Origin of the sequence: Haloarcula sp. JP-Z28 (assembly GCF_011440255.1) — an archaeon.
GTDB lineage: Archaea > Halobacteriota > Halobacteria > Halobacteriales > Haloarculaceae > Haloarcula > Haloarcula marismortui.
In genome coordinates, this window is the sequence record NZ_JAAOHT010000005.1 from 1 (window position 1) to 115,343 (window position 115,343).

Annotated in this window: 94 protein-coding genes and 1 rRNA gene (1 of these 95 running past the window's edge); 50 read left to right on the top strand and 45 right to left on the bottom strand. The window is 59.2% G+C overall.

Annotated elements, in window-relative coordinates:
- The first annotated feature begins 376 nt into the window (after positions 1-376).
- The gene (locus tag G9463_RS03975) at positions 377-1,030 is read left to right on the top strand and encodes a helix-turn-helix domain-containing protein (RefSeq protein WP_007190544.1); all 654 of its coding nucleotides are present in this window, start codon (positions 377-379) and stop codon (positions 1,028-1,030) included.
- A 173-nt stretch (positions 1,031-1,203) separates the two neighbouring features.
- Here the strand turns inward: G9463_RS03975 and G9463_RS24445 are convergent, their stop codons facing one another.
- Entirely contained in the window at positions 1,204-1,479 is a 276-nt protein-coding gene (locus tag G9463_RS24445) for a hypothetical protein (RefSeq protein WP_004965956.1), read from the bottom strand.
- Positions 1,480-1,607: 128 nt separating this feature from the next.
- On the opposite strand from G9463_RS24445, the gene G9463_RS03985 reads away from it, so the two are divergent.
- The 3 genes from G9463_RS03985 to G9463_RS03995 all read left to right on the top strand — a co-directional run bounded on the left by G9463_RS03985 (position 1,608) and on the right by G9463_RS03995 (position 4,084).
- A complete protein-coding gene (locus G9463_RS03985; protein ID WP_004965955.1) occupies positions 1,608-2,105 on the top strand; it encodes a dihydrofolate reductase in 498 nt (165 codons plus the stop codon).
- Positions 2,106-2,344: 239 nt separating this feature from the next.
- Complete coding sequence (locus tag G9463_RS03990; RefSeq protein ID WP_004965953.1) at positions 2,345-3,721, top strand: aminomethyltransferase; 1,377 nt, start codon at positions 2,345-2,347, stop codon at positions 3,719-3,721.
- Positions 3,722-3,928: 207 nt separating this feature from the next.
- Positions 3,929-4,084, top strand: coding sequence for a twin-arginine translocation signal domain-containing protein (locus G9463_RS03995; protein WP_004965951.1), 156 nt, complete (start codon positions 3,929-3,931; stop codon positions 4,082-4,084).
- On the opposite strand, the gene G9463_RS04000 is transcribed toward G9463_RS03995, so the two are convergent.
- From G9463_RS04000 to G9463_RS04010, 3 genes are all read right to left on the bottom strand, one after another.
- On the bottom strand, positions 4,081-4,941 hold the full coding sequence (locus tag G9463_RS04000) for a methylenetetrahydrofolate reductase (protein WP_127014614.1): 861 nt from the start codon (positions 4,939-4,941) through the stop codon (positions 4,081-4,083). The genes G9463_RS03995 and G9463_RS04000 overlap by 4 nt on opposite strands.
- 78 nt (positions 4,942-5,019) lie before the next feature.
- Positions 5,020-6,219 carry a hypothetical protein gene (locus tag G9463_RS04005; RefSeq protein ID WP_165896021.1) on the bottom strand — a complete coding sequence of 400 codons (1,200 nt, stop codon included), beginning with the start codon at positions 6,217-6,219 and terminating at the stop codon, positions 5,020-5,022.
- A 140-nt stretch (positions 6,220-6,359) separates the two neighbouring features.
- Positions 6,360-7,316, bottom strand: coding sequence for a succinylglutamate desuccinylase/aspartoacylase family protein (locus tag G9463_RS04010; protein ID WP_165896022.1), 957 nt, complete (start codon positions 7,314-7,316; stop codon positions 6,360-6,362).
- 369 nt (positions 7,317-7,685) lie between these two features.
- Between G9463_RS04010 and G9463_RS04015 the strand changes: the two genes are divergently transcribed.
- The 6 genes from G9463_RS04015 to G9463_RS04040 all read left to right on the top strand — a co-directional run bounded on the left by G9463_RS04015 (position 7,686) and on the right by G9463_RS04040 (position 16,630).
- Positions 7,686-10,259 carry an FAD-dependent oxidoreductase gene (locus G9463_RS04015; protein WP_165896023.1) on the top strand — a complete coding sequence of 858 codons (2,574 nt, stop codon included), beginning with the start codon at positions 7,686-7,688 and terminating at the stop codon, positions 10,257-10,259.
- Positions 10,260-10,404: 145 nt separating this feature from the next.
- Positions 10,405-11,544, top strand: coding sequence for an aromatic ring-hydroxylating dioxygenase subunit alpha (locus G9463_RS04020; protein ID WP_165896024.1), 1,140 nt, complete (start codon positions 10,405-10,407; stop codon positions 11,542-11,544).
- 5 nt (positions 11,545-11,549) lie between these two features.
- A complete protein-coding gene (locus G9463_RS04025) occupies positions 11,550-11,921 on the top strand; it encodes a hypothetical protein (RefSeq protein WP_011222751.1) in 372 nt (123 codons plus the stop codon).
- A 302-nt stretch (positions 11,922-12,223) separates the two neighbouring features.
- Positions 12,224-14,776: an FAD-dependent oxidoreductase gene (locus tag G9463_RS04030; RefSeq protein ID WP_004965939.1), complete on the top strand. Its 2,553-nt coding sequence runs from the start codon at positions 12,224-12,226 to the stop codon at positions 14,774-14,776.
- Between the two features lie 56 nt (positions 14,777-14,832).
- The gene (gene ilvA, locus G9463_RS04035) at positions 14,833-16,095 is read left to right on the top strand and encodes a threonine ammonia-lyase (protein WP_004965938.1); all 1,263 of its coding nucleotides are present in this window, start codon (positions 14,833-14,835) and stop codon (positions 16,093-16,095) included.
- Positions 16,096-16,186: 91 nt separating this feature from the next.
- Positions 16,187-16,630, top strand: a complete 444-nt coding sequence (locus G9463_RS04040) for a universal stress protein (protein ID WP_004965936.1) — start codon at positions 16,187-16,189, stop codon at positions 16,628-16,630.
- A gap of 5 nt (positions 16,631-16,635) precedes the next feature.
- Here G9463_RS04040 and G9463_RS04045 read toward each other — a convergent pair whose 3' ends face one another.
- Positions 16,636-16,797: a hypothetical protein gene (locus tag G9463_RS04045; RefSeq protein WP_160164325.1), complete on the bottom strand. Its 162-nt coding sequence runs from the start codon at positions 16,795-16,797 to the stop codon at positions 16,636-16,638.
- Positions 16,798-17,212: 415 nt separating this feature from the next.
- Between G9463_RS04045 and G9463_RS04050 the strand changes: the two genes are divergently transcribed.
- A complete protein-coding gene (locus G9463_RS04050) occupies positions 17,213-18,973 on the top strand; it encodes a BCCT family transporter (protein WP_004965932.1) in 1,761 nt (586 codons plus the stop codon).
- A 79-nt stretch (positions 18,974-19,052) separates the two neighbouring features.
- Here G9463_RS04050 and G9463_RS04055 read toward each other — a convergent pair whose 3' ends face one another.
- Positions 19,053-19,661, bottom strand: coding sequence for a hypothetical protein (locus tag G9463_RS04055; RefSeq protein ID WP_049938614.1), 609 nt, complete (start codon positions 19,659-19,661; stop codon positions 19,053-19,055).
- 105 nt (positions 19,662-19,766) lie between these two features.
- Here G9463_RS04055 and G9463_RS04060 point away from each other — a divergent pair, with 105 nt between their 5' ends.
- Entirely contained in the window at positions 19,767-20,198 is a 432-nt protein-coding gene (locus G9463_RS04060; protein ID WP_244209914.1) for a hypothetical protein, read from the top strand.
- 111 nt (positions 20,199-20,309) lie between these two features.
- Here the strand turns inward: G9463_RS04060 and G9463_RS04065 are convergent, their stop codons facing one another.
- Positions 20,310-20,543: a hypothetical protein gene (locus G9463_RS04065; protein ID WP_007190526.1), complete on the bottom strand. Its 234-nt coding sequence runs from the start codon at positions 20,541-20,543 to the stop codon at positions 20,310-20,312.
- Between the two features lie 25 nt (positions 20,544-20,568).
- Complete coding sequence (gene folP, locus G9463_RS04070; protein ID WP_165896025.1) at positions 20,569-22,968, bottom strand: dihydropteroate synthase; 2,400 nt, start codon at positions 22,966-22,968, stop codon at positions 20,569-20,571.
- Positions 22,969-23,284: 316 nt separating this feature from the next.
- Here folP and G9463_RS04075 point away from each other — a divergent pair, with 316 nt between their 5' ends.
- Positions 23,285-25,030, top strand: a complete 1,746-nt coding sequence (locus G9463_RS04075) for a formate--tetrahydrofolate ligase (protein ID WP_049919410.1) — start codon at positions 23,285-23,287, stop codon at positions 25,028-25,030.
- 84 nt (positions 25,031-25,114) lie between these two features.
- On the opposite strand, the gene G9463_RS04080 is transcribed toward G9463_RS04075, so the two are convergent.
- The 4 genes from G9463_RS04080 to G9463_RS04095 form a co-directional block, all read right to left on the bottom strand.
- Positions 25,115-25,708, bottom strand: coding sequence for a cyclodeaminase/cyclohydrolase family protein (locus G9463_RS04080; protein ID WP_004965921.1), 594 nt, complete (start codon positions 25,706-25,708; stop codon positions 25,115-25,117).
- A 303-nt stretch (positions 25,709-26,011) separates the two neighbouring features.
- Positions 26,012-26,644, bottom strand: coding sequence for a GTP cyclohydrolase I (folE, locus tag G9463_RS04085; RefSeq protein ID WP_165896026.1), 633 nt, complete (start codon positions 26,642-26,644; stop codon positions 26,012-26,014).
- A gap of 215 nt (positions 26,645-26,859) precedes the next feature.
- Positions 26,860-28,170, bottom strand: coding sequence for a hypothetical protein (locus tag G9463_RS04090; protein ID WP_193569529.1), 1,311 nt, complete (start codon positions 28,168-28,170; stop codon positions 26,860-26,862).
- The gene (locus G9463_RS04095; protein WP_240149930.1) at positions 28,167-28,865 is read right to left on the bottom strand and encodes a hypothetical protein; all 699 of its coding nucleotides are present in this window, start codon (positions 28,863-28,865) and stop codon (positions 28,167-28,169) included. The genes G9463_RS04090 and G9463_RS04095 overlap by 4 nt, the downstream gene beginning before the upstream one ends.
- Before the next feature lie 299 nt (positions 28,866-29,164).
- Here G9463_RS04095 and rdfA point away from each other — a divergent pair, with 299 nt between their 5' ends.
- Positions 29,165-29,761, top strand: a complete 597-nt coding sequence (gene rdfA, locus G9463_RS04100) for a rod-determining factor RdfA (RefSeq protein WP_165896027.1) — start codon at positions 29,165-29,167, stop codon at positions 29,759-29,761.
- A gap of 41 nt (positions 29,762-29,802) precedes the next feature.
- Here the strand turns inward: rdfA and G9463_RS04105 are convergent, their stop codons facing one another.
- Positions 29,803-31,761, bottom strand: a complete 1,959-nt coding sequence (locus tag G9463_RS04105; protein ID WP_049938619.1) for an archaea-specific SMC-related protein — start codon at positions 31,759-31,761, stop codon at positions 29,803-29,805.
- Between the two features lie 232 nt (positions 31,762-31,993).
- On the opposite strand from G9463_RS04105, the gene G9463_RS04110 reads away from it, so the two are divergent.
- The 5 genes from G9463_RS04110 to G9463_RS04130 are packed head-to-tail and all read left to right on the top strand — an operon-like array spanning position 31,994 to position 36,017.
- Complete coding sequence (locus G9463_RS04110) at positions 31,994-33,145, top strand: PTS fructose transporter subunit IIC (RefSeq protein ID WP_004965907.1); 1,152 nt, start codon at positions 31,994-31,996, stop codon at positions 33,143-33,145.
- A 14-nt stretch (positions 33,146-33,159) separates the two neighbouring features.
- Complete coding sequence (locus tag G9463_RS04115) at positions 33,160-33,636, top strand: PTS sugar transporter subunit IIA (protein ID WP_165896028.1); 477 nt, start codon at positions 33,160-33,162, stop codon at positions 33,634-33,636.
- Positions 33,633-33,920, top strand: a complete 288-nt coding sequence (locus G9463_RS04120) for an HPr family phosphocarrier protein (protein WP_011222763.1) — start codon at positions 33,633-33,635, stop codon at positions 33,918-33,920. The genes G9463_RS04115 and G9463_RS04120 overlap by 4 nt, the downstream gene beginning before the upstream one ends.
- Entirely contained in the window at positions 33,913-35,589 is a 1,677-nt protein-coding gene (gene ptsP, locus G9463_RS04125; protein ID WP_165896029.1) for a phosphoenolpyruvate--protein phosphotransferase, read from the top strand. Before G9463_RS04120 ends, ptsP begins: the two co-directional genes overlap by 8 nt.
- Complete coding sequence (locus tag G9463_RS04130; RefSeq protein ID WP_165896030.1) at positions 35,586-36,017, top strand: PTS fructose transporter subunit IIB; 432 nt, start codon at positions 35,586-35,588, stop codon at positions 36,015-36,017. The genes ptsP and G9463_RS04130 overlap by 4 nt, the downstream gene beginning before the upstream one ends.
- Positions 36,018-36,115: 98 nt before the next feature.
- Here the strand turns inward: G9463_RS04130 and G9463_RS04135 are convergent, their stop codons facing one another.
- Together G9463_RS04135 and G9463_RS04140 are read right to left on the bottom strand one after the other, a co-directional pair.
- The gene (locus G9463_RS04135; RefSeq protein ID WP_165896031.1) at positions 36,116-37,987 is read right to left on the bottom strand and encodes a heparinase II/III family protein; all 1,872 of its coding nucleotides are present in this window, start codon (positions 37,985-37,987) and stop codon (positions 36,116-36,118) included.
- Entirely contained in the window at positions 37,980-39,230 is a 1,251-nt protein-coding gene (locus tag G9463_RS04140) for a glycosyltransferase family 4 protein (RefSeq protein WP_165896032.1), read from the bottom strand. The genes G9463_RS04135 and G9463_RS04140 overlap by 8 nt, the downstream gene beginning before the upstream one ends.
- A gap of 1,012 nt (positions 39,231-40,242) precedes the next feature.
- On the opposite strand from G9463_RS04140, the gene G9463_RS04145 reads away from it, so the two are divergent.
- Positions 40,243-42,729, top strand: a complete 2,487-nt coding sequence (locus G9463_RS04145; RefSeq protein WP_165896033.1) for a right-handed parallel beta-helix repeat-containing protein — start codon at positions 40,243-40,245, stop codon at positions 42,727-42,729.
- Between the two features lie 69 nt (positions 42,730-42,798).
- Here the strand turns inward: G9463_RS04145 and G9463_RS04150 are convergent, their stop codons facing one another.
- From G9463_RS04150 to G9463_RS04160, 3 genes are all read right to left on the bottom strand, one after another.
- Positions 42,799-44,163 (bottom strand): sulfatase, encoded by a 1,365-nt coding sequence (locus tag G9463_RS04150; protein WP_165896034.1) that lies wholly within the window; start codon positions 44,161-44,163, stop codon positions 42,799-42,801.
- A gap of 250 nt (positions 44,164-44,413) precedes the next feature.
- Complete coding sequence (locus tag G9463_RS04155; RefSeq protein WP_240149931.1) at positions 44,414-46,159, bottom strand: hypothetical protein; 1,746 nt, start codon at positions 46,157-46,159, stop codon at positions 44,414-44,416.
- Between the two features lie 766 nt (positions 46,160-46,925).
- Complete coding sequence (locus G9463_RS04160; RefSeq protein WP_165896035.1) at positions 46,926-47,903, bottom strand: glycosyltransferase family 2 protein; 978 nt, start codon at positions 47,901-47,903, stop codon at positions 46,926-46,928.
- A gap of 384 nt (positions 47,904-48,287) precedes the next feature.
- On the opposite strand from G9463_RS04160, the gene G9463_RS04165 reads away from it, so the two are divergent.
- Positions 48,288-49,775, top strand: coding sequence for a right-handed parallel beta-helix repeat-containing protein (locus tag G9463_RS04165; RefSeq protein ID WP_165896036.1), 1,488 nt, complete (start codon positions 48,288-48,290; stop codon positions 49,773-49,775).
- Positions 49,776-50,332: 557 nt separating this feature from the next.
- Positions 50,333-51,550 carry a glycosyltransferase family 4 protein gene (locus tag G9463_RS04170; protein ID WP_165896037.1) on the top strand — a complete coding sequence of 406 codons (1,218 nt, stop codon included), beginning with the start codon at positions 50,333-50,335 and terminating at the stop codon, positions 51,548-51,550.
- A 19-nt stretch (positions 51,551-51,569) separates the two neighbouring features.
- Here G9463_RS04170 and G9463_RS04175 read toward each other — a convergent pair whose 3' ends face one another.
- The 5 genes from G9463_RS04175 to G9463_RS04195 form a co-directional block, all read right to left on the bottom strand.
- Positions 51,570-52,778: a glycosyltransferase gene (locus G9463_RS04175; protein WP_165896038.1), complete on the bottom strand. Its 1,209-nt coding sequence runs from the start codon at positions 52,776-52,778 to the stop codon at positions 51,570-51,572.
- A 309-nt stretch (positions 52,779-53,087) separates the two neighbouring features.
- A complete protein-coding gene (locus G9463_RS04180) occupies positions 53,088-54,065 on the bottom strand; it encodes a DUF1616 domain-containing protein (RefSeq protein WP_165896039.1) in 978 nt (325 codons plus the stop codon).
- A gap of 298 nt (positions 54,066-54,363) precedes the next feature.
- On the bottom strand, positions 54,364-55,479 hold the full coding sequence (wecB, locus tag G9463_RS04185) for a non-hydrolyzing UDP-N-acetylglucosamine 2-epimerase (RefSeq protein WP_165896040.1): 1,116 nt from the start codon (positions 55,477-55,479) through the stop codon (positions 54,364-54,366).
- A gap of 152 nt (positions 55,480-55,631) precedes the next feature.
- Positions 55,632-56,912 (bottom strand): nucleotide sugar dehydrogenase, encoded by a 1,281-nt coding sequence (locus tag G9463_RS04190; protein ID WP_165896041.1) that lies wholly within the window; start codon positions 56,910-56,912, stop codon positions 55,632-55,634.
- A gap of 217 nt (positions 56,913-57,129) precedes the next feature.
- Positions 57,130-58,449: a glycosyltransferase family 2 protein gene (locus tag G9463_RS04195; RefSeq protein WP_165896042.1), complete on the bottom strand. Its 1,320-nt coding sequence runs from the start codon at positions 58,447-58,449 to the stop codon at positions 57,130-57,132.
- A 350-nt stretch (positions 58,450-58,799) separates the two neighbouring features.
- Between G9463_RS04195 and G9463_RS04200 the strand changes: the two genes are divergently transcribed.
- The 3 genes from G9463_RS04200 to G9463_RS04210 all read left to right on the top strand — a co-directional run bounded on the left by G9463_RS04200 (position 58,800) and on the right by G9463_RS04210 (position 63,120).
- Positions 58,800-59,729 (top strand): NAD-dependent epimerase/dehydratase family protein, encoded by a 930-nt coding sequence (locus tag G9463_RS04200; RefSeq protein WP_165896043.1) that lies wholly within the window; start codon positions 58,800-58,802, stop codon positions 59,727-59,729.
- 580 nt (positions 59,730-60,309) lie between these two features.
- Positions 60,310-61,644 carry a glycerate kinase gene (locus tag G9463_RS04205; protein WP_127014583.1) on the top strand — a complete coding sequence of 445 codons (1,335 nt, stop codon included), beginning with the start codon at positions 60,310-60,312 and terminating at the stop codon, positions 61,642-61,644.
- A gap of 126 nt (positions 61,645-61,770) precedes the next feature.
- On the top strand, positions 61,771-63,120 hold the full coding sequence (locus G9463_RS04210; protein WP_127014582.1) for a DUF362 domain-containing protein: 1,350 nt from the start codon (positions 61,771-61,773) through the stop codon (positions 63,118-63,120).
- A gap of 224 nt (positions 63,121-63,344) precedes the next feature.
- Here the strand turns inward: G9463_RS04210 and G9463_RS04215 are convergent, their stop codons facing one another.
- Both G9463_RS04215 and G9463_RS04220 read right to left on the bottom strand, forming a co-directional pair.
- Positions 63,345-65,525: an LUD domain-containing protein gene (locus G9463_RS04215; RefSeq protein WP_165896044.1), complete on the bottom strand. Its 2,181-nt coding sequence runs from the start codon at positions 65,523-65,525 to the stop codon at positions 63,345-63,347.
- 2 nt (positions 65,526-65,527) lie between these two features.
- A complete protein-coding gene (locus G9463_RS04220) occupies positions 65,528-66,049 on the bottom strand; it encodes an LUD domain-containing protein (RefSeq protein WP_007188525.1) in 522 nt (173 codons plus the stop codon).
- A 326-nt stretch (positions 66,050-66,375) separates the two neighbouring features.
- On the opposite strand from G9463_RS04220, the gene G9463_RS04225 reads away from it, so the two are divergent.
- Positions 66,376-67,380, top strand: coding sequence for a HEAT repeat domain-containing protein (locus G9463_RS04225; RefSeq protein ID WP_165896045.1), 1,005 nt, complete (start codon positions 66,376-66,378; stop codon positions 67,378-67,380).
- 603 nt (positions 67,381-67,983) lie between these two features.
- On the opposite strand, the gene G9463_RS04230 is transcribed toward G9463_RS04225, so the two are convergent.
- The 3 genes from G9463_RS04230 to G9463_RS04245 all read right to left on the bottom strand — a co-directional run bounded on the left by G9463_RS04230 (position 67,984) and on the right by G9463_RS04245 (position 70,218).
- Positions 67,984-68,751 carry an IclR family transcriptional regulator gene (locus G9463_RS04230; protein ID WP_165896046.1) on the bottom strand — a complete coding sequence of 256 codons (768 nt, stop codon included), beginning with the start codon at positions 68,749-68,751 and terminating at the stop codon, positions 67,984-67,986.
- A 211-nt stretch (positions 68,752-68,962) separates the two neighbouring features.
- Complete coding sequence (locus G9463_RS23790; protein WP_004965887.1) at positions 68,963-69,187, bottom strand: hypothetical protein; 225 nt, start codon at positions 69,185-69,187, stop codon at positions 68,963-68,965.
- Positions 69,184-70,218, bottom strand: a complete 1,035-nt coding sequence (locus tag G9463_RS04245; protein WP_004965885.1) for a galactitol-1-phosphate 5-dehydrogenase — start codon at positions 70,216-70,218, stop codon at positions 69,184-69,186. Before G9463_RS04245 ends, G9463_RS23790 begins: the two co-directional genes overlap by 4 nt.
- A gap of 342 nt (positions 70,219-70,560) precedes the next feature.
- On the opposite strand from G9463_RS04245, the gene G9463_RS04250 reads away from it, so the two are divergent.
- The 6 genes from G9463_RS04250 (at position 70,561) to G9463_RS04275 (ending at position 77,330) form a co-directional block, all read left to right on the top strand.
- Positions 70,561-72,012 (top strand): extracellular solute-binding protein, encoded by a 1,452-nt coding sequence (locus tag G9463_RS04250; protein ID WP_165896047.1) that lies wholly within the window; start codon positions 70,561-70,563, stop codon positions 72,010-72,012.
- 36 nt (positions 72,013-72,048) lie between these two features.
- A complete protein-coding gene (locus tag G9463_RS04255) occupies positions 72,049-72,981 on the top strand; it encodes a carbohydrate ABC transporter permease (RefSeq protein WP_121304241.1) in 933 nt (310 codons plus the stop codon).
- Entirely contained in the window at positions 72,981-73,859 is an 879-nt protein-coding gene (locus tag G9463_RS04260) for a carbohydrate ABC transporter permease (RefSeq protein WP_165896048.1), read from the top strand. The genes G9463_RS04255 and G9463_RS04260 overlap by 1 nt, the downstream gene beginning before the upstream one ends.
- A 91-nt stretch (positions 73,860-73,950) precedes the next feature.
- A complete protein-coding gene (locus G9463_RS04265; protein WP_004965876.1) occupies positions 73,951-75,111 on the top strand; it encodes an ABC transporter ATP-binding protein in 1,161 nt (386 codons plus the stop codon).
- 57 nt (positions 75,112-75,168) lie between these two features.
- Positions 75,169-75,822: a class II aldolase/adducin family protein gene (locus G9463_RS04270; RefSeq protein WP_165896049.1), complete on the top strand. Its 654-nt coding sequence runs from the start codon at positions 75,169-75,171 to the stop codon at positions 75,820-75,822.
- 32 nt (positions 75,823-75,854) lie between these two features.
- Positions 75,855-77,330, top strand: coding sequence for a rhamnulokinase family protein (locus G9463_RS04275; protein ID WP_165896050.1), 1,476 nt, complete (start codon positions 75,855-75,857; stop codon positions 77,328-77,330).
- 5 nt (positions 77,331-77,335) lie between these two features.
- Here the strand turns inward: G9463_RS04275 and G9463_RS04280 are convergent, their stop codons facing one another.
- The gene (locus tag G9463_RS04280) at positions 77,336-78,109 is read right to left on the bottom strand and encodes an SDR family NAD(P)-dependent oxidoreductase (protein ID WP_165896051.1); all 774 of its coding nucleotides are present in this window, start codon (positions 78,107-78,109) and stop codon (positions 77,336-77,338) included.
- A gap of 119 nt (positions 78,110-78,228) precedes the next feature.
- Between G9463_RS04280 and dgoD the strand changes: the two genes are divergently transcribed.
- From dgoD to G9463_RS04295, 3 genes are all read left to right on the top strand, one after another.
- Positions 78,229-79,380: a galactonate dehydratase gene (dgoD, locus tag G9463_RS04285; RefSeq protein WP_127014571.1), complete on the top strand. Its 1,152-nt coding sequence runs from the start codon at positions 78,229-78,231 to the stop codon at positions 79,378-79,380.
- 67 nt (positions 79,381-79,447) lie between these two features.
- A complete protein-coding gene (locus G9463_RS04290; RefSeq protein ID WP_165896052.1) occupies positions 79,448-80,479 on the top strand; it encodes an NAD(P)-dependent alcohol dehydrogenase in 1,032 nt (343 codons plus the stop codon).
- Positions 80,480-80,909: 430 nt separating this feature from the next.
- A complete protein-coding gene (locus G9463_RS04295) occupies positions 80,910-81,938 on the top strand; it encodes an LLM class flavin-dependent oxidoreductase (protein ID WP_165896053.1) in 1,029 nt (342 codons plus the stop codon).
- A 275-nt stretch (positions 81,939-82,213) separates the two neighbouring features.
- Here G9463_RS04295 and G9463_RS04300 read toward each other — a convergent pair whose 3' ends face one another.
- From G9463_RS04300 to G9463_RS04310, 3 genes are all read right to left on the bottom strand, one after another.
- On the bottom strand, positions 82,214-84,619 hold the full coding sequence (locus G9463_RS04300; protein WP_165896054.1) for a DUF2309 domain-containing protein: 2,406 nt from the start codon (positions 84,617-84,619) through the stop codon (positions 82,214-82,216).
- The gene (locus G9463_RS04305; RefSeq protein WP_165896055.1) at positions 84,609-86,096 is read right to left on the bottom strand and encodes a proton-conducting transporter membrane subunit; all 1,488 of its coding nucleotides are present in this window, start codon (positions 86,094-86,096) and stop codon (positions 84,609-84,611) included. The genes G9463_RS04300 and G9463_RS04305 overlap by 11 nt, the downstream gene beginning before the upstream one ends.
- Positions 86,097-86,536: 440 nt before the next feature.
- On the bottom strand, positions 86,537-87,010 hold the full coding sequence (locus G9463_RS04310) for an Lrp/AsnC family transcriptional regulator (protein ID WP_004965861.1): 474 nt from the start codon (positions 87,008-87,010) through the stop codon (positions 86,537-86,539).
- Positions 87,011-87,321: 311 nt separating this feature from the next.
- On the opposite strand from G9463_RS04310, the gene G9463_RS04315 reads away from it, so the two are divergent.
- The 4 genes from G9463_RS04315 to G9463_RS04330 all read left to right on the top strand — a co-directional run bounded on the left by G9463_RS04315 (position 87,322) and on the right by G9463_RS04330 (position 92,420).
- Positions 87,322-88,551 (top strand): ABC transporter substrate-binding protein, encoded by a 1,230-nt coding sequence (locus G9463_RS04315; RefSeq protein WP_370457891.1) that lies wholly within the window; start codon positions 87,322-87,324, stop codon positions 88,549-88,551.
- The gene (locus G9463_RS04320; protein WP_127014566.1) at positions 88,548-89,729 is read left to right on the top strand and encodes an ABC transporter substrate-binding protein; all 1,182 of its coding nucleotides are present in this window, start codon (positions 88,548-88,550) and stop codon (positions 89,727-89,729) included. Before G9463_RS04315 ends, G9463_RS04320 begins: the two co-directional genes overlap by 4 nt.
- The gene (locus tag G9463_RS04325; protein WP_165896056.1) at positions 89,726-90,931 is read left to right on the top strand and encodes an ABC transporter substrate-binding protein; all 1,206 of its coding nucleotides are present in this window, start codon (positions 89,726-89,728) and stop codon (positions 90,929-90,931) included. Before G9463_RS04320 ends, G9463_RS04325 begins: the two co-directional genes overlap by 4 nt.
- A 109-nt stretch (positions 90,932-91,040) precedes the next feature.
- Positions 91,041-92,420, top strand: a complete 1,380-nt coding sequence (locus G9463_RS04330; RefSeq protein ID WP_165896057.1) for a sugar porter family MFS transporter — start codon at positions 91,041-91,043, stop codon at positions 92,418-92,420.
- Positions 92,421-92,464: 44 nt separating this feature from the next.
- On the opposite strand, the gene G9463_RS04335 is transcribed toward G9463_RS04330, so the two are convergent.
- The gene (locus G9463_RS04335) at positions 92,465-93,340 is read right to left on the bottom strand and encodes a fructosamine kinase family protein (protein WP_165896058.1); all 876 of its coding nucleotides are present in this window, start codon (positions 93,338-93,340) and stop codon (positions 92,465-92,467) included.
- A gap of 120 nt (positions 93,341-93,460) precedes the next feature.
- Positions 93,461-93,814 carry a transcriptional regulator gene (locus G9463_RS04340; protein WP_007188516.1) on the bottom strand — a complete coding sequence of 118 codons (354 nt, stop codon included), beginning with the start codon at positions 93,812-93,814 and terminating at the stop codon, positions 93,461-93,463.
- Between the two features lie 146 nt (positions 93,815-93,960).
- Between G9463_RS04340 and G9463_RS04345 the strand changes: the two genes are divergently transcribed.
- Positions 93,961-94,464 (top strand): GbsR/MarR family transcriptional regulator, encoded by a 504-nt coding sequence (locus G9463_RS04345; RefSeq protein WP_007188515.1) that lies wholly within the window; start codon positions 93,961-93,963, stop codon positions 94,462-94,464.
- 8 nt (positions 94,465-94,472) lie between these two features.
- Here the strand turns inward: G9463_RS04345 and G9463_RS04350 are convergent, their stop codons facing one another.
- The 4 genes from G9463_RS04350 to G9463_RS04365 form a co-directional block, all read right to left on the bottom strand.
- Positions 94,473-95,024: a hypothetical protein gene (locus G9463_RS04350; RefSeq protein ID WP_004965841.1), complete on the bottom strand. Its 552-nt coding sequence runs from the start codon at positions 95,022-95,024 to the stop codon at positions 94,473-94,475.
- A 139-nt stretch (positions 95,025-95,163) separates the two neighbouring features.
- Entirely contained in the window at positions 95,164-96,063 is a 900-nt protein-coding gene (locus tag G9463_RS04355; RefSeq protein WP_165896059.1) for a hypothetical protein, read from the bottom strand.
- 165 nt (positions 96,064-96,228) lie between these two features.
- The gene (locus G9463_RS04360; protein ID WP_165896060.1) at positions 96,229-97,662 is read right to left on the bottom strand and encodes a hypothetical protein; all 1,434 of its coding nucleotides are present in this window, start codon (positions 97,660-97,662) and stop codon (positions 96,229-96,231) included.
- Positions 97,655-98,404 (bottom strand): ABC transporter ATP-binding protein, encoded by a 750-nt coding sequence (locus G9463_RS04365; protein WP_127014559.1) that lies wholly within the window; start codon positions 98,402-98,404, stop codon positions 97,655-97,657. The genes G9463_RS04360 and G9463_RS04365 overlap by 8 nt, the downstream gene beginning before the upstream one ends.
- A 113-nt stretch (positions 98,405-98,517) precedes the next feature.
- Here G9463_RS04365 and G9463_RS04370 point away from each other — a divergent pair, with 113 nt between their 5' ends.
- The 5 genes from G9463_RS04370 to G9463_RS04390 all read left to right on the top strand — a co-directional run bounded on the left by G9463_RS04370 (position 98,518) and on the right by G9463_RS04390 (position 102,488).
- On the top strand, positions 98,518-98,706 hold the full coding sequence (locus G9463_RS04370) for a hypothetical protein (protein ID WP_165896061.1): 189 nt from the start codon (positions 98,518-98,520) through the stop codon (positions 98,704-98,706).
- 147 nt (positions 98,707-98,853) lie between these two features.
- Positions 98,854-100,179, top strand: coding sequence for a hypothetical protein (locus G9463_RS04375; protein WP_165896062.1), 1,326 nt, complete (start codon positions 98,854-98,856; stop codon positions 100,177-100,179).
- A gap of 241 nt (positions 100,180-100,420) precedes the next feature.
- Positions 100,421-101,038, top strand: a complete 618-nt coding sequence (locus tag G9463_RS04380; RefSeq protein WP_165896063.1) for a nitroreductase family protein — start codon at positions 100,421-100,423, stop codon at positions 101,036-101,038.
- Between the two features lie 220 nt (positions 101,039-101,258).
- Positions 101,259-101,381: ribosomal RNA gene (gene rrf / locus G9463_RS04385) — 5S ribosomal RNA — on the top strand.
- A gap of 297 nt (positions 101,382-101,678) precedes the next feature.
- Positions 101,679-102,488 (top strand): hypothetical protein, encoded by an 810-nt coding sequence (locus tag G9463_RS04390; protein WP_007188508.1) that lies wholly within the window; start codon positions 101,679-101,681, stop codon positions 102,486-102,488.
- Positions 102,489-102,539: 51 nt separating this feature from the next.
- On the opposite strand, the gene G9463_RS04395 is transcribed toward G9463_RS04390, so the two are convergent.
- From G9463_RS04395 to G9463_RS04410, 4 genes are all read right to left on the bottom strand, one after another.
- A complete protein-coding gene (locus tag G9463_RS04395; RefSeq protein WP_011222543.1) occupies positions 102,540-103,550 on the bottom strand; it encodes a hypothetical protein in 1,011 nt (336 codons plus the stop codon).
- A 163-nt stretch (positions 103,551-103,713) separates the two neighbouring features.
- Entirely contained in the window at positions 103,714-104,373 is a 660-nt protein-coding gene (locus G9463_RS04400; protein ID WP_165896064.1) for a cytochrome c biogenesis protein CcdA, read from the bottom strand.
- Between the two features lies 1 nt (position 104,374).
- Positions 104,375-104,902, bottom strand: a complete 528-nt coding sequence (locus G9463_RS04405; RefSeq protein WP_004965823.1) for a TlpA disulfide reductase family protein — start codon at positions 104,900-104,902, stop codon at positions 104,375-104,377.
- Positions 104,899-105,576 (bottom strand): SCO family protein, encoded by a 678-nt coding sequence (locus tag G9463_RS04410; RefSeq protein WP_121304290.1) that lies wholly within the window; start codon positions 105,574-105,576, stop codon positions 104,899-104,901. The genes G9463_RS04405 and G9463_RS04410 overlap by 4 nt, the downstream gene beginning before the upstream one ends.
- Positions 105,577-106,112: 536 nt before the next feature.
- On the opposite strand from G9463_RS04410, the gene fmdA reads away from it, so the two are divergent.
- Positions 106,113-107,384 carry a formamidase gene (gene fmdA, locus G9463_RS04415; RefSeq protein WP_165896065.1) on the top strand — a complete coding sequence of 424 codons (1,272 nt, stop codon included), beginning with the start codon at positions 106,113-106,115 and terminating at the stop codon, positions 107,382-107,384.
- A 34-nt stretch (positions 107,385-107,418) separates the two neighbouring features.
- Positions 107,419-109,035, top strand: a complete 1,617-nt coding sequence (locus G9463_RS04420; RefSeq protein WP_165896066.1) for a TCP-1/cpn60 chaperonin family protein — start codon at positions 107,419-107,421, stop codon at positions 109,033-109,035.
- A 55-nt stretch (positions 109,036-109,090) separates the two neighbouring features.
- Here the strand turns inward: G9463_RS04420 and G9463_RS04425 are convergent, their stop codons facing one another.
- Positions 109,091-109,825, bottom strand: a complete 735-nt coding sequence (locus G9463_RS04425) for a universal stress protein (RefSeq protein ID WP_007188501.1) — start codon at positions 109,823-109,825, stop codon at positions 109,091-109,093.
- Positions 109,826-109,827: 2 nt separating this feature from the next.
- On the bottom strand, positions 109,828-111,258 hold the full coding sequence (locus tag G9463_RS04430) for an APC family permease (protein ID WP_004965814.1): 1,431 nt from the start codon (positions 111,256-111,258) through the stop codon (positions 109,828-109,830).
- 217 nt (positions 111,259-111,475) lie between these two features.
- On the opposite strand from G9463_RS04430, the gene G9463_RS04435 reads away from it, so the two are divergent.
- On the top strand, positions 111,476-111,952 hold the full coding sequence (locus tag G9463_RS04435) for a Mov34/MPN/PAD-1 family protein (RefSeq protein ID WP_165896067.1): 477 nt from the start codon (positions 111,476-111,478) through the stop codon (positions 111,950-111,952).
- A gap of 79 nt (positions 111,953-112,031) precedes the next feature.
- Here the strand turns inward: G9463_RS04435 and G9463_RS04440 are convergent, their stop codons facing one another.
- Positions 112,032-113,594 (bottom strand): sodium:solute symporter family protein, encoded by a 1,563-nt coding sequence (locus tag G9463_RS04440; protein ID WP_165896068.1) that lies wholly within the window; start codon positions 113,592-113,594, stop codon positions 112,032-112,034.
- A gap of 420 nt (positions 113,595-114,014) precedes the next feature.
- On the opposite strand from G9463_RS04440, the gene G9463_RS04445 reads away from it, so the two are divergent.
- Both G9463_RS04445 and G9463_RS04450 read left to right on the top strand, forming a co-directional pair.
- Entirely contained in the window at positions 114,015-115,031 is a 1,017-nt protein-coding gene (locus G9463_RS04445) for a phosphate uptake regulator PhoU (RefSeq protein ID WP_007188497.1), read from the top strand.
- A gap of 187 nt (positions 115,032-115,218) precedes the next feature.
- Positions 115,219-115,343, top strand: the start of a protein-coding gene (locus G9463_RS04450; protein WP_165896069.1) for an agmatinase family protein. 982 nt of this gene lie beyond the right edge of the window; 125 of the gene's 1,107 nt are visible here — the first part of the coding sequence; its start codon is at positions 115,219-115,221; its stop codon lies off the right edge, out of view.

Sequence of the window (115,343 nt, forward strand, 5' to 3'; positions counted from 1 at the left end):
CCGGGATGGTCTCCGAGCGGAGACCATCCCTGAAGAAGTTCAATTAGCCCTTGCTGAGGGTGCATATACCCCCGATTGGTCGCCTGCTACGAGACAGTGGCGAAATTCATTGGGGCTAAACACGTACGTTTTAGGTTTGTTCTGACTCCAAAGCAGATCCCAGATTTGTTTTCAGCGGTGAAAACAAACCCTTCCGAGCACTATGCAGGCCCTCGGATTACAGCCAGTTTTATATTTTTGCCCTCGTGTGTGCATCTGTGTATGTAAACATTGACGTGGAGTCCCAGCATATACACAGCAACTCACCGATGATTGTGTTCAGGTGTCGAGCCAGTATTGATCTGTGACGACTCGATAGCAGTCCGCTTCCCACACAATGTCAATAACGACGAAAATACATATCGAACACGAACGCCTCGCGCTGGTTCCAACCTTACAGAACCTCGAAGACATAGCCATCCGTGTCATCACACAGGGGAATACTGATCCGGGGTCCACTGTGTTTCCGTTCCTCATCGAGTATCGCGACAGGGACCGACTCGAAGAGATGCTTGATGCCGATCCGACAGTCCAGAGCTACGAACTAGTCGACTGGACCGACCAGACCGGAATATATTACATCGAACACACCCCGAAAACGAAACTTATCAGCACTGTCGTTACCGATGTCAACGGATTTCTGGTCCATACGGAGACGAAGGGCAACGGGTGGCTCGTCCGACTCTTGCTCCCTGACCGCGAGGCGCTCAATACGATCTGGGAGTACGCAAACGAGAACGGCATTTCTCTCGATATCATCGAAATATACGGAAACACGGACACCGGCGGTGAATCGTCGTACGGGTTGACCGACGAACAGCTGACCGCGCTGATAACTGCATACGAACACGGCTATTTTGGAGAACCAAGAGATATCTCTCTGAACGAAGTCGCCGACGAAATTGGACTGTCCTCGACAGCAATGAGCGGTAGACTCCGCCGTGGGATGCGGAACCTCATTGCGGCAACGATAATTGACAGAGAGGAGTGAGTTCACGGAACCGGTATCGGTGAGTGCTTGGAGGGCGCTCCGATTAGCGTGGCCATTTTAATCCGCTCCCGTGCTACCGAACCATGTTTGAGGCCAGATTCTATAGTATGTGTCCAAAGATGTCAAAAATAGATGTACCGGGACAGATAGTAGACCCACCTAACTGCGAAGACCTATTCGGATCGTCCGTTTGAATCTTTTTGACGGTAGACTGGCCGTAGTGCTGTCGCGTCTTTGTTATAGCCTAACCAGACGCTCAACGCCGTCGCAGCGAAGACAAGATACACCGGGAACAGAAGGACGAGTGTGTATCCAGCAAGGACCGGAGTCAGGACGTCTAGCCAATACAGTGTCGCGATCCCGGCGAGTCCACCGACAGCACTCGCAACGATCCCCAGACGAAACGCCTGAGCGGCGGCGGGACCGGGCGACAGGTGAATCGTATCCATACGATACTTTATATGGCTGAACATCATAAGTCGCGCGCGAGATACGCTATCACGGTCCGGGGTGGCACTGCCGTTAGGAAGTCATGCTAGGATAGAACTATTACCAGCAGCCCAACATAGAAATGTGTATGAAACTCTCGCTGATCGCCGCCGTCGCGGAAAACGGAGTGATCGGTGCTGGCGGCGACATTCCGTGGCAGTATCCCGAGGATCTGACACATTTCAAAGAGACAACTGTCGGTCATCCAGTCATTATGGGGCGGCGAACTTTCGAGAGTATTCGTCGTGATCTTGATGGCCCGCTGCCGGAGCGACTGAACATTGTTTTGACCACGACGCCGCACCAACTTCCTGACAGCGTCACGGCCGTTACCTCGACGACGGCGGCGGTAGCCGAAGCAGCCGATAGTGACGCATCTACGACGTATGTCATCGGCGGAGCGACGGTGTACGAGCAGTTTCTCCCACAGGCTGACGAGCTAATTCTGACCGAACTAGCAGCAGCTTTCGACGGCGATACTGTCTTTCCGACTGTCGACTGGTCGAACTGGACAGAGATGGAACGAACGACCCACAGCGAGTTCGCTATTGTGAGGTACACCCGAACCAGCAGTGACTCAGCATGACGCATTTCCGAACAGTCACAGCGGCTGCTCGGTCGTGTTCTGTGCCGGTCGGTTCGGGCTACTACAGCCATCGGTATCGCCTGAGTAATACAGCCACGCTCCCGGTAGAATATTCATGCTCACGGGCTGTTAGGCAACGGTTCCGAGCGTTTTGTGGCCCACAAAATCCACCCCGTATATAAACCCCAGAAGCAAGTAACAATATCTTTTATTAGCATTTCACATGTTCTTTCAGAGGCATGACCGGTAACGAGGAACATCCTAACTATCCCAGTGTCGACCAGTCAGACCGGACAGTACCACGGAACCTCCGCCAGACTGGTGACCCCAACATCGAGATGTTGGTGTCGACGCGCGTTCGAAAGTCCCCGTTCTTCCACAAGTCCTTCAACGAGGAGGGCGCCTGGCGGGCTACCGTCTACAACCGCCTCTATCACCCGCGCGGTCTCATCGAGCCCGAGGACGGAGGCGTGATGAAGGAGTACGACGCACTGACCAACACCGTCACCCTCTGGGACGTCGCCGTCGAGCGCCAGATTCGTGTCAAAGGGCCCGACGCTGAGGCGCTGACGAACTACGTGGTCACTCGCGACGTGACGGGCATGGACGCGATGGACGGGAAGTACGTCATCCTCTGTAACGAGGACGGCGGCGTCCTGAACGACCCAGTGTTGCTCCGGCCCAAGGAAGACGAGTTCTGGTTCTCTATCTCGGACTCGACACTGATGCAGTGGCTTCAGGGCGTCAACGTCGACAACGACTTTGATGTCGAAATCGACGAGATTGATGTCGCGCCGATGCAGATTCAGGGCCCAAGGGCGCTCGACGTGATGGTCGATGTCGTCGGCGACAAGGTCAAAGACGTGCCCTACTACGGTCTGATGGAGGCCGAGATCGACGGTTGCGACGTACTGATCAGCCAGACTGGGTTCTCTGGCGAGAAGGGCTTCGAAGTCTACGTCAAAGACGCGATGGAAAACGCCGAGCGCGTCTGGGACCCTGTTATGGAGTCTGTCAAGGACCACGGCGGTCGTCAGATCGCACCCGGTCACCACCGCCGGATTGCCGCCGGCATCATGTCCTGGGGTCAGGACCTCGACCATGAGACGTCACCGTTCCAGGTCAATCTCGGCTACCACGTCCCTGACGACAAGGAAGCCGACTACATCGGCAAAGAAGTTCTCGAAGAACAAAAAGAACAGATCGAGAACGGCAACTACCCGTTCGAGCACAAGCTCATCGGACTGAAGATCGCCGGCGAGCCAATCCGTGACTACGCCCCCGACTTCTGGCTCATCTCCGACCCGGACACGGGCGAGGAATGCGGCTACCTCACCTCTCCGTGGTGGAACCCGGACCTAGAGACCAACATCGGCATGGGCTTTGTCCCGGCTGAGAAGATTCAGGAAGTCACCGACACGCCGCTCAACGACGCGATCTACGACGAGGAGCTGGACCTAGAGTTCCAGGTCCATCTCCCCGACGAGTACGCCGACGAACCCGGCGAACCGGTGTTCGCCACCGCCGCGAAGGTGCCGTTCAAGGAGTCTGTCAACCCGAGCGCTCGTGAGCAGGCGAAGCTCAACGCCCGGAAAGAGGCCGAAAGCGACGACTAACCCCTCACTCCGCCTGTCCCTCTTTTTATTCGCACACGTTGTTAGGAAACGCATAGTTCCTTTTCGTGAAATCCGGCGGCTCCGAAGTGGACTCCCCCTCGGTTAGCAGCGGGGGCGGAGCATCACCAGTGCGCCCGACCCAGTGTGAGGCCAATATTCCATCTCAACACAGATTCATAAGAGAATTGGTCATACATACCAATGCACATGTCTGAACAGACCAGACGTGACCTTCTGAAACGACTTGGGGTCGGAAGCACAGCCGGTGTCGTGTCGCTGGCTGGCTGCGCCCAGCAGTCAGATGAAGGCGGCGGTGATGGCGGCAGTGACGGAGAGATGACGGCTACGGAAGCCGGCGACTAACTATCCAGACGCTTGTGCCGCCACTTTTCGGTGTCGGGCGTCTGATTGAACGTGTAGATGTGGACGCCGCGGATGTTGTACTCATCATCCTCGACGTAGGGTGCGAGGCCGTCGATGAGTTCGTCAGGTTCGTAGGTCCCGCGGGAGCCGACCAGTTGCTTGACGAACCCGAGAATGCCCGTGGTCTTCCTGAGGAATTTTATCGAGTCACCGACGCCGACTTTCTGGGATATCTGCATCAGTCGCTGGTAGTTCATCACGCCCGGGATACCCACTTCGACCGGGAGTTCGATACCGCGAGCACGGATGTCTTCGACCCACTCTAACACGGCGTCCGGGTCGTAACAGAGTTGTGTAACGATGTACGTCGCGTATGGTGCCTTCTGTGCCATCGACTCCGCCAGCGTTTCGTCGTCGATGAAGTCGTGGCCCTCGGGGTAGCCTGTAATTCCTACTTCCTCAAAGGAGTACTCAGTCTCTTCGAGCGCTTCAAGCATGTCGAGCGCTGACTCGTACTCACCAGCCGGTTCCTCACGGTCGCCACCGGGGACGAAGATGTCCGTGATACCTGCCTGTTCCAGTCGCTCGGCTATCGATTCGAGTTGTTCTCTGTCTTCCACATAGCGGGCCGCGATGTGTGGCACAACATCGTACCCCATTTCGGCGGCTTCCGCCGTCTTCTCGACTGTCTTCTCGATGCCGAGCTGTGGCGAAGTCGTGATTGCGATAGTCGCGTTGTCGGGGAGGTGGGAAATCTCCTCGTCGAAGCTCTCGAACGGCATCAGTTCGAATCGGGCGCTCGTCAGCAGCGTCCGGACACCCTGACTGTCTGAGACCGTGCGTGTTCCGAGGGCCATGAGTTGGCAGAGCTACGGCGTACCCGTACTTTTCTCTGTGGGTGGGGCATCGAACCCATTTATAAGAAGTTCTTTGTATCACGCGCTATGAGGGGTACACTGCCGGATTCGACTGGCAACAGTCCCGTAGGAGACAGCATGGTCCGGTTCGTCTGCGAGCCGGCAGAGGACGAGATCTAGAAGATTAAGCTGTTCCAGCAGGTCCCGGGTCTGGCCACGGTCGAGACTCAGGTATCGCTGCACCTCGTACACTGTGTCCGAATCGACGACTGCATCCGCAACGTCTTGCAGTTTAACATCAGTCGGGAGTCCAATCCCGTCAGTGACCAGTTGCTCGTCAGGGAGTTCTCCGACCGATTCTCCGGCGGGACCGGACGACTCGGCTGAGACAGGCTCCGTCACGCTGATCTGCTCGTCCTCATCCATAGCCCCAGACTGGGCCGCGTCCTCATCCGAGGTCTCTGATTCAACCGACGGGTCTTCCTCGTCATCACTGGACGTATTGTACGTGTTCGGGACGTGGATATCCGCTTCTATCATGTATCGGCGGACCGTCTCAGAGGAGACGTCCATCTGTATCTGCTCAGCGATGGCTCTGAAGTTGTCGCACTCGTCGTACAGTGCTTGCAGGTAGTCGGTGTCCTCGTACGGTGGCACGGAGTCGTCTCGGACGGCGGCGAATGGGTCGGATTCGGAGTCGGTCTCGCTATCAGACTGCGTATCCGCCGTAGACGCGCCGTCTGATTGTAGGCCCTCCTGTGAACTGTCGTCTCCGTCACTGACAGACTCCGAATCCGAGACAGCCGACCCGTCGAGCGAGGCATCGTCACCCTCGCTGGTATCGGCCGAATGTGCTGCGGTGGCGGTTGCTGCATCGGCGGCGTCAGCCTGTTTCGGTCTACAGTCGACGCTGGCTGCCTCGCCCGCCGCCGTCGCGTCGATTGTCAACTGTACCGTCAGGAGCAAGCCGTCGTCGGTGACTGTCGCCGAGGCATTGGCTATCGACAATGAAGCACCGGCAGTCGACGGGAGTTCAGTAGCCGACGGTGAGAACGTGACTTCGAGGTCACCGCTCTCGGTCAGCCCCGCCGTCTCCGGCGTGAGGCCCGCATCAGCGCCGCCGCCGGAACGTAGCGAGACCGGCATCGCTACCGTCACATCGAGGACTGCATCACCGGTGCCGGCCGGTGATGCTTCGACGGTCTCGATTGACCGGCCGCGGGATTCGTACGCATCGATGACCTCCGCGAGCGCAGTGAAAGCGGCGTGAAGTCCCATGTCATTGAGAGACTATGACACGTTATGGTGTAGAGATAGGTGTGGAATACCGAACCCATTTATAAACATCCACAATACTGCGGCCAGCAACGCACGTCTAAAGCATTATGCCCGTCAACGATTCCTCGGACTCGTGTTGGTTATCGCGGTATTGCGATGCCTGCAAGGCGCTCCCCTTTCACGACAACAGACTCCCTGGCAAGCGAGAATATCACTCCTCTTTCTGTCGCTGAGACGACCTGTTGTTTCTCGAACGAGGCGGGCTCGTAGACAGTCCCTAATCGCTCCCCGGCGTCGACGGTGTCGCCGACGGCGATGTCCGGTCGACACTCAAACAAGCCCGATTCCGATGCGGTGACTGGCTCCGCATCGTTTCGGAGTACCGTCTGCGCAGCCTGTGGTTCCGGCTCCGATGGAAGGACTGCCCGCGCGCGCAGAAGGTTCTGTATCCCGTCGACACCAGCCGCAACCGCGTCCTGTGCTATCCGACGACTGTTCGACAGTTCTGCAGTGATAACCGGAATCCCGGCTTCCGCAGTCGCAGCACGGAACGTCCCGCTGGACCCGTCGCCGCCGTTGTCTTCGGGCCTGTCGGTGAGTCTGTAAGAAGTACCGAACGCTTCAGCGAGGCGCTCAGCGGCCGGGTCGCCCGCCCGGCATCTGACGTGTTCCAGCATGTCTGCTGTGCCGGTGTGGAGGTCGACCGCCGCGTCGGCGTTTTGGACAAGTTCCCACAGTCGAGCGGCAAACTGTTTCTGGAGGCTCCCACACTCGTCGCCCGGCCACACGCGGTTCAGATTCGGGTTCATCACGTCGTACTCGCCGGGAGTCATGTATGACCGGTGGTCGAATGCGAGCTGGTTCACTACCGGGACGACAAGCACCGTCCCAGCGATGGCTGCGTCAGTCAGGCGGTCGTGCAGTCGACGTAACGCGGCTGGGCCGTTGAGTTCGATGCCGTGTTGCGCCGCCTGGATGTACACCGTCGGTCCGGGGCCGCCGACGTATCGGTGGACAGTCACAGATACGTCCCGACCCGACGGCAACCGCCCGAGCCGTCGGTCAGTCGTCGTGTGCGTGACGGCCGTGTAATCCATATCAATGTCTAGCGTCGCGCAAATAAAAAACGCTGGGAGCAGAAGCACCGCTGTGCCGCATGGAACGGTGCTGTGATACTCTTTCGAAACAGAGGCACTGCCCGATACAGGACCATCGATGGTGTGAACGCATCGTGTGGAAGTCATTAGAGCTGACTGGTAACACACAACTTGATGATACAATAGGGCAGTTGAGAGCAATTAGACGGCTTCGAACAGAATTGACAACCACCACAGGGGGCCCAAATTTATTAACAATGGTACTCCTGTTATTCTGAAACACTACGTGATGCTTCAATGTCAATTTGCAAAAGCGGCGGGTCAGGCGGTAACTATATTGCCACGCCATAGCACGTTTTACCCAGAGTTATGGAGCCTACCGATAGCCTGCCGACCCAGGCCGATACCGTCATTGTCGGTGCTGGAATCGTCGGCTGCAACATCGCCTACCAGCTGACAGAGCTCGGCCGCGAGGACGTTGTCGTAGTCGATCAGGGGCCGATGCCGACCACGGGTGGATCGTCGACGCACGCCCCCGGAATCATGTTTCAGACCGCGGAACCGAAGGTTCTCAGCCAGTTTGCGGACTACAGCCGTCGGCTGTACTCGGACCTCGAAGGGGCCGACGGGCACCAAGCCTACAACGAAACAGGTGGCATCGAAGTCGCACGCAGCGAGGAGCGTATGGACTTCCTCCAGCGCCGCGTCGAATACGCCAAGGCCTGGGGCATCGAGGACCCGCAGTTGCTCTCGCCCGAAGAGGTCACCGAGCACCTCCCGCTGGTCGATGCCGACCAGATCAAGGGCGGCTACTACTCCCCAACAGACGGGCAGGTCTCCGGCGTCGTCGCCTGCGACGCGCTTGCCAGAGAAGCGATGGAGAGGGGCGCGAAGTTCGTTCCACACACGCGCACCGAGGATGTCGAGACCGAGAACGGTTCGGTACAAGCTGTCATCACGGAGAACGGCAGTATCGAGTGCAACGAGGTGGTGGTGGCAACCAATATCTGGGCCCGCCAGCTCGGCGAGAAACTTGATGTGCACCTGCCGGTAACGCCGGTCGAACACCAGTACACGATGACGGAGTCCCTCGATGAACTGGCCGATAGCGCGGTCGATATCACCGACCACCCGCTGTTCGAGAACTACGAGAACGTCTCCGGCGAGAAAGCAAAGCGGCTTCTTGTCGGTCCGGATCGGCCGATTCTCCGTGACCAAGACAACGCGATGTACTACCGGAACCACGGGGATTCCTACGGTATCGGCTCGTACAATCACGACCCCATCGTGCCTGACCCGCAGGACCTCGGTGGGAACGACCCTGACGGCGAGCAGGGGTCGGTCCACGAGTTCACGGACTATCACATGAACAACGCGACCCATCCGGACCGGCCGGACAAGGCGCCTCGTCAGGCCAGCGACGAACTGCTCCCCGCGACGGCCGGCAAGGAGCTCGAACACAAGTACAACGGGATGTTCGCGGAGTCCCCGAACGGACTCCCCGTGATGGGTCCCGTACAGGAGTACGACGGCCTCTGGACGGCGGCGGCTATCTGGGTCACGCACGCCGGGGGTGCCGGCAAGGCGCTTGCCGAGTGGATGGAACACGGCGTCCCGCGGCTCCCCTCCGGCCCAATCGACCTCGCCCATTGTGACGTGAACCGCTTTGACGAGCACGAGGGGAGCTGGGACTTCGCCCGGGATATCGGCGGCGAGGAGTACCGCATCGTCTACAACATCATGCACCCCAAGTGGGTCTGGACCGAGACACAGCGGGACATCCGCCGAACCCCGATGTACCACACCCACAAGAAGTACGACGCTGAACTGTGGGCCGAGGCCGGCTGGGAGGAACCACACTGGTTCGATTCCAATGCCGACCTGCTGGCGGAGTACGGCGACCGGATTCCCGACCGCGAAGGCTGGGAAGCGAAGTACTGGTCACCAATCGAAGGTGCTGAGGCGCTGAACGTTCGCAACAACGTCGGTCTCCACGACATGACCTCTTTCAACAAGATGGAGGTCATCGGGAGCGACGCCGGGGAGTTCGTCCAGTACCTCTGTACGAACGACATGGACATCGGCGTGGGCGACGTGAAATACACGCTGATGTGCAACGAAGGCGGTGGGGTCCGGGCGGACATCACGGTCACGCGAACCGACGAAGACCGCTACCTCCTGCTGACCACCGGTCGTGAAGTCGGGAACAACCACGTTGCGTGGGTGCGCGAGCAGTCCCCCGACGACGTAGTCGTCAACGACGTGACCTCCAGTCTCGCGGCGATGGTCTGTACTGGGCCGAACGCTCGGAAAGTCCTCTCGAAGGTCACTGACGTTGACCTCTCCGACGACGCCTTCCCGTTCTTCACGAGCCAGCAGTTCTTCGTGAAGAACATCCCTGTGACCGCACTCCGCGTCTCGTACGCGGGTGAACTCGGGTGGGAGTTCTACACGCCCTCGGAGTACGGCGAACGCCTCTGGGAGCACATCATGGAGGCCGGCGAGGAGTACGGCATTCGCCCGTACGGCAACGGTGCGCTGAACTCGCTGCGAATCGAGAAAGGGTTCCGACTCTGGGGGAAGGACCTCCACACGGAGCACAATCCCTACGAGGCCGGCCTCGGCTGGGCCGTCGACCTCGAAACCGACTTCATCGGCAAGGAGGCGGTCGCGGCGGCCGCCGACGGCGACAACATCGACCACAAGGTAGCCTGTCTGACCCTCGATGACGAGGACGCTGTTGTCCTCGACAACAAACCGGTCCTTGACGGCGACGAGACCATCGGCTATCTCCACAGCGCCGAGTACGGCTACACCGAAGGCGCCTGCGTGGCCTACACGTATCTGCCACCCGAGTACGCCGAACCCGGGACCAGCGTCGAAATCCTCTACGAGGGCGAGCGGTACGATGCAACCGTCCGCGAGGAACCGCTGGTTTCCTGAGTGGTACCGGTAGCTACTTTTTCAACAGATGCGGTCTGAGGGTGTCGCGTGTCTCCGAAAGGAGTCAGAACTTTCCAGGCCCGCTTAAACGGGTGTACTATCTGTGGTCAATGGTGATGTGGTATACGAGGCCAAAACCACACGTATGACGAGGTGGAACCAGTCAAATGACGATATCGCAGCAGTTAGTTCCGATATAACCGACGAAACGAACGCACTTCCAGCTAAATACTTTACAAGCTCGGAGATACACGAACTGGAAAAGGAGAAGATATTCGGTCGCTACTGGGTGTACGCCGGGCATGCGAACGCGATTACCGAGCCGGGTGCGTACTTTACCCGGACCATTGGCGACAGGCAAGTCATCATCGTCCGTGGCCACGACGACGAGATACGGGCGTTCTTCAACGTCTGTGCCCACCGGGGCTCGAAGATGGTCGAGGACACGCCCATGACCGACCCTGAAAACATGGGGCGAATCCGCTGTCCGTACCACATGTGGTCGTACGACCTCGACGGTGACCTCGAGAGTACGCCACAGAGCTTCGAAGAAGCAGGGCTCAATCCGGACCTGAGCGATGATGAGGTCTGTGGCATGGACGCCAGTGAGAACAGCCTCAGCGAAGTCGAAACCGACCGAATCGGGCCGTTCGTCTTCCTCAACTTCGCCCAGGACCCAATGCCGCTGGCCGAGCAAGCGGGAACGCTGAAATCAGAACTCGAGGCCATGCCGCTTGGTGAGTACGAACACGCTGCGCGGTACGTCTCCGAGGTCGAGTGCAACTGGAAGACATTCGCTGGCAATTACTCCGAGTGTGACCACTGCCACGCGAACCATCAGGATTGGATAACTGACATCGAGTTGGCGGAGTCGGAACTCGAAGTCAACGACTATCACTGGATTCTGCATTACACCCACGACGAAGATGTTGAGGACGAAATGCGGATTCACGACGAACACGAGGCCAAGTTCTACTACTTCTGGCCGAACTTTACCGTCAATATGTATGGGACGGCAGACGGATACGGCACGTACATCATCGACCCGATTGATGAAGGTCGCTTCCAACTCATCGCCGACTACTACTTCAGCGACGAGGAGATGACTGACGCCGAACAGGAGTTCGTCCAGACGAGCCGGCAACTCCAGGAGGAGGACTTCGAACTCGTCGAGCGCCAGTACGAGGGGCTCAAGTCGGGCGCGCTCGCGCAGGCACAACTGGGACCGAACGAGCACACCGTCCACCGACTGCATCGGCTCGCTCAGGAAGCCTACGAGGCCTGACCTCAATGACACGACAGAGCCAGCGGGCCGATGCCCCGTTCGTCGCGCAGTGTGTCAGGACCGATGCCAGGGTAGCAACCACCACAGCTAACGAGGTCGTTAACTTCTACCGCCGCCGGCAGCAGCTTATGGACACAGACATCGAGTGGGTCACCGCGGAGCACCGCGCTGTCTCACAGGCCCCCACCTCGGGCGGCGTCGTCCACGTCCTCCGTGAACTGGACGACTACTTCCAGAGCGGTGTCCCGCTGGGTATCCTCGCCGCGGCGATGAGCAAACAGGGACAGACAGTCAAGGACACGCTGGCCGACGTACACGACGTACGCATGGACGGGTCGCTCTGGGAGCCCCGGTCTGACCATCTCCGCCCGGTCTGACGAGCCGTCCATCACCGAAACAGTCACCTTTGCAGGCTAGAGCCGCTGTGTAATCCTGCTATCGCGCGATATCTGCGACCAAGCGACCGCCAACGACTGTTGCAGCTGCCGGGAGACCAGATATTGTCAGCGACGGAGTATGCTGTGGTTCGGCGTCGTTTACCCCTGCCGTGGTCTGGACCCAAACTACAGATGCCGATTATTACGCAGGTAGAATGGCTAAAAGACAGGAATAAGCCAAACTGCGATTGTCGCCACCGGTGTATTTAACATTGTGACAGAAACAGTCCCAAACGAGATACATGAGCACAGAGACTCCCCCGTCTCGGGCGGATACTGTTGTTATCGGTGCCGGGGCCGTCGGGTGTAGTGTCGCGTATCACCTGACGGAACTCGGCGCGGAGGACGTTGTCGTCATCGACCAGGGACCGCTCCCGGTCACCGGCGGTTCATCGGTCCACGCCCCTGGAATAATGTTCCAGACCTCGCCGTCGAAGATACAGACGAAGACGGCCCACTACACCAGTCGGCTCCTTTCGGACGCCGGCGTCTACGACGAGGTCGGCGGCATCGAAGTGGCTCGCAGCGAGGAGCGCATGGACTTCCTCCGTCGGCGTGTCGAGTGGGCGACTTCTTACGGGCTGCCGGAACCACAATTGCTCTCGCCTGCGGAGGTCACCGAACACCTTCCGTTGGTTGACAAGGACGAAATTCTCGGTGGCTACTACTCGCCGACTGACGGACGCGTCGACGGCATCGGCGCGCTCCAGTGGTACATGGAACACTCCACGGCGTCGTTCTACGGGAACACTGAGGTCACCGATCTGGATGTTTCGGGGGGCGAAATCAACGCTGTCGAGACCGCACAGGGCCGCATCGACTGCGAGCGAGCCGTTATTGCGACGAACAACTGGGGCTACCAGACCGGCCAGCTGGCTGGGCTCGACCTTCCGATTGCCCCGGTTGAACATCAGTACGTGGTCACCGAGCCGATGGATGAACTCGCCGGCGTCGAGTCCTCTGTCGGCGACAACACGACGGGGCTGGAGGTTCCGGGGGACCGCTCTATCGCGGAGTACATGAGCGAAGGGCCACACCAGCCCGTCGGTCGCGATCAGGACCACTCGCTGTACTTCCGGACTCACGGTGACGCACTCGGGATGGGGTCGTACAACCACGAGACGCTCTCGGTTGACCCTGAGGCGATGGGCAAGAACTCCGAGGAACACCAGGCATCGGTTAGAGGGTTCACGAAAGAACACTGGGAGACGCCAACCCACCGTGGCCGGGACAAGTCCGCGAAGCAGGCCTTCGACGAACTACTGCCGGCGACACAGGATGTCGAGTACGAGGCCACCGAAAACGGCATCTTCGTCTTCACGCCCGATGGGATGCCGGCCGTCGGGGAGACGGCACAGGTTGACGGTCTCTGGACAGGGCTGGCTATCTGGTGGACCCACTCCGGGGGTTACGGCCGCATCCTCGCTGAGTGGATGGAGAACGGCGTTCCGCGCCTGCCGTCCGGGCCGGTCGACACCGGCGGCATCCACGTCCGACGGTTCGAACCCCACGCGGGCGAGAAGGACTACTTCGTTGACCGCGGGGCCAAGCGCTACGAGCAGGTCTACAGCATTGTCGAGCCCCGGTGGCAGCCTGATGACCACCGCACACTCCGGACCAGCCCGTTCTATCATCAGCAGAAGGAACTCGGGGCGGAGTTCTACCAGAGCGGCGGCTGGGAGACGCCACAGTGGTACGAGTCAAACGCCGACTTAGTCGAGACCTACGAGGACCGGATTCCCGACCAGGGCGGTTGGCAGGGAATCAATCGCTCGAAAATCGAGGCCGCGGAGCATCTCCACACCCGCGAGAAGGTGTCGATGTTCGACATGACGACGTTCAGCTCCATCATGGTTGAGGGCGAGGGGAGCCAGGCGTTCCTCCAGCGGGTCTGTAGCAACGATATGGACCTCGATACTGGACAGGTCCGCTACTCGCTGCTGTTGAACGAGGGCGGCGGCATCCTCGCCGATATCACTGTCGTCAAACTCGACGACGAGGAGTTCATGGTGACGACCGGCGGTGGGAACTCACCCGGCATCCACGGCGGTCACCTCGAAGACGAGGCTCCCGCAACCGTGTCGGTCCATGTTGAGGAAGGTGCAAAATCCACAATCGGCCTCTGGGGGCCGAACGCGCGGCTCCTTCTCCAGCGATGCACCGACGCGGATGTGACCAACAACGGCTTCCCCTATTTCAGCGCCAAGCAGATGTACGTCGGCGACGTGCCGGTCATCGCATTACGGGTCTCCTACGTCGGCGAGCTTGGGTGGGAGCTGTGGGCGCCGACGGAGTATGGCCAGCGCCTCTGGGAGACGCTGCAAGACGCCGGCGAGGACCTCGGTGTCCGACCGATGGGTGGCGGCGCGCTCAGTTCCATGCGATTAGAGAAAGGCTACCGGCTCTGGGGGACGGACATTGACACGGACTCGAATCCCTTCGAAGCCGGTCTGCCCTTCGCCGTCGACATGGATACGGAGTTTATCGGCAAGGAGGCCCTCGAAACCGCGCGTGAGAAGGGTATTGAGAGCAAAATCACGCCACTCACGCTCGATGACTCGACAGATATCATGCTGAGTGGGCGGCCAGTGACAAAAGACGGCGACGCAATCGGCTACGTGCAAGCCGGAAACTACGGCTACAGCATCGACGAGTCGATTGCATACACATACGTTCCGACCGAACACGCCGAAGCCGGCACGTCGGTTCAGATACAGTGTGAGGGCGAGACATACGACGCGACCGTACGCGACGAGCCGCTGTTCGATCCGACCCGAGACCGGATCATCAAATAACAGGACACCGCGATGCCCCAACAACTTTGACAGCAGGCCCGAGACGATATCAACATATGACACATACCGAATCGGACACGCTACCCGTCACATACGCAGACATCGAACGAGCCCGCGAACGTCTGGACGACGACACAGTTGTAAAGAAGACGCCAGTCGAACGGAGCTCGTCCCTTGGTGGGTTCGTCGACGCCGAGGTGTACCTGAAGATGGAGCACCTCCAGTGGACAGGGTCGTTCAAAACCAGAGGCGCGTACAACAAGATCTCGCAGGACGTTGCCGATGACGTGGAGTCCTTCGTCGCCGCCAGCGCCGGGAACCACGCCCAGGGTGTCGCTCTCGCCGCGACGAAATGTGGGGCAGAGTCAACGATTTTCATGCCGGAGAACGCGCCACAGGCCAAGATCGACGCCACGAGGGCCTACGGCGGAAGCGTCGAACTGGTCGGCAACGACTTTCAGGAGACGATGTCCCACGCCAAAGCTGTCGTCGAGGAGACCGACGCCGAGTTCGTTCACGCCTATGACGATTTGGACATCATTGCTGGACAGGGGACCCTCGGAACGGAAATGTACCACGACTGCCCCGATGTCGACACGGTCATCGTCCCCATTGGCGGCGGCGGACTTATCAGCGGTGTCTCGACCGCAATCAAGCACCTCTCGCCCGAGACGCGCGTCATCGGTGTGCAGGCGACCGGCGCTGAGACGGTGCATGAAAGCCTTGACAAAGGGATTCCGGTCGTGCTTGATGAAGTCGATACCATCGCCGACGGTATCGCTACGGGCGGTATCTCGGAGACGACGCTCGACATCATCGAGGCGAACGTCGACGAAGTCGTGACGGTTTCGGACACCGATATCGCACAGGCGATTCTCCTGTTGATGGAACGAGCCAAACAGGTCGTGGAAGGTGCCGGGGCCGCCTCCGTGGCTGCCATACTGAGTGACAGCCTCGACGTGTCGGGTGAAACGGTGATGCCGCTGCTCTGTGGCGGGAACCTCGATATGACACAGATGCGAGAAGTTCTCATTCATGCACTCACGGAGCGCCAGCAGCTCCTCCAGCTCCGGGTTCGGATCGATGACCAGCCGGGTGTGATGGAGGAGATATCTGGCGTCATCGCCAGACAGGGAGCCAACATCCACGACGTTCGGCACGAACGGTCCGTCGAGAATCTCGAAATCGGGGAGGCGTATCTCGTATTCAACGTCGAAACGAGCGGTGCCGAGCACGCACAGAGTATTATCACGGCGATACGTGATGCGGGCTATCCCGTCGATAACGTTGCACGGGAGGCCAAAAGCGGCGCACTGTGAGCCGGAACCGGCGCTCAGACTGATGGACCGACGCCGTGAGCGGGGAAACCTATAACAGGTGTGTGATGGAAGTACACATGAGTCAGGTACCATGTACGACCACATACTCGTCCCGTATGACGGTAGCGATGAGGCCCGGAAAGGGGCAGAACACGGCATCGAACTCGCCGCTGCACTCGACGCCACAGTCCATGCATTGTACGTAATCGATCTGCCGGGCACGCCCCGTGCGCTTGCGCTCAGAGATGACGAGGAGGAGATGCGCGAGGAGTACCGAGACTACGGGGAGGAGGTGCTGGCAAATCTCGGGACTGTCGCCGAAGAACACGGTGTTGACTACGAGACGCACTTCAAAACCGGCGCGCCCAGCGAAGAGATCGTCGAGTTTGCTGAAGGCGAAGGCATGGACGCGATTGTTCTGGGCTCAGCGTTCCGCGGAAAACTCGGGAACCTGCTCGGCGGAACGACGGACAAGGTGGTCCGAACGTCGAGCATCCCAGTCATCAGCCAGCGGATGAGTGTCAACGATATTTAACTCTACTACGCGTCTATCAACCGCGTCTCGCGTATGTAGATCACCAGACTGGCGCTGAGGAAACTGAATCCTGCAAGCCGAAAGTCCCCAACTGTCATCCCGATGAGGCCGACGCCCATCAGCAGTGCTGCCACCGCAGCTGCCCCCGTTGCCAGAAGTCGTCCCATACTGGTGGTAGGTGGGATTCCGAAATAAATACGCGCCCACTGGAACGCGAGATGATCGAACGACTCACCGACGGCCAGCAAACCTCAATGTACTAGATTGAGTACGTGTCTGCCGAACCACCGCAGTATAGCGCCTCAGTCCATGATATACTGCTGTCTAAGGTGAAGTTTTATTAGAGTTGCATCAGTGCATATGTATGAGACTGTGTAGCACATAAGACACGTCGACAATAGCTCCGCGGGCACGCCGTGCCCGCACAGGCGAGTACAGTGAGATAAACAGGATGCGAATGCTGTAGACGCCCGACGCCGGGATGTCGCTGGCATGACGGTAGCAACGGACCATGACAGAGCGAGACCGAAACGACGACAATGAGACACCACAGATCACTACCGCGTTCGAGAGGGGTAACGTATGGCAGATAGTGACGACCAAACCGGCGGAATGTCGGACGGGCTCCAGGTAGAACTGTTCCACCCGGAGTCCGACCGCGAGCCCGGTGACACGAACATCCAGGCGGCTGGATTCGATATCCACCCGGTGGTCTTCCCGGTGGCGCTGGCGATCATTGCGTTATTTATCGCCATAACGATACTGCTGGGCGACACAGCAGCCTCCGCGTACACGTGGTTGTTCAACACCATCGGTGACACCTTCGGCTGGTTCTACCTGCTGGCGGTGAACGTGTTCATCATTACTTTGCTGTACTTCGCCTTCAGCAAGTACGGCAATATCAGAATCGGCGGCGTTGAAGCCGAAAAAGAGTTCAGTGATTTCTCTTGGATGGCGATGTTGTTCAGCGCCGGCATGGGTATTGGCCTCATGTTCTTCAGCGTCTCAGAACCGCTGTATTACTTCCAGAACCCGCCGAGTTTCTTTGGGGCCGAAGCTGGAACCGGTGCGGCAGCGTCCGCCGCGATGGCACAGACGTTCTTCCACTGGGGCTTTCACCCGTGGGCGGTGTATGGCCTCGTGGGACTCGGTCTCGCGTTCTTCTCGTTTAACCGCGGGCTCCCACTTACGTTCCGGTCGATATTCTGGCCCCTGCTTGGCGAGCGGATTTACGGCTGGCCGGGCCACATCATCGACCTCGTAACGGTGTTCGCGACGCTGTTCGGACTGTCAACCTCGCTGGGACTCGGTGTTGCGCAGGTCAATACGGGACTCTCCTACGTGGGCGGTGATATGCTCGGCGCGGTAAATATCCCGACAGGAACCTGGCCGCAAGTCGCCCTCATCGCTGGGATTACGCTCATCGCGACCCTCTCGGTCGCGGCGGGGCTTGATGGCGGTGTCAAGCGGCTGAGCACGCTCAACCTCTACCTGATGTTCGCACTGCTCGGGTTCCTCGTCATCGTGGGCCCGACGGTGTACATCTTCGGGACGTGGACCGAAGGGCTCGGCGCGTACTTCGGGAACATCCTCGCGCTCGGGTTCTTCACCGGAACGCTCAACGAAGCGGCGAACGGGACCCCCACCGCATGGACAGTGTTCTACTGGGGCTGGTGGATCGCGTGGTCGCCGTTCGTCGGGATGTTCATCGCACGCATTTCGAAGGGACGGTCCGTCCGGGAGTTCGTTCTCGGCGTCCTGTTCCTTCCGTCGATGTTCTCGACGCTCTGGCTGTCGGTGTTCGGCGGCAGCGCGATGTTCAACTCACTGATGGGGAACGGACAGGCGCTGGCGACGTACAACGAAGTCGGCCAGACCGTTGCGATGTTTGCCCTGCTGGAGCAGTTCCCGCTTGGCGTGATTAGCGGCCTGTTGGCGACCCTGCTGGTCATCACGTTCTTCGTCACGTCGTCGGACTCGGGGTCTCTGGTCATCGACCACCTGACCTCGGGCGGGAAACACGACGTGCCGCGGACACAGCGGATCTTCTGGGCCCTCACTGAGGGGCTTGTCGCGTCGATCCTGCTCATCGGGGGCGGGCTGACAGCGCTCCAGACGGCCGCAATCACCACGGGGCTCCCGTTCGCGCTCATCCTGTGTCTGATGTGTTACACGGTGTATCTGGGGCTCGATAACGAGTACCAGATACTCGAATCCGAAGAGTTCGCAGAGACCATTCAGGATCTCTCTGAACGGGATGACGTAGATGTCGTGACCGCTGGCGACGAGATGGTGACGGATATCTCAGACCCGGGAGACGACACGGCAACTAGCACTGACTGAAGCGCTCGCGTTTTGGCGTTTTCCGTCTCGCCCGGTCAGATCTGGGCGCTATCGCTAACAGTGGTCGGAACTGCTCACACTACCGACCACCCAGTTCTGTTTCGACCGTCCGTTCAGAGTGTATCCAGAGCCGGGCAGCACCGCCGATTCCGAACGCGGCGATGGCAAGGCTAGACACGATACTGCCAGCAGGTGAAAACAGGACCCAGAGAACAGCACTGAGTGATGCGCCGATGAGCAGGCCCAACACCGGTTGTCGATTGGACAGAGTATCAGTGACGAGCGTGCCGACGACGAGAAATCCGAAGCTTGTGAGGACCAGGACGAACGCGCTACTGACAAGAATCGCGATGCGGACGAACACCCCGCCAGCGACACTGAGGCGGGCCAGCGTCGTTGCCCCGTAGAGGCCGACAATACCGACGATCATGTATCCAGCGATGCCGTAAAGGACAGCCGTCGCCGGGCTGTCTAAAATCGCGTTGACCGACTCGTCGACGTAGCTCTGCCGCAGGCGGAGTACCAGTGCGCCAGCCACGAGCACGAGAACGAACGAGCCGAGCCCGCGGAGCGGTCTGGACAGTTCAGTGCTAACGCCGGGCGCGAGCTGTCCCACAACGGGGTTCCAAATGGTTGCCGCCAGCCTCGGGAGGCTCGGCGCGACGCTGGCAGCTGCGTCAAAACTCATACTCCACATACCGTGGGTCGCCGTGAAAACCTACCGACCGCACAGCACTGGGTTAGCGCCGGCCCGCCCGGAGATTTAAGCGGTCAGAATACATACCATGTCACAGTGTCTAAATGGCCCGCAGTTCTGCTCTCGAAGCTTGTCTGGGTTGGCAAGCGGGTCGTTGCGCCGCTCCAGCGTAATGACGGGCCGAACAAGTTCAGGCTGTCGAGCATGGACACGGCAACAACGACATACGACGGTGACATCGGGTGGGCGAGACGGCCGCCAGCGACAGTTGAGTGTCCACGATGCGAGTCGGAAATCTTCCAGCACAACGCGCGTGACAGCATCGACTGTCCACGGTGTGTCGGTGAATATGGCCACGACGAATTCGCTGACATGACCCTCCTATATTTCACGTGCCCGGTCTGTCGAAGCCAGATGGAACACGGTAAACGACATCCCGAGCGGTTCGACATCCCCGAGTGGGCGACCTGTACGGACTGTCGGTACCACTGGGAGTTTGAACACTCCTACGACCACAGTACCGATTAGACAATACACACCAACCGGAGTGCCGTCGTGTGGCCGACTGTATGGTGCTTCGAAACGGCTACAGGATCAAGAGTTGAGCCCTGTCCGTTCACACGCGAGTTGGATTCGCCTTCAGTAGTACTTCCAGTCGTCCTCACGGCTTCCCTGCACGACACCGTCGTCATTGTCACTGTCCATCTCTTCCTGCTCATCAGGCCAGCGGATGCCGTCTCCGACGACGCTCTTGTACGCGAAGGCACCCAGACCGACGAGTATCAACAGAAGGACGACGGTTCCAGCGACTGCTGCCACCTGCCCGACGGACTCGAGCAGACCCGAGCCGAGTTGAACCGGAAACTGTACCATACACGTTCTTGGGGTTGCACAGGTATCACTGTTGTCGAAGCTGGGATGGCCGAGCCGCCGTCGCTGAAACGGTCTTGAGCACGGCGTTGTTCTCGGAGACATCGTGGACCCTAACGGCGTCAGCCCCGCGTTCAGCGGCAAGCGCTGTCGTTGCCAGCGTCGGCGGCAGCCTGTCCGCTTCTGCGTCGCTCATCTCGGCAAACATCGACTTCCGGGAGTGCCCGACCAACACCGGACAGCCGAGCGCCTGAAACTCGTGGAGCCGGTCGACAAGTTCGAACGATTCGGCGGCGTTTTTCCCGAACCCGCAGCCGGGGTCTATGATAATCTGTTCACGGTCGATACCGGCCTGCTCGGCGAGCAGTATCTGCTCCGTGAGGTCTCGAAGCACGTCATCGACGACATCGTCATAGGTCACAGTCCGACCTGGGTCCACTGGCGCAGACAGGCTATGCATCAGGATAACGGACGCGTCGTGGTCGGCAACCACGAACCGCATCTCGGGGTCCGACAGTCCCGACACGTCATTGACGATGTCGGCACCGGCGTCCAGCGCCGCGTCAGCGACGGCAGCCTTTCGTGTATCTACGGAGACAGTCGTGTCAAGCGACGAAACGGCCTCTATGACCGGTACTACGCGATCAATTTCCGTTTCAATAGACACCGGCTCTGCCCCAGGACGCGTGCTCTCGCCGCCGATATCGACGATATCGGCCCCGGATTCGATCATCTGTTCCGCATGACTGATAGCAAGGTCTCGACGGTTGTACTCGCCACCGTCGTAGAAACTATCTGGCGTGACGTTGAGAATACCCATCACAGCCGCCTCTTCACCGTCAAACGGCGGCGGGAACGACCGCTCAGACAGCATCTCTTCGAATTGTATGGCGAGGCAACCGAGCCCCAACCCCGCCGAAGCCAGCCGGTCGGTGAGCTGTTGAAATTGTCGCGGCGTCCCCGAAAGCGTCGTGTCGACAAGTTTCTCCGGCATCCCGACAGTCGAACAGGTACAGGTCCCGCCGCAGTCTTCGAACTCTTGTTTGACGACTCCCGCTTGGTCGCGCCGCACTGTGACCGAGAGCATCTGCTGGTGGAGTTGTGGCTCGTTTTCGACTCCAGCAGTCTCTCCCGTGGACGCCTGCTGGAGGTTCTTCTTGGGAACGACCAGCCGACTCCAGCGGTCCCGAGCTTCGGCCACCGCGTAGAGCGACCCCGCCACGAGCACGAAGTCGTCTTCGCCGGCCGTAGCTATTGCTCGTTCGGTGGCTTCGGGGACGGACTCAACCTGCTGTATCTGTGCTGCCTGCCCCTCAAACGCGGCAGCGAGCGATTCGGTGCTCGCGGCTCGGTCGACCGCCGGTCGCGTCGCGAAGGCCGTCTCGACAGCCGGAAGCGTCGCAATCATCTGCTCGTACTCCTTGTCCTGCATCGCGGCGAAGACCACGTGGAGGTCGTCGTACTCATACCGCCCGATGAGTGTCGTCAGCGTCTCCATCGCACCTGGGTTGTGAGAGCCGTCGAGGACCACCATCGGGTCGGTCGACCGGACTTCGAACCGGCCCGGCAGCGTCGCGGCCCGCAGTCCCTCGGAGATGGTTTCCGTGTCCACGTCGATGAGTTGTCGGGCCAGCGTCGCAGCAACGCCGGCGTTCTCCGCCTGATGCTGGCCAAGCAGCTTGAGGTTCGATTCGAGGGCCCAGTTAGAGCCCGTGAGTGAGATACGGTTCTCGACAGCCGAGCGCATGCCGTTCTCCGTGGCGGTCACATCGGCCGCCTCACTACCGACAGTGATAGTGTCGGTAATCTCTTGGATTGCATCAAGGGCAGCGCCGGCCGTTCCCGTCACGAGCGGGGCGTCGCTTGGGGCGACCTGCCCTTTGTCGCGAGCGATCTCCTCGATTGTGTCGCCGAGCAGGTCGGTGTGCTCTAAACTGATGCTAGTGACAGCGCTTGCGACGGGATCGACCGCGCTAGTTGCGTCGTATCGGCCGCCGATACCGACTTCCAAGACTGCCACGTCGACGTCTTCGACATCGAAGTGATAGAGCGCCAGCGCAGTGAGTACCTCGAAATGTGTCGGCTTGTCGTCCTCGGCAGCCAGTTGGTTGATACAGGGCTCTATCTGTTCAACAAACTCCGTCACCCGCGCTTTCGGTACCCGACCGCCGTTGACCGTGATTTGCTCCCGAAAGCCGTTCAACCCTGGCGAGGTAAATAGGCCGACATCTAGCCCGGCGGCTCTAAGCACACTCTCGGTCATCCGGGCGGTGCTTCCCTTTCCGTTTGACCCGGCGATCTGTACGCTGTCGAAACTGCCGTCCGGGTCACCGAGATGTGAGAGCATCCGCGCCGTCGTATCGGTCCCCAACTTGGGCCGACGACGCTGTAGCGACTGCAGGTAGTCCGCCGACTCGTGGTACTCCATAGCACAATTGGGCGGCGGCAGCCTGATTAATTTATCCCCAGAGAGGACCTGTTTCGATAGTGCGAACCGATGACAATTCGGGCTGAATCGGTGCAAACGCCCGATACTGGGCCTGAGGAACCGGTCAAGTATGCTCCCAAATCTCGACTTCGCGGCCGCTACTGTCCGGCCTGCTCTTGGGTCTGAGAACTACTCTCGTAAGCCGAGATACATGATGTGGCTTTCGGGGTCCGCAACGGCATCTCGAACACATCCTATCCCGGTAGTGTCAGCTTCACTAACATTATTACGACGGTGCAGGGAAATGCTATTCGAGATGTCTTCACAGGATGAGCAATCCGCGACCGAAGAAACACAGGAGCCGATTCCGACGGACTACGACATCGCCCAGTCGACCGACATGGAGCCGATCTGGGAACTGGTCGAACCGTGGGGACTCGGCCTCGACGACCTCCAGTACTTCGGCGAATACACCGCGAAAGTCAAACAACACGCCATCGAGCGCCTCCGCGAACAGGCCGAAAACAGGGAGCAGAACCTCGTGCTGGTAACCGGGATGACGCCGACGCCGAAAGGCGAAGGGAAGACGGTAACCACCGTCGGTCTTGGGCAAACGCTCAATCACGTCGGCGAGGAGGCGATGATCGCGATCCGAGAACCGTCGCTTGGCCCGGTGTTCGGGGTCAAGGGCGGCGCAGCGGGTGGCGGCCGGTCGCAGGTCCTCCCGATGGAGGACATTAACCTCCACTTCACCGGCGACCTCCACGCACTCACCTCAGCACACAACCTTATCGCCGCGATGCTCGATGCGAAGGTATCGCAGGGCGACGACCTGGATATTGATATCAACAACGTCTCCTGGCCGCGGGCTATCGACATGAACGACCGCGCACTCCGTGAGACGGTCGTCGGCCTCGGCGGGAAGACCGGCGGGACCCCGCGAGAGGATAGCTTCATTTTGACGGCGGCCTCCGAGTTGATGGCGGTCCTCTGTCTGGCCAGCGATATCGGGGACCTGAAAGAGCGCGTCAGTCGAATCATCGTCGCCTACGACGAAGACGGCGACCCGGTGACCGTCGAGGACATCGAGGCGACCGGCCCAGCAACCATGCTTCTCCGGGATGCGATCAAACCGAACGTCGTCCAGACTATCGAGGGGACGCCGGCACTGGTCCACGGCGGACCGTTCGCGAACATCGCTCACGGGACGAACTCGCTGGTCGCCGATAAGACAGCATTCGGCATGGGCGACTACCTCGTCACTGAGGCCGGCTTCGGCTCCGACCTCGGGGCCGAGAAGTTCATGGACGTGGTTTGTCGCAAGGGCGACATGACGCCAAACGCCGTCGTACTCGTAGCGTCGGTTCGTGCGCTCAAGTATCACGGACTCGACCAGTGGCCCGTCGACTACGACGAGATCGACGAGGCCGGCGTCGAAGCCGTCGAAGCGGGCTTCTCAAACCTCGATAAGCACGCGCGGAATCTCCAGAAGTTCGGCGTCCCGGTCGTCGTCTCCGTCAACCGCTTCCCGGACGATACTGACGAGGAGGTTCAGGCCGTGCTGGACCACTGCCGCGAGGACCTCGGCGTCAGAGCGGCTGAGTCGAACGTGTTCTCCGACGGCAGCGAGGGCGGCGTCGACCTCGCCGAGAACGTCATCGAGGCGACCGAGGAGAGCAACGAGGAGGACTTCCGGATGCTGTACGACGACGATGACAGCATCAAGGAGAAAATCCACACTGTTGCGACCGAGATCTACGGTGCTGACGACGTGAAATACACCGGTGGCGCGCTTGACGACATCGAGCAGATGAACGACCTCGACTTCGACGACTACCCGGTCGTCATGTCCAAGACCTTCCACTCGCTGAGCGACGACGCGAGCCAGAAGGGTGCGCCGGAGGGCTGGGAACTCGAAATCAGCGAAGTGTACCCATCCGCTGGCGCGGGCTTCCTCGTCGCACTTACGGCCGACGCGCTCACGATGCCCGGCCTACCGGCCCGTCCGGCCGCGGCCGACATGGATATCGACGGGGACGGCAACATTTCGGGACTGTTCTGAAACCCGGTCCTGCGTTCCAGGTTTCGCGTTTCGTCGTCTCGACGTTGAGTGGACGCCATTCAGCCGTCAACGAATGGACGGCGCTCACCGCTCCGCGTTTGCGACCGCTTCGTCAAGCGCCGCTTCGCCGGCGGCCGCTACCTTGCCTGCCTGCTGCTTCATCGCTGCCACGACTGATTCGTCGTCTAGCATGTCGAGATTAGCCCGGACAGTTGAGACGGACGCCTGCAGTGCTGCCGCGGCAAGCAGCGCCCCAACAGTTGCGTCCGGGACGGCGACCGGCGCCCCCTTCGCAGTCACCGTACGGGCCTGCTTGACCACGTCGAGACAGACCTCGGCCGTCTCCAGTGGCACCTCGGTTGAGCGTTTCGAGGCCGCCTGAATCCGATCGGCGTCCCCAGACTCGAATGCGGCCCCGACCGCATCGACCGCTGCTGCATCCTCGTCAGCAAGGTCGAGCAGCCGTTCCCGCTGGTCAGCTAGAGCCCCGCCAACATCGATGAGCTCATCGGCTGCTGTCTCGGACCCGTCTGTGTCGACGGTGTGAATGCAGACCATCTCACAGAGCGCCGCGCCCATCGCACCGCCGACAGGTGCGACCGCACCGCCGCTCGGGGTCACCTGCTCCGACGCAACCGCGTCGAGAAACTCGCCGATTGGCTGGTCCGCGAACGTCATCTGGCGGACACAGTAGTTGCAGGTAGCGGTTGTCTGTCCATACTGCAGCTATCCCGACGTGTCACCTAATTGTTTCCCCGTCGGTGTCCGCGGAATCTCGATGTCAGCTATCTCCACGACCTTTCGTTCTCAGACCCGGCTGTGGTGGCTACTTTATCGGGACCCTGACAGTCCCGCGGTCAGTCCCGGTTGTGTCTCTTGGCCCGCGATGGGCACACCCTCACGTCTGGTGCTATACGGAACAGGCAGCACACTCAGACAGTCACTAGTCTAATACGATGAGTTTTGACCCTCCGCTAGCACTCAACGGCCGTTGGGACCGCCGGTGTGTCGTCGAACCGACTCCCTGAACTGCGTGCGGTCCGCTTCGTTGATGGTTCCGACGTGCTCTCTGGTCGTCGTTTTAGTCTCCGTCTCGATGCCTCGCATGACTTCGCACATGTGCGTTGCAGTCAGTTCAACGACGACTCCGTGAGCGTCGAGTTCGTCGGCTAGGCCGGCTGCGATATCCCGCGTGAGTGTCTCCTGTGTCGTTAGCTGGCGTGACTGCCACCGGACGTATCGAATGAGCTTTGACAGCCCCACCATCTGATCCCCGGGTCTGTACGCCACATGGGCAACGCCCCGGAAAGGGAGCATATGATGTTCGCACATACTGTGGAGCGGAATTCCGGTTTTGACGATGAGACCATCGGTTTCCGCGTCGAAGGTACGCATTATCGGTTTCGACTCGGACCGAGCGCCTTCTGTTAGCGTCTCGAACATGTCCGGGACACGCCGACTCCACGTATCCGATAGTCCTGCCGAATCGGGGTCACGGCCAGCGGCTTCAAGCAGGAGACGAGTACCACGTCGTGCCTTCTCTTCGTCAAAGCCGTCTGTCGGTTGGGTTGCAGTATCGTGCTGTTGTGTAGGCTCCTGTTCCCGGGAATCCATTACAAACAAACAGGAGGGCTCAACGTACAAAGCCTCTGTTCCCCAGTAGTTCAGTACTGGAATAACAGTGGTAACATTGTGATTTCGTACCACAACGTATCACCGGCTATGAATTTCATGTATTGCAACAACGTTCAATAAGTCCTTTTGCACGGCAGTCAACACGGTTCTTTTGACCGGCGAGTCAGCCGCAATATTGTTTTCGAACCGCTGTTTCAATCGCCTTCCAGCGCCTGTACGGTCTGTTGGGTGGCTGCTGACGCTGAACGGGCGAGTGCTGTCGCATACCAGTAGTCCGCAACGCTTCTATCGAGAGTGGACGCCGCAATCTCTCCCTGATGATGGGTCAATTCACGGTCAGCGGCCATCACCTTGTGGCCGGCGTCGACGAGAACCGTCCGGGCCAGTGCTGACCGTGAGCTCGATCCAAGGGCCGCGGTGAGTGCATCGTACGCGGTCTGTCTGATGTCTCGAACCGTTTTCGCATCCGATGGCCGAGCGAGTTCCTCTGCCTCCCGCCGCGTCTGAATGCGGTCGAGCGCTCGGAGGCGAGCGAGCTGACTGTTCGCATCGACAACGGCGCTCGCGGGCCCGATAGCATACGCAAGGCGGCTGATACCGCTCTGGGCTTCCCGACGGAGTTCGTCGAAAACCATCCACCCAGGGGTGCGGTCGTCCGTGTTCGGTTCCGGCGCCAGGGTCGACTGCTGGTCGCGGATGTCTGCCAGCAATGCTTTTGCTGCGGCGGTCAGTGGTTGCCTGACTGACCCCGCATCGGGTGGAAGCGAGGCAGTGAACTGCGCCCGGATGTGGCGAGCATCACTAAGATACACTTGGGCCGCCTCGGCTGTCTCGCCCCATTCGGCGACAGACAGCAGCGCTGACTCCTCCCGTGGCCTGACATCCGTGTCAGTGGCCCGCTCCAGTCCTGCTTCAATTCGGGCGTGAACCAGCGCCGCACGCACCGGATCTGCCCCGACGTATTCGTGCTCCTGCCGGGTTTCGCGTGCCCCAGACACGGTCCGGTTGTACTCATCCCGGAGTGGAGCGGCGGTGAGGCCACGGTCGACGACGCCCCACCCCGTAGCGGCATAGCGGGCGTTCTCACGAGCGCGCCGCAACGACCGGAGCGCCATCAAGCCGGTTCGGGCCGTCCGTGCATCACCGAGACCCTGTGTTGCATCGCTTGCGGCGTCAGTCAGATGCTTGCGAATGTGACCGTTCGGGATCTCTTCCGGGCCGAGTGGCGTGGGAAGCGTCGCCAGAAGCGAGCGAACCCGCTCCCGTGTGGCGTCGAAATGGCCAGATGTGATAGTAACCGGGACCGAAGGGGGGACAGGAGACTCTCGCTCTTCGTCGCGCGAGATGTCGGGCAAATTGTAGGTATTAATAGTTGCCTTACTTCCTCCACCCAGACTGTCGATACTGCTACAGCCAGCGATGGCGCTGGTCCCAGCTAAGGCGAGCACACCCCGCCGGGTCAGCCGAGGGGATTTCCCGCCAGTCTCAGACGCCTCATCTGTCATGCCCGCTCACCACCGATCTGGGTGCGTCGGTCACTACTCGGTGCTGCCTCGCTTCCGTCTCCACTTTCCCCCTCTGCACCGACTCGCTGTCTTTCGCAGCTGTTGCCTCCAATGGAGGAGGAATAACTGGAGATGTCGTCTGCGTTGACCGTATCGGGAATCCGAATGAGCCAGACCGCGTACACCTCCTTGTCTGCTGTGCAGGGTTCGTCGTAGGGTCGACTCACCCGACCGTAGTCGGTCGTGATGTTCTCTGCCGTCCACCGGATCTGACAGAGCGTTAGTCGAAAGCACTCCTCGATCATCACAGTCTGGACGTAGACTGTTTCCGTGTCGAAGTCAGTCTCGTCGAGGAAGGTCCTGATTAGCGACCGGTCCACGTCTTCAGCAGCGGTGACCCGGTCGGCCTTGGATATCGTGTCGATAACCTCGGACTCCAGTCGACGGGTGTGTGGGCTTTCGGTCGGCCGACCGTCTCCATCATCGAGCCAGACTGGCCGACGGTCGGCGTCCACACGTGTGACAACTGTATCCGGGTCAGATACCGATCCAGTTCCGGGGGCACTCGAATCGTTGTTTTTGGAAGTGGTGCGTGTTGATTCGCCGCTGCTCTCGAAAACCCCGCTACAGCCGGCCAGAACTGTCGCTAGCCCGCAGACGCTGTGGAGGAGGGTGCGTCGGGTGGAGGGGACCATCGTGTAATGTTTCGCTTGTAATGTCATGTATAAAATTCTCGTGGTTGTTCAGATCACAGCAGACCATTCAGAGGAAGGTTCAGCTACAAATTTCGATACCGGTAGATGATGATACACTCGCAAATGCTGACAGTATACCACTATACCGAGGGATATTAGTCTATATACCACGTATTTAGGTTCAAATCCGCATATCTGGGTGACAAGGGCTATAATAAATAGATAGGACCACGGAACAGTGACCAGACGAATCCGTTCGCAACAAAACGGCTAAACCGGACCGGCGCATTCTGGCGATAATGGGGTCAGCGCAGTCCAAAGTCGCACAGCTGATCGAAACGTATGAACTGGCGTCGATGGGCGCGGAGCTGGAACGCGCCTGGCTCGGGAACACCGGGGAACGACAGAGTCTCCGTGACCTCGCTGATCGGTTCAATCAAGCTCTGCTCATGGCTGCAATCCGCGATGCGGGCATGGATGTGATCGACGGCGAACCGACGAACTTCTATCGGCTTCTGACGGATGACAATGTCAGTGCGGGGAAACGGATCGAGGCGCGGAATCGACTCGACCGAGCCGGCATCGACGTCGATACGTTGGAAGACCAGTTCGTCACGTATCAGGCGATTCGATACTACCTGACAGAGGTTCGCGGTGTGAGCTATGACTCCGAATCAGAAACTGAGCAGGTTGAGCAGGAACGCGGGACTATCGACCGCCTCCGCAGCCGCGTCGAGACAATCGTTCGGGACACGGTCGACCGACTGAACACCGCAGACAAACTCACTGTCGGCGAGTATCGAGTGTTCGTGAGCATTGATATTCGCTGTCAGGACTGCGGAATGCGTTACAGTATCAGCGACCTTCTCGACCGCGGCGGCTGTGACTGTGAATAATCGCTCAATAAATCCGGTCTTTGGGGAGAGCTACAACCGGGTCAAATATCGGTAATCCGGTTGTAGCTATCTGAGAGCGCCTGTGCGTCCTCGGGGAGCAACGCGACAACGAGATAGGAGGGGAACTCAGCGAAATACTCAACGAGTGAAGCGATACGCTCCGAGTCGATTGCTTCGAGCGAGTCAAGCAACATGAATGGAACCTCCTCGTACACATCGTGAACAAGGTAGCCGGCGAGTGCAAACACCAGCCCGGTCACTTCGCGCTCACTTTCGCTCAGATGGCCGACAGTGTCCTCGTAGACAGTTCCGCTGTCGGTGCTCCTAACGACGTGGAGGGTGAACGTCGACCCCGTGACGCTGTCGTCGCTATTATGGACTGGGTCATCTGGTGTGTCGGTCCGTTCAAGCCAGATCCGTTCGATATTACCATAACCGAGGATGTCGAGCAGGTCGTCCATCTTCTCGTTGAACTGGTCGGTCGCTTCGGCTTCGAGACGGTCGATACGCGACCGGAGGTCGATCAGTTCGTCAACCACCTCTTCCCGTTGCGCGGCCAGTTCGTTGTTCCGGCGGATCTCTGACTCGATGTCGGCGATTTCTTCGCTTACCTCGTCTCGTTCGGATTCGAGCCGGTCCAGTTCCAGTTCCAGTTCGTTCGCTTTCGTATGGAGGTCGAGCACCTCATCGAACTCTTCCGTCCGGAGCGTCGTGACCCGCTCCTCAAGTTCCTCGACGCGAGCCGAGAGGTTGTTGCGTCGCTCTCGGAGGTCAGTAACCGTCGTCTGCCGTCGCTCAATTTCTGCGTCAACGTCCTCAATCGTCGCCGTGAGTTCTTGTGCCCGCGTGCGTGTCTCCGCAATTTTGTCACGTTGGCCGGTCAGTTCATCGAGTTCATCTTCGATACTGCCGATCTCCGACACCATCTCCTGAAGATGGTCACGCATACTCTGGAGCGTCGACTCGATACGCTCCGGCTTCACCTGCGAGCCACAGGTCCAGCAGGTCGTCTTTGACCCCTTGTACAACTGATCAGTGATGTCACCCACGCTCTCGGGCTTTGCATCGATAGCGTCGGTTATCTCACGGTGTTCGCCGGACAGCAATTCCTCGTTGAACCCGATAACGTTCTGCAGTCGGGTGGTGTACTCTGAGAGTTCCCGCTTTCGTTCCCGAAGCCGGTCGATGTCTGATTCGAGCGCTTCGAGTCGTTCGGTCGGCGATTCCGGGAGGCCAGACCGTTCGACTGCGAGGTTACCCCGCTCGTCGCGTAACGCCGCAATACTCTCTTGCTCCGACTGAATATCATCTCGAACGCGTTTCAGTTCGGACCGAGTCGCCTGGAGTTCATCGAGAGCCGTCTCGAGTTCGTCCCTGTTTTTTTGAGTCGTCTGGAAATCTGCGTCCCGCTCGTCGATTCGGTCCTCCACTCGCTGGAGTTCGTCTCTGGTCTCAGCGATCTCGTCGCGTAGATCTGCCTGTTGCCGCTCGAGATCCGGGAGGTCACGCTTGAGCGACGCGATACGGTCGAGTTCCGCATCGATCTCTTCCTTGCGCTGTTCGGCCGCACGTATCTGTCGGTGGATAGATGCCACATCGACTGGCCGCATAATGATCTCTCGGAGGTCCACACCCCGTTCGACGGCTCGCCTAGCCTCGTTGTCTTCGAGCAGGAACGCGAACAGGTCCGCAACTGTCGAGTCAGTGAGAAGGCCGAGGCCAGACCCGGCAACCCCGTCGTCAGTTCTGGTCAGTGTTCGGGTGTACGTTTCCTCTCCCAGTGAGAGTTCGACGCGCCCCTGGTCTGAGTCACCTTTCACGCTCGCCCACTCGCTCCCATGGGCGGCCATCACCGACTGAAGAAATGACGTCCGATTGGTCGCATTCCGGCCTCGAAGCACTGTCACCCCTGGTGGAACCTCGACTGTCGTTTCGTCGATCCCCCCGATCTTCTCGACGGTGACGGTTGCCACCTCCCCGGATACCGAGAGTGAACCCATATTTCGGTGTGTGCGAGTGACGGGCATAAGTACTATGACGCGCGTGGCACCGCCCATTCGGATTTTCACCCTAATGGTTGCCGGCGACTAACAAGCATATGTCTGTTATTCCATCGAATTCATGGCTATAGTTCCATGCAGAAACAATCGCCCAAATACAGATATCAAACAGTTTCGGTAAATAACACGCTCAAACGTGTATTTTTATATCACACAATGGGCGTAGCTGTCGATGTCGTTGACCATGACAGATCAAAACCGGGCCGAGAGTGCGCTTCGCGCTCACGTAACCTCCGTCAAGGAGGACCTGATGACGGGCGTATCGTTCATGATTCCCTTCGTGACTATCGGGGGTATCTTCCTCGCCGTCGCGTACGCGATAGGGGACACACAGGCAGTGTTCGAGAACACCGGCTCGGCAGGCTGGTTCCTCGCACAGATCGGCGTAGCCGGGCTGACAATTATGGTTCCGATCCTCGGCGGGTACATCGCGTACGCCATCGCCGACCGTCCGGGACTCGCCCCGGGGTTCCTGCTGGCGTACATTCTCCAGCAGGGAAACGTCGTCGCCGAAGCGGCAACAGTAATCGGTATCTCCGGTGGCGAGGCCGGTGCCGGCTACCTCGGTGCAATCGTCGCTGGGCTGCTGGCTGGGTACGTCGCACGCTTCTTCAAGAACCTCGATGTCCCCGAGTTCATCCAGCCGATGATGCCGGTGTTGCTAATCCCTGTCGCAACGATGGCAGTTCTGACGCCGATCATGTTGTTCGTTCTGGGCGTCCCCGTCGCACTCGCTAACGAGGGGCTGACGTCCTTCCTGCAGTCGATGCAGGGCGGTCAGGCTATCGTCGTCGGCCTCATCCTCGGCGGGATGATGGCCTTCGACATGGGTGGCCCGGTCAACAAGGTCGCCTACGTGTTCGCGACCGGACTCATCACCGAAGAAATCTACGCGCCGATGGCGGCGGTGATGATCGGTGGGATGATTCCGCCGATCGGCCTCGCGCTCTCGAACTTCATCGCCCCGCACAAGTACGCGGCTGAGATGTACGAGAACGGAAAAAGCGGCGTCGTGCTCGGTCTGTCGTTCATTACAGAGGGTGCGATTCCGTACGCGGCCGCGGACCCGCTCCGCGTTATCCCGGCTATTGTCGCTGGCAGTGCTGTCGGCGGTGCGACATCGATGGCCCTCGGCGTCACGATGCCTGCGCCCCACGGCGGTATCTTCGTTGTCCTCCTGTCAAACCAGCCGCTCGCGTTCCTGGGCAGCATCCTGCTGGGTTCGCTTGTGACGGCTGTTGTTGCGACAGTTATCAAGCCGGACTTCGAGGACCGCGTCGACACCGGAGCAGAGACGAGCAGCACGCAACCAACGGATGACTAATTACGGTGAGTACAATGACAGACGCAATCTCAGCGGACGATATTGAAGAACTGATTCCGGCAAACCACATCTCGCTGTCCGAACCACCAGCGGAGAAGGAGGCGTGTATCGAGTCTCTGCTAGACCTGTTGGTCGACAGTGGCAGGGTCGAGGACCGCGACCGCGCACTCGAAGCACTGCTTGAGCGTGAATCGGAGACCACCACGGGTGTCGGCATGGGAATCGGGATTCCACATGCGAAGACTGACGCTGTGAGTCGCCCGTCGCTCGCGTTCGCCCGCTCGCAAGAGGGCGTCGACTTCGGCTCCATGGACGGCGAGCCTGCGACACTTATCTTCATGATTCTCGTCCCGGAAGCCGGCGGCGAGGAGCATCTCAATATCCTCAGCTCCCTCTCTCGAGCCCTGATGCACGACGACGTTCGGGACCGACTCCACGCGGCGGCGGACGAAGCGACCGTTCAGGACGTACTCCGGGAGGCCATCGCATGACGGTCGAGCGCACTGTGACGATTGTTCCAGAAGCCGGTCTGCACGCCCGGCCGGCGTCAGCGTTCGTCCAAGCCGTCAACGACCACGAGGCTGAGGTCTCAGCCGGGCGGCCGGACGATGATCTCGTCCAGGCGGCGAGTATGATCGCCATCACCAGCCTCGGCGTCGGACAGGGCGATGATATCAAACTGGTCGCCGACGGCTCGGATGCAGAATCCGTACTCGATGAGCTGGAACGAATACTGACAACGCCGGAAGCGGAACTGGACACTGACGATGGCTGAACGCACGCTCCACGGGACCGGTGCCACGCCGCGCTCCGGCGTCGGGACAGTTGTCTGGTACGGTCGCGACATCTCGCTCCCGGACCCAGACGACGTGGAAGTCGATCCTGAGACAGAACGCCGGCGGTTCGCCGACGCGGTCGACACCGCCCGCGCTGAACTAGAATCTGAACGTGAGGCGACTGCCGAACGCGTCGGAGAGGACGAGGCCGCGGTGTTTGATGCGCACATCCAGTTCCTTGAGGACCCGACCATCGAGGACGCAGTCGAGACGATGATTGCCGATGGGGGCCCAGCACCCAACGCCGTGGACGCCGTGTTCGGCGAACACATCGAACAGTTCGAGGGAATGGACGGTCGAATGGCCGAGCGCGCAGACGACCTTCGTGACGTGCGTGACCGACTCCTCCGTCTGCTGACGGACGGCGAGCGGGTCGGCCTCGGTGACCTACCGGCGGGCAGTGTCGTCCTCGCCGAGCGGTTGACTCCCAGCGACACGGCACAACTCGACACAGAACGCGTCGCCGGCTTTGCCACAGTCACTGGAGGGCGGACGTCCCACGCAGCTATCTTCGCCCGTTCGCTCGCTCTGCCAGCCGTCGTCGGTATCGGGACAGATCTCGACACCCTTGAAGACGGAGCAGAGGTCGTGGTCGACGGCGACAACGGGACCCTGCTGGTCAGTCCTGACGACTCCGAACGGGCGGCCGCAGCGAACGAGTCGGGAGCCGCTGTCGTCAATGATTCAGTCAAAACAACTGACGGACGACACGTCGAAGTGGCGGCAAATATCGGCCAGCCGGCGGAACTGGAACCCGCAGCAAAACGGGGTGCTGACGGCGTTGGCCTCTATCGGACCGAGTTCCTCTTCCTCGACCGCGAGACGCCCCCCTCGGAGGACGAGCAGTACGAGGCAATCCGCCAGGCGCTCGACACGTTCCCAGATGGGCGCGTCGTCGTCCGGACGCTGGATATCGGTGGCGACAAGCGTATTCCCTATCTCGACCTGCCAGACGAGGAGAACCCATTCCTCGGCGAACGCGGAATCCGGCGCTCACTCGCACCGGATTCGGACCTGTTCGCCACGCAGCTCCGTGCGCTCCTACGCGCTGCCGCGGATGGGGCGGGGGACCTCGCCATCATGTTCCCACTGGTGGCCACTATCGAGGAACTCGACGCCGCACTCGACGCGCTAGAGGCGGCGGCCGGTCTTGACGACTACGACGCCGTTGATCCCGAAGTCGGCGTTATGATAGAAACACCGAGTGCCGCCTTCATGGCCGACGAACTCGCCGCACGAGTCGATTTCCTCTCTATCGGGACGAACGACCTCACGCAATATGTGATGGCCGCCGACCGCGAGAACGAGCGCGTCGGCGACCTGCACGACCCGACTCATCCGGGCGTCCTCCGCGCCATCCAGCAGACAGTCACCGCAGCCCACGCCGAAGACATCTGGGTCGGGATGTGTGGCGAGATGGCAGGTGACCCGGATTTGACAGAGCTACTTGTCGGTCTCGGCCTCGACGAACTCAGCATGAGTGCCGTGACGATTCCGGAGGTCAAGACGGCCGTCAGCGAAACCTCGTACAGTTCCGCGAGCGAGCGTGGGGACCGCGCCCAACTCGCCGCAACGCGCAGCGAAGTCCACACCACACTAGACACATGAAACTCGTCGCAGTCACCTCCTGCCCGACTGGGATCGCACACAGTCAGATGGCAGCCGAGAACCTCGAACAGACAGCCGAAGAACAGGGTTACGATATCAAGGTGGAAGTTCAGGGAGCGATGGGCGCGGAGAACGAACTCTCCGATTCCGACATTGAAGCCGCCGACGCCGCCATCATCGCCTCCGATACGTCGGTCAGTCAGGACCGATTCAGCGGTGTCCCGCTAATCGACGGAACCGTCAAAGACGCTGTTAACGACGCTGAAGGAATGATTGCTGACGCTGTCGAAGCCGCTGATGGCGACAAGCCCGCCACAGAGACCGACGTTGGCAGTTCCGAAGCCTCGGCGGGGCCGGACCAGCAGCGCCGGCGCGGCGGCGATCGCTCGAAGAGCCTCGTTGCGCGGCTGAAGCGTCTGTTCAGTTGAGGCGCGGGTTTTCACACCGAGAAGCGACAGCTCCGATTGACAGACCGAACACGTCTCTGGTCACCAAACTGACCGTCTCGGTAGCGGTCCCGGCTAGCTTATTTGTCCGCATCTAAACAGCTAGACGCTCTGTGGCCACCAGCAGACGGGTCGAGGAGGTACCCGAAGGCCGTCGTCCCAGACTCCGGGCCGGCCTCCAGTTCTAGCGTCTGTCGCTCCTCAGTGACGCCGAACTCGGGGAAGTACTCGGTCGTCGTCGTCCGAACGTCACTGACGCCGAGGGGATAGACGCTGAGTAGGGCCGAGCTCTCGTCACTGCCAGTCGCCCGCACCGTTCCCGAGTCCTCGACTGTGACAGCGACCTCCGGATGGAAGTGGAGTCGGGAGACGCTTGGTTCGGTTTCTGTGTCGGGTCCCCGAAGTTCGTCCCGAACCAACCACCAGTCGTCGCTGGCGAGAATCGTCCTGTCGTGCCGGTACGACGCCGGTGCTGCGGCGGCTGTCTCATAATGCCCCCTGAAGAGAGTTGGGTCGGCCCCCTCGTATTCGGCCGTCGGTTCCGTCCGCGCGCCCATCAGGTACTTGCCGCCGATTTCGATAGGCTCCGTCTCGCCGACCTGGACGGTGTTATGGCCGGCAACGCTTCTGGCGTACTGCCGCCGCTCGTTGTCGGCGTAATCGTACACGCCGGTATCCGTGAGCACGCGCTGTCCGTCGACCCAGAGCAGGACGCTCAGCATGTCGTTGTGGGAGTGACCCGGCAAGTTGGAGGGCCCCACCGGCCCACCGTCTACCAGTAACTGCCCGTGGTCGGTGTCGAGCCAGTAGTACCCCGTCTCGCCGCCCATCGGACTGTGTGACGGGACCGGGCGGTCGTCGGCCCCGAACCCGACGGCCCCGGCGTATCCCAGGCAGGCCGTCAACGGGAGCGACTGCCCGAACACGGCGTCGTTATACAGCGGGAGCCGCTCATCCGGCGGTGAGAGGTATCGCAAGTACGCTACGGCCTGTTTCGTCATCGCTATCAGCCAGTTGGGGGCTGACCGATCACTGGCTGCCAGTAGCGAGCAGGCCGTCACGAACCGCGTTGTAACGATTGCATGGTACATCGGCGACCGTTCATAATGGCCGCCATCAGCAAGGAACTGTTTAGCCCCTGTACGGCCGAGGACAGAGATCCCGTCCGAAATCCAGGACGTGTCAGCCTCTGGGAAAGTGAGTCCAGCCATGAGCAGTGCGAGCCCGTTCTCGATGAGGTGATTACCGCCGACATCAGCCTCGATGTGGTTTGTGAGAAAAAGCGAATTGCGATATATCTCTGGGGCAAGTGCCTCAGTGAGTCTCTCTGGAACGTCTTCCTGGGTGTCCCCAGTCCGCCACGCGAGGTATCGGGTGAGTGTTTGTATGCGGAGTGACACTGCCCACGGTGTCCACGCATTTCGAAGGTATCCTGGCTGGCCGATCTCCATACTATCGGCCCAGTCTCGCACCCACTGGTCGAACACCTCGACAATCCTGTCCGGGGCCGACTGTGAGCCCGTAAACCCAAGCGTCGCCCATCGGAGTGGTTCGAACGCGTATAGTTTCAGCGGCCAGAGTAGCGGATAGTTGTCGAACCGGTCGTCAAACCAAGTAGGATGCTCCGGCGACCGGAGCTGTGTGGTCCTGTTAAGGAACGTCAGGGTACCGTCGGCCGCCTGGCGGCTCCGTTGCTGGAACATCTTGACGGTCGCCTCCGAAAGTTCTGCACGAAGCAGGCCAAGGTCCGCTTTGATCGGACTGGTTCCCACCGAGAGGGTTCGAGGAATCGCTGCGTTGTATTGCCCGTTGAAGTCGAGCGGGAGTCGTGTGAGCAAGGTGTTACGAGTCGTCCGCTCGGCCATCCCAAGCACCTGTGCAGACTCCAACTGTGTGAGCGTGTGTCCGTACAATCTGACCGCTTTCGGAAGCGTCTGCAGGTGCTCAGTCATGATCGGGATCTGGAGTCGTACACGATTCCCGTCGTCCACTCACTGTCAATGTCCGAAAAACCTCACCAAGTTGACCCGCGATGGCTTGCCGGTCATACTCCTCGGATACGACTCGATGTCCGTCTTGACCCATCGCCACCCGCTTTTCGGGGTTTTCGAGGAGGGTTTCAATCGCTACCGCAATACTTTCTGGGTCGGGTTCCGTGTGGATCCCTACGTCTGTATCCGTTGCGAACCGCTTGATTTCTCCCCGCCCGGTGACAACGACGGGTAGCGAGCAGGCCATGTACTCGTACAGCTTCGTGGGTATTGCATAGTCCAGTTCTGGACTGTCTTTTATTGGGGCCAATCCGACAGTTGCACTGTCGAGGATCTCCGGGATTCGTTCACGGTCCACCAGTCCAACAAATTCGACGCGGTCTTCAAGCCCAAGTCGATCTGTCACACTCTTGAGCCGAGACACCTCGTCCCCGTCGCCGACCAACTGAAGTAAGGCATTGTCACTTGAAACGTGTTGCATTGCCCGGATACACGGTTCAAGTGCCTGTGCACTCCCGATATTCCCGGTGTATACGATTCGCGAGTCGTTATTTTCAGGAGTCGATACCGAGGAAAACCGGTCGGTGTCAACACCGTTCGGGACGACTCGAACCCGATCCCTAAGTTCGCTGCCGTACGTGTCACCGACTGCATCTCTAAGTGTCTCAGTCGTTACCGTAATGCGATCAGCCGAGTGTAACGCGAGACGCTGGAACGTGCGGCCGGCCTTTACCAGTGGACTATCTGCTGGAATGTATCCAAGGGCGATTGAGTTCTCAATCCACAGATCGCGGACATCGATTACCCATGGATTCCCGATGGCAGCAGCCACAAGTCCGGGGAACCCAGTAGTGATTGGCGGTGTAGATGTCATGACAACGTCATACTGCCGGAAATTCACGACTAGCCAGAGTGCCGCATGCAGTGCGAATATAACGTAGTAGGGAAGTCGACAAAGCAGAGAGGGGTTCTCTCTCTGTGGCTGCCATGTCCACAAGCGGTGGACGATCACGCCCTCATCGCGTTCTGTCTGCTTGCGCTTCCAAGTTCGTTCGAAGTTTCCCGGTGGGTAACAGAGAGACGGTGCCAGAACGGTCACGTTGAACTCATCACCGAGATTAACGGCTGTGTCGTGAATTCTGGATGCATTGCCGCCCTTTTCAGGCGGATACCGCTGAGAGACGATGACACAGTTAGTCGTCATTGTCGTGAAGTGTGTACGTCGACTGTCTCACTGTCAGATGCTTCTCGTTCCATCTTGACGACGGTCCCGTGTCCGCTGGCCGGTCGCTACTCATCGACATCAAGCCATTGCACTGTATCCCTGACGGGGGTATTAGTATACGTCTGATACTCCTGCGGCATCCTGAATCTGAATCCAGTATATACACTGCTAAAGCGTTATATGTTGACTTATCGGACGCGCACAGCCTTGAAGAAAACGGGCTGTTAGACAAAACATGGTCAAGCTATCAAAGTACATTTTAATAAAGTATTTTGACCTGATTGGCAAACGAACAGCGTGACAGACGCAACAAGAGAGGTCCCAGTCAAATTATTCAGGTTCTCTACAGGCCACGTGAATTATCCGGTAACGGCTTCACAAATAGGATCTGGTCGATAAATCAAACGCTCAAGATCCGGGTGATTAGAATGAGTCAGAATACAGTCACAACTGTCCATACCACATTATCCGGATACTGTAGGGTCCCGGGCGGTGCCAACCCGTTCAACACGGATCCGGCTTGGTATCAGACCGAGTTAATGACTTCCTACGACTGACTGCAGTGTCCTGTACTCGACCATACTGACCAACTAGACTGCGTGGGCATCTACTCCCGAGGTAGGAGGTTCTTACCACTATCCTATATTAATAACTTAACTTAAGCTAACTGCCTCCAAGTATCTTTTATTGGTAAATAAAACAGGGCAAACTTACTTCGACTGGTAGCATCAGTAAATACGGGACCTCCACCAGCGGTGAGTGTGATGAATACCGAATCGGAGCAAAGTAATGAGTTACTAACGGAAGAAGCGGAGGGAGAAAAAGATCGGAACAAACCACTAGACGAGGACCGACAAGGTACGATTAACCGCAGGGAATATCTCAGAGTTGGTGCTGTCACGGTCGCCGCGCTCGTTGGTGCGAACAGCGTTACTGCAACCGAATCGTCACAGCAGACGCAGTATATGACTGATTTCAGTGAGTACGCGCTATGACTGAAGACATAACCGAACACGGTGCGGTAGCGAACCCAGACGACCCCTCGTTCGACGCGGCGAAACGTAACTGGAAAGCAGTGCTTGACGCGGCAAATGCCACCGGGGACGGCGGCGAGATTTATGTCCCTGAGGGGACGTTCTACTTCGCCCGTGATAGTCGGTCTTCGTTCTTTGAGTTCGGCGGACAAGAACCCGCTGGGATCTCGATCACCGGTGCTGGTCCTGAGCGCTCAGCGTTAGGGGTGAGCAGACACACTGACTCGTCATCCCACCCAATACAGACAGGGTTCTACTACGACGATGGTGTCGATCACGGCACGGTCACGATCCGTGATATACGGCTGGACGGAAACTACGAGAACCTACCAGACCTTCGCAGTGCTGGTGGAGGTTCTCGATGTATGAATATCGCTGGTAGTGGAGATGTACACTTCTCGAATGCACATATCCGTGGCTGGTATCAAGAGGCAATCCTTGGCCGGGACGTGCTACGGACCGTTGACCGGTGTACGTTTGAAGAGAACGCCATAGCGGACCACAATTATTCGGGCGGCGGACACATCGGCCACCACATCACTACCCATGCAAGCGAGGGTAACCCCCTCACGGTGACGAACTCACATTTCATCGACTGTTCAGGGAGCGCAATAGATGTTCGGTTTAACACCGGCGAGATACGCATGCAGGACTGTTACGTGACAGGGACCGGTGCCAACCTGTGTAAATTGAGTGCTTCCTCGCTGTTCGATGTCCGACGTGTCTATCATCGTGCCAACACCCCATCACTCGAATCGAAGCTCGACGAAAAGTCGGGTGAGAACTTCTATGGCCGATGTTTCATCAATAGGCTGTCCGATCGCACTGGTGGCGTGCCGACAGTGTATCTTGAGGATGTCGAAACCAGAGACCACATGGGATACGCTATCCAGGCTGCCGCAGGGCAACTGAACCTTCAGGGAGACAACTTTGCAATCCACAACGCAACGTTCGAACTAGCTGATGAAGTGTTCCGTGACCGTGACGGAGCACACTTCTCCGATGTGGCTCTCGACCGCGTGTCAGTGCACAATTGCGAGCAAGCATTGTTCGGCACGCAGGACTCGGACGGGGCTATCAAAACGCTCGCGCGTGATGGGAACGGCGGTCTTGGCGATACCGGCGCGATCACAATAGAGGCTGACGAGCAGGGTGCCAGCCCGCTCACACCCAATGTTCCGGCTGCATCTGATGTCGGTATCAACTCAGCGTCCGATGACTCTGGGGGGGACACGACCACTACCTCCGAGCCACCGTTGTTCGATCACTGGACACCGCAGTGGTTCAGTTCCACGAGCGATTGGGGCGTTGATACCGGGTCGGAGTTCGCGGGAGAATCTGCCCTCGCTTTCGAGAACACTGACGGGAATCGCACTAGATATGCCATATCCGCGGACGATATCGGCCAACCGGGCGACGTTGAGGTACTGGATAAGTTTCGAGTCCCCTCGTTCGCCACGAACGCGGAATACGGGTTCCACGCTCGGGTGTACCTCCGTGCCTCCACGGTCAACCGAAAGGCCAACGGCTACTGGATAGAGATAGAAGATCGTGCAGACTCGTTCCGCCTCGGCAAATACACCGACGGGAATACAACAACGATAGCCCGGTTCGGCACGCCACAGGAGAATGAGTACTTCTACAGACGGTTCCGTGTGGAGGGGTCTGAGCTGAAAGCCAAAGTGTGGCCCGCTGGGACTGACGAACCCACTGAGTGGGACGTTGTCGAGACCGACAGCGACCACACTGACGGCTGGGTCGGACTGGGATCGTTCGACCCGCAGCGCGTCGAAACGGACGTCTTCAGCGCTGTGACTGGCGGTGCCACCGCTCAATTCCCAGACTCCGAGACGACAGAGACGGCACCGTCCGTCTCCTGGGCAACGCCAACCGACGGTGAAGTAACAAGTGGCGAAGTGACGTTACAGATCGCAGCGAACGACGAGGAGGATACTGCAGACGCATTGACCGTAGAACACCGTATCGGCGATGCGAGCTGGAATGTGGCCACTTACAACGCTGAGACGGGATATCACGAGGGCACGTGGGACACGACGGGAGTTGATGGGGGCGACTACCAACTCGAAGCGCGTGTGACAGACTCTGCTGGAAACAGCGCTACGGCCTCAGTCACCGTAACCGTAGACAACGGGACGGCCTCGAACCCCCCGGAGATCGAGACGATGGATGTGACCCGGACCGATATTGATGACTGGTCACGATTCGATGTCGACTGGACCGTAACGGACGCCGATGGGGACCTCGATATGGTCGTCACGACGCTCCTCTCTCAGGGAACAGTGGTGGCTGCCGATAGCACCCGTGTCAGCGGGGACCGGGTCAGTTACACGCACCGATTGCGAGACCGCGGTCAGGTCGACGAACTTCGGATCACGGTCAACGATGTCGAGAACCAAGTGGATAGTCTGAGCGAAACGCTGTAGTCCACCTCCCGTTGTATTTAGCTCCCCGTTTGCGGGGCGAAGTTGCAGTGTATATCCTCAAACGGTTCGTCACTCTTTGTAGCCGAGTTTGCGGAGTTGGAGTCGGACGTTCTCGGAAATCTCGCCATCAGTAGCAGCAACTTCGGCGTTTGTCACCGACTGCACGTGGTCGTCCAGAGCGCCAGCTAGCCTGTCGTAGGCGATAGACTCAGTCTCGTCTGGTTGGTTGATTTTCTCTGGTTCGGAGTTGCGCCTACAAAAGAGGTCCTCGCCCGTCTCCAGATCCCTGATGAGCTTATACTCTCCATCAGTTCCCATTAGTCCGCCGTCTTCGTGATCGTAGCTCTCAGTGAAAACAATCCTGTCACTGGTAGCGTCAAAGTCGTACTCGGCGATATCGCGCCCGTCAACTGACTTGGGTGCCTCGATACCGGCTCTGTTCAATATCGTCGGGACAAGGTCGATATGTGAAACCGGGCTTTCTATCTCGCCACCACTGATGTCGGGTCCATCTATCATCATCGGAACACGAATATTCTCCTCATAAAGAGCGCTTCCCGGATGAAAAACACGTCCCTTCTCGTTGAACGCTTCGCCATGGTCCGACGTGAACACAAGGAGTGTCTCCTCTGAACCGATCGTCTCGTCGAGTCGCTCAAGCAGGTTACCAAGTTGCCGGTCGAAATACTCGATTTCACCACGATACAGACGCTCAAGGGTGTCTATATCGCCCTCGGCGGCCTCGGACCGTTGTTCGTTGACTTTATGAAACAGTTTTACCGCCCGCCTCCGGCTGATTCCCTCACTGACTGTCCCTTCATGTGGATAGTACGGATTGTGCACATCCATATAATGAGCCCAGATAAACACGGGCTTAGACTGCCGTTGGGTCCAGTTGACGATATGTTGATTCAACTCTTCGGCCGGCTTGTAGAGGTTACTACCAAGCTGAATCCCTAACCGTTTACCGGCGTTCTGGTAAGTCCAGTAGATGAGGTCTGAGAGTTCCTCGGTAGCGACAGCCCGTTCCACAGCCGTATTAAACAGTGATGTGAGCCGGGACTCTGTGTCCCCATCGTCTCCACTGTCCCGACCCAGATAATAGTCGAACCCTCTATCGTAGTTGTATGTCGGGCTCAGATATGTGTTCGAGTGGAAGCCACCCGTGGCGTACCCCTCTTCAGACAATCGCTCCGCAATATGCACTCGGTCCGGGTCAAATCCTGTCTCCGCTGATTCGAACGTCCAGGGATAGCTCCCGCTCAGAATTGAGAGAAACGACTGCTTCGTGTATGGTGCGTTTGCGTACGCAGTGGAGCAAGTGAGCCACTCTTCAGTCATCCGTGGAAGCGTTTCGAGCGAGGCAGGAGCTTTCGGGCCAGAAACATAGTCAGCACGCAACGAATCGACAGTAATGAAAACGATATTTTTCATTGCTATCGCCTCCACTGGGGGGAGCTGTATCCCTCGAATCGAATCCGTTCACCCTTCGATAAATAGTCCTCCGTGTTGCCCCAATTTGGGTCCAGCATGAGCGACTTAACAACTTTTAAGAAAATAATTATATGTTTCCTAACCGACTTAAACTTCTGCTTCGGTACTATGTCTATCTGATAATACTGTAGATCGGTAGCTCCTCTTACTCTTCAGTCGTATACACCGTATTTATTGGTTCAGTGTGGAGTCAGTTCGGACCCGTTGTTGCTCTGTCAGCCGCGGTAGCATTAACGAGGTACTGCGTATAATCTCCGTTATCATACAGTCGGTTGACCGTTTGGTCCCGTTCAAGTTGATCGAAATCACCAGGTGTGTATCGCCACCGGTCGCGGTAACCCGGGAACAGCTCTGGATACGTGATGCGGCCCTTGCGCGTGATTGTAAGGTAGTGGTCGGACTCGTAACTACTCCCGAGATACTGTCGCGTGGTGTAGTTGAAATGACTCGGCGGTGTCCCTTCGTCGAAATTGTCCGGTGTCTGAACACCGTTCCGATAATCGTGGTGTCGGTGAAAAGTGATTCCGAAGCGGTCTAGATTTTCGGTGGCCTCGCCATGACCCATCAGCCACGCGCTCCCCTCAAGTTCCATCTCGGTTACCTGTGGATTCCGTTCAGAACTGAGCGGTGATTTATACACGCTAAACGTAGAAAGGCTTGCGAGCAGTAGGAGAATCACCACAGCTGCCGGCCAGAACCCTCCAGTCCGTCCGATCCGTCTCTCGCTCCAGTCGATCTTTCTCCATCCGACATACAACAGCTGCCCGACCAAGATGATAGCGCCGATCTTCGCGATCTGGAAGGGTCGGTTTGGCGGGACGATGAGGTCTGAGACTAAAAATAATAACCCTCCGAAACTGAATACGACCACCGTCCCGATAAGCATCCCAAGGTGTGGTGTAGGGGTATATCGGCTTTTCCAGACCAGAAACGCTGCAGCGACTGTGAATGCGAACCCGAGACCGAACAGCATGAACTCCACGCCGTACTTGAATGTTATCACCCGGAGGATATCAATGAGGGCCGGCGACGACTCTTGAATGGTGCTCTGATAAGCGGCCACTGGCGGTTCTCCTTGGTTGACACCGAACAGGGTAGCGTAGATTCGCTTGAAGCGCAAAAGGATACCCGCGTACTGCGTGTACCACACTGCAAACAATGCCACTGAGAGCGAAAAGAGGTTTTTTGTTGTGGGGAGGGTGCCGTCCATACTCGGAATGTGATTGCTGCCGCGATAGAGGACAAATACTCCAATGACAAAAAGCGCAGTTAGCGGGTGATAGAAGGTCTGTGCGAAGAGTGCGATCACGAATGCGGCTCGGGTGACAGGTGTTGCGCTTTGATCGCTCTTGAAGAGAAGATACAACGAGAACGGTATCAGCATGATACTCAGTGCGAAGGGGCGGAACCCGAGATGTGCGAATCGAAGCACAGGGAGCATGACGAACGGGAGTCCGAAGAGCATCTGTCGTCGGGAATCGAACACGGTCCGCAACAGATAGAACATCGCTCCGTAGTACAGCAGAGAAAACATGGGTGACAGAACCATCACGACCGTCGTCCAGTCGAGACCCGTTGCATTGGAGACAGTAACGGCCAGAACGTGGGCCGGCGGGTAGATATTGGCGCCAATTTCGCCGGTGACGACAAAATCACGGATGTAGCCGAGATGCGACATCGGGTCTTCCCGCCCATACATCTGATACCCACGCAGAAACGGCATGAGAAAGAGGATCAAATTAGAGAGGACCATGAGCACGAGCGCCGGTCGCCACGTCGTATCCGCAGGTTCAGCTGCGCTCAAGAGTATGACGAGGCCGCCCACGAACAATGCCCCAACAATCGAGACCCAAAAATACCACGGGAGCGTCCCGTAGATAGATATTTCATACTTGGTTGCCGATGGCATCGCAGAAACGACTGCGACTGCGATCATGAGCAGCCCCGTCCCAAGGAGCGTAAGCAATTCGAGGTGCCGGGCTCGACTCATTGATGTCGCTCCATGGAACATCGCTGGAAGAGCCACATCGTCGGGCGAGAGGAATCTCCTTGATCAAGAGCATCAGATGATCCTTTACTTGATCGTGCTTGCATATGTTTCACTTTCCGAATTGCATACATTGTTATGCGATCATTTAGATGTCTCCACAGGGCCGCCTGAAAAATACGAGGTCCGACCCGCGAGGGATTCCGCTCACGTCCAGCGTGCTTATTTGATGATGCTTGAACCCACGGACTGAAGCCCTGACTGCGTCTGCGTCTCGGTCTATCCACGGACAGGAGGATGCCGCTCCGCCGCAAAGTACCAGTTTCGAATCAACGGATAGGTGGTTACTGAAGCTACGTGAATCAATCAGAGCATGATTCTCCGTAATATACCGTTATCAACCGATGTCCCATATGGAAACAGACGATCAGCGCTGGTAGATGGGATGCTAGCGACGAACGTCCTCAACGGCAGAGCATGGACGACAAAAACTTGCTGGCAGATCACATCGTATTCTCCGTCGAACTCCAAGAGCAACGGATTACAGTTCTTCTGTGCGAAGCCATTCCGTCTGCATCACTGACTGTGACCTGGTCTGTATCGCCATCTCTCCAGGTCTGAAATGAAAACGATAGCAGCGGTTCAGTTGATAGGATGGCGCAGTGTCCGGTTTCCTGACAGTGTGTATTCGCTGCCATATGGCAGTCGTGAGCATTCAGGTACCGGAAGCAGGACCGTTGGTTACCTGCTGTCGGAGGGAGGCAATCGATTCATAAGACCACTTCCCACCCAGCGACGCGAACAAATGTGGATACACTGGCCAGTACAAAGGGTTTGCCAGCGCGGATAATAAAAAATACTTCCTGGCTTCCTTGTAGTGGTCGGCTCTAACTGCAGACCGTGCCAGCGAGCGGCGCATTGTGGCTTTGAACATCCGCTCGTAGTAAATTCCGTACTCCGCCGCAACCCAGTCGTGCTTCGAGATGAGCATTGGATACGCCACATCTCGCTTCTGTTCATATTTTTTTGTAATGCTGTCAGGGAGTCCAGTCTGACGGTACGTCAGCGTCTCCCGAACTGGCCGGAAGTGTGTGTGCTGTGCAAGGCGGAAGAACCACTCACGATCTTGCCAGGCAGGCAACCTCTCGTCGGGTAATCCTGCAGTTTCTATGACTGTTGTGTCGACCATAACCGAGGAAAACTGACCAAAGTTCGTGCCGGTCAGGAGATCCTTCATTACGTCGCCCGATGCAATTGGTGTCGACACTGTTGTGCCCTCCGGCCCGTCCTTCCGAACGCCGGTGTACACAACACCGGTCTCCGAGTCAGTCTCCTGAAATGCTTGAACCTGCTTTGTGATCTTCGTCTCGTCCCACTGGTCGTCATCGTCCAAAAATGCGACATATCGGCCGTCAGCCGCTCTAATTCCCGTATTTCTAGCAGCGTTCGCTCCTTGGTTCTCGTCATGGCGAAGGATACGAAACGAGTTTTCCACCGTCGGATCGAATGAGTCCAGCGTTTCCCTAACAGGGGTCGGAGATGCGTCATCGACGACGAACAACTCAATGTTGTCATACGTCTGCTCTAGAACACTCTGGATGGCGCTCGATAACCTTTCGTTCCGGCCGTACGTCGGTATGATTGCGCTCACGAGCGGTGTTGTCGCTTCGTCAGTGTCCACGGACTCATTCATGTGGCTTCAGTATCGGCGGTCGAGACCGACGGTGTTCACTATTCGGCACCTACTATTGCCGTCAAACGGGAAGACATTGTTTGGAGATCTCGCTAGTACCGGCCGATAAATCTCACCTGCTGGAGAAGCACCCCCGGAATCAAAAAAAAGGTCCTAACCGAATATTAGGCACACGCCTGAAAGCGATACCGATACTGGAGTTGACGAGGCCGTTAGATGTGTTCCGTCTGATGAAGGATGCTACTCCCATCATCGGATGTAAAATGGGGTTAAGAAGGGAATAACAATGCTGTCAATCACGGCATATGCGAGTATGCTTACTAGGACCGTATCAAGTGATGTGCTCTCCGCTGGTACATAACTTGGTCTACACGTGCAAAAACAATGACTGATGACTCAGGGTTGGCGTCGCAGATCGGCCGACGGAAACTCCTTGCCCTCCTTGGATCAGCTGCGGTCACTGGCGGTGTCGTCCATGAAGTGTTTGGGAGTCGGTTTACTGGGCCCAGTGAGGAGCCGCTGGTCAGCGTGGAGGGGACGCCGGAGACAAAACCAGATGGAGAAAATGCGCCAGAACCGAATGGGGAAAACATCAGGGATCACGGTGCGAAACCGAATCCGACTGATCCGGGCATTGAGGCCGCAGAGCGGAATCTGAATGCCCTCCAAGCTGCTGCTCAAGCGGCTGGTGCTCACGGGTCGATCTACGTTCCAGAGGGAACGTACTATATTGGCCGTAGAGGAGCGCAGTACGAACCATTCAATCGGATCGGTGCCGACGGGGATATGCCACCCGGCATCTCAATTTATGGGGCCGGCCCACAAGCCTCGGAACTCGCTATTACCGAACGACTTCAGGCCGGGTCGCACCCGGTTCAAACGGCCTTCCGTTATATGGATGATGTGAACCACGGGACGGTCGTTATTAGGGATATACAGCTCAACGGGAACTATGAGAATCTCCCAAATCTTCGCGATTCCGGGGGCGGATCCAGGTGTATAAAAGTCGGTGGCAACGGGGACCTCCACATATCGAACACCTACATCCGCGGCTGGTATCAAGAGGCTATCCTTGGCCGTGATGTGCTACGGACTGTCAACCGGTGTACCTTTGAGGACAATGCCATTGCCGATCACAATTATTCCGGTGGCAGACACATCGGTCACCACATCACCACGCACGCGAGCAATGGTAATCCACTCAAAGTGACAAACTCCCGTTTCATCGACTGTTCCGGGAGCGCAATAGATGTCCGGTTTAATGCCGGCGAGATTTCTGTCAGAAACTGCTATGTGACTGGCACTGGTGCGAATTTTTGTAAGCTGAGTGCCGCATCTCTACTGGATGTCCGCCGTGTCTACCACCGCGCAAACACGCCCTCGCTTGAGGCCAAGCTTGATGATACCCCCGGACATGAATTTGATGGCCGACAGTTCATTCAGCGTATATCCGCCAGAGCGGACACTCCACCGACGGTACGTCTTAATGATGTCATTACAACAAATATGACAGACTATGCGCTCCAGTGTCGGATTGACGAGATGACCATCGAGGGAGATATGATAGCAATCGCTAAAACGAACATGCGGGAGGACAATGAGGTTATTAGAGACCGGGGCCCTGGATTGTTCTCGGATATCGATATCGACCGGCTCTCAGTCCATGAGTGTAATGGCATGGTGTTCGACCTGAACTCATCAAGTGGCACTATCCGGACATTGGCGCGGAACAATAATCAGGGAGGACTCGGCAACACAGCTGATCTCACGGTCGAAACGGATGCAAAGGGACAAGAGCCGTTCAAGCCATCAGTGCCGTCGCCATCGGCTGTCGGAATCAACACTGCGTCACACTCAGTTGTCTGGAGGTGAATTAGTATGACCGGACACAGACTCACCGCCAGTCACCGAACAGATACCGTCCATAATTATCAGACAACACGATCATGAATGGGTCAGACACCGGGATCAAAGGCTTGACGCTCGCATCACCAAAATCGGACACGGAGCCTCGGCTCCGCCGATTTCTGCTGATTTATGTCATCGTACTCATATTGCTTTCGCTGGCGATGTGGTGGATCGGATTCACGACGTTCAGTGTCTACTATGTCCTCGCCTTCCTGTGGTTTCTGGTCCTGAGCGTAATCTTGATTTCACCGGAGGCCGATATGAAATGGACCCACGGTCTTCGATGGGCCAAGTGGATCGGTTGGGTACTGCTCGTGTATGTACTCTTTAGACGTGTAATGCCCATTCTGGGATGATTCAACCCCTTTTCTATAGGGGAGAATCGGCTCGAAATCCAAAATAAACAGCTGGCTCAAGACGTACATAGTTTTATTTGTTATTGTCTATCTTCTAATCCGTACATCGAAGAAAGTCCCAGTACCGGATGCATACTTAATGAGACCCATTGCCAGTTAGCATTCATGTACGATGCGGTCGTAAGCGCGATGAACCACCCAGACCCCTTTAATCCCTACATGGGGTTGTTCAACTTCCGTTCCATCAAGGCGCTCAGTACGACAGACGCCAGTCTGGATGTCGTTACTCCTCGTCCGAGAGCGCCCCCGGTGGGCCCCTATTCAGAGTTCAGTGATATACCGAGTCGACATGATTACAGTTCTCACGAGGTCCATTATCCTAGATTCCTCTACTTATTACCACAGAAGATATTTAAATACACGCTGTCATCTCGTTCGTTTTCGGAAATACTTCCGAAATATATTTCAACGAACTTTGAGACACCAGATATCTGCCATGCTGGCCACATTCATTACGATGGTTACGGGTTGGTTCCGTATTGTAGGACAAACGACATCCCACTAACAGTCATGGGGCGTGGGAAGATTTTGAATAATTTCTATGACCTCTCACAATTAAGTCGGAAGAAGATCAGAGAGACTCTCAATTACGCGGATGGCATCTTTTGTGTGAGTGAATCACTTGCACGTATCGCTAACAATATCACGGAAGCTCCGAAAGCGACTGTACTCCCCAATGGGGCGAATCCATCGCGGTATCCAACGGATAACGAGGCAGCGATTCGGCGGGAACTGGGAATCGATCAAGAGACTACGCTCATCATGTTCTGTGGCGGGTATACGGAACGGAAAGGGATCAATGAAATTTGTGACGCTCTGGATGGCATTCGTAACGACGACGTAGCCTTCGTTTTCGTCGGTCATTACGGTGATCTTCGGACAGACCTCATCGGCGAACTCAAAGCTAGTCACCACGAGAATTATCGGGTCCTCTGGGAAGTCCCGCCACTGGGTCTCCGCCGTTGGTTCGCTGCCGCCGATATTTTCATGCTCCCAAGCCACGCAGAAGGTCGACCGAACACGATATACGAGTCGATGGCCAGCGAAACCGCGGTAGTAGCCTCTGCTGTGTCCGGTATCCCAGAACAGGTTGTGGACGGAGAAACAGGTCTCTTGATCCCGGAGAAAGACTCCAACGCACTTACTACTGCTCTGAACAGCCTCATTGACGATTCAAAGGAGCGAGAACGAATGGGGACAAACGGTAAGCAGCGGTTGATATCGAAGGGCTGGACGTGGGAGGCGCACGGTCAACGACTTGCGACTCTCCACGAATCAATCATCAATGACGGCCAGCTTCCCGCGTCCGAAGTCTTGGGCTAGTACATAACAGGTAGTGCTGTTAAGATGTGAAGACGTGCTCTTCTAAGAACTGCTCGTACGCATCAAACACGGGTTTCGGCGAGAAGTCGTCGGCGCGGGACCGCAACCGATCAGAGTCGGGCGGGTCAGCGAGCGTGTCACAGACTGCGTTGGCTAACCCATCAATATCGTCCATTGGGACAAGTGTGCCGTGCTCTCCATCGGAGAGAATTTCTCTGGGGCCGCTTGGACAGTCCGTCGACACGACTGGGCATCCAACCGCCAAACACTCGATCAGGACCGTCGGTAGCCCTTCATACCGGGACGAGAGGAGAAAGACATCTGACTTTCTCATATATCGATACGGGTTATCGACGAATCCGGGAAGAGACACGGTGTCTGACAACCCCAGTCGCTCGACTGTCGCCTGAACTTGCTCTCGGCACGGTCCTTTTCCCGCGATGATTGCACGTGCGTCGGGGTTCTTGTTGACAATCTTCTCGAACGCACGGACCCATCCATCCAGATTCTTTTGCCGTGCGTGTCGCCCAACAAATAGGACGACATCTCGATCGTTGCCTTCTACCCACTCGTGTTCGACTGGTTGGCTGGCCCGCTCACGAATCTGTTCGACGTCCACAGGGTTGTATAGGACTGAAATATCCGATCGTTCGACTGGTGTTCTGTCAGTGAGGCTGTCCGCGACGCCTTCAGAAACACTGACTATTTGATCCGAAGCGGGGTAAAGCCGGGGAACGATTCGTCTGACAATCTGGTCTTTCGGTGTCGCCTCGACTTCGTGTCCGAACGCAGAGTGTTGCGTCGGAATCACAGCAGTATCGGTGTTGAGGAACCGATTGATAGCGAGTGAGACAATGCTCGGGTGTTCGAGATGTGGAAATAACGCTGCCGGCTTGCGTTTATTCAAATATGTAGCCAGAAACGGCAGGTGTGCGGCCACCCCGACCACTGGCGTCGTCGATGGTGGGAGCTCGACGATGGACACCTGTTCTGATAACTCTGATCGGAGTTCACCGCTTGCCCGTGACAATAGAAGATCAATGTCGTATCCTCGGGTGGCCAGTCCGTTCGCAATTGTGATTGCGACCTGCTCTGCACCGCCGACGGAGAGGTCTGGAATGAAGAATGCCAGCAGCGGTCTGTCGCCATCTGTCGCAGTTGAAGTGTCTTGTTCGGGGACTGTCGAGACAGCAGAATCAGTACCGTCTGAAAGCGTCGACTCGTCCATTATCGTGTTGAACCCGTCAGATAGCCTTTGTTAATCACTGGGTTCCAGAGTTGAATAGTAAAAAAATATCTTCAGTTCACGGATATTGTTTCGGTCAGTTTCCGCCGCAAGGAGATTGCCACCCTGTGGCTCCACTCCTCTCCTGTGCAAGCGAGCAGATAGGGATGGACAGGACGATTGAACGAGTTGGCACGAAAGGCCAGTAAGAGATGCTTACGAGATTCATCGTACCGTCCAGCATATATTGTGACTGTGCCAGCGAGCGTCGCATGGACGCGATGAAACATTATAAGATATGGGCCGACAATGTCAGCCACTGGTAACGTTAACCCAGATATGCGTACGGCGATACGCGTTCTCGGGGCGGGGATTCGACTCAACAGGTGCTTCGCCCCGGTAGAGAAGGTAAGAAACTCGAATACCATCACCGACCAGCGTGGGAGACATTTCATGAGGCCGCTCAAGGGTTTCACCGGCCACAACGCGGCTCCTGAACCGGTCAATCCGCGCGGTAGCTAGGACATTGCCGTTCTTGATTCTCTGAGCGACGACTACAACTGTGTAATTTAGATCTTGTCCTTCATGATTACCAATGGTGACTTGAACGGTCCGGGAACTACCGAGTGCAATTTGTGACGGATACTCAGACGCAGTGGACTCCCCGTTGTTGGATTCAGTTACCAGCGCAAATTCGGTAAACTGTTCACCCCGTTCAGTCGATATGGCCGCGTAACCGATCCCAGTACCGGAGAGAAGAAGCCCTATTACAAGCAAAATGTGTAGCATTGAAACACTCGCAGTCGGCGGTAGAGATGCTCGGCTCCTGGCAGTTGTCACCCACCGCAGGGGACTGAAACGCTCGTCTGATGGTACTCGCAGCCGTCGAATCGTTGCAGCAATCGTGAGGAGTGCTGTCGTGACGCCGATAGAGAGTTGGTACGGCCCTGTAGTTCCACTAGACGAAACCAAGACTACACCCAGCCCCAATAGCGGGACTATACAAACACTGCTCCCGACCGCAAGGACAAATCGTTCGCCTGTGGAAATTCGCCTCTCCCAGTTGCCAAACGAGCCATCTGTCTCGGAGGAACCGCGTGGGAATAGAAGCGCAGTCAGAGCGTATCCCGGCGCAATAAGTACCGCCCCCAGCCCTAAAAGAACTCTTGCGGGTGACTGTCCAATGTACCCCTGGGTGGCGGCAAGCTGCCAGAGGCCGAGGAGTCCGACCAGCAGAAGATCGATCGGGAACGACTCCGTCTCGATGTTCGTATCTACATCAGTAGCCATTATCGCTTGGTGAGGGTGAAGTAATAAAATTAGACAGTTACTACCTGTGCAGACAGCCGGGTAGTGTTGAGAATGGTCGTCGGTTATTTGATCTACCAGTTTGCTCACTGGCTGACGAACAGACTGTCGTCAGTCAATGGATTGCTACTGGAAAAGCAATTGTGCAGAACACGGCCGTTTAGTTGTACGTGATTGAGTCGTTATTCCTTTATCCATAGTCAAGCGAATCGTCAGAGACCGGTCAATTCAATTTCAAGAATTCAGACTCACTATTGAGGGGCGGTGCTTATTGCTCCAGTCACTCGGTGGGTGTCACTGCTTCTCTGGCGGGGAGTTCCGGAATCGTATCAAGAATCTGAACGGCGGCTGTCCCATCTCCAAAAGGCGTTTTCCAGTCCCCAGCCTTTCCACGCATTTGTGTCGCCGCCGCAACGATAGCGCTCGGCTCCCGACCGGCAACACAGTTCGCACCGACGAACGCCGTCTCGGGCCGTTCGGTCCCGTAGCGGAGCGTTACGCACGGCGTCCCGAGGATACTTGTTTCCTCCTGAACCCCGCCTGAATCGGTAAACACCACGTCCGCTGTACTCTCCAAACGGAGGAAATCAAAGAACCCCAGCGGCTCGACGAGTCGGATCCGGGCCGGGACCGCGATACCGAACTCTTCGAGGCGGTCCTCTGCCCGGGGGTGTATCGGGTAGATGACCTCCTGGTCCGCTTGAGCGCTCGCCCGAGAGACGCCGCTGAGAGTTCGCTCAAACGCGTCACGGTCATCAACCGTCTCTACACGGTGGGCGGTCAGGAGATCGAACTGCCCCTCAGTGAGGCCGAGTTCGCTCAGAATCCGACTTTCGCTCGCGGCTCTATCGTCGTAGGTCTGGACTGCATCCACAACCGTGTTCCCGGTAACGGTGATGCGGTCTTCCGGAATGCCCTCGTTCCGGAGTAGCGCCGCCGTCTCCTCAGTCGGTGGCAAGAGGTGGTCGGAGATGTGGTCGATGATGACCCGATTGGTTTCCTCGGGCATATCGTCGTCGAAGCTCCGAAGCCCGGCTTCAACGTGGGCCACATCGACGTCCATCTTGCTCCCCACGAGTGCGCCCGCGAGCGTCGAGTTCGTATCCCCCTGAACGAACACGACTGCCGGTTCGATGTCGTGGAGTTCCTCCTCGATGCCGGCGAGCATGGCTCCGGTCTGGGCCCCGTGATCATCGGAGCCGACCTCCAGATTCGCATCCGGCGGCGATAGCCCGAGCTGTCGAAAGAAGACCGCGTCCAGCGAGTCCGAGTAGTGCTGCCCGGTGTGGATTACGTGCGTGTCGACACCGCGCCGATGACACTCCTGGATTACCGGTGCTAGCTTGATTATCTCCGGACGCGTTCCGAGCACGAAGCTGACGTTGCTTCCTGTCATTGTGGTCCCCGGTTTCGCAGGTCAGGCGTCCGATACCAGTCGCGTCCAGTCGGTTCCATACCGGTTTCGTAAGCAACCAACAGAATTGTTATAAACTTCCTACGCCGTCGGTTCTGCGCGTCACTGCATCGTCTGTCGGGGATGTGCCTAGCTCAGATTGTCCGGACATCGAATCCATGATCGGTCCACCGCTCCGCGTCGATAACGTCGACCGGGTCGATCACGGTCCGTCCCGACATCTTCGAACCAATAGCTTCCGGGTCGAGGTCGCCGAACTCGTCGTGTGACGCCCCGAATATCACCGCATGAGCGCCGTCGACTGCCGTTTCGAGCGAGACGAGTTGCAGCCTCGAATCCGTCGCTCGCGGGTCGTGGATGGTAACCGAGCTCTCGCCCCACCCGCCGTCAACGGCCGTACGAGCCTCTGTCATGATGTCTCCAAGCAGTTTCGCGACCTCTAGGCCGGGGCTGTTCCGAGTGTCGCTGACGTTCCCCTTGTACGTGATTCCGAGGACGGCCACAGTCTTGCCGTGTAGCGAGCCGACGGCGTCTTCAACCATTCTGACGACGTGTTCCGGCATCCGGTCGTTGACCTGACTCGCCACGTCGAGTAGTTCCGTCGCACCTGTCCCGTCGCTCAGGAAGTGCGGGTCGACGGGGAGACAGTGTCCGCCGACGCCGGGTCCCGGATTCAGGATGTCGACCCGCGGATGGTTGTTCGCGAGACTGATGGCAGACCGCACGTCGACGCCGTAGTTCTCGGCCAGTAGTGCAAGCGTGTTCGCGTACGCGATGCTGACGTTCCGCTTCGCGTTCTGTGCGAGTTTCACGAACTCGGCGGTCGTCGGGTCAGCGCTGACATGGATCTCCCCGCTGGTGAGCGACTCGTAGAGTGCCTTGATCGTTCTGACAGACGCCTCGTCGACGCCGCCGACGATGCGGTCGTTCGTGCGGAGTTCGCTGAGCGTGTTCCCCGGCATCACTGTTTCTGGCGTGTATCCTAACTCTACGTCGTCTCCGACGTCGAGCCCCTCTCGGGAAAGAATCGGGGCCAGGACTTCGGTGGTCGTTCCCGGCGGGACCGTCGACTCCAGAATTACGGTGTCGCCTGACCTGAGTACGCTCACCACGTTCCGTCCGGCGTCTTTCACGTAGGTGAGGTCCGCTTCGCCGTTCATCTCGTCGTACGGCGTCGGCACACAGATTACGTGTACATCGGCTGGTTGCGGCTGGCGGCTCAGCGCCAAGTTCCCCTCCAGTGCGTCCTGCACGTACGATTCGAAATCCGGTTCGCTGACTGTCGGTTCGCCCTCGCTGAGACGTTCAAGCACGTCTTCATCGACGTCGAAACCGATGACCTCGGTACCGTTGTTGGCGAAATGTGCCGCGGTCGCGAGCCCAATGTATCCGAGCCCGTGGACGCAGATAGTCACCTTTCCGAGGCCTCCCGTGGTTCCCCGGATAATTCACGGCGCTGTCCTCGTTCCAGACAGTCCGGTTTGGGTTCGTGTCCCATTGGCCTACGAATGAGATACGGTACTCTTTGTTATGCAGAAGTTGTGTACGGTCGGCGGCCACAGACACCGGGTAAACACTGCCTGACAGACAGTGAGGCACAGGGTAATAGCTGGCCTGCCGTCGCGTCGCCGGCTACTGCCGGTAAAGTTCCAGAGAGTGGAGAATGATTCCGGTGAAGGAGGCAAGGATGCCGGTGATGGTGAAGGTAGTGCTCGCCAGCGCGTGCCCGAGTGGGAAGGTCCCACTCTGGAAATAATTGAACATTGTGAGGTACGTGAACACGAATCCGGCGAGAACGAAGCAGACACCGGGGACGCCGAGCAACATAATCGGGTGTTCTCGCTCGACTGTCCGAATGATGTTCCCGACGAGCGTGAGTCCGTGCTCGACCGGACCGAGGTTGTTGGACGCCTCCACGTCGTAATCTATTGTCGTCGGCACCTCCGCTATCTGGTAACCGTTCGAGTGGGCGTGATACAGGATATTCGTGCTCGCATCCATCCGGTCGCCGATCGAACTGTCCGAAGTCAGCGAGCTTATCGCCGTCTGGCTGTACGCCCGGAAGCCGCTCTGCGTATCACGTATTCGATTGGTCGGCGTGAGGATTCCGAGGCTGAGGTTGGTCATGATATTGACCGTGAACAGCCCGAACCGCCTATACAGCGGCATCTCGGTCTCGGTGGATTCACCGAACCGGTTCCCGATGACAATCTCCGCCTCCGATTCCCGCTGCCGTTCGACCAACTCTGGGATGTCGCTTGGGTCGTGTTGACCGTCGGCATCGAGGACGACCAGATGGTCGGTGGCGTTCCGGTCCGCCTGTTCGAAGATGCTCTTGAGCGCACCTCCGTACCCGACGTTGCGCTCATGTTCGTACACCGTTGCGCCGGCTGCCTCTGCGACTTCGACGGTTTGGTCAGTGCTCCCGTCATCGACTACCAGAACGGTGTCAGCGTACTCTCTGGCCGATTCAACCACGGTCCCGATTGTCCCCGCTTCGTTGTACGCCGGAATTCCGACCATGACGGTCGGCTCCGGGTCGGTGACCGGTTCGATGCGGGCATCGATAGTGAACGTCTCGGCACTGTTCAGCGCCTCACGGCTCGCCGGGAGACTGACCGACCCATCCCCCTCGCCGTGGTACACGAGGCCCGGATATCCCGCTTGTCTAGCGTACCGCCGCAGTCGCTCGCGGGGGGTATCAGTTTGGGGTTGACTCCCAGACGGGTCGACCACCTCCGCATCGAGCCAGCGGGCAAAAGTGAGCGCCTGCGGGTCAGCGTCGACGGCCGCCGTGACGATTACCTGATGTGCCCGTGAGTGTATGCGGAGGATTTCGGCCGCTATCCACTCGGCGTTTGACTCGGTTGCGACCAGTCCCACCGCTGGCAAGTTCTTCGAAACCTCGCGAATACCGTCACTCGCGGGCGGTTGCTGGATTCTGTCAGACATTTCAGCCCAACTCTCGAACCGCACTCGGCAGCGGTCGCTCAGTGTGGTCGTCCACGAGCTCCGGTACGCGTATTGGCATCATTGTGTCGGGTAGTGGACTCCGTTGTGCTCCGCTGTGTACGAGTTGACATATTGTTATTCTCAGCTTTCGGCTGGCAGCGTTATTCTGCGCCATCCGCAGTGAGCAGATAACAAACAGTAGTACTACTCAGAGCAAGCCGGCATATCCCTGCGGTAGCCACAGCGCAACTCAGACTGGTGTACAGCCTGTGAGACACATTTTCCGGTCGCAGAAGACGACCGTATGCGTACGAATAACTTAAACCGTGAGAACCGCGTCTCCGAACGACATGTCTACAGATACCTTCAGCGGCCGTCGGGTACTGGTCACCGGAGGTGGTGGCTTCATCGGGAGCCATCTGGCGTCGGCACTGGCTGTGGACAACCATGTGCGAGTCCTCGACGACTTCTCGACAGGACGGCGGGCGAACCTCCCCGATGACGTGACCGTCATCGAGGGTGACGTTCGGGACAGGGAGACGCTCGATGCGGCGATAGAGGGCGTCGACGTCGTGTTTCACGAGGCGGCGATGGTCAGCGTCCCAGAGTCAATCGAGCAACCGGTCGACTGCCACAAACTGAACGGCACGGCGACCGTCAACGTGTTCGACTGCGCTCGGCGGCAGGACACGCGGGTGGTGTTCGCGTCCAGCGCCGCCGTGTACGGCGCCCCTGACGACGTTCCCATTGGAGAAGACGCGCCAACCGAACCAAATAGTCCGTACGGCTTCGAAAAATACCTAGGGGAGCAGTACGCGCGGTTTTACACCGAGGAGTACGGGCTACCGACGGTTCCGCTACGGTATTTCAACGTCTACGGTCCACGCGGGCTTGACGGAGAGTACGCCGGTGTCATTGGCACATTCGTCCGTCAGGCCCAGGCCGGTGAGCCGCTCACGGTCGAGGGCGATGGGACACAGATGAGGGACTTCGTCCACGTCGACGACGTTGTGCGTGCGAACCTGCTCGCAGCTACGACGGACGCCATCGGCCGGCCGTTCAACGTCGGGACCGGACGGAGCATTAGCATAAACGAACTCGCCGAAACGGTCCGAGACGTCGTCGGTACGGACATCGCGGTCGAGCACGTCCCCGGTCGCGCGAACGACATTCAACAGAGCGAAGCAGACCTCGGTGACGCACGCGAACTGCTCGGGTACGAACCGTCCCTGCCCCTCCGGAAGGGCCTCGAAGTGACGCTCGACGCCGAACAGACGTGAGTCACTTTTCGACGATCACACCTGTATCGCAAGGACGCTGCGAGAAACCCCATACGCCGACCTCCTCGAGTGCAATGTCTTGTTAGGAGTTTACTTACGAGAGCTGTTCGAGGAGGCGATTCTCAGCGGTGGAATAGCATCCAGCTAACGGCTTATAAGACGGTCTTTACCACGTTCGCACATCGAAACCATTCCTTCGGCCGGAGGGGACACACTCACTGCAGACCGGAAAAACCTAATCGATTAGCCGGATATTGGCTCGTTTCAGAGGAAAACTCATCCGAGAAGCTACGTCCTACCAATTTCGAATCACAGTAACCCTGCTGCCGAGTGCCTGTCCGCGTTTTTGGCCGTCTATCTATGAAATATAGACGCAAGTACCGGATGGAAACTAGTATCCGTTCCACGACCACACCTGTATATGAATTCTAACTATTTATTGGAACCATCGAACACTGTTATCCACAGTCTTGCCTGCGACTACCCGACGTAGAACGTTCGATATCAACAGGTGTGGTGCGGAAAACAGTGGAACCCGCGACTGAGCCAGACTTTTACTGGTCTGGTCGGAAGCAGTCGTATGATTCGCAACCGAGCCGAGGTCGTTAGTAATCGTGTCCACGAGATCGCACTCGATTGTATCGAGGCTGCCGTGGACGCGGCCGCGCCTGAGGCCGCCACCAAGTCAGCCATCGGCCGCGAAGACCAGACGCTGACGGTCGGCGGGACGACATACGACCTTGACGAGTACGGCGAGGTCGTCATCGTCGGCGGCGGGAAAGCCGCAGGCGGTGTGACACGGGCGCTTGAATCTATTCTCGGGGACACACTCAGCGGTGGCCACGTGGTCGTCAAGCAGACTATTGACACCGAAACCGTCCGGAGTTCTGTCGGAGATCACCCGTTACCGTCGGACCGGAACGTTGTGGCGACGGCCGATATTCTCGAAACCGTTGACGAGGCCGATGCGGAGACGCTCATCCTGTTTGTTCTGACCGGCGGAGCCAGCGCGCTTCTATCGGCTCCGGCCGGGGACCTGACACTGGAGGACCTCCAGACAACGACCGACAGGCTCCTCAGTGGCGGCGTCCCGATTGCGGAGATCAACGCGGTTCGGAAACACCTCTCAGACCTGAAAGGTGGGCAGATAGCACGGCGCGCGGCTCCCGCCACTGTCGCTGGGTTACTAATCAGCGACGTTGTCGGAAACGACCTCTCAACCATCGGTAGCGGTCCCTCAGTTCCGGATGAAACCACGTACGAGGACGCCCGTGACGTGTTCGAACGATACGACCTCACGCCACCGCCGGCCGTTTGCAATTATCTCGAATCCGGGCGAGATGGCCGAGTATCGGAAACGCCGTTTCCCGGTGACACAGTCTTTGACCGGGTGACGAACCATCTCATCGGGGACAACGCAACCGCACTTGACGCCGCCGCGGCCGTCGCACGGGAGGCGGGGTACGAACCACTCGTGCTCACGTCTCGCCTGCGCGGCGAAGCCCGCGAAGTGGCGAAACCGCTCGTCGCAATTGCCGAAGAGGCAACAGCGACGGGAACACCGGTCGAACCGCCGGCTGTTCTCCTTGCCGGTGGCGAGACGACCGTCACCGTAACAGGGGATGGCGGACAGGGAGGTCCGAATCAGGAATTTGTTCTCTCCGGTGCACTGGCCCACGACGGCGACGCGGTCATCGCGGCCGTCGACACTGACGGCGAAGACGGAAGCTCCGATGTGGCTGGTGCTATCGCGGATGGGGCCGCCATTAGCGACCGCGAACGGGCCCGCGAGGCGTTGCTTGCAAACGATGTCGGCTCGTACCTCTCAGAAATCGAGGCGACAATTGAAACCGGACCAACCGGGACAAACGTCAACGACGTGATCGCGCTCGCTATTCCGGGCCCAAGCGAGTAACGGAGGCCCCGGTACACGGTGGTTGCTTTCGAGTGGGACGACCGAACTGCTGAGTGACGATAGGGGTGGCAGCCGCCGTTTGGACCGTGGGTCACGTTTATCAATAGACGGACTGATATGCCGCGTATGAACGCATCAGATCAACAGATCGCGGCGGACGCACTCTCGGTCCCGGAAGAGACGATCGTCGACGCCTGTGACGATCCACCGCTCCCCGAATTCGGTATCATCGAACAGAACTGGGAGACAGACCCGATAACGCCAGCCCATGTCGCAACACACGCAGCCCGAGCGGCCGAATCCCTGTCCTTTGCGGACGTGCCTGACGGCGGTGAAGTCGCGCTGGGTGTCGGCAGTCGCGGTATCGCGAATCTGCCTACTATTGTCGCTGGTGTCGTCGACGCAGTTTCTGACGCCGGCTACGAGCCATTCGTCTTCCCGGCGATGGGAAGCCACGGTGGTGCGACCGGCGAGGGGCAACGAACAATGTTGAACGAACTGGGCGTGACCGAGTCGACCATCGGCTGTGAAATCCGGTCGAGTATGGACGTGGTCGAGGTCGGACGAACACCGGACCGTGACGTGCCTGTCGTCGCCGATGACAACGCTGTGGCGGCTGATGCAATCATCCCAATCAACCGCGTCAAACCGCACACGGACTTCGACGGCCCCGTCGAAAGCGGGCTCTCGAAGATGCTCGTCATCGGCATGGGCAAGCAGCGCGGCGCACAGATTGCCCACAAGTGGGCCGTCGACTGGTCGTTTCGCCAGATGATTCCAGAGATTACTGGCCGGCTGCTCGAAGAGTTGCCCATCGTCGGCGGCGTCGCAATCGTCGAGGACCAGCACGACGAGACAACGCTGATAGAGGGCGTGCCGCCGAGTGGCTTCCTCGACCGCGAAGAAGAACTGTTAGAGACCGCCTACGAACTGATGCCGACGCTCCCGTTCGAAGAGCTGGATCTCGTGGTGTTCGACCGTCAGGGGAAAGAAATCAGCGGTCAGGGACTCGATACAAACGTCATTGGCCGCCGACCGTTCTCGATAAACGAGCCGGCTCCAGAGACACCGGATATCAAACGCATCTTCACACGCGGGCTGACAGAGAAGACCCACGGGAACGCGATGGGCATCGGCTCAGCTGATATCATCCATGCTGATATTATTGCGGAACTTGACGCGGAAACGTCGCTGATCAATGCCCTTACTGCAAGCACGATCCGTGGCGTGAAACTGCCGCCGGTGGTCGAAACCGACCGCGCCGGCATCGTCGCTGCGCTGTCGACGATAGGGGTCGTCGACACCGACACCGTTCGAGTCCTCCGTGCAGCCGACACGATGCATCTCCACCAGCTCTACGCATCGCCGGCGCTGGTCGAGGCCGCACGCGACCGTGACGACCTTCGTGTGGTCGAAGACCCGTCACCGATTGAGTTCGATAACGGACAGCTCGTCGCGCCGTCGCTTCGCGAGTAGCTGCCGGTAGCGGACCTGTGGACTTGGACTGCAGAGCATGAACAGGACAAGCAATGGTACATAAAGGTCGTCAGAGCACGGATGCGCGACCTCAGATCCCGGGATCCAATCCGACGTACGCCCCCGACATACAGATGGATATAAGCACGGTATAAATAACGGGCGTACACGCGTTAGGTGCAATGTTTCCTGCCTGCACGCAAATAACAAGCCGCAGCGGTCGCTTACGTCGCCAACAGCTCGATCGGATGGCGCGGCTGCCGCTCCAGTAGCGCGTCGATCTGCTCCAGACAGGAGGTCCCACTGGCGACGACGGGCCGGTCCTGTACGCCGTCGTCTTCCAACTGGGTCCGGAGCCGGTCGCCAACGTCCATGCTCAGTTCGTAGTAATCGGACTTGTACCCGAAGCTCCCGGCCATGCCACAGCACTCCACGTCGGATGTAACAACGTCGTAGCCACATTCTTCGAGGACAGCGACGGTATGAGCTTCAAGACCGAGTGTTCGCTGCTGGCAGTGGCTGTGATACGCGATTTCCGCGCCGGTGACGGTCGAGAGTGAATTGACGGATGCGCCGTTGTCGAGTAATCCGAAGACGTATTCGAACACCTCGTAGCTGTTCGCCGCGATGTCAGTGAAAGACGACTCATCAAGGAGTCGCTCGTATTCGCGGGTGAACATCGCGTGGTCGCTCGGCTCGATAACGACCACGTCGCGGCCGTCTGCGATATGTGGTTCGAGGGCCTCTGTGACCCGCTCAGCGTGGTCTGTCGCCGTCGCAACCATACCCTGTGATAGCGGCGCGCGGCCGCTGGACGGAGCCGGCGGCACTACCACGTCGACACCCAGCGACTCAAGCACCCTTACCGCGGCTTTGCCCCGCTCTACCTGCACGTGATTGGTGTACAGGTCCGGATACAGCACCGCCCGGCGCTCGGGATTTGTGACCTGTGAGTCACGGTCGCCAGCCCAGTCAACGAGCGTCTCCCGTTCGAACGCTGGAAGGTCTCGGCGCGGGTCGATGCCCAGAACTCGGGACATCGTTTGCCGAGCGAGTGTCGTGTCCGCCAGCCAGTTCGACACCGGCGCGGTGGCGCTGCCCAGTTTCGCCACGGTCTCGAAGTTACCGAAGAAGCGCTTCTGCAGTGGTGCGCCGTCGTCCTCTTCGTCAGGAGTGAGGCCGTCGACGAGCCACTCTCCAGGAGCCTCTTTGTCGCGATTGATGCGGTCCCGGACGACAGTGTTGATCCAGGGAATATCGATACCGACGGGACAGGCATTCACACAGCGCGTACACCCAGTACAGAGGTCGTTGAACTCCTCGGCCACGTCCAGCCCTTCGATACCGGCCTCCCAGCCCGTCGCAATGCCACCCGAATACGTCTCCCCGCCGAAGGCGTGGCCGCCGACGCTCTGAAAGTTCGCACACGAGTTCGAACAGGCGGAACATCGGATGCAGTACAGCGTCTCCCGAAGCTGCTCGTCATCTCGCATCTCCAGTCGGCCGTTGTCAATCAATACAAGATGGAAATCGCGGTCGGAATCGAATTCCGACAGCGGTGTTTCGTTGTCGGTGAAATCGACGACCGGCGTGTCAACCGGAGGGGTCAGCAACGAGACGTACGATGTAATGTCCTGCCCGGTGCCCGACCGACCGATGAGTTCGATGAACGGGTGGAGGTCTGCAACTGTCGGAATGACTTTTTCGACGCCAGCGACGGCGACGTGTGTGTCCGTCGCAGCCACCGTTTTGCGAGCGTTGCCCTCACTAGTGACCAGCGCCATCGTCCCGGTATCGGCCGCGATGAAGTTCGCGCCGGTGATCCCGACTTCTGCGTCGATGATCTGCTCACCCAGTTTCTCGCGGGCGAAGTGGGTCAGTTCCGCCGCTGTCTCTAGAGGCTCGTCGGGGTCGAATTGTTCGTTGAACAGCTCCGCGATGCTCTCGCGTGACTTGTGAATGGCCGGGGCGACGATATGAGAGGGGGCTTCGTCGGCGATCTGCAACACCCACTCGCCCAGATCCGTTTCCACTACGTCCACGCCATCTGCTTCGAGCGCTTCGTTGACCTCGATCTCCTCGCTGGTCATCGACTTACTCTTGACGACCCGGTCAGCCGCGCGCTCGTCGGCCACATCACGGATGTACTCGTTCGCGTCAGCGGCGTCGTCGGCGATGTACACCGTCCCGCCGTTGGCTTCGACAGTCTCCGTTAGCTGGTCGAGAAGCTCCGGTAGCTCCTCGATGGCGTCCTCCTTGATACCCCGGGCCGCTCGCTTGAGGTCCTCGTAGTCCTCTAGATCTCCGACAGAGTCGTAGCGTCCCGTATTAAATCCCTGCGTGTTCTCCGCGATTGCCGCACCTTCGGTCCGCATCAGTTCGCGGATTTCATCGGCAGTCGCCATTGTCAGTCCTCCCCCTCGACGACGATGACGTGGACCTCTTTGGGACCGTGTGCGCCCTTGACCAGCGCGCCCATGTCAGCCGTTGCACTCGGCCCTGTTGCAATAATCGCACTCCCGTTAGTTTCGGTAAACCGCTCGTCCAGTTCTGCCACTGCTGCGTCCATATCGGGCTGGATGTCTTCCTCGTAAAGAATGGCGACGTGGCGCTCGACAAACAGGCTCACGAGCTCACTAGCCTGTTCAGTCATCGAGAGGACGAGTGAGCCGTAATCGCCGACACCGAGTTCAGCCCCCGTTACGCCGGTGGTCGCCTCGCGGAGCGCGGCCGGCGTCGGGTCGACGGTGATCGGCGTCTCCACGAGCGAAAACGTCCCGTCCCCAACCGTCTCGTCGAGCGCGACCCCGACTGCAGGCTCCGTGACTGCTTCCGTAACAGCGGCTTCGAGTTCAGACTCAGAAGTGCTAGAAACTGTCACACCCAGTGCTTCGAGAGCACCCTCGAACGACGCGCGTTTGCTTTCCATCTATACGCGAACTGAAAACCTACATCATCATTTAGTTTTTGTCTGAAACGGGTGACTCATCAGGTGGCCTAAACTGGTTGCACTGTTGGTGAACTTGGCTTCTATCACGGTCGCTGCTCATAGAAACGACACTCAGTATATAACCAAATTTTGGTATTCCGTATCGATATATTCGATAAGTAAATGTGGCAATGATGCATCCACTGCCATATGATGGCTTAATCACGGTATAGCAGCTTTACCGGTGAGCGGTTGTTATCAGATCGGGCAATAACCGGGAAGCAAGGGGTTTTGTGGGTTCTCTGAGAAGCACCGACAACGGACCGATGGACGACCAACCCAGTGGACCTCCAGAGACAGAGATTGCGACATTACTTGAACAAGGGAACGAAGCTGACGCAGTTGCGGCACTTGAGCGGCTTTCGACAGCCGGACCGGCTACCCAACAGGCGTGCTTGCGGTCACTCAAAGCGGCTGCCGACGAGCAGCCGGAACTGTTCGACGGCGTACTGCCATCGCTCACCGATTTTTTACAGGACAGCGGGCGGCCAACACGGCTCACGACAGCGAAATTGGTCGTCACGATCAGCGAGGGCGCGCCGGACAGCGTGGTTCCGGTTGTCCCAACGCTTGCCGAGCGACTGGCGGATGAGTCAGAGTTCTACTACGTTCGTGCTCGGTGTGCAGAGGCGCTGGGCTACGTCGCCGTTGACCATCCCGACGCCGTCGTCTCGCCTGCGGTCGTGGCAGACCTTCGTATCGGTCTAGAGTTCGACAAACCAGAAGTAACAGAGAAATTAGCGAAGGCGCTGGCCCACGTTGCCTTGGGTAGTCCCGAGAGACTCCGTTATCAGGTCGACTCACTCGCCGAGCATCTTCACTCGGACAGTGAAGTTGTCCGATATCACTTAAGCACAGCTCTCGTCGTTATCGGGTCTGCGTGCCCCGAACGGCTTGCAGACGCTAGGGAAGCACTCGTCTCGTGTCTCGAAGACGAAAGCAGATACGTCCGTGGGCGAGCGGCCGAAGCGCTGGGGTTGCTTGCCGGCACTGATAGCACAGAATCGTTTCCGCAAACACAACTTGACGATCTCACCGTTGCCGAGGAATTTGTTGCAAAACGAGCGCAATTCGCTCTGTCCCGGCATCGCGGGACGGAATCTGAGAATGGATTCACAGGCATAGCCACGAGAGATGCAATCCGCACGCAGACAGCCGAGATTGTTTCGGAAATCCGGACACAAGAAGGAGATGATGGATGTCCACACTGCGGGCTCTCACTCCCCGAATCCGGCCCTCCGCTGTGCCCGGGCTGTGGCACCCCATTGTGAGGATACGGTCGGTTTTCCTGCAGTTTACACAGAAATCGCATGTCTCAGTCTCTGGTAGGGCCACGGTTGCAGTAGGTTCTCTGGTGCTGCGTCGTCCCGTAGCGGGACACATCAGATACATCTACTTCCGTGGGAGACCGGACATCGCCAGTGGACATACCGACTTGGATAAGACAAATATATATCTAGCATTTCTATACTCAACTTCGGGACATATGTCCTGAGCCTACATGATTATAGGTTTATATTTGATGAGAGGGCGAAGTTAGGGACCAATAGCCGCTTTGTAGCTGGTTCGGCTGTCATCATATAGCACCTTGCTATTCAAACCTGCTGTATGTTCTGCTATAGAGAACAGCACGCGATTGACAGCAGTGGCATTCACACGGTGATGCTTGATCTCACAGTCAGTGGAAGGGAGGATAAAGTAAGCCACGATCCCTTGGCGAGATTGCGTCTGATGCCGAGGTGACCGCGAACGATCCTTTCAACGCATGAAGATCAGGCGTCGCCGGTAGCGGTGTGTAGCAGTGAGGTCGTTTGTCCACTTCGATGGCGGCCACCGATAGAATAACAGTGGTACGTCCGTTATTCCAGAATCTCTTAATTCGATGTAAGGGCCACCTGAATGGATTTTGTCGTGCTGAGGACTTGCCCGGTGATATCTTCCCTGAGGTATCGGCCGTTCAGGCGTTCAACAGGGCCAGCGATCCCCAGCGCAGCGACCCGATTGCCACTGACATCAGGGAGCGGGGCGGCAACACCGATGATCCCTTCGTACTGTTCTCCTCTGCAGAACGCTATGCCGTCGTCGCGGATTCGGCGCAGTTCCTCGGCGAGTTCGTCCTGATCTACGATCGTGGCGTCAGTCGGCGCAATAAGTTCCGTCTCATCGAGAATCGATTCGACGCGGTCACTCGGAAGCGACGCCAACAATGCCTTTCCCATGGCGTTGACGTGGAGTGGCAACCGTTCGCCCGCGTGGAACGGGGTTGACCAGCCGTCCTCAGGTTCGGAGATCGACACCGGGACACCGGACGTTTCTTCGAGGACAAACAGCGTCGTTGTCTCCCCTGTCGCCGTCGCGAGGTTGTCCAGTTGCTGCTCCGCTGCCTGATAGAAACTGAGCCCGTCACGCGTTCGCTCACCGAGAGCCAGCGGGCGGAGCGATGCCTCATACTTCTCTGCGCGCTTGACAACGTATCCAGCCGCACGCAACGTCGAGAGATGGTTGTGAGCGACGCTCTTGGATACCCCGACGGTATTGGCAACCCCTGTCACACCGATGGGTCCCGTCGCGTTGACAAGCGCTTCGAGGATAGCAATGGACGTTTGGGTTGCTTCGACCGCATACTGTGGTTCGTCAGTCATTGGGTATCATTTCAACTTATGCTGTGAAAAGTCTGTTCACTAGAGCAGAACAGTCATGGTTTTGTGAACTAGTAACATGAATTATTCTACATTATTTATTGGCCCAAACGAGATTGCTACGATGTCTAACTGCCGAAATTTATTCGTTCTGCTCTACAGAACAGATGTGTTCAGCTCGCAGCTAACTCACGAACGCGTAGAAACATTCGCTTCAGGGCGGCCAGGCTACTCCAGGTGCATCAGAGTCGTGGACGGTTCCGCGGAGCGCGGACACAAAAGCAGCTGGGTCCGCAGTCTGCCAGACGCTGCGTCCCATCACTAGACCGCGGGCCCGCAGGTCTTCAAACCCGACGATTGCGCCCATTCCGAGACCGTGGTCAAGCGCCACGACGACCGCGTTTCCGGACGCAGTATCAAGGAAGGCGTACTCGCTCACTCGGAGTCCCCTGGAACGACTACTTTCTTCAGTCCCTCAGCGTTGCCCATCCGTTCAAACGCTGCCGGGAGGTCGTCAAGCCCGATACGTTCGGTGATGAGCGTCTCTGCGTCGATGCGTTCGTGTCTGAGCAGTGTTATCGCTCGCTCGAAGTCCTCGGTCGTCAGGGAGAACGAACCGCGGTAGTCGACCTCGTCGAAGAAGACATCGAACGGACTGACTTCCATCGTCGCTTCCTGATCCGGGACGCCGAAGATGAGCGTCGAGCCGCCGGGCGCAGTCACAGCGTTAGCCTGCTTGATTGTCGGGACGAGCCCGATGGCCTCAGCGCCGACGTCGACCGGTCCACCGGCCGCCGCCGGGATTGCTTCCTCGGGATCTTCTTCGTTGGGGTCGATGACGGCATCTGCACCGAGGTCGGCGGCCAACTCTCGCCGTTCGTCATCGAGTTCGGAAACCACGATTGGAGCAGCGCCCGCGTTGCGGAACGCTTGCAAGAGTAGCAAGCCGATCGGGCCAGCGCCAATAATACCGACACTGTCTCCCGGTTTGATGTCAGTCTGTTCGACGCCATGAACACAGCAGGCGAGCGGCTCGGCGAGCGCGGCCCGCTCGAAGGACATATCACCGATGTCTTCGACGTTGATGGCCGGGACGCGGACGTAGTCGGCGAAGGCACCGTCGAGAATGGTGTCACCGGCACCACCGATGCTCGTGTTGTTCTCACAGAGGTGCGTCTCACCCCTCTTGCAGTACGAACAGGCGTTACAGGGGACGGTGGGGTTGATTGCGACGCGGTCACCGACTGCGAAGCGATCGACGTCAGCACCGACTTCCGCGACGGTCCCGGCACCTTCGTGGCCAAGGACCAGGGGTGTCTCGGCTGCGAAGGTGCCGTGATACATGTGATAGTCGGTCATGCAGACGCTACAGGCGCCCACCTGAACGAGAACCTCGTCATCCGCAGGGTCCGGTCGGTCACGCTCTTCGACAGTAATTTCGCCGTCATCAGTCAACGTGCTGGCACGCATCAGTCGTCCTCCAACGGTCGGATCGCGGTCGTCACTGCAACAGTACCTCTTTCGTGAGTTGGTGTGGGTCGGGTCATGGGTGGTCTGGGCCGTAGCCCGTTGTCACTAGTCCAACTGAGCTGGACACACAGCGGACTTGGCTACGATCCGTACTCCCGGTATTTTCGGACCGCGTATTAAAATCTTGCCACGGTTCCCCGTACTCCGGAGACAGATGAGTTCGTGGATGGGGGCTTCCGTACTGTATATCGTCTGTTCTCGCCCAGTGAGATGGGTATTCTACCTTACAGATGATTACCTTTATTATGCATCGGTATTTCGATAGTGACGAGGCAAACTGGCATGACCAACTCCAACAGGCGGAAGTTCCTGAAAGCGACAGGTGTCGGACTACTCGGCGGCCTCGCTGGCTGCACACGAGGCGGCGATAGCTCGGGCGGCGACGGGAGCGACGGTTCGAGCGATGGAAGCGACGGAAGCGGTGGCAGCGATGGCGGAACCAGCACCAGCGGCAGCGACGGTGAACTCGCAATTCCGCTCAGCGAGTACGAGGACGCCGATATCGACTGGCGACAGTTCGAGGGGTCCTCGATCAACATCGGAGCCGTCCAGCACCCCTGGGTTTCGGCCATCAAGCCCGCAGTCCCCGTCTTCGAGGAACTGACCGGAATCGACGTCGTCTGGAACGTCCTGCCCGAACAGCAGTTCCGAACCAAGCGCCAGACAGACGTTAGTACCGGCGCCGGGCAGTTCGACGTCTTCTACATGGACCAGGTCGTCAACCAGTTCCGTGAAGAGGGCTGGATACAGCCGCTCGACCCGTTCTTTGACGACGACAGTCTCTTCGACGAGGACTGGTACGAGCCCGACGATCTCTTCGAGGCGTCGCGCTGGCAGGCCCACGGTGGCGGCTACAGCGACACGTGGACCGGGATGCCGATTACCGTCGAAGTTCAGACGCAGTTCTACCGCGAAGACCTCTACGACAAGCACGACCTGGAGGTCGCGGAGACGCTCGAAGAGTTCCGTCAGAACGCACAGACCATCCACGAGAACGAGTCCGACGTCGTCGGCACCGTCGGCCGTGGCGACAAGGGGTACGGGATGAACATCTACATCCTCAACACGTTCCTGCGCCAGAACGGCGCGGAGCTCTGGGACAGTTTCCCGGATGATTCCGGCCTCGACTCCGACGGCGTCATCAACGCGGCGGACTGGTACGTCAGCCTGCTGCAGGACTACGGTCCCGAAGGGGCCTCAACCCAGACCTGGTCGGACGTGCTCTCGACGATGCAGGAAGGGCGCGCCGGCCACATCGTCTCCGACGCAAATCTGTTCTGGCCCGGACTCACCGGCTCTGACTCCTCGGTCGCCGACAACATCGGTATCGCGAAGGCTCCCAGCCCGGCTGACGGCCAGTTCTCGCCCAACGCGTTCAACTGGCAGATTTCCACGTCCAAGAACGCACAGAACTCCGAGCAGGCGTTCCTGTTCATGGTGTGGGCGTCCTCGCAGCCGACCAACACCTGGATGCACGTCGAGGGCGACGCCGCCTTCTCCGTCCGACAGTCCGTCTGGGAGAACGACGAGTTCCGCTCTCGTGTCGGCGAGAACTTCGCACAGGTCACCCTCGAATCCCTGCAAGCGGCGGCACCGGACCCGTTCGACCGGAGGTACCCCGAATGGGGACAGCGGTACTCCGAGGAACTGCAGCGCGCCATCGCCGGGCAGAAGTCCGCTGAGGAAGCGATGACTCAGGCGGCGTCCATCGCGGAAGACATCTACAGCAATTAAATCTAAGCCACACCTGCGCCACAACACATCCCACAAATGAGTACACCAACGCAAACGGAAACGACATCTCAATCGACCTTCGCTAGGCTGCGGGACCTGTGGAACGACTACCTCCCGTACTGGTTCATGGCACCGATGGTGGCGGTGATGGTGATGATCACCTTCTTCCCCGGTGCCTACGACCTGTATCTCAGCCTGATTGCGGAGCCGACACTCGATGTATTCGCAGCTGATTTCGTGGGGCTGCGTAACTTCGAGACGGCGTTCACCCGCGGCGGTGCGATCCACTCGTTCGTCATCACGATTACTGTCGTCGTCAGCGCGCTGCTCCTCGAAACGGCCCTCGGGTTCGTCCTGGCCGCGCTCGTCGCCGGCGTCGGCTCCAACCGGGTGAAGTCGTTCTACCGGGTGTTGTTCATCATTCCGATGGCCGTCGCCCCCGTCTCGCTCGCGACCATCGGCCGGATCATGCTGAACAGCGAAATCGGCATCATTCCGTACATTATAAACACCGGCACGCCATTCGCAGCGCCGAGTTTCCTCTCTGAGGTCCCGCTGCTGACGGTGATCCTGCTTGACGCGTGGAACTGGACCCCGTTCATGTTCATCATCTTCTACGCCGGCCTCTCGTCGGTGCCGAAGACGCTCATCGAGGCCTCGCGGGTCGACGGCGCGCCGATGTGGCGGCGCTACGTACACGTCATAATCCCCTACATGAAGCCCGTCGTCTTCGTCGCGACGCTCATCCGGTTGATCGACCTGTTCCGGACGTTCGGCGTGGTGTACGGGCTCACGGGCGGCGGTCCCGGGACGGCAACCCAGCTCGTGAGCATCAACATCTACGAACAGATGTTCATCAACAACCAGATGACCGTGGCCGCAGCAATCGCCATCGTCTACCTCGTCCTCGTCGTTGCACTGTGTAACGTCATCATTGCGAAGGTCGGCTTCGAGGGGGTGTGGGACTGATGGCGACGACGGATAGCGACTCCGCGACCGCGTCACAGCGACTCGACAAGGACACGCGGAAGACGCTCGTCACGGTGGTTCGACACACTATTCTCCTGACGTGGTCGTTCATCGTGCTGTTCCCGCTGTACTGGCTCGCTTCGATGTCGCTGAAACCGCCCGGAACAGCGAATTCGTTGCCGCCGGACTGGATCTTCCTGCCGACGGTGTACAATTACATCCAGTTGATTCAGGACTCGGGGTTCATCGCGGCGTTCGCCAACAGCCTCGTGATGGTGTCAGCGTCGGTCGTCCTCGTCTTGCTCATCGGCGTGCCCGCCGCGTACGTCCTCTCGCGGTATGACATCCCGATGGAGCGGGACGTTCTCGTGTGGATACTCTCTTCACGGATGCTCCCGCCCATTGCCGTCGTGCTCCCGTTCTTCATCATCTTCCGAGAGCTCAATCTGTTCGACACCCGCGTCGGGATGGTGCTGATGTACGTCAGCATCAACCTCTCGCTCGTCGTCTGGGTGATGAAGGCGTTCTTCGACGGCATCCCCGAGACCTTAGAAGAGGCCGCCCGCGTCGACGGCGCGACCCAGTTCCAGGGCTTCAGGAAGGTCGTTCTGCCGGCGGCCAAGCCCGGCATCTTCTCGGTCGCCATCATCAGCTTCATCTTCGCGTGGATAGAGCTACTGTTCGGACTCGTGCTGACGAGCTTCGAGGCTGTGCCGGTGACGCTGTTCGTCTACTCGTTCATCGGCTCGCGCTCGATCGAATGGGGAATGCTCGCGGCCGCCTCGACGGCGATGATCGTTCCGGTCGTCATCTTCCTCATCGCGGTCAACAAGTACCTCGCGGCCGGGCTCAGTTTCGGCGTGGTGATCAAAGAATGACCACGCTGTCCACACCTCGACAGGTATCGCTCGCAAACGACGCCCCTGCGGCGGCGGTAGCTTCACTTAGCCGCACATCGGAGAGAAAATAATGGCAAAGATCACAATCGACGACGTTACGAAGCGATTCGGTGAGGGAGATGAGTCAATCGTCGCGGTCGACGACGTCTCGCTGGACATCCGCGATGGCGAGTTCATCGTCTTCGTCGGTCCGTCCGGAAGCGGGAAGTCCACGCTCATGCGCATCGTCGCAGGGCTGGAAACGCAAACGGAAGGCGACATTCACATCGGCGACGACCTCGTCAATCAGCTCGGCCCGCGAGCCCGGGACATCGCAATGGTGTTCCAGAACTACGCGCTATACCCCAACATGACCGTCGAAGAGAACATGTCCTTCGGGCTGAAGATGTCGACGGACATGTCCGCCGACGAGGTTGAAGAAGCCGTCACGTCCGCCGCCGAGATGATGGACATCGACATGCTGTTGGACGACAAGCCCGGCGAACTCTCCGGGGGACAACAACAGCGTGTCGCGCTCGGCCGCGCTATCGTCCGTGACCCGAACGTCTTCCTGATGGACGAGCCGCTGTCGAACTTAGACGCGAAGCTTCGGGCGGAGATGCGGACCGAGATCAACCGGCTCCAGAACGACCTTGACGTGACCACGCTGTACGTCACCCACGACCAGACAGAGGCGATGACGATGGGCGACCGGCTTGTCGTCCTCAACTACGGGGAACTCCAGCAGGTCGGGACGCCGCTGGAATGTTTCTACCGTCCGGCCAACCAGTTCGTCGCCGGCTTCCTCGGCTCGCCGTCGATGAACTTCTTCGAGGGCAACGTCGAGGGCGGAACGCTCCGCGCGGACGGCTTCGACTTCGACCTGACCAAGCGGATGCAGTCCGCTGTTAGCAGTCGAAACGAACTCGTCCTCGGTATCCGGCCGGAAGACATGACGCTTCACGACCGGGCGAACTCGGGCCACGAGTTCGAGGCCGTCGTCGACGTCGTCGAACCGATGGGGAGTATCTCCTACGTCTATCTCCGGGCGCGGTCACAGAGCCACGACCAGACGTTCATCGTCGAGACGGACGGCCAGCGCCCGATCAGCGAGGGCCAACACGTCTACGTCGAGATTCCGGATCGGGACGTACACCTGTTCGACGCCGCCAGCGGCGAGACGATCCACCAGCGCCAGCTCGGTGACGACGCGGAGATGGCGCTCGAAGAGCAAATAAAACCCGCCGAGTGACGGCGATACCCGTCGTCGCCTCACTCGCCGCAACCGACAGTTATCGACACACGACACATGACAGCTCAAGATATTCCACACTACGAGACGCGTAACGCTATCTGCGAGTACGGCCGGAGCCTGCTCGACGACGACCTGACAACCGGGACTGGCGGGAACCTCAGCGCCCGGCTCGACGAGAACCACATCGCGATCAGCCCGTCGGGAATCCCCTATGGAGAGATCGAACCGGAAGACGTTCCGATCGTACACACGGACGGCACTGTCGTCGAGGGCGACGTCGACCCGTCGACGGAGCTGCCGATGCATCTGGCCGTCTACCGCGAGCGACCGGCGGTCGGCGGCGTCGTCCACACCCACTCGCCGTACGCGACGACGTTCGCCTCGCTTGGGGAGGGGATACCGGCATCGCACTACCTCCTCTCGTTCACCGGAACAGAGGTGCCCGTCGCCGAATACGAAACGCACGCGACCGAGAGACTCGGCGAGGCCGCCGTCGACGCGCTGGGCGAGTCGTTCAACGCCACGCTGTTGCGCAACCACGGCGTGCTGACCGCCGACGAGTCGCTGGACGACGCCTACACGGTCGCGCTGATGGTCGAGTACTGCGCCCGCATCCACCATCAGGCCCGGGCCATCGGCGAGCCGGAGATCCTCCCGGACGAGGAGATCGACCGGCTGGCCGATAAGCTCGACAGCTACGGACAGTGACCACTCGTGCGAACCACACCTGAGAGCATCCCATGAACCACGTCGCAATCGACATCGGCGCGAGCGGCGGGACGGTGTTCCTCGGCGAGGTGACCGAGTCCTCGTTCGCGGTACAGGAGGTCCACCGGTTCGACAACCGACCCGTCGAACGGGACGGCCGCTACGTCTGGGACGTCGACGCGCTGGTCGACCACATCGGCGACGGGCTCCGTGCGGCCGACGACCGCGCCGACGGCCTCGACACGGTCGGTATCGACACCTGGGGGCTCGACTTCGGACTCCTGTCCGACGGCGAACTGCTCCGGGACCCGGTCTCTTACCGCGACCCCGAGTCGACGGCCACGCGCGAGCAGGTTTTCGAGGCTGTCGGGAAGCGGCAGCTGTTCGACGCGACCGGCATCACGAACTGGAACACACCGAACACGCTGTGGCAACTCCACACTATCGCCGACCGCGAGCCCGAACTTCTCGAAGAAAGTGACGGCTTGCTCATGATGCCACAGCTCCTTTCGGCACGGATAGGGGGACAGCCGGCGGGCGACGTGACGATTGCCTCGACCACACAGATGGTCGATCCCGAGGCGCGGACGTGGGCCACCGACCTGCTCGACGAGCTGTCGGTTCCGATGGACCTGCTCCCGGATCTGTCCGAACCCGGTCAGCGCCTCGGTCCCGTCGACGACACCGTCATTTCGGGCCTGTCTTCGACGCCAGAGATCGTGATGCCGGCGAGCCACGACACGGCGGCGGCCGTCGCCGGCCTTCCGCTGGCCGAGGACGCCGCGTTTCTCAACACGGGGTCGTGGTTCATCCTCGGCGTCGAGCGAGGCGAACCAGTACGGACAGACGCCGCCTTCGAGCACGCCGTCTCGAACGAACTCGGCGTCGACGGGACCGTTCGGCTCCTGAAGAACATCAACGGGTTCTTTCTGCTCGAAGAATGCCGCAAAGCGTGGCGCGATGCGGACGATCCAGCCGATTACGATACGTTACTGTCGGCAGCCGAAAAAGCCCCGGCGCGGACCGCACTCGTCGATACGGACGCCGACACCTTCGGCATCGACGAGGCGATGCCTGACCAGATTCGGGCCTACTGTCGACGAACGGGCCAGCCCATGCCGACGGGGCAGGGCGGTATCGTCCGCTGTCTCCTCGACAGTCTGGCGGCGAAGACGGCGCTGGAACTCGACGCGCTCGCGGCAGTCGTCGAGGACCCACCGTCACGTATCGTTCTCGGCGGCGGCGGTGTCAGAAACGAGCTGTTCTGTCAGTTGCTGGCTGACGCTACCGACCGCCCAGTGTCGACTGGCCCAGTCGAGGCGACAGCTGTCGGCAACGTCCTCACACAGGCTGTCGCGGCCGGGACAGTGCCGGACATCGAAACCGGGCGGCAGTTGGTCGAGTCGGCGTTCGAGACGACGACCTACGAACCACAGGCTGGTGGCGAGTGGGACGACGCCAAAGATCGGTTGGCTGCACTGACCGACGATTCGTTGTCCGGGGCCTGACGCTTTTACCGCGAGGTGTAGCCGCCGTCCATCACGACGGTCGACCCCGTCATGTACGACGAGGCGTCCGACGCGAGGTAGACGACGAGCTCTTTCAGCTCCTCTGGTCGACCGAGACGGCCCATCGGCGTGTTCTCCAGCCAGGTCTCCTCCATCTCCGGGTTCTCTTCGAGCACCTCGTCGACGAGTTCGGTCCGCATGTACCCGGGCGCAATAGCGTTGACGCGGACGCCCTGATCGCCCCACTCGACCGCCAGCGACTGGGTCAGCATCCTGACGCCGGCTTTCGTCGTGTTGTAACTGGCCTGTTTCTGTGGGACGTTCACGTCGAACCCCGACATTGAGGAGATGTTGACGATGCGTCCCTCACCGCGGTTGAGCATCTGTTGACCGACGTGTTTGGCACAGAGAAAGACGCCGTCGAGGTTGACCGACACGACCCGCCGCCAGGACTCGACGCTCGTCTCCTCCGCCGGGGAGTTCTCGACGATGCCGGCGTTATTGACCAAGACGTCAATTGGCCCCAAGCGGTCGGTCACGTCCTCGACCATCGCCTCGACCGAGGATTCGTCCGTCACGTCGACCTCCGTCGCGATGACGTCCGTCTCGCCGTCCAGTTCCGAGGCCGTCCGCTCCGCTTTCTCAACGTTCACGTCCGCGATAGCGACGTCAGCCCCCATATCGGTGAGACCGGTCGCCATCTGTTTGCCGAGCCCCTGCGCCGCACCGGTGACGATAGCTGTCTCTCCGTCGAGGGAGAAACTGTCAAGTACACTCATGCGTACGCTTGGTGCTCTGGTAGCCTCCAGCATAAATGTACGGCTATCTCTGCCACACCTTTCCGCGGCCGATATCGGCAGCCAGTCATTACAAGTACTCCCTCACAGATAACATAGCTATGCAAATCACCGACTTCGAACTGTTCGCCGTGCCACCGCGGTGGTTGCTTCTAAAACTGGAGACTGACGAGGGGATCGTCGGCTGGGGTGAGCCCATCGTTCAAGGCCGGTTGGAGACGGTCCGTGCCGCTGTTACCGAGCTTATCGAGGCGTATCTCCTCGGGGCCGACCCGCTCCGAACCGAGTATCATTGGCGGAAGCTCTATCAGAGCGGCTACTTCCGCGGCGGCCCGATACTCATGAGCGCGCTTGCGGGTATTGACCACGCGCTCTGGGACATTAAGGGGCGACACTACGGTGCCCCGGTGCACGAACTACTCGGCGGGCACGTCCGCGATAAGCTACTCGTGTACCAGTGGCTCGGTGGCGACGACCCCGAGGATGTGGCTGTCGCCGCAAGAGAGGACCGGGAACGCGGCTACAGAGCGTTCAAGTTCAATTTCGCCCGGGAGTTTCGGCCGATTGAGACGCCGAATGCTGTCGATCATGCGGTTGAACGGGTGGCCGCAATCCGTGACGCCGTCGGTGACGACGCCCTCGTCGGCGTCGACTTCCACGGCCGCGTCTCGAAGCCGATGGCCGCAGATCTCGTCGAGCGACTCGAACAGTTCGATCTGATGTTCATCGATCAGCCACTGCTCCCCGAACACGACGACTCGTTTGCCAGTATCGCCGAGCGGACGACTGTTCCGATAGCGACTGGCGAACGGTTCTATTCCCGCTATGACTTCAAGCGCCTCCTCGTCGACGACGGGGTGTCGATACTCCAACCCGACGTGACCCACGTCGGTGGCATCAGCGAGATGCGCAAGGTCGCATCGATGGCGGAAGCGTTCGACGTGGCCGTCGTTCCGCACTGCCCGCTCGGCCCTGTCGCGTTCGCAGCGAGCCTGCAGGTCGGGTTTTGCGCCCAGAATGTCGTGTTGCACGAACAGGACCTCGATCTACACGACCCGGCGACGAGCCAGCGACTCAAGGTCCTAGAGGACCCGGAGACGTTTCAGTTCGAAGACGGCTACGTCAAACGGCCGACCGGCCCCGGACTCGGTATCGAGATCGACGAGGCTCTCATCCGTGAACTGGCACAGACGGAGGTCAATTGGTACAACCCGGTCTGGCACCACGAGGACGGAAGCGTCGCGGAGTGGTAACTGGACACGGTACGAATGGGGCGACCCACCCTGTGTATTTTTATGGCTCTGTTCCGTGCCACCAGGTATGCGAACTGCTGTACTGGTAGAACCAACTGAGTTCGAGCTGGAGGACCGTCCCAGACCGTCGCCCGGCCCCGATGAGGTACTTGTAGCCGTGCGAGACGTGGGTATCTGTGGCTCCGACGTCCACTACTACGAACACGGTCGTATCGGGGACTACGTCGTGGAAGACCCGCTCGTCCTCGGACACGAGAGCGCCGGCGAAGTCGTCGAGGTCGGCGAGAACGTTACTGATCACGAACCGGGGGACCGCGTCGCGCTCGAACCCGGCGTTCCGTGCCGTCGCTGTGCCCACTGCAAGCGCGGCGACTACCACCTCTGTGAATCAGTTCGGTTCATGGCGACGCCGCCACACGACGGCGCGTTCACAGAGTACGTCTCGTGGCCGGCCGATTTCGCCTACAAGCTTCCGGAGTCCGTCTCTACAGCTGAAGGGGCACTGTGTGAACCGCTTTCGGTCGGAATCCACGCCTGCCGCCGCGGTAGCGTCGGAACCGGAGATACAGTGCTGATAACCGGAGCGGGACCTATCGGGCTGATGGTGCTTGAGGCCGCGCGCGCCGCAGGCGCGACGGACATAATACTGACCGACGTTGTCGAGGAAAAACTAGAGTTCGCCGAAAAGCGGGGAGCAGACCTGACAGTCGACGTTACCGAGACGGATCTCGATACGGCAGTCGCCGAGTACACGGACGGCGTCGGTGCTGATGTGGTCGTCGAAGCCTCCGGTGCGGAGCCGTCGATCAAGTCGACAATCGACGTGGTCCGTCGGGGCGGCACGGTCGTTCTGGTGGGTCTGGCCAGCGAAGCGGAGGTCCCATTCGACGTGCTGGAACTCATCGACAACGAGGTCGACGTCCACGGCTCCTTCCGGTACAAGAACACCTACGACGCGGCTGTCGACCTGTTGGCCGACGGCGAAGTCGACGTCAAGGGCATAATCGACTTCGAATCCGAACTTGAAGACATCGACGACGCGTTCCGCCGATCCATGGAGCCGACTGTGGTCAAGGGCATGATATCACTTGATTCGTAACCGGCACTGCATTGGGAAGGTTGTTCCCAAAGAAGCGTGATATAATAGCTATACAGATATTGCTGAGCATTGGAAGGAATTTCAGCAGGTTCGTTGTACGCACGACCCCGCGACGCAACTCTGAAACAATCATTGAGGCGGTGTATTATCTGAATTGACGGCTTAATATCGCTAAAAGCCCACTGATTTGGGATTCCAGAGGGTTTCGGAAGGTACCCGAGAGATAACTCTCCGACTTTCACACTGCCCAGAGATAGCCAGTAGAGCGAAGTAAGGTATTCTATTTGAGATAGGCTTTCGCAGAACAGTTGGTTTCCTAGATTTTAGTTATACCCTGGCGGGACGTTCCATCACAGTGGTGTGTCCGAGTGAGATAGCCACGCACTGTGAGTAGCCGAACGGTTAAACCTCGCCACCGTTGTGGGCGGATATGGACCTCTCAATCGTTGACCTCTCTCCGGTCCCAAATGACGGAACTGCGACTGACGCGTATGCGAACACCGTCGACGCAGCCCAGCAGGCCGAACGCCTCGGCTATTCCCGGTTCTGGGTGGCGGAACACCACGGGATGGGGGATAAGCTCGCAGGAACAACACCCGAGGTACTGCTCGGCAGCCTCGCCGCCGAAACCGACTCAATCCGCCTCGGATCGGGAGCGGTCCTGCTCAATCACTACAGTCCATTCAAGATCGCAGAACTGTTCGGTTCGCTCGACGCGCTCGCGCCGGGACGCATCGACGCGGGGCTTGGGCGGGCCAACGGCTCTCCGGCCGTCGACCGGGCACTCGGGACGAACCGACGTGTCCGGAACCCCGACGAAGACCACGCCGAAAAAATCGAAGCCGTCGTTTCGCACCTCTACGACGGCTACCCGGATGGACACGCGTACAGTGATCTTGAAATCCCCCGGTCAGGTGGGGAGACACCAGTCCCGTGGGTTCTCGGGTCAAGTCCGTCGAGCGCCGCGCTGGCCGGCGAGCTTGGTCTGCGCTACTGTTTCGCCGCGTTCATCCGACCGGGGTTAGCCACCCGTTCCTTCGAGGAATACCGAACCCACTTCGAATCCTCGCAGTTGGCCGGCGGCGTCGACGAGCCACAGGGAATGGTCGCGGTAAACGCGGTCTGTGCCGAAACCGACGAGGAAGCGGCGCGGCTCCGCGCCGTGGCGGAAGCGTCATTCAAGCGGATGGAACGCGGGGTTGTCGGCACGACACCATCTGTCGAGGAAGCAATCGACGAGCTCGGGGCTGTGCCCGAACCGACGCCTGCCACGCTGGATGCCGGTGAGTGGCCGCGGGCGATTTCCGGCAGTCCAGAGACACTCAGCGACATACTCGAACAACTGTCTGACCGTGTTGGCGTCGATGAGATGATGATTCAGCACGTCGTCGGCAACCACGCTGACGCACTCCGCTCCCACGAGTTGCTCGCAGATGGTGTCGGCCTCACACCACGCTAACCACTTCTATTGGAGTGGAACGGGAACAGGTCACTGTGTTATCATCCCGTACATCTACGTTGTACCAGTAAAATCCCACTCAAAAGCCCGATTTGGGTTTTCTATACGTTAGTTACCGAGTTCGAGCGTATACGCACCCAATTTGAGGATAGTCAGTGGTATAACCCCCGTTCAAAGCGAGTTATAGGTTGAAATTTTATTATATAGATATAAAATCAACTTTCGCAGGACTAACTAGCCCCAAACGGTTTCAGATACAGCCTGTTCCGACCGACTCAGTCGTCTGCGACTGCAGTGGCGGTCGGTTCTGCTGGGTCAGCTTCGGACACCTCAGACGCAGTCGACCATTCCAGATCGCGCTCGTACTGGAAGGCATGGTGGTCCTGCGTGGGGTCGACAACGGTCAGCGAGAGCCAGTTGTTGTCGAGCAAGGTCGCCAGTTCCGCGTGGTCAGCGAGTACGTCGGTGACACGGTCGACCGGAGCGTGAATAACCGTCGAGAGGCGGAGCGGCTGATGGTGCGGGTCGTCGTCGGCCGCCATGAGCGACTGTAGCGGGAGGCCGGTCATCAGGTCGCCGCCGTTGCCCTGGTAGACGCCGACGTTGCCGACAGGGTTGTGAGTTACCTTCGACCCGCTCCCGTAGACAGCGTTATCGACTGTCGAGAAGTAGTACTGGGTGTTGATCCACTGCGTGACGACCATCGGCCCGGTGAGTATCGCCTCCAGCGCCTCGCCGTCAGGGTCGGTCGACCAATCGTAGGAGTGGAGGAAGGCGCGGCCGTCAAGGTCAACATCGCTCGTCAGTTCGCGGGGGCCGATAACGAAGCCGGCGTTGCCAGCCAGGCCCCACTCGGGGCGGGTCTCTGCCCAGTCGGCGGCGCGGCGTTGCGTTTCGCTGACCCCCGACGATGCATCGCTCCCCATTGATTCGGCACGCTCTGCAGCCGCGTTCTCGCGGGCGGTGGCGAGGTTGACGCGCAACTGCTTGAGGTCGTCGGCGTGGCTCTCAGGCATCTCGCTGTCGTACAGCTCTACTTCGTCGGTCGTCGTGTTGTGTTCGCCGGCCATGAAGACGGTATCTTCAGGGATTTCGAAGCCGCGGTCACGAAGCGCGGACCGGACTTCGGTGTCGTTGCAAATCGTCGCCAGCACGCGGGCGTTCGGGCCGCCGGGGTTGCCGGCGCAGGCACCACAGTCCAGACTCGAATCGTAGGGGTTGTTCGTCGTCTCACTGGCGTGCCCGGTGAAGACGACGAGGCGACTGAACGTCTCCCAGCCCAGCAGGTCGAACGCAGTGGCAGCGTACTCGACTTTTTCATCGGTGGTCAGCCCCACCGGCAGGTCACCGGCGTAGGTGTGCTGGTGGTGGACGAGCGGGTCACAGAACTCGTGGTCGTCGGGCACCGAGCCGTCAGCCGCATCGAACAGGTCGTGCACGCGTCCAGGAACAAGCGTGCGGGCCGCGAGCGCGAGGCCGTACCCGCTCCCAGCAGTTTCGACGAAGCCGTAGGCCGTAGCGGCGTTGGCCTCTAGCGTCTCGATGATTTCGTCGGCGGTGTCACGGATGCCCGACCAGCGGTCGTGGCTCTCCTGCGTGTCGTCGTCGATCGGCACGTCGGTGACGTGGTGCTGTGGATCGAGAATCGGGGGGCAGGCGTCGACCGACACATCGGTGTCGTAGCCCTGATACTCCATTGGAATGCCGAAGAAGCCGGCGTACCCGTGGGTCTCGTAGTCGCCCGTGGCCTCGATGTGGCGGCGGATGATCTCAGAGCGGGTGTCAATACAGAAGACCATCTGTGCGTCCGGGCGGCCCGAACGGTCGCTGTCAGCCAGCGACTGGCTCTCCGCGGCAACGGTCTCGACGAGGTCGCCGCGGTAGCTCGCTTCCCAGGCACGCAGGAACGCCCCGGCGAGTTCGGCAGCCGGGTCCGGGTCGATGCTGTCGTTCGAGGGAGCGATGGCAGCACCGACGGCGTCTGACAGGGCCAGACGCGCCGCGAGGTATCCAACCAGTGAAATCGGGTACGTCGACTGCCACGCGCCCTCGTCGTCGGCACGCTGCTTGATGAGTCCCGTCCAGCCAGGGAGAGCGGCCAGTTGCTCCTCGAAGATGGGCACCCACTGATTCTCCGGGTGGGATGCAAGCACGGTCTCGATGGTTTCAATGGGCGATTCAGGCAGCTCAGCGGTAATTCCTGCATCCGGGATTTCGCTGTCGTGCTCGGCAACCCCACGGAATGCAGCGTAGAACCCCGCTTCGCGGTTCGGCATCGACCAGTGGGCGCTCCCCTCATCGAGGAATGCTGACAGCCATTTCGTCAGGACCTGATCGACGTGGTCGGTTGCAATGTCAGAGTCACTGCCCGCGGCATCGGTCGCTTCGGCCATTCGGTCGAGCAATATCTCGGGTTCCTTCTCGTACCCGGCCTCGGAGAGTTCCGCGTCGAGAATTTCCGGGTCTATCTGGCCGCGCTGCAGCGCCGCATGGAACGTCCTCGTGCTGGGGTAGCCACGGCCGCCCAACAGGTCGGCTGCCTGTGTGACCGCCTCGCTGAACGGCTGGTCCTCGAACCCCGCGAGGGGGTTTGCCGTCACGAACGAGTGGATAGGCCAGAGGGAGCCGACGGTGGTCGCTGCGGTGTCGATACTGTCGTGGATGGTGGATTCAGTACTCATTGTAGTCCTCCGTCGTGGTCAGCACGGTGTCGGCCGATGGCTGGCCGGCGTTCAATAGCGCCACGTAGAGACGCTGGCTGCGCTCATGGATCCCAGTCTCGATGCCGATGTAGATGCCGACGAAGAAGACGGCGATTATGCCGTGGAGCAGCGTCAGTTCGGTCGTTGTGGGGCCGACAGGCATGAGCCCCGAGACACCCGTATAGACAACAGCATAGATAACGATGGCCGGGAAGAAGGCCACTGGGACGGCCCCGTAGCGGGCCGCCGTCGGAAGCGAGGTGTGCTGGACGGCGTTGCGCGCCGCATGGAGGGTCGTAAACACCACGAAGAAGGTCAGCAGGAGGCCGCTGTCGACATGCGTTCCCTTCCCTGTCAGCACTGTAAACACCGCGCCACCGGCGATGCCAGTCAGCAGCGTGACGACGCCGCCGACGATGCTCGTCGTCATTCCGATAGTGTGTGGCGTCCCCTCGCTCGGGGTAGTGTGTTCGACCTGTCCGCCGGCACTGAGGAACTGGTAGGCCTTGTAGAAGCCGTGCAGGATGAGATGGGTGATAGCAGCCCCAAAGAAGCCGAGGCCGGCCTGCATAATCATGAATCCCATCTGACCGACAGTCGAACAGCCGAGCTTACCCTTGATGTCCGTTTGAACTGATTTCAGGAGTTTTCCGCCAATGGCGCTAGCACCGCCGACAGCAACGATGCCGAGCATGAGCGCGGGGTCGACGGTGATGACCGGAGCAAAGCGAGTCAACAGAATGCCGCCCGCATTGACGAACCCGGCGTGCATCAGCGCGGAGGCAGGCGTTGGTGCGGTCATCGAGGAGAGGAGCCAGCCGTGGAACGGAACAAGTGCGGACTGAATCATTGCGGCGAGCACGAGTGCGCCTGCGGCGACCAGCCACACTGGACCGGCAAGCGTGTCGGCAGCCGCCGCAATTCCGGAGACAGTAGTCGCGCCAGTCGCCCACCACAGTGCCGTCAGCGCGACGCCGAGAAGCGCGCTGCTGGCGATGAAGTATTTGCGGGCAACCGTCGCAGCCGCCTGTGCCTGGTCCCAGCCGCTGACGATACCGATGAGTTTCGCCATCAGCAGCCCCATCGCGAGCCACAGCACGCCGAACAGGGCGAGGTGGTCAGCCGCGACCAGTCCCATCACAACCACCGTGAAGCCGAACACGGTGGCGAAAAAGCCGGTTTTGAGGCGACTGCCCGCCAGATAGCGGCGCGAATAGCTGTGAACGATACCGCTGAAGAAGGTGACGACCACCCACATCAGAACTGTCAGTCCGTCGACGGCGACAACGCCGGGTATCTCCCACGCGAACCCAGTTCGGATTCGGACGGCAAGCACAGCAATGCTCGCGGCAAACATCGACCACACGAGCCATGTGAGTGCGACGGGCACGAGCGGCGAGTCAGCCGTCGTGTCCGGGAGTGATCCAACCGTCTTCGGTGAGTTGCGTCCTGACATCGTTGTTCGTGGCCGATCACGGTAATCACGGAATGTGATCGACCGATTCTGGTTGTCTTCACCCCTACTGCGAACGTACTGGTTATTAAATCCTTCTATACTACCAATTTGTTCCAAAAGAAGTAGATTATAGAACATTATGTTTTTGCGTCTGATGCTCCGGCGATAAGCACTACCGTGGTAGCAGCCAGGTACTTCACAGCCTGTGTCGGCAATCTTCTTGGACAGCGGGTCCATTACTCATGTGCACACAGGTTCGGCTCTCAGGAGCGAATTGGATATCGAAAAGGGGCGAGATTACCAAACTGTTCGTTGGGGCAGCTCGAAAATCAGGCGGTGATTGAAGCGCGGCAGTTACTTCGATAACGTGTCAGGCCGTGTATTCCCATGGGCGCAGTCGTCCGACAAGCACTCCGCAACAGCAGCAGCCCCGCTCGCAGCTAGCTCTCGTTCTCGGAATCGAACTTACCGAAGGGCGTCGTCTCGTGACTCCGGACAAGTACTTCGTCGGCCACCGTCAGGCCCATATCGAGAAGTGCCTGCGCAACGGGCGTGATATCGCTATCCGATTCGCCGACAGCCGTCACAAGGAGGTTCTCCTCGCCGGTGACCAGTTCCTGTACCGATACCACACCGTCGATATCGAGGATTTCGGGGATTAAATCGCCTCGCTCGGGAATCGACGCAGTACAGTAGAGCAACATCCGGAGCGGGTAGCCCGCCTGCTGATAGTCAACATCAGCGCTGTAGCCTTTGATTACCTCGCTTGACTCCAGATGGTTGATGCGCTTGCGGACGGTGCTGTCGGACGTATCTGTTCGCTCTGCGATGTCCCCGGACGACATATTTCGAGCATCTTCCTGTAATGCGTACAGAATTGCTCTGTCCACGTCGTCAATTTCCTCGTCAGCCATACTAGTGTGTCCACAGCAAGGACACTTTACTGTTGTACGTTCCCCCAATAGCGCTGTTGTGGCTGGTACCACTGGCGAGGAGATTTCGACGTCCCTTGACACATTGTCAATCGATGGGTCAGACCTGAGTCTGGTATGACAGCACGGAGATTGTACTGTCCATGAGCAGGTCTGAGATGAAAGCGCAGCAAGCGACCAGCAGTTGGGATGGCTGGGCTAAGTCTGTCGCAGGCTTTTGTTTTCAGGCGCGCCTAAATTCCGAAGCAGTTATGTATTTTTAGGCTGGCCTAACATTTATGTCGAGATATGACATGAATCGCGAGGGTCCGACGAGACGTGACTACATGAAGTACAGCGGCGCGGTGGTGGGTGGGAGCTTGCTAGCGGGCTGTGCAGGTCAGTCCGGATCAGAAGCAGCCCCGACACAGACAGGCACAGGAGACCAATCAACGGCCGAACCAACGACGGCTGAGGATAGATACGCTGTTACGATGTCGCCCATGGGAACCGTCGAGTTCGAATCGGTTCCCCAGAGTGTGTTCACGATACTGGGCCACCACGTGGATATGCTGGTCGCACTCGGTCGAGGGGGTGCGATCAACGCAATGCACGCACCCGAATACCACCAGTCGCTGTATCAGAAGTTCCTCCACCGACTGGAAGGCGTCTCAATCGACTGGGACGGGCTGTACTCCTCGTGGCCGCCGTCGAAAGAGAAACTGTACGAACTCGATAGCGATGTGCACATAGCGGACCCAGCGAAGGTTGCGACGGCCGAGGGATGGGACGATAGTAGCCTCGAAGAGATAGGCTCGAACGTCGCCCCGTGGTTCGGCAACACACTCAGTGGCACCCAGCAGGAACCACCGTCAGGGTGGGGCGATGCGTATGACTACTATACGCTCTGGGAAATCTTCGGAAAGATCGCGGAGGTCTTTCGGGAAAGAGACCGATACGCAGCGTTCGTATCTGTCCGTGATTCGATGCTGCAAGCTATCAACGCGGGCCTGCCGTCGGAAAGTGAACGGCCGAGCGCGGCACTGGTCCTGTTCTCCACATCCGGGGAGAAAATCTGGGGCTATAAGATGAACCACCCGGGCTACTACGCTGCTCACACCCGCCCGCTGGGTGCGACCGATGCGTTAGCCGATGCTGTCGGTGACGGGTACGGCGACGACGGCCGGAATATTACACTCGACACCGAACTACTTCTCGAAGCTGATCCAGACGTACTGCTCGTCCTCGGGCCAATGGCGGGGTCCCACAATCTCGACGATATTCGGTCACAACTGGCGGACAACGAGGTTACAAGAGAAATAACTGCTGTCCAAGAGGGGCGGATATACGCGCAAGGTGCCCGTCGGCAGGGTCCGATTCTGAACCTGTTCCAGACTGAGATGACCGCGAAACAACTGTACCCCAACCAGTTCGGCGAGTGGCCGGGCTACGTCGACGGTGATCCGTACCCCGAAATCCCCGCCGAGGAACAGCTGTTCGACCGCCAGCGGGTCGCTGACATAATCACGGGTGCGGGACAGTGACTGACGCCGAGAGGACATCGTCTGAACGCCCAACGCGCAGAGAGTATATCAAGGGTGCCGGGGTGATTGTCGGCGGCAGTTTACTCGCCGGGTGTGCCGGCGATGCAGTCTCAGAATCCACCGCTACTGAGGATAAAGCGACAGCCACGGCGACCGAGACGGAATCATATACCGTCTCCATGGAGCCGGTTGGCGACGTTACGTTCCAGACGGTTCCCGAGCGATGGCTTCCCTACGGTGGCGCCTACGCCGATATGGGCGTGGCCCTCGGACAGGCCGATGGCCTCACAGGTATTGGCGGGGGAGATCGCTATTACACGTACGTCTACGATGAGCTTCCCGGTGTTTCCGTCGATCAAGAGACGATTGACGCGAATCCGGAGGTCCGAACGAAAGAGGAATTTTACGAACTCGACAGCGACGTACACCTCTATGACCCACAGATGCTCGTCAACTGGTTCGACTGGTCGCAGTCGGACATCGACGAAATCACTGAGAACGTCGCTCCGTTCATCGGGAATCTGATATTCCGTCGTTCGGATAACTGGCACGACTACCGGTATTACACGCTCTATCAGGCCTTCGAGAAGGTCGCGGAGGTGTTTCAGGAACAGGCACGGTACGAGGGGTTCAAACAATTACACGACGACTACATCGCGGACCTCCAGAGTCAACTCCCGCCGGCCGAGGAGCGTCCGAACGTCCTCCTCACCTACGAGGGTACCAACGAGCCGGAGTCGTTCTCTCCCTATCGACTGAACGACAAGGGCACGAGCAAGAAGCAATGGCGTGACCTCGGCGTTACTGATGCGCTTGCCGGAACCGATATTGAGAACCTCAGTACGACTAATCGGGGCGAATACGACTACGAAACGCTTCTATCGGTTGATCCAGACGTTATCCTCATCCGCGGCCACGAGCGGAAATCAGCGACTGAATTCCGAGAGACCATCTTGCAGTTCATGCAGAACCACACCGTCGGCAGTCAATTAACTGCGGTACAGAACGAGCGCGTGTATCGCGGTGGCTACCTCCGACAGGGGCCGATTCACAATTTCTTTTTGACCGAACGGGCGGCCCAACAGCTCTACCCCGATATCTTCGGCGACGTGACCTCGGATACCGAACTGTTCGACCGGCAGCAAATCGCCGATATCGTCACGGGTGATTTCGAATGACTGATCCAGATAGAGCGGCGTGCGAATGGCCGACGCGGAGAGATATAGTCAGAAGTAGCGGGGCACTCGCTTTCGGCGGCTTCCTCGCCGGTTGTTCGGGCGAGAGTGGTCAGGAGTCTTTGGTGACCGAGGGCAGCGACATGACCACAGCTACCGGAGCGGGCGGTACTGAGACCGATCCAGCGACTTCCGACGGGGCATATTCAGTGACGATGGAGCCAGTCGGAACCGTCGAATTCGAAACGGTGCCCGAGACAATCGCCCCGTTCACAGCGGACTACATCGATATGCTAGTCGCGCTCGGTCACGGCGACGCAGTACAGTCGATCTGGTACCGCGGTCGGTACAAAACGCTACACTACGAGGAACTCGATGGGGTGTCCATCGACCTTGGCAGGCTCACACAGCTCTGGAGCGACGGTATCTCGAAGGAGCCGTTCTACGAGATGAACTCGGACCTGCACCTCATCGACCCACACGGGCTGACAAACTGGCTTGGAGCGTGGGATCAGTCGGACCTCACAGAAATTCGGGAGAACGTCGCACCGTTTCTCGGGAATCTCATCTTTCGCCAGACTGACGACTGGCACGACTACCGGTACTACTCGCTGTACGAGGCGTTCGAGAAGGTGGCTGAAATGGTTCAGGAACGGACGCGCTTTGAGGCGATCCGTTCAATCCACGACGAACTGGTCGAAACGGTGCAGGCTCGGCTCCCGGCGCCAACGGATCGGCCAAACGCCGCGCTCATGTTCGCCGGCGAGGAGCCGGAGGCGTTCACGCCGTATCGGATCAGCGGGAACGGGGCCAACAAAGAACACTTCCAGACGCTCGGCATTTCTGACGCCTTTGCCGATACCGGAGTTGAGGGGTACTCTGGCTCGGAGTCGCTCGATTACGAGACGTTACTGGAGATAGATCCGGACTCACTCCTTCTGCGATACCATCGCGAAGGGAAGACCCGGGAGGAATTCGAGAACTCCGTACTCGCCTCTATGAAAGACCACGAAGTGGGCAGCCAGTTGCGGGCCGTCCAGAATGACATGGTGTTTCGCGGCGGCCCGATTTACGCCGGCCCGCTGCATAACCTATTCATGATCGAACGGTACGCGAAGCGCTACTTCCCAGAGGAGTTCACAGAGACGCACCTGTTCGACCGAGATCACCTCGCGACGATTATCACCGACGGTAGAGACGAATGACGGCACCATTTTCCAGCACAGCCCGTTACAGGCGTCTCCCAGTGGCTCCGCCGTCGTGCGAATAGACTTGGAAAGACTTTTACACAGATTCGAGTTCAATTTTACATAGATGTCCACAGCGACCATACGTAACGTCCTCCGCGGTGACGGCGACCGGTTCGTCTACATCGTCTCCGCGTTAGCCGCATTGAACGGACTGTTGTTCGGGTTCGACACCGGGATCATCTCGGGCGCGTTCCTGTTCATCCAGGACTCGTTCGTCATGTCGCCGCTTGTCGAGGGGATCATCGTCAGTGGCGCGATGGCCGGGGCCGCGGCCGGTGCAGCCGTGGGTGGCCAGTTAGCCGACCGCCTCGGTCGCCGTCGGCTCATCCTCATTGCGGCCATCGTATTCTTCGTCGGATCGTTCACGATGACCGTCGCGCCGACCGTCCCCATCCTCGTCGCCGGTCGGCTTATCGACGGCGTCGCTATCGGCTTCGCGTCGATTGTCGGTCCGCTGTACATCTCCGAAATCGCACCACCAGAGATCCGTGGCGGACTCACCTCGCTCAATCAGCTCATGGTGACCACCGGAATCCTGCTCTCGTATTTCGTCAACTACGCGTTCGCCGACGCTGGCGCGTGGCGCTGGATGCTCGGTGCCGGGATGGTCCCGGCCGTCGTGCTCGCTATTGGTATTCTGAAAATGCCCGAAAGCCCACGCTGGCTCTTCGAACACGGGCGGACAGACGAGGCCAGAGCCGTGCTCAAGCGAACGCGGTCCGGCGGTGTCGAGCAGGAACTCGACGAGATCCAAGAGACCGTCGAAACACAGTCCGAAACCGGCATTCGGGACCTGCTAGCTCCATGGCTTCGCCCAGCGCTCGTGGTCGGACTCGGACTCGCCGTCTTCCAGCAGATCACCGGTATCAACGCGGTCATCTACTACGCCCCGACAATTCTCGAGTCCACTGGCCTCGGAAATGTGGCCTCGATCCTCGCGACAGTCGGTATCGGGACAATTAACGTCGTGATGACGGTCGTGGCAATCATGCTCGTCGACCGCGTCGGTCGACGCCGACTCCTGCTTGTCGGTGTCGGTGGAATGGTTGCAACCCTCGCCGTCCTCGGCACCGTGTTCTACCTGCCCGGGCTTGAAGGCGGCCTCGGCATCATCGCCACGATCAGTCTGATGCTGTTCGTGTCCTTTTTCGCGATCGGCCTCGGTCCAGTCTTCTGGCTCCTGATCTCAGAAATATACCCGCTTTCCGTTCGTGGGTCGGCGATGGGCCTCGTCACCGTCGCCAACTGGGGTGCAAATCTCCTCGTGTCGCTGACGTTCCCCGTCCTGACTGACGGCGTCGGAACCTCTGCGACGTTCTGGCTGTTCGGCCTCTGCAGTCTCGCGGGACTGGTGTTTGTCTACCGCTACGTCCCCGAAACCAAGGGCCGGACGCTTGAGGCAATCGAAGACGACCTCCGGCAGAACATCTCACTGGCTGACTGAGCCGACCATCGGAACGGCCGGCGAAGCCACCGGTTGCGTCTGTTTCACATACCGAGACGGTCTAACGCACGTTCGAGCCTCGGGAGTTCGTCTTCGCCGAAAAACCGGACGTTCTCCAGCGCGTGAAAGGCGACATACACGTCGCGTCGCTCTTCGAAGTATCCCGCAGAGATGTCGCGGTGTTGTCGGTATTCATCATAGAACGCCGCCCCGATCGAATCCAGTCGGTCGACGTACGCCAGATCAACTTCAGCGTGACCGAAATAGATCGCTGGATCGAGGACGGCCCGAACGGTTCCGTCAGCCACCACAGCGTTTCCAGGATGGATATCGCCGTGCAGCAAGGACGGCGTGGCCGGTTCGACGAGGCGAGCGTCGAGCGTTTCCGCCAGTCGCTGCACTCGGTCGAACTCGCCGGCTGGCAAGGCCCCTTCGTTCCGTGCGGCCGTTGCAAAAGGGAGGAGCCGTTGCGCACGGAAGAAATCGATCCACGAATCGGTCCACGGGTTCGACTGACTGAATGGGCCCGAAAGGGTATCGAACGGAAAGCCGAACGCGTCAGCCGAAGTGTCGTGGAGAGCCGCAACGTGTCGCGCGAGGTCGCGTTCGGCCCGCTCGTCGAATCGGCCGTCGCCGCGAATAAACGACAGTACGAGCAGTTCCGGTTCGACGTGGAGGGCTTCCGGAACCGGGAGAGGCGTGTCACGGTCGAGGTACTGAAGCATTGCCGCCTCGATTCCGAGCGGCGAGTCGTCGACTTTCACCGCCACATCAGGACGGTCGTGAAACGACACACGGTAGACCGACCCGACTTCTCCGCCGTCGAGCGCCGTCGCGTCGTGAGCGTCGGCGTTCAGTACGCTCGAAACCCGCTGTAGGACTGTCGCTTTCGTTCGTTTCGCGCCCGTCCCGTCGTCCATATTCAGCGTACGAAAAGCGGTCCAATAGGTCTGTTTGTCTCTGTCTCGGCAGGGGAAACAAAGCTGTCCGAACCTGACTGCAGACTTCCGAGAACAGGCAGTGCTCAAAACGGCTGGATACTACACGGACCGGTCAGCGCTGGCCCCAAACTGCACGACGAGTCGCTCCGTGGCGAGAGCGTACACGGTCATCTCCGTCCCCTTCTCCGAGTACCACGTTTCTGCGGGTTCGATAAGGTCAGCTTCACAGAGGCGGTCGAGGTGATAGGAAACGCTCTGGAGCGAGCGGTCGACTGCGTCCGCGATATCCGATGCTGTCCGCGGGTTATCCCTGACCGCCCCAAGTATCTCCTGAGCGGCCTCAGATGAAAGGATCTGGAGGACATCAGTCGGCTCGGTACCGTTGACTACGACGTTCGTCTGCTCTCGGGGTGCATAGTCAACCGGCGGGTGGTGGGGGAAGACGCTTGCCATGAATTGTAGGGTGGGTAGTGACGGTCGTTTCTATTTGTTCGGCTCAATCCGAACAAACCAATCAAACAATTTAATACTTACGGAAGCAATAGGCAGAGGTATGACGCAGCAGGGTACGTGGCAAACAGGGCAGCCAGTTCGTATGCATGAGTGATGCTGACAGTTCGGTCGCACGAGAACGCGTCATCGAATCGATGGAGCAATCAGCCGAGGTGTACGGCCTCAGCCGAAGTTCTGGGCGTATTTATGGCGTGCTGTACTTCGCTGCAGAACCGCTCTCTATCCCAGAACTGGTCGACGAAACTGGCTACGCGAAATCGACGGTGAGTAACGTCACACGGACGCTGTCGCGTGTCGGCCTCATCCACCGCAAGTCGTCTGCAGGCGGCGGCAGACGCGTCAGGTTCGAGGCCGAACGCGATGTCTGGTTCATCCTGCAGGACGTGTTCCAGCAATACATCCAGCGGGAAGTCCAGACGACGCTCCGGACCATCCGCCGAGCGGAAGAGCAGGTCCCCCCAGATGCTCGCGAGCAGGAGCATATCCAGAACCTCCGCGAGACGTACGAAGACCTAGAAGAAATCGTACAGCTCGCGTCGGACTACTCGGCCGCCGAACTCCGCGAGGCGCTCGAAGCGTACGAGCAGTAGTCGCCGCGTTACCAGTAGACCGTATAGGTACACACATCGTCCCCGTTCCGGCGACACGTGTCGCCCGTCTCCTCGATAAAGACGAACGCGTCGACTGGCGCGTACTGCTGGGCAACCCCACGGATGAGGCCACGGTCGAACGGACACGGATACGGGTTCTCACAGGTCACCTCGCCGGTCCGGTCGCCCACGGATTCGAAGCGGTACTGCCCGATGTCTCCGCCACGGTGATTCCGCTGGTAAGCCTCGTCTATGGACCGGAGGCCCGCCGGAACAGTATCAAAGTCGTCCGGCCAATCCGCGACGTGAGGGATCTGTTCGCCGAGTCGGTCGAGGACGTGCGGTTGCAGGTCATCGGCAATCGTCTCGAACGCGTTCAGCCAAGCCTGCTGTGGGTACCACTCGTCAGCCGCTGGTTCGGTGATTCCCTCGGCAGCGAGCGCCGTTAACGCCCGTTCCCGGTACTCATCCGAGAACTTCCCCATCGCCGCCTCGACTATCGTGAGTACGGTTTGCCCGTTGATTTCGACGGCCGGGTCAAACGCGTCGTAAGATGCCATGCTGTCCGGGCGTTCACAGGGAGAAAAATAAAAACCGACCATACACACGGCAGAATCGCACTTTCAGCTCGTGGAGAGAACGCCGAAACGCGGTTGCCACCCTGCTGCCTGCATCCCCAGTCTCGACAACGCCTCGTCGTCACTCTCGCACGGTTCGCAAGGGCGTGACGGCACCACACAGACCGTACGAGATAGCCTTTCCGTACGATGCGCCCCGTGACTGTCCGGCCTCCGCTCCGGTTCCGACCTCGGTGACCCACGCCGGCCGAGTCACTGTCGTCTCGCTCGACTCGAACTGGAAGGAGATGTCGATCGTTTTCGGGTCATCACCTGTCAGTCTGGCCAGAGCAAGTTCTGCATACGTCCCCGCGGGCCTCGTCTGGTCCCACGTAACCGTCGCGGAGCGAACGGCAGTCGTGTCACCGGCTGTTCGCACTGTGCCTGTCGCTTCGGTGATGTGGTACGTTTCTCTCCCCTCGTACCAGCCGTTTTTCGGGTTGTAGACGGCCGTCGCCTGAGAGGTGTCGGTATCTCGTTCGTATCCGACGGGGTACAGGCTCATGACGACTACTGACGCCGCTCCCGAGACCTCGTCGGCCACATTCTCTGACTCCTGCTTGACAATAAACGTGACAGCCCCCTCAGTCTGGTTCACCCGGAGGAGTTCTCGATCGGTATCGCTCTGGATCTGCGCTCGTCGGCGGTCGGTACTGCCGTCATCCTCGACAGTGATACGACTGTAGACCGGATCGTCCGATGACGCCTGATACTGTTCTGTTCGGACAGCACCTTCGTCAATGGACAGGTAGCGCCCGCCGTCAGCAGTCACAACACCCTCGAATTCGAGCGCGGTCACACTGTCCACAACAATCGCTCCCGTCGCCCGGTACTCGTCGGCCTCAGGCACTGTAAACCGCTCATCGACCGGTTGCTTCGAGTGCGGATCGACAGTGGTAAACGGATACACAGCGGCGAAGACAAGCGCGAGACAGCACAGCGCCAGCGCACCGTTGAGTAGCCTCGCGGTACGACGGTCCATATTTCAGTGCCAAGACTGATCAAGTAAAGCTATTCGAAAACCGCAGTGAGACCGCTGCTGTCCGTTCGGATTATCCCAGCCGGATTAGAGCACACAGGCAACGGCAAACCCGATGATGATGGCGAGTCGGTGCTGGGGCCGGAGCGGACGAACCCAAGCGGCCACTCACGCCTGCTGATACCGCGTCGACCATTTGGGTAACGACCGACGGTAGAGGGCGACGCCGACAACAGCCATGACACCACCAGACCCCCCGAGGGCGGCAAGCAGGGTCCCAGACAGCGGCGAGATGGCGAACCCAGCGATAAGGATCGGGACTAGCGAGAGGACCATTGCCGCGCCGAAAACAGCGAACAAGGCCGTATCGAAGAGGAACTCGTTCGGAGAAAGGCCAGTGAGGTACACGGTGGTGCCGAAGATGTAGCAGGCAACGCCGACGAGCAGGACGCCTCCGACAGCCGCCTCGGCGACCGACCCGCCACGCCAGACGAGTGCGAGTCCGTAGAACGCGAGTCCAACTAGCGGGCCGAGCAGGAGGAACGCCCGGAATTTCCCCACAAAAACGGCTTTCACAGAGAGTGGATGGGCGAAATACAGGCTCACGTCATCGGATTGTGTGAGCCAGTTGTAGGTTGTAAACCCAGAGAGCCCGAGAATCGCACCGAATGAGATACCAGTGGACGGCGGCACACCCGTAATCTGTCCGGCGAAATCGACCAGCGCGGCGGTGACACCGAACAGCACCGCCGCCGAAAAGAGGACTTTCCCGAACCCGCCAGCGCTCCGGTGGATGTCAAGCAGGCTCTTGGTCGCAACTGGGTCACCGATCCGTCGCCACCAGCGGCGGAAGGCCGGTGTGACCGTTCGAGCGGGGCGGGGGGCGGTCGCATCGAAGGTCCCGGCGCTGAGCAGAAAGACGACGAGGATACTGGCACCCGTAGTTCCGGCCCGCACAGGGGTCTGGGCGAGAAACAGACCGTAGGGGGTGTAGAAGACGATATCGACACCACTTGCCAGCGCTGCACCGACGGTGACGAGTGGGGCCGCGAGTAGCGCCAGTCCGGGAACGCCACGGCCAGCGAGGCCGAGGGCCGCAATCGTCGTGCCCATTCCGAGGACGAACGTCAGTGCGAGGGTCGTCCACAGAAGTGGGACCGTCTCAGCTACGAGGAGAGGCCCGGCGGCTCCGCTGACTGCAAGCACCGTTCCGAGGGAAATCGGCAACAGGAACAGCACTGCGTAGTAGACACTGTCCTTGACGACGAACAGTCCCAGCAGCGTGTTCTGCGATAGCGGGAGCGTGCGAGCCGAAAAGACCAGCAGCGTCACATCACCGAGGAGGTTCCGGAGAGCATCCCGTCCCACAAAGCCGATGGACCCCGTGTGGAGACCAAAGACGAACACCAGTGCGTGGAGGCCGGCGAACACGGTTTTCGGCTCGGTCCCGGTAACAGCAAGAAGCTTGGCCGCGGCTCCAGCGAGCAGACAGATAAACACCGGAAACAGGGAGAAGTGACTGCCGCGGAAGAGCCGACTGTGGAGTCGCCACTCCTCCCGGAGCATCTCGACAAACACCCTTCGCGCTCGTCCGTCACTCATGTGTCAGCGATTTCGGTCCCTGGTCCACTGTTGCGTCAACGTTGTCCAGAAACACGTCGAGGAGCGTCACATCAGCGTCGAGTTCTGCTGGCCGGACATCGGCGACGAGTTCGCCGCCGTACATGATGCCGACCCGCGAGCAGAGTTCGGCAGCAACGTCTACGTCGTGTGTCGTAACAACAATCGTGTTGCCGTCGTCCCGGTACGAGCGCAGGAAGCGCTTGACCCGCTCCTGAACGATTGGGTCGAGATTCGCCAGCGGTTCGTCGATGAACACGACATCCGGCTCGTGGAAAAACGCGCCGGCGATCATCACTTTCTGCTGTTGGCCCCGCGAAAGGTCCGAGGACAGCGTGTCGAGTTTCGCGGTGAAGCCGAGACGGTCGGCCCATGACTCGGTCTGCGCTGTTACCGCGTCGTCGGGCATATCACGGATAGCACCGACAAAGTCGAAGTACTCGCGTGGCGTCATGAAACTCGGCGGTGACTCTTTTTCAGGGAGAATCCCCGCTCGTTCGCGGACCGCTGTTGGCTGCGTTGCCGGGTCGACACCGAGTACCGCTGCCTGTCCACTATCCGGACTGAGCTGCCCGGTGAGTATTTCCATTGTGGTGGTCTTGCCGGCCCCGTTCGGCCCGAGCAGTCCGAAGAACTCGCCATCGTCGATGCTGAGCGAGAGGTCCGCTATCGCGGTCATGTCGCCGTAGGCCTTCCGAAGCGACTCGATCTCGATTGCTGTCACGGCGTTCTGCCGACCATCGTGGTTCTGTCCGTATAAGCTATTATACTAGATAAGAACATTCCAGATAGTCTGACAGCGGTTTCGGGGACACGTGCATCTAAATTGATGAATCTGTGCCCTGCAGTATCGACCTCATCGCCGGCGGGACCACGTTTCTGACCATTGACCGCGAACGTAACAGTGGATTCGACAGTATCCACTGGGCGCCTCCCGATGTGGTCGAGTGGGCGTCAGGGATGCTCGACGAAGCAGCGACGGGGGCGGCTCCGCCCAACGACCACGCTGACACCGCCGAAAGTTGAATCTGGCCGGCATAGCGGACGCGATATGTATTGAGCGGCATACTTGTCAGATATGTATCGGCCGAACTGTCACCTGTAGTCCGTGTTTGTATAACCATTCTTTGAGTAATCGATATCTCTTAACACATGACAGGATAGATATGCTACATGGCCCCGCATCGACTCCACCACCTCGCCCTCCTCTGTCTGGTCTGTGTGTCGCTCCTCTGTACCGCCATGCCAGTCGGCGCAGCGCCCCCGCCAAGGCCGCTGTGTGACGCCTGCGGTGACACCTTTGAATCGACGGCCGAGTCTCACGGTGTGTCGGTCACTGTCACACACAGCAATGCAACCGTCGCCGTCAACAACAACGGAACCGCAACGTGGGTCGTCCACAATCGTCTGTCTAACGCAGAAGGTGTTGCACGGCTTCGAGCAAACGAGAGCCTCCGGACCGCTATCGCCGACAGGGCGATGTGGGACACCGAACTCCTGAGCGCGAACGTGTCCGGCGATGGCGTCATAACGCTACGGTACCGCGAGGCCGACTTCGCTCAGCAGTCCGTCGGCGGGACAGTCCGGACTGGCGAGTTTACTGAAGCCTACGGCTATCGAAACCTCGATGGCCTCGGTGCTGATCGGCTCGTCGTCGTTGCTCCCGACGGGATGCGAGTCGAGCAAGCCATCGACGGCGCAACCGTCTCAGACGACGGACAGCGGATGACGCTGACCGAACTCAACGACGGGCGTATCGTGACGTTCGTTCCCCGTGACACGGCCGTTGGGCCGCTGTTGAGTCTACTCGCGGTCGGAGCACTGCTCGGACCCGTGATGGCGGTGAAGGCGCTCGCATACACCACGCTCCCCGCAGCGGTGTTTACCCTCTTGATCGGCGCTGCCGCCGGGGGTGTCGCCCGGCTTGATTGGGACTTGAAACGCGTCCGGGACTCCGCTGGCATCGTCTTCGCCGGCGTGGGCGCGCTAGCGACTGTTCTGTCGCTTCTTGGAGCGACGGGCGTTTTGCGGTTGGGTGGCATAGCGGCACCGCTGTTCGGCGGTGGCACCGCGCTGTTCATCTGTGGCATCGCACTGTCACAGCGGCGCGTCCGTGAGCGCACAAGCTATCGGACGGTCGTTGGCGGCGCAGTAGTCGGCGCAGGCATCGCGCTCGGAGTGACGATAGCGGCGGCGCCGATGGTTGCCGGGGACGGGTTCACGTTCCCGGTGTCAGCGCTGTTGGTTCTTGGACCTGCGTTTGTGCTTCTCCCGGCCGGGTACGCAGTCGGCCATGGGAACCGCCGGCTGGCGTTGAAGACCGCCGCCATCGGGTTCGTGCTGTCGATGCTACCAGTCCTCCCGATACTGCCTGCGCCGTTTGGACTGGGCGTGCTTTTCATCCCTATCGCAACGGCCAGCGCTGCTGCCGTTGCTGTCGCCGGTCTCCCTCTCTTCCTTGCCGGCGTCTCGCTTGGCGTTCCCTCATCTGGCTGTTGACCAGTTCTCTGGCGACAACCGCAGTGCAAACACGCCATTCGGTTCGGCTCTGAGTAGACCAGTTTAGACGTGTCAGGACAACGTGGGCGACCACGGTCGTGCCCTGATTTGATCGGCAGTGTGTTCCCGCGTTACTCTATGCCATACTCTTTGATAATTACCCGAGGATAGCATCGATGTTACCTGGTTGTGCTTATGTTGCCATTAGTACATAAGCGCGTGAACCGAACAGAAATACACGATGTCACAGACGAATACTGGTCACAATCTCGACGATGAAGTTGCTGAATACCGTGACCCCGTCCACAACGTCGACCCGCTCTTTGTCAATCGCTGGTCGCCGCGTGCGATGACTGGTGATTCACTTGCTGAAGATGCCCTCCATTCGTTGTTCGAAGCCGCACGCTGGGCCCCGTCCGCGTTCAATAACCAGCACTGGCGGTTTGTTTACGCTACCCGCGAAGACGACGAGTGGGACTCCTTTCTCGACCTGCTGAACGAGGCCAACCGCTCGTGGGCACGCGACGCTGGCGCGCTCATCGCCGTCTTCTCGAAAGTCACCCTCGACCACAACGGCGAAGCTGCTGTGACGCGCTCTTTCGATACCGGCGCTGCGTGGCAGAATCTCGCTCTCGAAGGCGCTCGGCGCGACCTGGCTGTTCATCCAATGGCAGGCTTCGACTGGGACCGGATTCACGACACTCTGTGCGTCCCCGAAGACGAATTCGACGCCGAGGCGATGGTCGCTGTCGGTGAACGCGCCGATCCCGAGACGTTGCCTGACGACCTCAAAGAGCGTGAAGAGCCGAGCAATCGGAAGCCGCTCGACGAAATCGTCTTCAGCGGCCGGTTCGAGTGAGCGAGCAGGTGCGTTCTGCACCCAGCTGAGAGCGTAGCGAAACCCAGGTATCTCTTCGTTACCGCCAACCATGGACGGGGAGTCGGCACCCTGAAACAGAGCGCTGAACTGAGTCGTATCGTGCGCCCTTCGGTGCTATGCTAGTGAGTGTCGAACTGTGTTCGGGTAGTTCTCGTCTCCAAGTAGCTACGCTTATAACTGTGGCCACGAGAGGTATCGTATAGGCGGCCACAGCGGCGGGGTTGCCTCCCGTACCCATCTCGAACACGGAAGATAAGCCCGCCAGCGTTCCGGGGAGTACTGGAGTGCGCGAGCCTCTGGGAAACGCGGTTCGCCGCCACCATTCATACCTGATTTGAGTTCCAGTGAGCGACGCGGCTTTGCTGTAGCTCGGCTTGAAATCCTCCTAAATTCGGTAAGCACTACCAGACAGTTCTGCCGTTGCGTATCGAAGTGTTCGCAGCGACATCGTTAGTCTGTCGCCGTCGATGCTGCGAAACAACGAACGGTCAGTCGCTCGCGGGGCAGGCACAGCGGCCATATCGCTCACAGAGTGAATGGGCTCTGTGGTCATGCGTAACGCACAAGTTCTGTTTTGAGTCTTGAGCACTTACTTAGTGGTGCTGTGATTTGATTCGGCATGGACCGTCGCTACGTCATTGGTCTCGCCGTCGCGCTCGTAGCAATCGGTATCGGACTGGCCGCTTTCACGGCCCCCTGGTCCCCGCAAACGACCTCACCTGGGCTGGACGAGACGTATCCTGCAGGGGCAGGTCCGGATCACATCAATTTCTCGGCGCTTGAGGAAGACGATATGAACGTCTCGCACACCCCCCGTGAATACTGGGACTCGTACGCTATCATCTACACCGCACCACCCGACCGCCCGCTCATAGAAGGCGATTATTATATCAATTCCAACACGGGGGAGATACTCGCTGACCGGTGGCACAACGCCACGGTCTATCGGAACGGGACGACGTATGCGGCCGTTCAACCGGTCGACGATATTCCGAACGAGCGCCAGAGGGAGGAACTGGAATCGGACGACAGCTACGTCTACCACGACGCCACCGACGCGTATTACCGGTACGACCCACGCTACGGACAGATTGCGCCCACGAACATCGGCCGACATCCTGACCTCCTCGACGGGTACACGTGGACGGCCACCAACAGGACGACGCACCACGGCGTCTCCGTCATCACGTATCGCGTCACGGGCAAACGAGCGACCGCCGCCGACGACGCCCCACCGCTTCGCAACGGCACGCTCTCGCTCGGAGTCGAGGATGGGATCGTCTACGCGTTCGATATCACGTTTGGCAGAGACGGACGCACCGACCGATACACGTACGACGTTCGTCCCGCTTCCTTCCCGGACCACAGTTGGGTTGACACAGCCCGAGCGGTCGCTTCTGAGAACGCGACCGAGAGTTCCGCCCGTTGAGGCCCGTCAAGGTCCTCGTGACTTTGCGGCGTTCCGGTTGGTCACGACCAGTCAGGGGGTCACGATCAGGCTAAACCGATAGACGGTGCCTTGGTATTCGGCGACGACACCCCGGAAGTCGACTCGGTCGTCGTAGCTGTCTATCGGCTGGAGGTCGCCAGCGATGCCGAGCGCGTCCAAAACCTCAGCAAGTCCGTCAGAAGGCGGTGCGCCCTCTTCGTAGCGGCGAGGCTCCTCGCTGATCGCGTCGTCGATCACGCCACGAGCGGCCTCCGAGAGGTCGAGTGAGGTCAGATCGAGTTCCAGAACCGCCGTTCGTGCGTACTCCTGGAACGCTTCGCGATTGTTCGAGATCTCGTCGATAGTGTACGTCCATTCTGGGACAGTTACCGTCCGCTGCTCTGTGACGGGGCGAAAGTATTCGTCTTCGTACTCGATGTAATCGAACGGCGGCGATGGGACGAACTCACTGGCTTCAGCGTCAAGGTGCTGGTGATACTCGACGGCCTGCAGGTTTTCGAATTGAGGGTCGCCGAGAAACCCATCGTTGCCCGCGTAGACCGCGTCGAGCGCAGCCTCAAGGACGCGTTTGTCCTGTGTCGAGCGGTCGAAGGGCCGTCTCTCGACCGTCGCGTCGTCCGGCGGCGTCTCCTCGGACCGTGTGACCGCAAAGTGCCAGCGGTCCCGTTCGAGCTGCCGTGCCTCGTTTATCTGGACCTGATAAAAGATCCCGTCCTGCCGGAGGAACGTCGGGCGCGGCCTCGTGTCTTTGCCCCACCGGTCTCGTCCGACGAGCGGCCACTGTTGGACGGTAACGCTACCGGTGTCGAACAGTTCTGACGTATACTGCTGTTTCGTCTCGGCAGTAAAGTCGACCCTGGTGGTCGCATCAATTGCGGTCGGGTCGGGCCAGAGATACGGCCGACCGATTGATGAGAGGTCCTGTTCACTGGCGATGAGCGCGTAGTTGTCGAGACTGCCGGGATTGAGACAACCGGCGGTCGCGGTGATCACCCCGGACGCGCCGATGAGTCGGAGGGCGTGGCGGCGGGAACAACGCATTGCTGTACCGAAGTAGTTAATATACCGATAAATTGCTTGTGGTGTAAATCTACGGGCGGAACAGGCCGAATGCGTCGGGGCTTGACCTCGAGGCGGGTCACATCTCTCCGTGGGAATGCCACACGAGTCCGCATTTTTCGGGGCCAGCCCCCATTCGACTGAATTAGAACACGCCGAGTTCGAACACGGCGAGGTAAATCTGCCCGCCACCGGCGAGTATCATCACGACGGCTGCGATCTGGTGTATCCGTTGCAGGTACGTGCCGACGGTGTGCCAGAGGCTGATTCCAACCCCCGCAAGGAGGGTCACGCCGACAAGCGGAACCGCGACGCCGAGTGCGTACGCTGTGAGGACGAGAATACTTGTGTGGACTGGCAATGCGAGCGCCTGGGTAACCACGCCGAAGAACAGCGGCACGACACAGCCCGCTGCGGCAACCGCGTACACAGCACCGAACACGCCGAACCCGGCTACCGACGCCGGTCGCTCTGGCAGCGGGACGCGGAGTTCGGGCTCGCGGTTCAGGAGCATCACGACGCCGAACACGACCAGACCGAGTCCGATGACCGGTTCGAGCAGCGGAAGTGCGTTCTTGAGCGGTTGCCCAAGTGCGAGGACGAGCAGCGCCACGAGGGTGAGCGCAGCAAGCGCTCCGCCAGCAGCGGCGGTGGCCGGTGGCAGCATACTCACATTCCCGTCGCTTTCACGCAGGTAGTACCCGATGTAGCCCGGGAGAAGCGGGAACGCACACGGGGCAAAAAAGGTCGCGATGCCAGCGCTCGCGGCGAACGCAAATGTCCCGAGTACGGCAACATCCGCCATCTTAGACCAGTGCGTCGAGTTCGTCTCGGAGCGTCTCTTTCCCGGCGAGCCCACTGTGACCGAACTGGACGGTCCCGCGCTCGTCGACGATCGCAATGTACGGAAGTCCGTCCGCCCCAAATGCCGCAAGCAACTCACTACCGGGGTCAATGCCGACAGTCCAAGCACCGCCGTTCCGGTTCCACCATTCACCAATGTCAGCCCTCGTCAGAGTCTCGCTCGGGCGCTCGTTCGTCACTGAGATGAACGAGACATCGGTGTACTCGGGCCGAATCGAATCGAGTATCTCGAGCTGGTCGTCACAGGGTGCACACCACGTAGCAAAGAGGTCGACTACCGTGACGGTTCCCGGCGTCGGTACGGGCGTCTCGCCTGCCGACGAGCCGCGTGCATCGAGCGTCTCAACGCGAACCGGAAGCTGGTCTGTGTTTTGGGACCGGATACCTGACAGCCCGTTCTGGGCAACCCACAGGCTTCCCCCGGTGAGACCGAGCCCGGTCATGGCCGCAACAACCTGCCGGCGGTTCACGCGGTTCTCACCGTTTCAAGGTCAGCAATAATGGTTTCTTCGTCCGGTGACTTCGAGCGGTAGGCACGCTCGACAAACCCATCGGCGTTGACCAGTAGCGTCAGTGCTGTATGCGTGAACATGTACATATCCATGTCCTCCGGTTCAGTTCGCTGGAACATAACCCCGAACTGGTCCTGTATGACAGCCTTCGCCCGCTGCTTCGACGCCGGTCGAAGGAACTGCCAGCTTTCGCTATCGGCGTCGACATTCATTTTGTCGGCATACACCCCGAGTCGTTCTGCGGTATCACGAGCGGGGTCGAACGTCATCGGGATGAACCGGACGCCAGCGGCGTAGCCGTTGTTCTGGGCGTGGCTCTGAATGTTTCGCTGCGTCGAGATGAGAACTGGACACACCGTCTGGCAGTGGCTATAAAAGAATGTGAGAAGGGTCGGCGTTTCAATATCCCGCAGTCGAACCTCGCGGGATGCGGTCGGTGTGGCGACACGCACGTCCGGAATCTGCTCACCCCATGCCGGGTACGGAAGGTCACTGCTCTCGAACTCCCGGTCGGGCTCTTCGAGGACGACGTCGGGATTCGAGTCGCCGAGCCGACCACCACCGAGACAGCCGGCGACTCCAACAATTGTTCCAGCCGCACCCGTCGATTTGAGAAGCGTCCGTCGGCGCATACGCAGTATTTGTGCCCTCAAATATTTGGAGAATCTGGTGTGATTCTCGTAAACCGTCGTTCGCCTGCTCTCGCGTGGTTTTGGACTGTGGGTGTGAGCAAAACCACAGCACAGTGAAAAAGACGGTTCCCGGACCCGGACAGACGGCGTTGAACTGAGGCGAACCGCACATTGACATTCTCATCACGTGTTACCGGGGCACTGTGTACCGCGTACTCTCTGGCAAGTTCCGCTCAAATCACGTCATAGAGGACAGCGTCTCGTTGATTTAGGAGAGCAGTCGTGTCTCAACTGATACGCCGTGATAGTTGGCGTGTCATGAATGGGCATGTAACACTATCAAAAATAAGACTTTTGCATATTATATCCGTATTTTGATGAGAGTGTCTGTACAGATTTCCTCTGTATTAAGATGAGTATGTAGCTATATCCCGAAGAATACGGAGATAAGATTTCGTATATTGTATCAGAAGTGGATATTCTAAACGTCAATAGTCCTAACACTTATGTGTAATCTATTCGATATTGTAGTCGTAATGCCAGAAGCGAAGTTCGAGGTTGATGTCGACAGCGCGCCAGACGAACAACCGGGCGCGAACCCGTTCAATCGGTGGCACCCGGACATTCCGGCGGTCGTCGAAGCGGACCCTGGCGAGAGTATGCGATTAGAGGCACTCGACTGGACCGGCGGACAAATAACCGATAACGACAACGCCAATGAGGTCCGCGACGTGGACCTCTCGCAGGTGCACTATCTCGCAGGGCCCGTTCACGTCAACGGTGCCGAGCCGGGTGACCTGCTGAAAGTCGAGTTCCACGACATGGGGCCGCTCAACGACCGCTCGGAGTTCGGGTTCACTGGCACGTTCTCCCAGCAAAACGGCGGCGGCTTTTTGACCGATCACTTCCCGAAGGCGGCCAAATCTATCTGGGACATCGACGGCTACACAGTCTCCTCGCGCCACATCCCCGATGTCGAGTACGAGGGGAAGATCCATCCCGGTCTCGCAGGCTGTGCGCCAAGCGAGGAACTGCTGGAAGCATGGAACGAGCGCGAACAGGAACTCATCGACAAGCACACCGAGGACCCCGAGTCGATACCGAACCATCCGACCGGGAAAGAGGAGCCAGCCGTGGCGAACCCACCGACACCCGACGGCGCGCTCATGGGCGAGATGGACCCCGACGAGGCCGAGGAGGCAGCAGAAGTCGCGGCCCGAACCGTGCCACCTCGAGAACACGGCGGGAACCACGACATCAAGGACCTCTCCATCGGCTCAACGGTGTATTTCCCAGTCTACGTCGAGGGCGCAAAGTTCGGCATCGGCGATTTCCACGCCTCGCAGGGAGACGGCGAGATTTCCTTCTGTGGCGCGATCGAGATGGCCGCCTACGTCGATCTCGAATTCGACCTCGTGAAAGACGGGATGGAGAAGTTCGGCGTCGACCACCCAATATTCGAGCCGGGTCACCGCGGGCCGAACTTCGAAGACTACGTCACCTTCTGTGGCTACTCCGTCACGGAGGACGGTGAACAGAAGTACATCGACTCCCACACCGCGTATCGGCGGGCCTGTCTGCAGGCTATCGACTACCTCAAGCAGTTCGGCTACACCGGCCAGCAGGCGCTGCACATTCTTGGGACTGTCCCGGTCGAAGGGCGTCAGAGCGGCGTCGTAGACGTGCCAAACGCCTGTTCGACGCTGGCGCTCCCAACGGGCGCGTTCGACTTCGACGCGTCCCCCGAAGGTATCGAGCACAACAGCGCCGACCGCGGTGACCTCTGTGTCACTGACGACCCGCTGTAATGAGAGCTAGAGACAATACGGGCTGTCGACACTGATGTTGGGAGAGACGACCGATGACGACAGCAATAACGAGCCGAACCCCACACAGACCGCCGCAGGCGAACTCGCCGACGCAATCCGGACAACACTCGGGCCCAACGGATTGGATAAAATGGTCGTCGGCGAGAACGGGACGGTCATCGTCACCAACGACGGGTCGAAAATCATCGAGTGGATGGATATCACGCATCCAGTCGGTCGGCTGGTCGAGCAGGCCGCGGCTGCACAGGACAATACCGTCGGGGACGGGACGACGACGGCGGTTGTGCTGGTCGGCGCGCTTCTTGAGGAGGCTGCAACGCTTCATTCAGCCGGGCTTCATCCAACGACAATCATCGACGGCTACGGCAGAGCCGTCGAGGCCGCTCTTGACCAGCTTGCGCAGTACGAACGTGGCCTGCACAGCCGGCAGGACGACCGACTGACACAGATTGCGAAGACTGCCGTCACAGGACGGTGGGACGACGCTTCGACCGACCGGTTCGCCGAACTGACTCTCAGTGCGCTGCAGGCAATCGAGTTCGACAGGTCAAGGCTCACGCTCAAGTCCTACCCCGGCGGCGAACTCCGCGAGTCCGTCTGTCTCGACGGAGTGCTGGTCGATCTAGAGACATCATCGACATCCCTCAACGCCCTCAGTCACCCGCGCACCCGGACCCATGACGAGCCGGCTATCGCGATGGTCGACGCCGAAATCGGCATCGAGGAACCGAACAATGTCGAATCGGTGGAGCTGCAAGACGCGACACAGCGGAACGCGTTTCAGGCCCACGAACAGGACCGGAGGACCGAACTGGTAGAGCAGGTGGTACAGTCCGGTGCGACCGTGCTCCTCTGTCAGAAATCCATCGACGAAGCAGTCAGGACCGCGCTCGCCCAGCGGGGTGTCCTCCCTGTCGAACGGACCCGGCGAGACGAGTTCGATGTTATCGCCCGAGCGACAGGAAGCACGCCAGTCATGTCTGTCGACGACCTGACCGCGGACGACACCGGCACTGTTGGGTCGGTCACACAGCGGACGGTCGGGACTGCACAGACGCTCGTGCTGCAGGGCTGTCCGGAGGAACACCGAGCAACACTACTGCTCCGTGGCGGCACGCCACACGTCGCAGAGGAAGTCCGCCGCATCGTGGCAGACTGTATCGACGTTACTCGTGTCGCACTTGACGACGGCGTGTTCGTGCCGGGTGGTGGTGCGGTGCCGACCGCACTGGCGATGGACCTCGCCGCGCTGTCCCGTGAGATCCCGGACCGGACACAGCTCGTCTTCGATGGGTTCGGAACCGCACTGGAAGCCCTCCCCCGGACACTGGCCGCGAACGCGGGCACGGACCCACTGACCACGCTGACAGGGATAAAACAGCGACACGACGCCGGCGCAGAGACGGTCGGTGTCGGCCCCGATGGCCATCCCCGCGACATGATCGACGCGGGTATTCTGGAACCAGCCGCGGTGTTCAGGAGTGCACTGCAACGAGCAGTCGCCGTTGTGACACAGATCCTTCGGGTCGACGACGTTGTGCGAACCAGCACAAACGAGCGCACAGCGGACGGTGAACACGACCACGCCCACGCGGCGACGGGTGGCTATCCGTGGGCGGTGGGGCACTGAGAAGCGAGCAGACACCGACAGCCCTCCAGCCGACCGGCTGCTGGATCAGGCTGTGTTACTCGTCTTCATCCGCTGAAGGGCGTTCGCGCTGGGCCACGAACACCGGCCCGAGGAACCGGTTGGCGACCTGATCAGCCGGCATCCCGAACACGAATGTCGCCAGCGACGGGTCAGTTTCACCCATCACGACCGTGTCAAACCCATCAGAAACGTCCACAATTGCGTCAAAGGGGTTCTGGTCGCGGTCGATCCGCGTCTCGATAGTCGAGGGGTCCATACCGAATTCTGCCAGCCGGTCCGCCAGCCCGCCGAGCAGTGTCTGGATATCGTCGTCGGTTGTGTCTTCATCCGCGACGTGATATAGCGTCACGTCGGCGTCCATCTCTCCGAACACACTGGCGACAACGCGGGCAAGCCGGTCGACCCCGATGGCCCCACGGACTGGGACCAGTACGTCTTCGACCGGCCCTGTGGCGTTCGGAACGAGAACAGCCATGCAGTCGTGCTCAGCAATCATACGGTCGATAGTCTTCTGTCCGTTATGAGTGAACACGAGTCGCCGCTCGACGGTGGCTCCGGCGTCCTCGAACATCTCCTGGTACTCGTCGAGCCGTTCCGTTGCCCGGTCCTCGAACTGCATCCGTGCCTGTCCGGGGGCAGTCTGCTCCGGGATGACATGGTATCCCAGCAGGACGACGTGCGCATGGGCGAGCAGTTCGGGGACACCCTCCGGGACCGATTCTCCCTCGAGGACACGGATCGGGACGAGTATCGATAGACGGTCAGTCATACTCAGATATCTCCCTTGAGTGTCACGTCCCCAGCGTAATAACGGTACCAGAGGTACGAGGCAAGCATGACCACGACGCCGATACCGATTGACGCGGGCTGCATGAAGACGATCAGTCCGAAGCTCGCGAGCGCGCCCACGACCGGGACCAACGGATAGCCCGGTACTCGATAGCTTGGCGAGTACCACTCTGGGTTCCGACGGCGCAACACGAGCAGGGCGATACACATCAGCCCGTACATAATCAGGTGGAGAAACGAGGCGACTTCCGCAAGGAGTTCGACCCGGCCAGTCGCGACGAGGACGAGGATCGGGCCGCCAGCGGAAAGCAACGCGACGTGTGGCGTGCCGTATCGAAGGTTGACTTCGCTCGCCTTTCTGGGAAGCAACGCGTCGCGGCTCAGCGCGTACACGGCCCGCGAGGCACTGAGAATCGACGCGTTCGCGCTCGAAAACGTCGCCAGCAGCCCGGCACCCAGAATCGCGACCGCACCGGGCAACCCAAGGAAGTCACGGGCTACTTCGACCATCGCTGTCTCCCCGAATTCGCCGAGTCGTTCAGCGCCAAACGCGCTGGTTGCGACGAAAATTGTGACAACGTAAAATACGGTCACGATCAGGACCGAGCCCACCATCGCCAGCGGGAGGTTCCGACTCGGTTGTTTGATTTCACCTGCAACAGTGGCGACCTGTGCGAATCCCAGATACGACGTGAACACCAGCGCAGCGGTCGTCAACACCCGGAAGTACCCTCTGGAGAAGAACTGCTCCGGAACGGTGCCGCCGCCGAACACACCAACAGCATCAAGAACGCCGTAGGAAAGGAAGCCCGTCAACACCACGAGGAGAACCCCGACTACGACGTTCTGGAGCTTCGCGGTGTTTTCCGTGCCGCCGATACTCAACGCCGTCAGTGCGACCCCGAACAGCAACCCGATGCCGATGACCGGGCTGAACGGGAGCCCGATGCCGAGCTCGGCGAACACAGCGCTCGCGTAGTGGCCGAGCCCAACCAGATAGAACGCGGACGCGAACATCAGGCCCAGCCACAGCCCAAGGCCTACGATTGCGCCATAGGCCGTCCCCATCCCCCGCGAGATGAAGTAGTATCCGCCGCCGCTCCGTGGCATCGCTGTCGCGAGTTCCGAAGTCGGAAGCGCCACGAGCAACGCTATCAGGCCGCCAATAGCAAACGAAAGGGTAGCTGCGAGCCCAGCGTTTGCGGCCGCCAGCCCCGGGAAGACGAAGATTCCGGCTCCGATCATCGTCCCAATCCCGATTGCCAGCCCGCCGACCAGCCCGATAGTCCGTTCTAGTTCAACGTCGTCGTCATGGACGACTGTGTCGTCGGTGACGGCTTCCGGCTCCTCAGCAGGTGCCTCACCGGCGATGTTCTCGCCCGCAGGGTCAACGTCGACAGGCTGTTCAGCCATGTGACAGAATATCCCACCTGTCTGATAAAACCGCCGGCAGGAGACATAGCAGACGCCGGGGATAACAGCGGTAACTGTCCGTAAGACGGATTGAACAGGCCGTTATGAGGATATCGGGCCGTATCGGAGTCTCTCGATAGTCGGGTGAGACCCCAGTTGTGGCTTCAGAAGCCAGTCATTCGGTTAAGCAGCACACCCAGCCAGTCGAAACAATTCTATGCGTAGGTCACCTCTACGTAGTACTGTGCGGTTCAGTCATCATCCTCAGGCGCTCATCATTCCCGACGACATCCGGGACACAATGGCGGCGCATATCGCGGCGCGTCACCCCCACGAGGCCGGTGGATATCTGGCGTGTACGCGACGGGACAGTCGGTTGTACGCGACCGACCACGTTCTGCTCGACAACGTTTCCCCCAGACCGCGGCGTCGGTTTGTCGCCACAGACACCGGTGCCATTCCAGCAGGGCCACGGGTGTTCTATCACTCACACACAGCAGCGTCGACACCATCAGGGTTGACGGGCACTGACCGACAAAACATCCGTGACCGGTTCGCGCTCGTCGTCTTTGCCCCACATGGGGAGCCCTACAGTTACCGGCTGTTCCGACTGGGGTTGTTTAATTGGCAAGAGGTTCCAGTGATGGGAGAAGCATCCCAAGAAGAGCCAGCCAGATTGCCACGGCTTGTTTGAGGGGCTGTAGGGGCGTATCGCTTCGAGACTGCTGTGTGCCGGGCGAAAACAATTATCAAGTGGGGTCGAATACGTCCGGTTAGTCTTCCTCGCCGCCAGCTACAATGTTGGGGTTGCTCTGTTTCTCGACGCTGTAGATCGGGTAGTCGTCCTTGGTCGCGTAGGCGATGACGAGGAACGACACGAGCCCGACCCCGGCGGCGATGAACGTCGGCAGGCCGTCGAAAGCGGCGGTGAAGATATCGTTCGGGATATACAGGAGCGTGTTTTCGTAGGCGTAGGTCGTCGGCACCAGCACGAAGAGCACGAGACGGGTGGCGGAGCCGGCGATCATCGAGCCGAGTGCTGCCGGCGTGGTCGCGATATCGGACCAGTATAGCCCCATCACCAGCGGGACAAACGCGCCGGCCAGCATGATATCAAACGCCAACACGAGCAACATTCCCGTCGCAGAGACGCGTATCGCAAGGAACACGCCAAGCAGCGTAATCGGGACAGACATCAGGCGCGTGACGGTGAGCAGTTTGTCACTCTCCGAGCCAAAGAAGCCTTCATCGACGCCGCCGTCCGCGGCGGCTGCCGGACTGCTGGAACTCTCCTCGTCGACGCGGATGTTGCCGATGTTACGGGCGATGACGGCCGACGTTCCCAGAATCGCCCCGTCGCTCGTCGAGAACGAGGCGGCGACGATGCCGGCGAGCACGAGTGCAGCCAGCCACGGTGGCACAGCGTTCTGGAGGAGCGTGTACAGCACAGCCTGATTCCCGGCTTCCACACCGAGCGAGGCGAGAATCGGGTTCGCCGACAGCGCAACGACGGAGAACGGGACGCCGATAATCAGCGTACCGGCGGCCCCGATGAAGCAGGCCTTCTGTGCGGTTTCGGGGCTATCAGCCGCAAACACCCGCTCCATGAAGTCGATGGCGACGATGTCACCGAGGCCGAGAGCGACGATGGTGGCGAGGTTGATGTACGCCCCCTGACTTGGGTCGGTGAGCTGTCCGAGGTTCGTCGGTCCCATGCCGGTGGGAATGGTGATGCCGTAGTTCGTCGTGACGTAGAATATAAGCGCGATGGAGCCGATGAACGCGACGCCTGCCTGTAACACGTCGGTGTAGGCGACCGAGAACAGACCGCCGGCGACAGTGTACGCGAGCACGAGCCCGGCGATGATGAACACGCCCAGCTGGAAGCTCGTTCCGACGAAAATCTGGAAGAGGTACCCGCCGGCGACAAGGTTCCCCGCAAGCAGGAACGCGTAGGCGACGGACATAATGATGCTTGCGACGATCTCAGCGGTCCGACCGTACTTCCGGCGGTAGAAATCCGGTAGCGTCGTGAGGTTGAGTCGGTTCATCGGTTTCGCAAAGAACAGCCCGGTGAGGAACAGACAGAGCGCCAGCCCGACGGGCAGTGCCGCACCGGCCCAGAAGCCAAAGCCTGCTGCGAGGTCGGTATTCCCGAGCGTTGCGTTTGAGTCGAGCGACTGCGCCATCAGCGTCGCCGCAGCCAGCGGAAGGATAAGTCCCCGACCGGCGACGATGTAGTTGATGCTGTCGCCGTTGACTTTCTTGGCAACATAGAACCCGATGGCCATCATCGTCACGATGGTGGCGGCGAGCCCGTAGAGGATGACGCTCACGGCGAACCACCACTGTTGACGATTGAACAGGTATCAACGTTTTTTACCCTACTTCTCGCACTTTTCTTCCCGATACAGTTTGGTTTTGGGTAGTATTCAGTCACATGAGTTCCGTTTTGAGGACCACATAAAGACGTTGTGACAGTATTGTTTACACAGTGGAGTTATCCCGCAACGTCCATGGACTGTAGGCGTAGGTGAATGGACATATGTACAGTACCTTATTGAATATGTTCCCTAAAACTGTTTTAATACGGCATCCCAAAATTGAGTGAAAATCTGTCTACTTCTGCGCCCGCTTGGAGTATTTGTTCCAACCCAAAGTAGAAAATGCGGCCTGACCGGACACGAAATAGAGAAATAAATGCACGAAGCTCGAAATCTCAGGAGGACAAGGAAGTGACGCCCGACCCGATTCGAATGAAACGGAAAGTCCAGCAGTTGGGCTCCTCCACGCTGGCGGTGACAGTGCCCGTCGACTGGGCGCGCCAACACGACATCTCGAAGGGTGACGAGGTCATCGTCCAGCGCGACGAGAACGGCGGGTCGCTGCTCGTCGTCCCTGAACAGCCAACCATCGAGGATGTGGAGGCGACCATCGACGCCGACGCCCTGACCCCCGATGCACTGGAGCGGGCCATCATCACGCAGTACGTTCTGGGTCGACAACTCATTCGGGTTGAGGCGACGGCACCACTGGGGATCGAACACCGTAACGCCGTTATGAATGCCGAGCGCCGGCTAATGGGCCTTGGCATCGTTGAACAGGCCGAAACGACAGTGACAGTACGGTGCTCAGTTGCGCCGGAGGACTTCGACCTCCCGACGCTGCTGGGCCGACTCAGTCGGACCGAGGCAGTGATACGTGGGGATGCGATTTCCGCGCTCATCGAGGGAGACACCGACCTCATCGAAACAGTAGAAAGCCGTCAAGAACAGGTCGAGAAGCTGTTTTATCTGTTTCTCCGTCTGGTGTTTACCATCTACCGGAACCCACGACTGAACCAGGCCGTGGGACTGGAAACCGGATTCCCCCTTATCGGATACCGCTCGGTCGCACAGGACGTGGTTCTGATGGCTGACACAGCCGTCGAGATCGCGAGTCTGGCGACCGACTCGGCGACGCCCGATCAGTTGACTGCGTCAAAGCTCACCGAACTTGGGGACGCACTTGACGACGCAGCCAGCGCAACCCGGTCGGCGGTGACGACACCCGACTACGACGCGACCGAAGACGCCCGCGCCGCGTTCGACCTGGTTGACGACAGGATCGCCGACCTGAACGCACATCTGGAATCAGAGCGTCCCGAACCGCTGCTGGCGCTCCAGCGCGCTGTGGTCCTGCTTGAACGCAGTGCTAGACACGCTCGCGACAGTCTCTCGGTTGCGACGCATCTGGCCTTCCGGAATGACCCCTCGCTGGTCACCGGGGAGTAACTGCTGACCGAGAGGGGCGAGCCAGCATTAAATTCCTTAAGGAAACTCGAACGGTACATGTCCACTCGTGGTCATAGGAGTGGGTTTTACACATCCGAAGGAACGCTTATCCGTAGTTCGCAATCATCTACTTTTGTCGATACACACGCTGGGTTCGACCAGTTCGAGCCCGGGAAACAACTATATCATGACTGATCGAAACGGCGACGACATCTACGGCGAAAAGCACAAAGAAGCGAACGAACCCATCTTCAGCGGCATCCCAACCTTCCTCAAACTCCCGGAGGTCGAGCGCGACGCGCTTGACGAAGA

Coding starts and splice junctions, on each gene's coding strand:
- G9463_RS04420 (WP_165896066.1), top strand. CDS start 107,419: ATGTTGGGAGAGACGACCGATGACGACAGCAATAACGAGCCGAACCCC.
- G9463_RS04310 (WP_004965861.1), bottom strand. CDS start 87,010: ATGGCTGACGAGGAAATTGACGACGTGGACAGAGCAATTCTGTACGCA.
- G9463_RS04220 (WP_007188525.1), bottom strand. CDS start 66,049: ATGGAAAGCAAACGCGCGTCGTTCGAGGGTGCTCTCGAAGCACTGGGT.
- G9463_RS04115 (WP_165896028.1), top strand. CDS start 33,160: ATGACAGACGCAATCTCAGCGGACGATATTGAAGAACTGATTCCGGCA.
- G9463_RS04135 (WP_165896031.1), bottom strand. CDS start 37,987: ATGACTGAGCACCTGCAGACGCTTCCGAAAGCGGTCAGATTGTACGGA.
- G9463_RS04050 (WP_004965932.1), top strand. CDS start 17,213: ATGGCAGATAGTGACGACCAAACCGGCGGAATGTCGGACGGGCTCCAG.
- G9463_RS04265 (WP_004965876.1), top strand. CDS start 73,951: ATGGCAAAGATCACAATCGACGACGTTACGAAGCGATTCGGTGAGGGA.
- G9463_RS04160 (WP_165896035.1), bottom strand. CDS start 47,903: ATGAATGAGTCCGTGGACACTGACGAAGCGACAACACCGCTCGTGAGC.
- G9463_RS04000 (WP_127014614.1), bottom strand. CDS start 4,941: ATGGCCCTCGGAACACGCACGGTCTCAGACAGTCAGGGTGTCCGGACG.
- G9463_RS04425 (WP_007188501.1), bottom strand. CDS start 109,825: ATGACTGACCGTCTATCGATACTCGTCCCGATCCGTGTCCTCGAGGGA.
- G9463_RS04150 (WP_165896034.1), bottom strand. CDS start 44,163: ATGAAAAATATCGTTTTCATTACTGTCGATTCGTTGCGTGCTGACTAT.
- G9463_RS04215 (WP_165896044.1), bottom strand. CDS start 65,525: ATGGCGACTGCCGATGAAATCCGCGAACTGATGCGGACCGAAGGTGCG.
- G9463_RS04355 (WP_165896059.1), bottom strand. CDS start 96,063: ATGGACCGTCGTACCGCGAGGCTACTCAACGGTGCGCTGGCGCTGTGC.
- G9463_RS04345 (WP_007188515.1), top strand. CDS start 93,961: ATGAGTGATGCTGACAGTTCGGTCGCACGAGAACGCGTCATCGAATCG.
- G9463_RS04155 (WP_240149931.1), bottom strand. CDS start 46,159: ATGATCGCAGTCGCAGTCGTTTCTGCGATGCCATCGGCAACCAAGTAT.
- G9463_RS04325 (WP_165896056.1), top strand. CDS start 89,726: ATGACTGATCCAGATAGAGCGGCGTGCGAATGGCCGACGCGGAGAGAT.
- G9463_RS04120 (WP_011222763.1), top strand. CDS start 33,633: ATGACGGTCGAGCGCACTGTGACGATTGTTCCAGAAGCCGGTCTGCAC.
- G9463_RS04400 (WP_165896064.1), bottom strand. CDS start 104,373: ATGGCGGATGTTGCCGTACTCGGGACATTTGCGTTCGCCGCGAGCGCT.
- G9463_RS04250 (WP_165896047.1), top strand. CDS start 70,561: ATGACCAACTCCAACAGGCGGAAGTTCCTGAAAGCGACAGGTGTCGGA.
- G9463_RS04350 (WP_004965841.1), bottom strand. CDS start 95,024: ATGGCATCTTACGACGCGTTTGACCCGGCCGTCGAAATCAACGGGCAA.
- G9463_RS04225 (WP_165896045.1), top strand. CDS start 66,376: ATGGACGACCAACCCAGTGGACCTCCAGAGACAGAGATTGCGACATTA.
- G9463_RS04255 (WP_121304241.1), top strand. CDS start 72,049: ATGAGTACACCAACGCAAACGGAAACGACATCTCAATCGACCTTCGCT.
- G9463_RS04445 (WP_007188497.1), top strand. CDS start 114,015: ATGAAACGGAAAGTCCAGCAGTTGGGCTCCTCCACGCTGGCGGTGACA.
- G9463_RS04020 (WP_165896024.1), top strand. CDS start 10,405: ATGACGAGGTGGAACCAGTCAAATGACGATATCGCAGCAGTTAGTTCC.
- dgoD (WP_127014571.1), top strand. CDS start 78,229: ATGCAAATCACCGACTTCGAACTGTTCGCCGTGCCACCGCGGTGGTTG.
- G9463_RS04040 (WP_004965936.1), top strand. CDS start 16,187: ATGTACGACCACATACTCGTCCCGTATGACGGTAGCGATGAGGCCCGG.
- G9463_RS04065 (WP_007190526.1), bottom strand. CDS start 20,543: ATGGTACAGTTTCCGGTTCAACTCGGCTCGGGTCTGCTCGAGTCCGTC.
- G9463_RS04430 (WP_004965814.1), bottom strand. CDS start 111,258: ATGGCTGAACAGCCTGTCGACGTTGACCCTGCGGGCGAGAACATCGCC.
- G9463_RS04080 (WP_004965921.1), bottom strand. CDS start 25,708: ATGACGTTCGCGGACCAGCCAATCGGCGAGTTTCTCGACGCGGTTGCG.
- G9463_RS04205 (WP_127014583.1), top strand. CDS start 60,310: ATGATTCGCAACCGAGCCGAGGTCGTTAGTAATCGTGTCCACGAGATC.
- rdfA (WP_165896027.1), top strand. CDS start 29,165: ATGGGGTCAGCGCAGTCCAAAGTCGCACAGCTGATCGAAACGTATGAA.
- G9463_RS04280 (WP_165896051.1), bottom strand. CDS start 78,109: ATGAGTGTACTTGACAGTTTCTCCCTCGACGGAGAGACAGCTATCGTC.
- G9463_RS04295 (WP_165896053.1), top strand. CDS start 80,910: ATGGACCTCTCAATCGTTGACCTCTCTCCGGTCCCAAATGACGGAACT.
- G9463_RS04075 (WP_049919410.1), top strand. CDS start 23,285: ATGTCTTCACAGGATGAGCAATCCGCGACCGAAGAAACACAGGAGCCG.
- G9463_RS04340 (WP_007188516.1), bottom strand. CDS start 93,814: ATGGCAAGCGTCTTCCCCCACCACCCGCCGGTTGACTATGCACCCCGA.
- G9463_RS04260 (WP_165896048.1), top strand. CDS start 72,981: ATGGCGACGACGGATAGCGACTCCGCGACCGCGTCACAGCGACTCGAC.
- G9463_RS04335 (WP_165896058.1), bottom strand. CDS start 93,340: ATGGACGACGGGACGGGCGCGAAACGAACGAAAGCGACAGTCCTACAG.
- G9463_RS04230 (WP_165896046.1), bottom strand. CDS start 68,751: ATGACTGACGAACCACAGTATGCGGTCGAAGCAACCCAAACGTCCATT.
- G9463_RS03985 (WP_004965955.1), top strand. CDS start 1,608: ATGAAACTCTCGCTGATCGCCGCCGTCGCGGAAAACGGAGTGATCGGT.
- G9463_RS04180 (WP_165896039.1), bottom strand. CDS start 54,065: ATGGCTACTGATGTAGATACGAACATCGAGACGGAGTCGTTCCCGATC.
- G9463_RS04140 (WP_165896032.1), bottom strand. CDS start 39,230: ATGACGACTAACTGTGTCATCGTCTCTCAGCGGTATCCGCCTGAAAAG.
- G9463_RS04435 (WP_165896067.1), top strand. CDS start 111,476: ATGCGTAGGTCACCTCTACGTAGTACTGTGCGGTTCAGTCATCATCCT.
- ilvA (WP_004965938.1), top strand. CDS start 14,833: ATGACACATACCGAATCGGACACGCTACCCGTCACATACGCAGACATC.
- ptsP (WP_165896029.1), top strand. CDS start 33,913: ATGGCTGAACGCACGCTCCACGGGACCGGTGCCACGCCGCGCTCCGGC.
- G9463_RS04105 (WP_049938619.1), bottom strand. CDS start 31,761: ATGGGTTCACTCTCGGTATCCGGGGAGGTGGCAACCGTCACCGTCGAG.
- G9463_RS24445 (WP_004965956.1), bottom strand. CDS start 1,479: ATGGATACGATTCACCTGTCGCCCGGTCCCGCCGCCGCTCAGGCGTTT.
- G9463_RS04210 (WP_127014582.1), top strand. CDS start 61,771: ATGAACGCATCAGATCAACAGATCGCGGCGGACGCACTCTCGGTCCCG.
- G9463_RS03975 (WP_007190544.1), top strand. CDS start 377: ATGTCAATAACGACGAAAATACATATCGAACACGAACGCCTCGCGCTG.
- G9463_RS04395 (WP_011222543.1), bottom strand. CDS start 103,550: ATGCGTTGTTCCCGCCGCCACGCCCTCCGACTCATCGGCGCGTCCGGG.
- G9463_RS04380 (WP_165896063.1), top strand. CDS start 100,421: ATGTCACAGACGAATACTGGTCACAATCTCGACGATGAAGTTGCTGAA.
- G9463_RS04130 (WP_165896030.1), top strand. CDS start 35,586: ATGAAACTCGTCGCAGTCACCTCCTGCCCGACTGGGATCGCACACAGT.
- G9463_RS04300 (WP_165896054.1), bottom strand. CDS start 84,619: ATGAGTACTGAATCCACCATCCACGACAGTATCGACACCGCAGCGACC.
- G9463_RS04245 (WP_004965885.1), bottom strand. CDS start 70,218: ATGCGTGCCAGCACGTTGACTGATGACGGCGAAATTACTGTCGAAGAG.
- G9463_RS04165 (WP_165896036.1), top strand. CDS start 48,288: ATGACTGATGACTCAGGGTTGGCGTCGCAGATCGGCCGACGGAAACTC.
- G9463_RS04030 (WP_004965939.1), top strand. CDS start 12,224: ATGAGCACAGAGACTCCCCCGTCTCGGGCGGATACTGTTGTTATCGGT.
- G9463_RS04360 (WP_165896060.1), bottom strand. CDS start 97,662: ATGAGTGACGGACGAGCGCGAAGGGTGTTTGTCGAGATGCTCCGGGAG.
- G9463_RS04290 (WP_165896052.1), top strand. CDS start 79,448: ATGCGAACTGCTGTACTGGTAGAACCAACTGAGTTCGAGCTGGAGGAC.
- folE (WP_165896026.1), bottom strand. CDS start 26,644: ATGGATTCCCGGGAACAGGAGCCTACACAACAGCACGATACTGCAACC.
- G9463_RS03995 (WP_004965951.1), top strand. CDS start 3,929: ATGTCTGAACAGACCAGACGTGACCTTCTGAAACGACTTGGGGTCGGA.
- G9463_RS04195 (WP_165896042.1), bottom strand. CDS start 58,449: ATGTCTGACAGAATCCAGCAACCGCCCGCGAGTGACGGTATTCGCGAG.
- G9463_RS04015 (WP_165896023.1), top strand. CDS start 7,686: ATGGAGCCTACCGATAGCCTGCCGACCCAGGCCGATACCGTCATTGTC.
- G9463_RS04095 (WP_240149930.1), bottom strand. CDS start 28,865: ATGGTCCCCTCCACCCGACGCACCCTCCTCCACAGCGTCTGCGGGCTA.
- G9463_RS04175 (WP_165896038.1), bottom strand. CDS start 52,778: ATGGACGAGTCGACGCTTTCAGACGGTACTGATTCTGCTGTCTCGACA.
- G9463_RS03990 (WP_004965953.1), top strand. CDS start 2,345: ATGACCGGTAACGAGGAACATCCTAACTATCCCAGTGTCGACCAGTCA.
- G9463_RS04275 (WP_165896050.1), top strand. CDS start 75,855: ATGAACCACGTCGCAATCGACATCGGCGCGAGCGGCGGGACGGTGTTC.
- G9463_RS04005 (WP_165896021.1), bottom strand. CDS start 6,219: ATGGGACTTCACGCCGCTTTCACTGCGCTCGCGGAGGTCATCGATGCG.
- G9463_RS04390 (WP_007188508.1), top strand. CDS start 101,679: ATGGACCGTCGCTACGTCATTGGTCTCGCCGTCGCGCTCGTAGCAATC.
- G9463_RS04010 (WP_165896022.1), bottom strand. CDS start 7,316: ATGGATTACACGGCCGTCACGCACACGACGACTGACCGACGGCTCGGG.
- wecB (WP_165896040.1), bottom strand. CDS start 55,479: ATGACAGGAAGCAACGTCAGCTTCGTGCTCGGAACGCGTCCGGAGATA.
- G9463_RS04315 (WP_370457891.1), top strand. CDS start 87,322: ATGAATCGCGAGGGTCCGACGAGACGTGACTACATGAAGTACAGCGGC.
- G9463_RS04025 (WP_011222751.1), top strand. CDS start 11,550: ATGACACGACAGAGCCAGCGGGCCGATGCCCCGTTCGTCGCGCAGTGT.
- G9463_RS04090 (WP_193569529.1), bottom strand. CDS start 28,170: ATGACAGATGAGGCGTCTGAGACTGGCGGGAAATCCCCTCGGCTGACC.
- folP (WP_165896025.1), bottom strand. CDS start 22,968: ATGGAGTACCACGAGTCGGCGGACTACCTGCAGTCGCTACAGCGTCGT.
- G9463_RS04145 (WP_165896033.1), top strand. CDS start 40,243: ATGACTGAAGACATAACCGAACACGGTGCGGTAGCGAACCCAGACGAC.
- G9463_RS04055 (WP_049938614.1), bottom strand. CDS start 19,661: ATGAGTTTTGACGCAGCTGCCAGCGTCGCGCCGAGCCTCCCGAGGCTG.
- G9463_RS04170 (WP_165896037.1), top strand. CDS start 50,333: ATGTACGATGCGGTCGTAAGCGCGATGAACCACCCAGACCCCTTTAAT.
- G9463_RS04045 (WP_160164325.1), bottom strand. CDS start 16,797: ATGGGACGACTTCTGGCAACGGGGGCAGCTGCGGTGGCAGCACTGCTG.
- G9463_RS04330 (WP_165896057.1), top strand. CDS start 91,041: ATGTCCACAGCGACCATACGTAACGTCCTCCGCGGTGACGGCGACCGG.
- G9463_RS04110 (WP_004965907.1), top strand. CDS start 31,994: ATGTCGTTGACCATGACAGATCAAAACCGGGCCGAGAGTGCGCTTCGC.
- G9463_RS04305 (WP_165896055.1), bottom strand. CDS start 86,096: ATGTCAGGACGCAACTCACCGAAGACGGTTGGATCACTCCCGGACACG.
- G9463_RS04270 (WP_165896049.1), top strand. CDS start 75,169: ATGACAGCTCAAGATATTCCACACTACGAGACGCGTAACGCTATCTGC.
- fmdA (WP_165896065.1), top strand. CDS start 106,113: ATGCCAGAAGCGAAGTTCGAGGTTGATGTCGACAGCGCGCCAGACGAA.
- G9463_RS04375 (WP_165896062.1), top strand. CDS start 98,854: ATGGCCCCGCATCGACTCCACCACCTCGCCCTCCTCTGTCTGGTCTGT.
- G9463_RS04200 (WP_165896043.1), top strand. CDS start 58,800: ATGTCTACAGATACCTTCAGCGGCCGTCGGGTACTGGTCACCGGAGGT.
- G9463_RS04410 (WP_121304290.1), bottom strand. CDS start 105,576: ATGCGCCGACGGACGCTTCTCAAATCGACGGGTGCGGCTGGAACAATT.